This is a genomic window from Citrobacter amalonaticus, assembly GCF_018252635.1.
Taxonomy (GTDB): domain Bacteria; phylum Pseudomonadota; class Gammaproteobacteria; order Enterobacterales; family Enterobacteriaceae; genus Citrobacter_A; species Citrobacter_A amalonaticus_E.
This window is the reverse complement of sequence record NZ_JAGTXM010000001.1, coordinates 807400-922280: the sequence shown is the minus strand read 5'-3', so window position 1 is coordinate 922280 and position 114881 is coordinate 807400. Positions and strand designations below refer to the sequence as shown.

General features: G+C 54.3%; 112 protein-coding genes, 5 tRNA genes, 1 other RNA gene and 2 pseudogenes (2 of these 120 only partly in view). 64 read left to right on the top strand and 56 right to left on the bottom strand.

Annotation, left to right across the window (positions count from 1 at the left end):
- The 8 genes from KE671_RS23025 to KE671_RS04280 form a co-directional block, all read left to right on the top strand.
- Positions 1 to 777, top strand: partial view of a BapA/Bap/LapF family large adhesin gene (locus KE671_RS23025; RefSeq protein WP_432759328.1) — the final stretch only. It extends 3633 nt beyond the left edge of the window; the window shows 777 of its 4410 coding nt (coding positions 3634-4410); the start codon falls outside the window, past its left edge; the stop codon is at positions 775 to 777.
- A gap of 83 nt (positions 778 to 860) precedes the next feature.
- On the top strand, positions 861 to 2267 hold the full coding sequence (locus KE671_RS04310) for a TolC family outer membrane protein (protein ID WP_206161856.1): 1407 nt from the start codon (positions 861 to 863) through the stop codon (positions 2265 to 2267).
- A complete protein-coding gene (locus KE671_RS04305) occupies positions 2264 to 4450 on the top strand; it encodes a type I secretion system permease/ATPase (protein ID WP_206161855.1) in 2187 nt (728 codons plus the stop codon). Before KE671_RS04310 ends, KE671_RS04305 begins: the two co-directional genes overlap by 4 nt.
- Positions 4431 to 5621, top strand: a complete 1191-nt coding sequence (locus KE671_RS04300) for an HlyD family efflux transporter periplasmic adaptor subunit (protein WP_206161854.1) — start codon at positions 4431 to 4433, stop codon at positions 5619 to 5621. The genes KE671_RS04305 and KE671_RS04300 overlap by 20 nt, the downstream gene beginning before the upstream one ends.
- 61 nt (positions 5622 to 5682) lie before the next feature.
- Positions 5683 to 6045: a transfer-messenger RNA gene (ssrA, locus tag KE671_RS04295) on the top strand.
- A gap of 183 nt (positions 6046 to 6228) precedes the next feature.
- Positions 6229 to 7449, top strand: coding sequence for an integrase domain-containing protein (locus KE671_RS04290; RefSeq protein WP_206161853.1), 1221 nt, complete (start codon positions 6229 to 6231; stop codon positions 7447 to 7449).
- Positions 7449 to 9530: a DEAD/DEAH box helicase gene (locus KE671_RS04285; RefSeq protein ID WP_206161852.1), complete on the top strand. Its 2082-nt coding sequence runs from the start codon at positions 7449 to 7451 to the stop codon at positions 9528 to 9530. Before KE671_RS04290 ends, KE671_RS04285 begins: the two co-directional genes overlap by 1 nt.
- Entirely contained in the window at positions 9527 to 10198 is a 672-nt protein-coding gene (locus KE671_RS04280) for a DUF2290 domain-containing protein (protein ID WP_206161851.1), read from the top strand. The genes KE671_RS04285 and KE671_RS04280 overlap by 4 nt, the downstream gene beginning before the upstream one ends.
- A 207-nt stretch (positions 10199 to 10405) precedes the next feature.
- Here KE671_RS04280 and KE671_RS04275 read toward each other — a convergent pair whose 3' ends face one another.
- Together KE671_RS04275 and KE671_RS04270 are read right to left on the bottom strand one after the other, a co-directional pair.
- Positions 10406 to 10972 carry a phage polarity suppression protein gene (locus tag KE671_RS04275; protein ID WP_206161850.1) on the bottom strand — a complete coding sequence of 189 codons (567 nt, stop codon included), beginning with the start codon at positions 10970 to 10972 and terminating at the stop codon, positions 10406 to 10408.
- A gap of 15 nt (positions 10973 to 10987) precedes the next feature.
- Positions 10988 to 11227 (bottom strand): ogr/Delta-like zinc finger family protein, encoded by a 240-nt coding sequence (locus KE671_RS04270; RefSeq protein ID WP_283093080.1) that lies wholly within the window; start codon positions 11225 to 11227, stop codon positions 10988 to 10990.
- Between KE671_RS04270 and KE671_RS04265 the strand changes: the two are divergent.
- Together KE671_RS04265 and KE671_RS04260 are read left to right on the top strand one after the other, a co-directional pair.
- Positions 11171 to 12637, top strand: a pseudogene (locus tag KE671_RS04265) (DNA primase family protein); the annotation flags it as partial. The gene KE671_RS04270 and the pseudogene KE671_RS04265 sit on opposite strands and share 57 nt — an antisense overlap.
- 108 nt (positions 12638 to 12745) lie before the next feature.
- Positions 12746 to 13297: a hypothetical protein gene (locus KE671_RS04260; RefSeq protein WP_206161849.1), complete on the top strand. Its 552-nt coding sequence runs from the start codon at positions 12746 to 12748 to the stop codon at positions 13295 to 13297.
- A gap of 642 nt (positions 13298 to 13939) precedes the next feature.
- Here the strand turns inward: KE671_RS04260 and KE671_RS04255 are convergent.
- A pseudogene (locus KE671_RS04255) lies at positions 13940 to 14489 on the bottom strand (integrase core domain-containing protein); the annotation flags it as partial.
- A 152-nt stretch (positions 14490 to 14641) separates the two neighbouring features.
- Between KE671_RS04255 and KE671_RS04250 the strand changes: the two are divergent.
- On the top strand, positions 14642 to 14833 hold the full coding sequence (locus tag KE671_RS04250; RefSeq protein WP_206161848.1) for a hypothetical protein: 192 nt from the start codon (positions 14642 to 14644) through the stop codon (positions 14831 to 14833).
- Positions 14834 to 14843: 10 nt separating this feature from the next.
- On the opposite strand, the gene KE671_RS04245 is transcribed toward KE671_RS04250, so the two are convergent.
- Together KE671_RS04245 and KE671_RS04240 are read right to left on the bottom strand one after the other, a co-directional pair.
- Complete coding sequence (locus tag KE671_RS04245; protein WP_206161847.1) at positions 14844 to 16367, bottom strand: EAL domain-containing protein; 1524 nt, start codon at positions 16365 to 16367, stop codon at positions 14844 to 14846.
- Positions 16368 to 16601: 234 nt separating this feature from the next.
- Positions 16602 to 19154 (bottom strand): autotransporter outer membrane beta-barrel domain-containing protein, encoded by a 2553-nt coding sequence (locus KE671_RS04240; protein WP_206161846.1) that lies wholly within the window; start codon positions 19152 to 19154, stop codon positions 16602 to 16604.
- A 346-nt stretch (positions 19155 to 19500) separates the two neighbouring features.
- Between KE671_RS04240 and KE671_RS04235 the strand changes: the two genes are divergently transcribed.
- Entirely contained in the window at positions 19501 to 19857 is a 357-nt protein-coding gene (locus KE671_RS04235) for a hypothetical protein (protein ID WP_206161845.1), read from the top strand.
- A gap of 29 nt (positions 19858 to 19886) precedes the next feature.
- Here KE671_RS04235 and KE671_RS04230 read toward each other — a convergent pair whose 3' ends face one another.
- The gene (locus tag KE671_RS04230; protein WP_206161844.1) at positions 19887 to 21299 is read right to left on the bottom strand and encodes a sensor histidine kinase; all 1413 of its coding nucleotides are present in this window, start codon (positions 21297 to 21299) and stop codon (positions 19887 to 19889) included.
- Positions 21286 to 21960, bottom strand: coding sequence for a transcriptional regulator TctD (gene tctD / locus KE671_RS04225; RefSeq protein WP_206161843.1), 675 nt, complete (start codon positions 21958 to 21960; stop codon positions 21286 to 21288). The genes KE671_RS04230 and tctD overlap by 14 nt, the downstream gene beginning before the upstream one ends.
- 152 nt (positions 21961 to 22112) lie before the next feature.
- On the opposite strand from tctD, the gene KE671_RS04220 reads away from it, so the two are divergent.
- Genes KE671_RS04220 through KE671_RS04210 form a run of 3 tightly spaced genes read left to right on the top strand, consistent with a single transcriptional unit; the run spans position 22113 to position 25061 of the window.
- Positions 22113 to 23090: a Bug family tripartite tricarboxylate transporter substrate binding protein gene (locus tag KE671_RS04220; RefSeq protein WP_206161842.1), complete on the top strand. Its 978-nt coding sequence runs from the start codon at positions 22113 to 22115 to the stop codon at positions 23088 to 23090.
- A 14-nt stretch (positions 23091 to 23104) separates the two neighbouring features.
- Positions 23105 to 23536, top strand: a complete 432-nt coding sequence (locus tag KE671_RS04215) for a tripartite tricarboxylate transporter TctB family protein (protein WP_206161841.1) — start codon at positions 23105 to 23107, stop codon at positions 23534 to 23536.
- Positions 23537 to 23546: 10 nt separating this feature from the next.
- Positions 23547 to 25061 (top strand): tripartite tricarboxylate transporter permease, encoded by a 1515-nt coding sequence (locus KE671_RS04210; protein WP_206161840.1) that lies wholly within the window; start codon positions 23547 to 23549, stop codon positions 25059 to 25061.
- A 39-nt stretch (positions 25062 to 25100) separates the two neighbouring features.
- On the opposite strand, the gene KE671_RS04205 is transcribed toward KE671_RS04210, so the two are convergent.
- On the bottom strand, positions 25101 to 26594 hold the full coding sequence (locus tag KE671_RS04205) for an alpha/beta hydrolase (protein ID WP_283093079.1): 1494 nt from the start codon (positions 26592 to 26594) through the stop codon (positions 25101 to 25103).
- 278 nt (positions 26595 to 26872) lie between these two features.
- On the opposite strand from KE671_RS04205, the gene glaH reads away from it, so the two are divergent.
- From glaH to csiR, 6 genes are all read left to right on the top strand, one after another.
- A complete protein-coding gene (glaH, locus tag KE671_RS04200) occupies positions 26873 to 27850 on the top strand; it encodes a glutarate dioxygenase GlaH (RefSeq protein ID WP_206161838.1) in 978 nt (325 codons plus the stop codon).
- An 18-nt stretch (positions 27851 to 27868) separates the two neighbouring features.
- A complete protein-coding gene (gene lhgO / locus KE671_RS04195; protein ID WP_206161837.1) occupies positions 27869 to 29137 on the top strand; it encodes an L-2-hydroxyglutarate oxidase in 1269 nt (422 codons plus the stop codon).
- A gap of 23 nt (positions 29138 to 29160) precedes the next feature.
- Positions 29161 to 30609 (top strand): NADP-dependent succinate-semialdehyde dehydrogenase, encoded by a 1449-nt coding sequence (gene gabD / locus KE671_RS04190; RefSeq protein WP_206161836.1) that lies wholly within the window; start codon positions 29161 to 29163, stop codon positions 30607 to 30609.
- A gap of 25 nt (positions 30610 to 30634) precedes the next feature.
- Positions 30635 to 31918: a 4-aminobutyrate--2-oxoglutarate transaminase gene (gene gabT / locus KE671_RS04185; RefSeq protein ID WP_206161835.1), complete on the top strand. Its 1284-nt coding sequence runs from the start codon at positions 30635 to 30637 to the stop codon at positions 31916 to 31918.
- 126 nt (positions 31919 to 32044) lie between these two features.
- Positions 32045 to 33445 carry a GABA permease gene (gabP, locus tag KE671_RS04180; protein ID WP_206161834.1) on the top strand — a complete coding sequence of 467 codons (1401 nt, stop codon included), beginning with the start codon at positions 32045 to 32047 and terminating at the stop codon, positions 33443 to 33445.
- 43 nt (positions 33446 to 33488) lie between these two features.
- Positions 33489 to 34181, top strand: a complete 693-nt coding sequence (gene csiR, locus KE671_RS04175; RefSeq protein ID WP_206161833.1) for a DNA-binding transcriptional regulator CsiR — start codon at positions 33489 to 33491, stop codon at positions 34179 to 34181.
- Positions 34182 to 34184: 3 nt separating this feature from the next.
- Here csiR and KE671_RS04170 read toward each other — a convergent pair whose 3' ends face one another.
- Positions 34185 to 34355: a YqaE/Pmp3 family membrane protein gene (locus KE671_RS04170; protein ID WP_206161832.1), complete on the bottom strand. Its 171-nt coding sequence runs from the start codon at positions 34353 to 34355 to the stop codon at positions 34185 to 34187.
- A gap of 181 nt (positions 34356 to 34536) precedes the next feature.
- Between KE671_RS04170 and KE671_RS04165 the strand changes: the two genes are divergently transcribed.
- Together KE671_RS04165 and KE671_RS04160 are read left to right on the top strand one after the other, a co-directional pair.
- Positions 34537 to 34836, top strand: coding sequence for an ArsR/SmtB family transcription factor (locus KE671_RS04165; protein ID WP_042999641.1), 300 nt, complete (start codon positions 34537 to 34539; stop codon positions 34834 to 34836).
- Positions 34837 to 34845: 9 nt separating this feature from the next.
- Positions 34846 to 35367 carry a rhodanese family protein gene (locus KE671_RS04160; RefSeq protein ID WP_206161831.1) on the top strand — a complete coding sequence of 174 codons (522 nt, stop codon included), beginning with the start codon at positions 34846 to 34848 and terminating at the stop codon, positions 35365 to 35367.
- A gap of 49 nt (positions 35368 to 35416) precedes the next feature.
- Here KE671_RS04160 and stpA read toward each other — a convergent pair whose 3' ends face one another.
- Complete coding sequence (stpA, locus tag KE671_RS04155) at positions 35417 to 35818, bottom strand: DNA-binding protein StpA (RefSeq protein ID WP_206161830.1); 402 nt, start codon at positions 35816 to 35818, stop codon at positions 35417 to 35419.
- Positions 35819 to 36307: 489 nt separating this feature from the next.
- Between stpA and alaE the strand changes: the two genes are divergently transcribed.
- Positions 36308 to 36757, top strand: coding sequence for an L-alanine exporter AlaE (alaE, locus tag KE671_RS04150; RefSeq protein WP_206161829.1), 450 nt, complete (start codon positions 36308 to 36310; stop codon positions 36755 to 36757).
- 34 nt (positions 36758 to 36791) lie between these two features.
- Here alaE and KE671_RS04145 read toward each other — a convergent pair whose 3' ends face one another.
- Positions 36792 to 37136, bottom strand: a complete 345-nt coding sequence (locus KE671_RS04145; protein ID WP_206161828.1) for a DUF2002 family protein — start codon at positions 37134 to 37136, stop codon at positions 36792 to 36794.
- Between the two features lie 161 nt (positions 37137 to 37297).
- On the opposite strand from KE671_RS04145, the gene KE671_RS04140 reads away from it, so the two are divergent.
- Positions 37298 to 37624 (top strand): DUF883 domain-containing protein, encoded by a 327-nt coding sequence (locus KE671_RS04140; protein WP_206161827.1) that lies wholly within the window; start codon positions 37298 to 37300, stop codon positions 37622 to 37624.
- Positions 37625 to 37679: 55 nt separating this feature from the next.
- Here the strand turns inward: KE671_RS04140 and KE671_RS04135 are convergent, their stop codons facing one another.
- Positions 37680 to 39023, bottom strand: a complete 1344-nt coding sequence (locus KE671_RS04135; RefSeq protein WP_206161826.1) for a PLP-dependent aminotransferase family protein — start codon at positions 39021 to 39023, stop codon at positions 37680 to 37682.
- Positions 39024 to 39111: 88 nt separating this feature from the next.
- Here KE671_RS04135 and KE671_RS04130 point away from each other — a divergent pair, with 88 nt between their 5' ends.
- The 14 genes from KE671_RS04130 to emrB all read left to right on the top strand — a co-directional run bounded on the left by KE671_RS04130 (position 39112) and on the right by emrB (position 53279).
- Positions 39112 to 39543, top strand: coding sequence for a carboxymuconolactone decarboxylase family protein (locus tag KE671_RS04130; protein ID WP_206161825.1), 432 nt, complete (start codon positions 39112 to 39114; stop codon positions 39541 to 39543).
- Positions 39544 to 39733: 190 nt separating this feature from the next.
- Positions 39734 to 39979, top strand: a complete 246-nt coding sequence (gene nrdH, locus KE671_RS04125) for a glutaredoxin-like protein NrdH (protein WP_206161824.1) — start codon at positions 39734 to 39736, stop codon at positions 39977 to 39979.
- Positions 39976 to 40386: a class Ib ribonucleoside-diphosphate reductase assembly flavoprotein NrdI gene (nrdI, locus tag KE671_RS04120; RefSeq protein WP_042999632.1), complete on the top strand. Its 411-nt coding sequence runs from the start codon at positions 39976 to 39978 to the stop codon at positions 40384 to 40386. The genes nrdH and nrdI overlap by 4 nt, the downstream gene beginning before the upstream one ends.
- Complete coding sequence (gene nrdE / locus KE671_RS04115) at positions 40359 to 42503, top strand: class 1b ribonucleoside-diphosphate reductase subunit alpha (protein WP_206161823.1); 2145 nt, start codon at positions 40359 to 40361, stop codon at positions 42501 to 42503. The genes nrdI and nrdE overlap by 28 nt, the downstream gene beginning before the upstream one ends.
- Positions 42504 to 42513: 10 nt before the next feature.
- On the top strand, positions 42514 to 43473 hold the full coding sequence (gene nrdF / locus KE671_RS04110) for a class 1b ribonucleoside-diphosphate reductase subunit beta (RefSeq protein WP_206161822.1): 960 nt from the start codon (positions 42514 to 42516) through the stop codon (positions 43471 to 43473).
- Between the two features lie 355 nt (positions 43474 to 43828).
- Positions 43829 to 45031 carry a glycine betaine/L-proline ABC transporter ATP-binding protein ProV gene (gene proV, locus KE671_RS04105; RefSeq protein WP_061075056.1) on the top strand — a complete coding sequence of 401 codons (1203 nt, stop codon included), beginning with the start codon at positions 43829 to 43831 and terminating at the stop codon, positions 45029 to 45031.
- Entirely contained in the window at positions 45024 to 46088 is a 1065-nt protein-coding gene (gene proW / locus KE671_RS04100; RefSeq protein ID WP_206161821.1) for a glycine betaine/L-proline ABC transporter permease ProW, read from the top strand. The genes proV and proW overlap by 8 nt, the downstream gene beginning before the upstream one ends.
- 188 nt (positions 46089 to 46276) lie before the next feature.
- A complete protein-coding gene (gene proX, locus KE671_RS04095) occupies positions 46277 to 47272 on the top strand; it encodes a glycine betaine/L-proline ABC transporter substrate-binding protein ProX (protein ID WP_206161820.1) in 996 nt (331 codons plus the stop codon).
- 162 nt (positions 47273 to 47434) lie between these two features.
- Positions 47435 to 48619 carry an MFS transporter gene (locus tag KE671_RS04090; RefSeq protein WP_206161819.1) on the top strand — a complete coding sequence of 395 codons (1185 nt, stop codon included), beginning with the start codon at positions 47435 to 47437 and terminating at the stop codon, positions 48617 to 48619.
- Between the two features lie 124 nt (positions 48620 to 48743).
- Positions 48744 to 49481, top strand: a complete 738-nt coding sequence (locus tag KE671_RS04085; protein WP_206161818.1) for an AzlC family ABC transporter permease — start codon at positions 48744 to 48746, stop codon at positions 49479 to 49481.
- A complete protein-coding gene (gene ygaH, locus KE671_RS04080) occupies positions 49471 to 49806 on the top strand; it encodes an L-valine transporter subunit YgaH (RefSeq protein WP_206161817.1) in 336 nt (111 codons plus the stop codon). The genes KE671_RS04085 and ygaH overlap by 11 nt, the downstream gene beginning before the upstream one ends.
- 90 nt (positions 49807 to 49896) lie before the next feature.
- Entirely contained in the window at positions 49897 to 50427 is a 531-nt protein-coding gene (mprA, locus tag KE671_RS04075) for a transcriptional repressor MprA (protein WP_206161816.1), read from the top strand.
- Between the two features lie 125 nt (positions 50428 to 50552).
- The gene (gene emrA / locus KE671_RS04070; protein ID WP_206161815.1) at positions 50553 to 51725 is read left to right on the top strand and encodes a multidrug efflux MFS transporter periplasmic adaptor subunit EmrA; all 1173 of its coding nucleotides are present in this window, start codon (positions 50553 to 50555) and stop codon (positions 51723 to 51725) included.
- 15 nt (positions 51726 to 51740) lie between these two features.
- On the top strand, positions 51741 to 53279 hold the full coding sequence (gene emrB / locus KE671_RS04065; RefSeq protein WP_042326043.1) for a multidrug efflux MFS transporter permease subunit EmrB: 1539 nt from the start codon (positions 51741 to 51743) through the stop codon (positions 53277 to 53279).
- 64 nt (positions 53280 to 53343) lie between these two features.
- Here emrB and luxS read toward each other — a convergent pair whose 3' ends face one another.
- The 15 genes from luxS to mltB all read right to left on the bottom strand — a co-directional run bounded on the left by luxS (position 53344) and on the right by mltB (position 64740).
- Positions 53344 to 53859 (bottom strand): S-ribosylhomocysteine lyase, encoded by a 516-nt coding sequence (luxS, locus tag KE671_RS04060; RefSeq protein ID WP_016154160.1) that lies wholly within the window; start codon positions 53857 to 53859, stop codon positions 53344 to 53346.
- 148 nt (positions 53860 to 54007) lie between these two features.
- Positions 54008 to 55564 carry a glutamate--cysteine ligase gene (gshA, locus tag KE671_RS04055; RefSeq protein ID WP_206161814.1) on the bottom strand — a complete coding sequence of 519 codons (1557 nt, stop codon included), beginning with the start codon at positions 55562 to 55564 and terminating at the stop codon, positions 54008 to 54010.
- 78 nt (positions 55565 to 55642) lie between these two features.
- Entirely contained in the window at positions 55643 to 56071 is a 429-nt protein-coding gene (locus tag KE671_RS04050) for a YqaA family protein (protein WP_206161813.1), read from the bottom strand.
- Positions 56068 to 56634: a fructose-1-phosphate/6-phosphogluconate phosphatase gene (gene yqaB / locus KE671_RS04045; protein ID WP_206161812.1), complete on the bottom strand. Its 567-nt coding sequence runs from the start codon at positions 56632 to 56634 to the stop codon at positions 56068 to 56070. Before yqaB ends, KE671_RS04050 begins: the two co-directional genes overlap by 4 nt.
- A 252-nt stretch (positions 56635 to 56886) precedes the next feature.
- Positions 56887 to 56963 (bottom strand) — tRNA-Arg (locus tag KE671_RS04040).
- A gap of 192 nt (positions 56964 to 57155) precedes the next feature.
- A tRNA-Arg gene (locus tag KE671_RS04035) sits at positions 57156 to 57232 on the bottom strand.
- A gap of 195 nt (positions 57233 to 57427) precedes the next feature.
- Positions 57428 to 57504: transfer RNA gene (locus tag KE671_RS04030), tRNA-Arg, on the bottom strand.
- Between the two features lie 62 nt (positions 57505 to 57566).
- Positions 57567 to 57643 (bottom strand) — tRNA-Arg (locus tag KE671_RS04025).
- A gap of 3 nt (positions 57644 to 57646) precedes the next feature.
- A tRNA-Ser gene (locus KE671_RS04020) sits at positions 57647 to 57739 on the bottom strand.
- Positions 57740 to 58079: 340 nt separating this feature from the next.
- Complete coding sequence (gene csrA, locus KE671_RS04015) at positions 58080 to 58265, bottom strand: carbon storage regulator CsrA (protein WP_000906486.1); 186 nt, start codon at positions 58263 to 58265, stop codon at positions 58080 to 58082.
- Between the two features lie 240 nt (positions 58266 to 58505).
- On the bottom strand, positions 58506 to 61133 hold the full coding sequence (gene alaS, locus KE671_RS04010) for an alanine--tRNA ligase (protein WP_206161811.1): 2628 nt from the start codon (positions 61131 to 61133) through the stop codon (positions 58506 to 58508).
- A 128-nt stretch (positions 61134 to 61261) separates the two neighbouring features.
- Complete coding sequence (recX, locus tag KE671_RS04005; RefSeq protein WP_206161810.1) at positions 61262 to 61762, bottom strand: recombination regulator RecX; 501 nt, start codon at positions 61760 to 61762, stop codon at positions 61262 to 61264.
- A gap of 115 nt (positions 61763 to 61877) precedes the next feature.
- A complete protein-coding gene (recA, locus tag KE671_RS04000; protein ID WP_044255092.1) occupies positions 61878 to 62939 on the bottom strand; it encodes a recombinase RecA in 1062 nt (353 codons plus the stop codon).
- A gap of 80 nt (positions 62940 to 63019) precedes the next feature.
- Entirely contained in the window at positions 63020 to 63517 is a 498-nt protein-coding gene (gene pncC, locus KE671_RS03995) for a nicotinamide-nucleotide amidase (protein WP_206161809.1), read from the bottom strand.
- A gap of 143 nt (positions 63518 to 63660) precedes the next feature.
- Entirely contained in the window at positions 63661 to 64740 is a 1080-nt protein-coding gene (mltB, locus tag KE671_RS03990; RefSeq protein WP_206161808.1) for a lytic murein transglycosylase B, read from the bottom strand.
- Positions 64741 to 65009: 269 nt separating this feature from the next.
- Here mltB and srlA point away from each other — a divergent pair, with 269 nt between their 5' ends.
- From srlA to gutQ, 7 genes are all read left to right on the top strand, one after another.
- A complete protein-coding gene (gene srlA, locus KE671_RS03985; protein WP_206161807.1) occupies positions 65010 to 65573 on the top strand; it encodes a PTS glucitol/sorbitol transporter subunit IIC in 564 nt (187 codons plus the stop codon).
- Positions 65570 to 66553, top strand: a complete 984-nt coding sequence (gene srlE / locus KE671_RS03980) for a PTS glucitol/sorbitol transporter subunit IIB (protein WP_206161806.1) — start codon at positions 65570 to 65572, stop codon at positions 66551 to 66553. The genes srlA and srlE overlap by 4 nt, the downstream gene beginning before the upstream one ends.
- A gap of 11 nt (positions 66554 to 66564) precedes the next feature.
- Entirely contained in the window at positions 66565 to 66927 is a 363-nt protein-coding gene (gene srlB, locus KE671_RS03975; RefSeq protein WP_206161805.1) for a PTS glucitol/sorbitol transporter subunit IIA, read from the top strand.
- Positions 66928 to 66937: 10 nt separating this feature from the next.
- Positions 66938 to 67717, top strand: a complete 780-nt coding sequence (srlD, locus tag KE671_RS03970; RefSeq protein WP_206161804.1) for a sorbitol-6-phosphate dehydrogenase — start codon at positions 66938 to 66940, stop codon at positions 67715 to 67717.
- Positions 67718 to 67809: 92 nt separating this feature from the next.
- Complete coding sequence (gene gutM, locus KE671_RS03965) at positions 67810 to 68169, top strand: transcriptional regulator GutM (RefSeq protein WP_206161803.1); 360 nt, start codon at positions 67810 to 67812, stop codon at positions 68167 to 68169.
- A gap of 68 nt (positions 68170 to 68237) precedes the next feature.
- Entirely contained in the window at positions 68238 to 69011 is a 774-nt protein-coding gene (gene srlR / locus KE671_RS03960; RefSeq protein WP_206161802.1) for a glucitol operon DNA-binding transcriptional repressor SrlR, read from the top strand.
- Positions 69004 to 69969, top strand: coding sequence for an arabinose-5-phosphate isomerase GutQ (gutQ, locus tag KE671_RS03955; protein WP_206161801.1), 966 nt, complete (start codon positions 69004 to 69006; stop codon positions 69967 to 69969). The genes srlR and gutQ overlap by 8 nt, the downstream gene beginning before the upstream one ends.
- Here the strand turns inward: gutQ and norR are convergent.
- Positions 69966 to 71483, bottom strand: a complete 1518-nt coding sequence (gene norR / locus KE671_RS03950; RefSeq protein ID WP_206161800.1) for a nitric oxide reductase transcriptional regulator NorR — start codon at positions 71481 to 71483, stop codon at positions 69966 to 69968. The two genes, gutQ and norR, sit on opposite strands and share 4 nt — an antisense overlap.
- A 186-nt stretch (positions 71484 to 71669) precedes the next feature.
- Here norR and norV point away from each other — a divergent pair, with 186 nt between their 5' ends.
- A complete protein-coding gene (gene norV / locus KE671_RS03945; protein WP_206161799.1) occupies positions 71670 to 73118 on the top strand; it encodes an anaerobic nitric oxide reductase flavorubredoxin in 1449 nt (482 codons plus the stop codon).
- Entirely contained in the window at positions 73115 to 74248 is a 1134-nt protein-coding gene (gene norW / locus KE671_RS03940) for an NADH:flavorubredoxin reductase NorW (protein ID WP_206161798.1), read from the top strand. The genes norV and norW overlap by 4 nt, the downstream gene beginning before the upstream one ends.
- A 115-nt stretch (positions 74249 to 74363) precedes the next feature.
- Here norW and hypF read toward each other — a convergent pair whose 3' ends face one another.
- From hypF to KE671_RS03925, 3 genes are all read right to left on the bottom strand, one after another.
- Positions 74364 to 76604 (bottom strand): carbamoyltransferase HypF, encoded by a 2241-nt coding sequence (gene hypF / locus KE671_RS03935; RefSeq protein ID WP_206161797.1) that lies wholly within the window; start codon positions 76602 to 76604, stop codon positions 74364 to 74366.
- Positions 76605 to 76752: 148 nt separating this feature from the next.
- Positions 76753 to 77298, bottom strand: coding sequence for an electron transport protein HydN (gene hydN, locus KE671_RS03930; protein ID WP_206161796.1), 546 nt, complete (start codon positions 77296 to 77298; stop codon positions 76753 to 76755).
- A gap of 145 nt (positions 77299 to 77443) precedes the next feature.
- Positions 77444 to 78457 carry a LacI family DNA-binding transcriptional regulator gene (locus KE671_RS03925; protein WP_206161795.1) on the bottom strand — a complete coding sequence of 338 codons (1014 nt, stop codon included), beginning with the start codon at positions 78455 to 78457 and terminating at the stop codon, positions 77444 to 77446.
- Positions 78458 to 78722: 265 nt separating this feature from the next.
- On the opposite strand from KE671_RS03925, the gene ascF reads away from it, so the two are divergent.
- The 3 genes from ascF to KE671_RS03910 all read left to right on the top strand — a co-directional run bounded on the left by ascF (position 78723) and on the right by KE671_RS03910 (position 82043).
- Entirely contained in the window at positions 78723 to 80177 is a 1455-nt protein-coding gene (ascF, locus tag KE671_RS03920; RefSeq protein WP_206161794.1) for a PTS cellobiose/arbutin/salicin transporter subunit IIBC, read from the top strand.
- 22 nt (positions 80178 to 80199) lie between these two features.
- Entirely contained in the window at positions 80200 to 81624 is a 1425-nt protein-coding gene (locus KE671_RS03915) for a 6-phospho-beta-glucosidase (protein ID WP_206161793.1), read from the top strand.
- Positions 81625 to 81791: 167 nt separating this feature from the next.
- Complete coding sequence (locus KE671_RS03910; RefSeq protein ID WP_206161792.1) at positions 81792 to 82043, top strand: SymE family type I addiction module toxin; 252 nt, start codon at positions 81792 to 81794, stop codon at positions 82041 to 82043.
- Positions 82044 to 82069: 26 nt separating this feature from the next.
- On the opposite strand, the gene hycI is transcribed toward KE671_RS03910, so the two are convergent.
- The 9 genes from hycI to hycA form a co-directional block, all read right to left on the bottom strand.
- Positions 82070 to 82534 carry a hydrogenase maturation peptidase HycI gene (hycI, locus tag KE671_RS03905; RefSeq protein ID WP_206161791.1) on the bottom strand — a complete coding sequence of 155 codons (465 nt, stop codon included), beginning with the start codon at positions 82532 to 82534 and terminating at the stop codon, positions 82070 to 82072.
- Positions 82527 to 82937 carry a formate hydrogenlyase maturation HycH family protein gene (locus KE671_RS03900; RefSeq protein ID WP_206161790.1) on the bottom strand — a complete coding sequence of 137 codons (411 nt, stop codon included), beginning with the start codon at positions 82935 to 82937 and terminating at the stop codon, positions 82527 to 82529. The genes hycI and KE671_RS03900 overlap by 8 nt, the downstream gene beginning before the upstream one ends.
- On the bottom strand, positions 82934 to 83701 hold the full coding sequence (gene hycG / locus KE671_RS03895; protein WP_206161789.1) for an NADH-quinone oxidoreductase subunit B family protein: 768 nt from the start codon (positions 83699 to 83701) through the stop codon (positions 82934 to 82936). Before hycG ends, KE671_RS03900 begins: the two co-directional genes overlap by 4 nt.
- Positions 83701 to 84243: a formate hydrogenlyase complex iron-sulfur subunit gene (locus tag KE671_RS03890; protein WP_206161788.1), complete on the bottom strand. Its 543-nt coding sequence runs from the start codon at positions 84241 to 84243 to the stop codon at positions 83701 to 83703. Before KE671_RS03890 ends, hycG begins: the two co-directional genes overlap by 1 nt.
- Before the next feature lie 9 nt (positions 84244 to 84252).
- Positions 84253 to 85962, bottom strand: a complete 1710-nt coding sequence (gene hycE, locus KE671_RS03885; protein WP_206161787.1) for an NADH-quinone oxidoreductase subunit C — start codon at positions 85960 to 85962, stop codon at positions 84253 to 84255.
- A gap of 17 nt (positions 85963 to 85979) precedes the next feature.
- A complete protein-coding gene (locus KE671_RS03880) occupies positions 85980 to 86903 on the bottom strand; it encodes a respiratory chain complex I subunit 1 family protein (RefSeq protein ID WP_206161786.1) in 924 nt (307 codons plus the stop codon).
- Positions 86904 to 86905: 2 nt separating this feature from the next.
- Positions 86906 to 88732, bottom strand: coding sequence for a formate hydrogenlyase subunit 3 (gene hycC, locus KE671_RS03875; protein WP_206161785.1), 1827 nt, complete (start codon positions 88730 to 88732; stop codon positions 86906 to 86908).
- Positions 88729 to 89340: a 4Fe-4S dicluster domain-containing protein gene (hycB, locus tag KE671_RS03870; RefSeq protein ID WP_206161784.1), complete on the bottom strand. Its 612-nt coding sequence runs from the start codon at positions 89338 to 89340 to the stop codon at positions 88729 to 88731. The genes hycC and hycB overlap by 4 nt, the downstream gene beginning before the upstream one ends.
- A 136-nt stretch (positions 89341 to 89476) precedes the next feature.
- A complete protein-coding gene (hycA, locus tag KE671_RS03865; protein ID WP_206161783.1) occupies positions 89477 to 89938 on the bottom strand; it encodes a formate hydrogenlyase regulator HycA in 462 nt (153 codons plus the stop codon).
- Positions 89939 to 90148: 210 nt separating this feature from the next.
- Here hycA and hypA point away from each other — a divergent pair, with 210 nt between their 5' ends.
- The 6 genes from hypA (at position 90149) to flhA (ending at position 96013) form a co-directional block, all read left to right on the top strand.
- Positions 90149 to 90499 carry a hydrogenase maturation nickel metallochaperone HypA gene (gene hypA / locus KE671_RS03860; protein WP_042322631.1) on the top strand — a complete coding sequence of 117 codons (351 nt, stop codon included), beginning with the start codon at positions 90149 to 90151 and terminating at the stop codon, positions 90497 to 90499.
- 3 nt (positions 90500 to 90502) lie between these two features.
- Positions 90503 to 91375, top strand: a complete 873-nt coding sequence (gene hypB, locus KE671_RS03855; protein ID WP_206161782.1) for a hydrogenase nickel incorporation protein HypB — start codon at positions 90503 to 90505, stop codon at positions 91373 to 91375.
- A complete protein-coding gene (locus tag KE671_RS03850; RefSeq protein WP_206161918.1) occupies positions 91366 to 91638 on the top strand; it encodes a HypC/HybG/HupF family hydrogenase formation chaperone in 273 nt (90 codons plus the stop codon). Before hypB ends, KE671_RS03850 begins: the two co-directional genes overlap by 10 nt.
- Positions 91638 to 92759, top strand: coding sequence for a hydrogenase formation protein HypD (hypD, locus tag KE671_RS03845; protein WP_206161781.1), 1122 nt, complete (start codon positions 91638 to 91640; stop codon positions 92757 to 92759). The genes KE671_RS03850 and hypD overlap by 1 nt, the downstream gene beginning before the upstream one ends.
- Complete coding sequence (gene hypE / locus KE671_RS03840; protein ID WP_206161780.1) at positions 92756 to 93766, top strand: hydrogenase expression/formation protein HypE; 1011 nt, start codon at positions 92756 to 92758, stop codon at positions 93764 to 93766. Before hypD ends, hypE begins: the two co-directional genes overlap by 4 nt.
- 168 nt (positions 93767 to 93934) lie before the next feature.
- Positions 93935 to 96013 carry a formate hydrogenlyase transcriptional activator FlhA gene (gene flhA / locus KE671_RS03835; protein ID WP_206161779.1) on the top strand — a complete coding sequence of 693 codons (2079 nt, stop codon included), beginning with the start codon at positions 93935 to 93937 and terminating at the stop codon, positions 96011 to 96013.
- Positions 96014 to 96095: 82 nt separating this feature from the next.
- Here the strand turns inward: flhA and KE671_RS03830 are convergent, their stop codons facing one another.
- Positions 96096 to 96452, bottom strand: a complete 357-nt coding sequence (locus tag KE671_RS03830) for a nitrous oxide-stimulated promoter family protein (RefSeq protein ID WP_206161778.1) — start codon at positions 96450 to 96452, stop codon at positions 96096 to 96098.
- Positions 96453 to 96653: 201 nt separating this feature from the next.
- Here KE671_RS03830 and KE671_RS03825 point away from each other — a divergent pair, with 201 nt between their 5' ends.
- The 5 genes from KE671_RS03825 (at position 96654) to mutS (ending at position 102792) form a co-directional block, all read left to right on the top strand.
- Entirely contained in the window at positions 96654 to 97571 is a 918-nt protein-coding gene (locus tag KE671_RS03825; RefSeq protein WP_206161777.1) for a metal ABC transporter substrate-binding protein, read from the top strand.
- Positions 97568 to 98389, top strand: coding sequence for a manganese/iron ABC transporter ATP-binding protein (sitB, locus tag KE671_RS03820; RefSeq protein ID WP_206161776.1), 822 nt, complete (start codon positions 97568 to 97570; stop codon positions 98387 to 98389). The genes KE671_RS03825 and sitB overlap by 4 nt, the downstream gene beginning before the upstream one ends.
- Positions 98386 to 99243 carry a metal ABC transporter permease gene (sitC, locus tag KE671_RS03815; protein WP_206161775.1) on the top strand — a complete coding sequence of 286 codons (858 nt, stop codon included), beginning with the start codon at positions 98386 to 98388 and terminating at the stop codon, positions 99241 to 99243. The genes sitB and sitC overlap by 4 nt, the downstream gene beginning before the upstream one ends.
- Positions 99234 to 100082 carry a metal ABC transporter permease gene (sitD, locus tag KE671_RS03810; RefSeq protein ID WP_206161774.1) on the top strand — a complete coding sequence of 283 codons (849 nt, stop codon included), beginning with the start codon at positions 99234 to 99236 and terminating at the stop codon, positions 100080 to 100082. Before sitC ends, sitD begins: the two co-directional genes overlap by 10 nt.
- Before the next feature lie 148 nt (positions 100083 to 100230).
- On the top strand, positions 100231 to 102792 hold the full coding sequence (gene mutS / locus KE671_RS03805; RefSeq protein WP_206161773.1) for a DNA mismatch repair protein MutS: 2562 nt from the start codon (positions 100231 to 100233) through the stop codon (positions 102790 to 102792).
- A gap of 96 nt (positions 102793 to 102888) precedes the next feature.
- On the opposite strand, the gene KE671_RS03800 is transcribed toward mutS, so the two are convergent.
- The 3 genes from KE671_RS03800 to KE671_RS03790 are packed head-to-tail and all read right to left on the bottom strand — an operon-like array spanning position 102889 to position 105156.
- Complete coding sequence (locus KE671_RS03800) at positions 102889 to 103125, bottom strand: non-oxidative hydroxyarylic acid decarboxylases subunit D (protein WP_206161772.1); 237 nt, start codon at positions 103123 to 103125, stop codon at positions 102889 to 102891.
- Positions 103126 to 103135: 10 nt separating this feature from the next.
- Positions 103136 to 104563, bottom strand: a complete 1428-nt coding sequence (locus tag KE671_RS03795) for a non-oxidative hydroxyarylic acid decarboxylases subunit C (protein WP_206161771.1) — start codon at positions 104561 to 104563, stop codon at positions 103136 to 103138.
- A complete protein-coding gene (locus tag KE671_RS03790; RefSeq protein ID WP_206161770.1) occupies positions 104563 to 105156 on the bottom strand; it encodes a non-oxidative hydroxyarylic acid decarboxylases subunit B in 594 nt (197 codons plus the stop codon). The genes KE671_RS03795 and KE671_RS03790 overlap by 1 nt, the downstream gene beginning before the upstream one ends.
- A gap of 171 nt (positions 105157 to 105327) precedes the next feature.
- Between KE671_RS03790 and KE671_RS03785 the strand changes: the two genes are divergently transcribed.
- On the top strand, positions 105328 to 105738 hold the full coding sequence (locus tag KE671_RS03785) for a MarR family winged helix-turn-helix transcriptional regulator (RefSeq protein ID WP_206161769.1): 411 nt from the start codon (positions 105328 to 105330) through the stop codon (positions 105736 to 105738).
- Between the two features lie 105 nt (positions 105739 to 105843).
- Here the strand turns inward: KE671_RS03785 and rpoS are convergent, their stop codons facing one another.
- Both rpoS and nlpD read right to left on the bottom strand, forming a co-directional pair.
- Positions 105844 to 106836, bottom strand: coding sequence for an RNA polymerase sigma factor RpoS (gene rpoS, locus KE671_RS03780; protein WP_000081550.1), 993 nt, complete (start codon positions 106834 to 106836; stop codon positions 105844 to 105846).
- A gap of 62 nt (positions 106837 to 106898) precedes the next feature.
- Entirely contained in the window at positions 106899 to 107975 is a 1077-nt protein-coding gene (nlpD, locus tag KE671_RS03775) for a murein hydrolase activator NlpD (protein ID WP_241029761.1), read from the bottom strand.
- Here nlpD and KE671_RS22775 point away from each other — a divergent pair.
- Positions 107908 to 108051, top strand: coding sequence for a peptidase (locus tag KE671_RS22775; RefSeq protein WP_241029730.1), 144 nt, complete (start codon positions 107908 to 107910; stop codon positions 108049 to 108051). The genes nlpD and KE671_RS22775 overlap by 68 nt on opposite strands.
- A gap of 113 nt (positions 108052 to 108164) precedes the next feature.
- Here KE671_RS22775 and pcm read toward each other — a convergent pair whose 3' ends face one another.
- From pcm to cysD, 10 genes are all read right to left on the bottom strand, one after another.
- A complete protein-coding gene (gene pcm / locus KE671_RS03770; protein WP_061075113.1) occupies positions 108165 to 108791 on the bottom strand; it encodes a protein-L-isoaspartate O-methyltransferase in 627 nt (208 codons plus the stop codon).
- Entirely contained in the window at positions 108785 to 109546 is a 762-nt protein-coding gene (surE, locus tag KE671_RS03765; protein ID WP_206161767.1) for a 5'/3'-nucleotidase SurE, read from the bottom strand. Before surE ends, pcm begins: the two co-directional genes overlap by 7 nt.
- Entirely contained in the window at positions 109527 to 110576 is a 1050-nt protein-coding gene (gene truD, locus KE671_RS03760; protein WP_206161766.1) for a tRNA pseudouridine(13) synthase TruD, read from the bottom strand. The genes surE and truD overlap by 20 nt, the downstream gene beginning before the upstream one ends.
- The gene (ispF, locus tag KE671_RS03755; protein ID WP_001219244.1) at positions 110573 to 111052 is read right to left on the bottom strand and encodes a 2-C-methyl-D-erythritol 2,4-cyclodiphosphate synthase; all 480 of its coding nucleotides are present in this window, start codon (positions 111050 to 111052) and stop codon (positions 110573 to 110575) included. Before ispF ends, truD begins: the two co-directional genes overlap by 4 nt.
- On the bottom strand, positions 111052 to 111762 hold the full coding sequence (gene ispD, locus KE671_RS03750) for a 2-C-methyl-D-erythritol 4-phosphate cytidylyltransferase (protein WP_206161765.1): 711 nt from the start codon (positions 111760 to 111762) through the stop codon (positions 111052 to 111054). The genes ispF and ispD overlap by 1 nt, the downstream gene beginning before the upstream one ends.
- 18 nt (positions 111763 to 111780) lie before the next feature.
- Positions 111781 to 112092, bottom strand: a complete 312-nt coding sequence (gene ftsB, locus KE671_RS03745) for a cell division protein FtsB (protein WP_042288707.1) — start codon at positions 112090 to 112092, stop codon at positions 111781 to 111783.
- A 183-nt stretch (positions 112093 to 112275) separates the two neighbouring features.
- Positions 112276 to 112599, bottom strand: coding sequence for a DUF3561 family protein (locus KE671_RS03740; protein ID WP_206161764.1), 324 nt, complete (start codon positions 112597 to 112599; stop codon positions 112276 to 112278).
- Between the two features lie 46 nt (positions 112600 to 112645).
- Positions 112646 to 113251 carry an adenylyl-sulfate kinase gene (cysC, locus tag KE671_RS03735; protein ID WP_206161763.1) on the bottom strand — a complete coding sequence of 202 codons (606 nt, stop codon included), beginning with the start codon at positions 113249 to 113251 and terminating at the stop codon, positions 112646 to 112648.
- A complete protein-coding gene (cysN, locus tag KE671_RS03730) occupies positions 113251 to 114678 on the bottom strand; it encodes a sulfate adenylyltransferase subunit CysN (RefSeq protein ID WP_206161762.1) in 1428 nt (475 codons plus the stop codon). Before cysN ends, cysC begins: the two co-directional genes overlap by 1 nt.
- A 9-nt stretch (positions 114679 to 114687) precedes the next feature.
- Positions 114688 to 114881: the end of a sulfate adenylyltransferase subunit CysD gene (gene cysD, locus KE671_RS03725; RefSeq protein WP_042322572.1), read on the bottom strand. It continues 715 nt past the right edge of the window; 194 of the gene's 909 nt are visible here — the last part of the coding sequence; its start codon lies beyond the right edge, outside the window; its stop codon occupies positions 114688 to 114690.

Genomic DNA, 114881 nt, shown 5'->3' with positions numbered 1-114881 from the left:
ACGCTAAACTTCACCGGCAATAACACCCTGGCGGGCGCAGCGACCATTACACCGAAAATTACCGGTACGACGGTCGATCTGGATAACTTCGAAACCTCCGGCACGCACACCGTCACCGGCAATATCTTTGACGGCAGCGACTCCGGCGGTGCAATGGATCAGTTGAACACTGTCGATACGCGCCTGACCATTACCGGCTTTAACGGCAGTACCGCCACGCTGGATCCTTACTCCAGCGCCACCACCACCCTTCAGGGCCACTACGGTTCGCTGCAAATCCGTGCCGACGGTTCGTACACCTACACGCTCAACAACGGTGTGGCGCTGTCTTCGATCACGGCGAAGGAGACCTTTACCTACACGCTGAATGACACTCATGGTCATACCGATACCGCCACGCTGACGGTGGATATCGCCCCACAGGTCGCCAGCACCGCGCAAAGCGACGTGTTGGTGGGATCGGTGTATGGCGACACGCTGATCTACAACCTGCTCAACGCCAGTGATGCCACCGGCGGCAACGGGGCGGACACATGGAAAAACTTCTCGCTGGCGCAGGGCGACAAAATTGATATCGGCGATTTGCTGGTGGGCTGGAACGGGCAAACCGCGACGCTTGGCAACTATCTCAACGTCAGCACCAGCGGCAGCAATACCATCATTTCTATTGACCGTGACGGGACAGGCAGCGCCTGGCACTCCACGCAACTGGTAACCCTGGAGAATGTTCAAACCACGCTGACGGAGCTTATCGAACAAAACCATATTGTGACCTGATAACGCCCCACAACACGACAACACAACGACCCCGGGCGCACGTTCGCCCGGGGCAAAAAACAACGCTCAATTAGGGAAGAAAAATGGGAAAACGACAGCTTGCTTTCTGGTGGCTGGCGGGAAACCTGTGCGCAGCCCCGGTAATCGCTGCCGGGGAAACGCCCCGCATCGCCCCACAGCAGTGGGTTGAACAGCAGGAATTGCCCACGCTTGATGGCCCGATGCCGCTGAGCGGCGACAGCGCCGCTCCCGGCGAACTGACCCTTTCTCAGGCGGTCAATCGCGCCGTCACCTGGCATCCGTCGATCGCGGAAGAGGTCGGTAAACTGTATGCCCAAATCCAGCAGGTCGATGTCGCGAAAGCCAAATACTATCCGCAGTTAAACGCCGGGATGAACAACGGCTATACCAACAGCTATTCCGACAGCGGATTCAGCCCGTCGCTGGTGCTGTCACTGTCGCAAATGCTTTATGACTTCGGCAAAGTCGCCAGCCAGGTGCGGGCAGAAAATGCCGGCGTGGCGCAGGAACAGGCCAACGTCCTGGTGAGCATTGATACGGTCAGTCATGAAACGGCGACCGCTATCGTCCAGGTGCAGACCTGGCAACAGATGGTGACAGTGGCAACGGAGCAACTGGACGCGCTGAGCGCCATCGGCAGACTGGCGAATCAGCGCAACGATGAAGGCGCCAGTTCGCTGTCGGATGTGGTGCAGACCGACGCGCGCATCGAAGGCGCACGCTCCCAGCTCGTACAGTATCAGGCCAATCTTGAAAGCTCACAGGCGACGCTCATGGCCTGGCTGGGGTGGAAAAACCTTAACGCTATCAGCAATGACTTCCCGCAAAAGCTGGCCCGTAGTTGCGAACTGGCAAAACCGGACGACAAACTAGTACCGTCCGTTCTTGCGGCCTGGGCGCAGGCCAACGTTGCGCAGGCCAATCTCGACTATGCCAACGCGCAGATGACGCCCACGGTTTCGCTGGAACCAGAGGTGCGGCGCTATCTCAACGATAACTACGCGGGTCATGAGTCCGTTGACCGTACCCAGTATTCGGCATGGGTCAAAGTGGAGATGCCCATTTATCAGGGCGGCGGCTTAACCGCCCGTCGCAACGCCGCCAGCCACGCGGTGGAATCCGCCCAGTCGGCGATCCAACGCACCCGGCTGGACGTGCGCAAGAAGCTGCTTGCGGATCGAAGTGAAGCGATGAACCTGGCGACCTCCCTGCAGATCCAAAAGCGCCAGGAGACGTTGAGCGAACGGACGCGCGAGCTGTATCAGCAGCAATATCTCGACCTCGGCTCCCGACCGCTTCTCGACGTACTCAACGCCGAGCAGGAGGTCTATCAGGCGCGCTTCGCGCAGTTACAGACAGAGAGTCAGTTGCATCAACTCCAGCTTAACTGCCTGTACAACACCGGCCAGATGCGCCAGGCCTTTGGTCTGGAAAACCGCACGATCCAGTCAGTGGAGATCCAGCCATGACCCACGCCGATATTCCTTCTGACGAGCGCATTACCGCGCTGGCGCTCGCTAACTGGGCGCGGGCAATGAGCCATATCGCCGCCCATTACCGTATTGCCAGTTCACCCGGCGCGTTACAGGCCAGCGCCCCGTGGTTCAAAGATAAACCGATGTCGCAGGCGCTCAGCCAACTGGCACGCCAGGCGGGGCTCTCTTTTCAGCCGCTGGCTCCCACCGAACAGTCGCTCACCCGCTGGCGTCTGCCGGTGGTGATCCAGCTCCAGGAGGGAGAACTGGTACTGGTAGAACAGTTCGATGGCGATGACCAGCTTGACGTCTGTTTTATCGACGGCGACTTACAGCGCAACCGGCTCTCGCTGCGCGAAATGCTGCCGACAGTCCGTTTCATCATCGCGTTACGCCCGCTTTCCGCGGTGAAAGACAGTCGGGTGGACGCCTACATCTCCCGCTTTAAGCCCGACTGGCTAAAAAGCCTGGTGCTGAAAGATCTGCGCCCTTACGGCCCGGTGATGCTGGCGGCGCTGCTGATCAACATCCTCTCGCTTTCCGGGATCATCTTCTCAATGCAGGTGTATGACCGGGTGATCCCGGCGCAGTCGTGGCCGTCGCTGTACGTTCTCGCCGTCGGCGTATTGATCGCCATGCTGTTTGGTTTTCTCCTAAGACTCGCGCGCGGTCACGTGATGGATCTGTTGGGTAAACGTGCCGATATGCGGGTGTCGGATCGCGTGTTCAGCCACGCACTGCGCCTGCGCAACAGCGCGATCCCCCGTTCCACCGGCAGCTTTATTTCGCAGCTACGCGAGCTGGAACAGATCCGCGAGATGGTGACCTCTTCCACCATCTCCACCATTGTGGATCTGCCCTTCTTTTTCCTGTTCATCGTGGTGCTGGCGATCATCGCCCCGCCGCTGGCCTGGATCGCTCCGGTCGCCGCGTTGCTGATGATCCTTCCCGGTCTGCTGCTGCAAAAAAAGCTCGCGGAGTTGGCGAATCAGGCGGCGCACGAGGCTACGCTGCGCAACGCCGTGCTGGTCGAAAGCGTTCAGGGGCTGGAAGATATCAAGCTGATGCAGGCGGAAAACCGGTTTTTGCAGCAGTGGAACAGCTATATCCGCATCACCGCCGAATCGGGACTGCGCACCCGCGAACTGTCGCAAGGGTTGATCAACTGGGGCGTAACCGTCCAGGGGCTGGTCTATGCGGCAGTGGTGATGTTTGGCGCCCCGCTGGTAATTGAAGGCACGCTAACGACCGGCTCAGTGGTTGCCGCTTCAATGCTGGGTTCGAGGATGATCGCTCCGATGGGCAATCTGTGCGGCGTGCTGGCGCGCTGGCAACAGGTGAAAGCCGCCAAAAAAGGGCTGGACAGCATTATGGCGCTCCCCACCGAGACCCAGCGCGACGAAACGCTGGTGCATCAGGAGATCTTTCACGGTCACTATTTGTTCGAGAACGCACAGTTTCGCTATCACAGTGAAGACCAGCGGGTACCGCTACGCATTAACCGACTTGAGATCGCCGCTGGCGAGCGCATCGCGGTGCTCGGGCGCAACGGTGCGGGCAAATCAACGCTATTGCAGGCGCTGGCAGGCGGCGTGGATCTGGTCGAGGGCGACGCCCGTCTCGATAACCTCAGCCTGCCGCACATCGATATGGCCGATTTACGCCGCAATGTCGGCCTTCTCAGCCAGAACGCCCGCCTGTTTTTCGGTACCCTGCGCGAGAACCTGACGCTGGGCGCCCCGCACGCCAGCGACGACGAAATATTTACCGTACTGGAAATTTGCGGCGCGGCCAACTTCGTGAAACGGCTGCCGAAAGGTCTCGATCATCCGATTATGGAAGGCGGCAGCGGGCTATCCGGCGGTCAGCGACAATCCATCATGCTCGCTCGCATGCTGCTGCGCGCGCCCAATATCGTCCTGCTCGATGAACCCACCGCCTCGCTGGATGAGCATTCCGAACGCGAGTTTATTCAACGACTGGGACAGTGGCTTGGTAACCGTACACTGGTCGTCGCTACCCACCGCGTACCGGTACTGGAACTGGTCGATCGGGTGGTGGTGCTCAAAGAGGGACAACTGGTGATGGACGCGCCAAAAGCGCAGGCGCTGGGGCAAAGTCGAATGGCCGCGCAGGCCAACACGCGGGAGTGGAAAAATGAAAACCAGTCAGCCTGATGCAACCCACGACGCGCTCGACGACAGCCGCGAGCAAGAATTCTCAGGCGCCAGCCGCATCATTTGGCTCACCGGGATCTTGTGCCTGCTCCTCGCGGTATGGGCGTGGTTCGGTATTCTTGATGAAGTCTCGACGGGCACCGGCAAGGTGATCCCTAGCTCGCGCGAGCAAGTATTACAGTCGCTCGACGGGGGGATCCTCGCCGAACTGATGGTGCATGAAGGCGATCAGGTCCAGGCGGCACAGGTTCTGGCACGGATGGACCCCACACGCTCAGAGTCCAACGTCGGCGAAAGCGCCGCCCGCTATCGCGCCTCGCTGGCCTCCAGCCAACGCCTGACGGCGGAGGTCAGCGACAAGCCGCTGGTCTTTTCTGACGAACTGAATGCCTGGCCGGATCTGCTCGCCTCGGAAACGCGGCTTTATACCAGTCGCCGCGCGCAACTCGCCGACGCGCAGTCAGAGCTCAAAGAGGCGCTGGCGCTGGTGAATAAAGAGCTGGCGATCACCGAGCGGCTGGCAAAAAGCGGGGCCGCCAGCCACGTCGAGGTGCTGCGTTTACAGCGGCAAAAAAGCGATATTGGGCTGAAACTGACCGATCTCCGCTCCCAATACTACGTTCAGGCACGCGAAGCACTGTCCAAAGCCAATGCTGAAGTCGCGATGCTTTCCGCCATCATTAAAGGACGCGAAGATTCGGTGACCCGCCTGACCGTTCGTTCACCGGTACGCGGCATTGTGAAGAACATCCAGGTCACGACCATCGGCGGCGTGATCCCGCCAAACGGCGAGATGATGGAGATCGTCCCCGTTGACGATCATCTGCTGATTGAAACACGACTTTCACCACGTGATATCGCTTTTATCCATCCGGGACAACGCGCGCTGGTCAAAATCACCGCCTATGATTATGCCATCTACGGCGGGCTGGAAGGCGTTGTCGAAACTATCTCGCCGGATACCATTCAGGACAAAGTGAAGCCAGAAATCTTTTACTACCGCGTCTTCATCCGTACCCATCAGGACTATCTGCAAAACAAGCTGGGACGCCGTTTTTCCATCGTCCCGGGCATGATTGCAACAGTGGATATAAAAACAGGTGAGAAAACCATCGTCGACTATTTAATCAAACCGTTCAATCGGGCGCGAGAAGCGCTGCGCGAGCGGTAAATCCTTGAGGATTGGGCTGGAAAGGGCTGTCACAAGTCTGTTATACTTGCTTTAACACATTGGGGCTGATTCTGGATTCGACGGGATTTGCGAAACCCAAGGTGCATGCCGAGGGGCGGTTGGCCTCGTAAAAAGCCGCAAAAAATAGTCGCAAACGACGAAAACTACGCTTTAGCAGCTTAATAACCTGCTCTGAGCCCTCTCTCCCTAGCTTCCGCTCTTAAGACGGGGATCAAAGAGAGGTCAAACCCAAAAGAGATCGCGTGGAGGCCCTGCCTGGGGTTGAAGCGTTAAAACTAATCAGGCTAGTCTGGTAGTGGCGTGTCAATCCGCAGGTGCCAGGCGAATGTAAAGACTGACTAAGCATGTAGTACCGAGGATGTAGGAATTTCGGACGCGGGTTCAACTCCCGCCAGCTCCACCAAATCATGATCCGGACACGTCCGGTGAAATACGGAAAGCCCGCATGGCACAAGCCCTGCGGGCTTTTTTGTGTCCGTCGCTGTCCGAGAACATCCGGCTAAATCCAGAGAAAATTGGTACACGTTTAGGTACACGCTATACTGTGGTCCATTAAACGTGTACCAATTATGGAAGAGATCCAGACATGGCGCGCATCACACGCCCCCTAACTAACAACGAAATCCTTAAAGCTAAACCTAGGGAAAAAGACTTCACTCTTCATGACGGTGACGGCCTGTTCTTACTCGTCAAAACCACTGGTAAAAAACTCTGGCGCTTCCGCTATCAGCGTCCGGTCAGTGGCAGCCGAACCAATTTGAGTCTTGGCTCATACCCTGCCCTTACTCTCGCAGCAGCCCGCCAGATACGCGACCAGCACTTAGCCACGCTCGCACTAGGTATAGATCCGCAACAGCAACAAGAACAGGCATCAGAACAACGTCAAATTGAGCTGGATAGCATTTTCTCAACTGTGGCCGCCAACTGGTTCAAAATGAAGAGCAAAATCGTCACTGAAGACTACGCGAAAGATATTTGGCGCTCTTTAGATAAGGACGTGTTCCCTACAATAGGCGCGATACCTGTTCAGGAGATTAAAGCTAGAACGATTGTTGATGCATTGGAACCAATTAAAGCGCGTGGTGCATTAGAGACGGTTCGTCGCCTGGTACAACGTATTAACGAAATCATGATCTACGCCGTCAACACTGGTCTAATTGATTCTAACCCGGCATCAGGTGTCGGAATGGCGTTTGAGAAACCTAAGAAGCAAAACATGCCAACGCTGCGACCAGAAGAATTGCCGAAGCTGATGCGTTCTCTGGTTATGTCGAATCTATCTGTTTCGACTCGCTGCCTGATTGAATGGCAGCTCCTCACGCTTGTTCGCCCTGCAGAGGCTTCTGGTGCACGATGGGCAGAGATCGATCTCGACGCAAATCTTTGGACGATTCCAGCCGAACGGATGAAGGCCAAACGAGAGCACATTGTTCCTTTGTCTACTCAGGCATTGGATATTCTTGAAGTAATGAAGCCTGTTAGCGCTCATCGAGAGCATGTTTTTCCAAGCCGGAATAACCCAAAACAGTCAATGAACAGTCAGACTGCTAACGCTGCGCTTAAGCGCATGGGGTACGGTGGAAAACTAGTTGCGCATGGTTTAAGGTCTATAGCAAGCACAGCAATGAATGAAGCTGGACATAATGCTGACGTAATTGAAGCAGCCCTTGCTCACAGCGAAAAAAATGAAGTGAGAAGAGCTTATAACCGCTCAATTTACCTTATCCAGCGTCAATCACTAATGCAATGGTGGGGTGATTTTGTTTACTCATCAAATACACTTAACTCTAATATTAAGGATAAATAATGAAGCTAAATGCGGATAGAAACAAGCTAAATAACAACCCTGAGGCTGGGCGGTTGTATAACATTTTAAACGAACTAGACCAAGAAGAAAAACTACATTTACATGAAGCAGAACTATATTATGATTTCCCTTTATATAAAGATGATGAAGATAATTTAGTTATATCACCATTAATGCTTGTATCACGCCTCTATGGAATAATTATATTCTATTTATCAAACTGCCATGAGAGAGATGCTAATAATGTTTTACAACAAAATGATGCAGCATTGGAAAACATCTACAGCCAAATATTCTCTCGCTTACTAAAGCAGAAATACCTTCGTAAAAACAGAAGAGAATTAAATATATCTGTTGAATCTGCGATCTTTGCTCCTTATGTTGACGCTCAAAAAGATTATGGTACTGAAAGTGAGGTTATCGTTTCCAAAGCCTCAATTGAAAACTTTATACAACAATGCGAAAATCCTGTAGATGAGGATATTTATAGCGAAGCCGCTTCTACAATTGAAGGTGGCAAGGGTCTAATACGGGTTAAACAACGTGATATTGAAGGGTTTTCTGAAGAATCAAAAGTAAAAGTAATTAGCACCCTTGAGTCCTCAATTGCAAGATTTGACAGTAATCAACTTGGAAGCTGTGTAAATGAAGTTGATGGAATTGAAAGAATTAGAGGCCTTGCTGGTTCAGGAAAAACTGTTGTTCTTGCTATGAAAGTGGCGATTACTCATTTAAGAAATCCAGATAAGAAAATCTTGTATACTTTCAGTACAAAAGCACTTTACCAACATGTCAAACGTCTAATAACGCGTTTTTATCGTCAGTTCGATGATCTTGATCCTGACTTTGAAAATTCTATCGATATTTTACATGCTTGGGGCGGAGGGAACGCCGCTGGTGTATACTATAATGCATGTCAAAATAACTCAGCTCGTTTCATCAATTTTGGAGAAGCACAGAGAATAGCACCTAAAGAACCATTTTCATATGCTTGTAAAACGTTACTTGATAATCATGAAATCAAGGAGCAATACGATTATGTTTTCGTTGACGAAGCTCAAGACTTTGATAGTTCCTTCTTAAAACTGTGTTTAAAACTGGCACGTGAAGATAAAATGGTATTTGGTTTGGATGTATTCCAAAATATATTCCAAACAGGTTCACCTTCGATTGAAGAAATTCTTGGGGAGGGTAAAAACCTCAGTTTAGATAAATTCTTAAATAGCTGCTACAGAACGCCTTGCGCAACCTTGGTTTGTGCGCATGCTATAGGGTTAGGAGTCTATGGAAATCCAGTTCAAGCGATTAAAACAGCAGAAGATTGGACGAACTTAGGATACCTGGTTGAAGGTGTGCACGGTGAGCGTTTCAATTCTGGTGAAAACATATCAGTTTATCGGACAGAAGAAACATCCCCAACTCTCTACAATGCTGATAAAGATAAGCTTATAATAACACAACCTCATAGTGACATTAGCAGTGAATGTGAATGGGTCGCGCAGAGAATAAGAGAAGACATTTTTAGCGAAGGCCTAAATGCTTCTGACATCTTAATAGTTTGCGCAGATGATAAGCACTTCAAAAATTATTACAACCATTTATCTTATTATTTATCAGAATACAATATTGACGTTAACAACGTCAATGCTGACAAATATAATATAAGTGACTTCTCAATTGATAATAAGGTCACATACTCTACAATCCACAAAGCTAAAGGCAATGAGGGTTATAGTGTTTATATTATTGGTTCTGAATGTCTTTACCATAACCCGAACGTAAAAAACAGGAACCTACTATTCACTGCAATGACTCGTACCAAAGGATGGTTAACAATGACAGGTATTGGACATTCAGCCAATGAGCTTTTTTATGAGATAAAACAAGCTAAGGATAATGTCCCATACCTGCGCTTTAATTATCCAGATAGTCAAATACTTGATCAAATTGAGATTGATCTTCAACGCTTTGCTCATGACGAGGATGTTGAAGACTTCCAGAAGTTATTAGATACCCATGGGCTTGATGGTGTTAAGGCATTAATAAGGGAATATGAAGCCAAAAAGGTGAAGAAAGCATGATTGCTCAAGCGACTTTTAATTCAACATCACGGGCATCAATAAACCTTGTGAGAAATGCGGGGCTATTGGGAAATTATAACAGTAACATTATTTACCCAAATCATATGCCGGGCGAACTACGCCCTTTAACATATATAGAAGCATGGAAAAGATGCACGCACGATCAATGGTTTAACATACAACTTGAAGATGGTTCCCTTTTTATATTCAAAATGAACAGTTACACCTATTTAATGACTCCAGTTAAAACTTTAACGTTTGAGGAGTATTTAAATGAATTTTATCCTGAGGATGAGTGGGGTGATGCAGATGAGTATAGAGTTATGATTAGTCAAGAGTATGATAACTACATTGACACTCACACAAAAAACTTCCCGCCAATGCCAATTAGATATGACATTGATGATGTACATTATTGTGAACATTCTCATCCCTATTGCCATTTTCATTTCGGGTCTGAAAATGATGGAAGAATAGCAACAAAAAAAATTTTAACGCCCTTGTCGTTTACAGCATTTGTATTGCGTTCCTTTTATCCAAAAGCTTGGAAAACATATGCACAATCTCTATTGATTGATGAACATATCCATTTTTTTAAAGATGGACTTGATGTTGCACCAGTTAACTACTGGAGTAATAGAGAGGATAGTTTTTTATTTATTGGCTAGCATTGTCTGCGCGCAATGCTCTCCCCGCCACGCCTGCCCGCTTAAGAGGTCGCTTTTAATGCAGGTGCATGAACCGGCTCAGGCCGTGCCGGTACTGGCGTGGTGGGGGAAATAAAATACGGGGATTTGCATGCAAAACCATGCACCTTATGGATGCATGGCTTTTTTCGGGAAAAATAGTGGAATTTTCGGGGATTTTTTCGCGTGCTACCGTGCGGCCAGTTCTGCACGTCGGCGAGTGTAAATCAGGTTCTGTGCCGGGGTGAATTTCTGGCGATTATCATCCCGCGAGGCCGCATCAGGCCTGAATCCGATGGCCGTTAAAATATCGCTGTCCTGCGCGGAATAATTAATTTTTTCACCTGCGGCCAGCCACACCGACAGGGCTTCACGCAGATAATCAACCGAGTGCTGCATGGCGCTCTGTTTTACTGCGGGAATTTGTTCGTTATACCCCATCAGCTCAGGTACCAGCGTGGCGGCCAGCTCCGCGCCGTGCTGCTGCATAAAGTCATGGAGACGGTTGCGGATGCTGATGTGCTGCACCTCCTCATGTGAGCGGATATAGCGACCGGCGGCCTGATTAATTTCCCATTTTTTCACATCGATATTGTCGCGCAAATCCTGCATTCTGCGCGGGATTTGTTCGTCACCGGCAAGGAGCTGTTCACGGTATTCAAGTTCAAGGTCGGCCAGTTCAGCTTTACGTTTCAGCCAGGTGTTTTTGTTCGTCTGACAGGCCTCAAAGGCCTGCTGTAATGTCACAGTGGTCACGTGTCTCTCTCCTGTTTAATGCCGGAATGGCGAGCTGTAGCAACCTTTTACCCTATGGGGTACCACGGGGGCTGTCGGCACTGGCGCGGGTTTCTCATCGACGACCGGCGAACGTATCACTTCAAAGATGGACTCATGCGTTTTGAATGTCGCCGAGCAGTGCACATTCTGGCACTGCAGGTAACTCTCTTTGACGCTGACTGGAATGATGCGTTTATGCAGAAAGGTGAAGAGGCCACCCGGAAAGCGATTTATGACGCTATCCGGCCACCGGCGCAAAGTCCGTTTGATACCATGAGCGAGGCGGAATTTACCGCCATGAGCGCCAGCGACAAGGCGATGCGGGTGCATGAGCATTACGGCGAAACGCTGGCTGTGGATGCGAACGGCCAGCTCCTGTCCCGCTATGAGGCAGGTATATGGAAAATCATCCAGACGTCGGATTTTGAGCGCGATGTGGCCGGGTTGTTCCAGCGTCTCCGCGCACCGTTCTCGTCGGGGAAAATCACCTCCGTGGTGGAGACCCTGAAACTGATTATTCCGCAGCAGGATGCCCCGGCACGGCGTCTGATTGGCTTTCGCAACGGCGTACTCGATACCGCCACCGGCACATTCAGCCCGCACCATAAATCGCACTGGCTGCGCACGCTCTGTGATGTCGATTTTACCCCGCCAGTGGAGGGCGAAACGCTGGAAACCCATGCGCCTGATTTCTGGCGCTGGCTCGACCGTGCCGCCGGTGGCAGACAGGAAAAGCGCGACGTGATTCTGGCCGCCCTGTTTATGGTGCTGGCGAACCGTTACGACTGGCAGCTCTTTCTCGAAGTGACCGGGCCGGGCGGGAGCGGGAAAAGTATTCTCGCCGAAATTGCGACCCTGCTCGCCGGGGAGGATAACGCCACGTCGGCTGACATCGACACGCTGGAAGACCCGCGCAAACGTGCATCCCTGATTGGCTTCTCGCTGATCCGTCTGCCTGACCAGGAGAAATGGAGCGGCGACGGTGCCGGGCATAAAGCCATCACCGGCGGCGATGCGGTCTCGGTCGACCCGAAATATCAGAACCCGTATTCAACGCATATTCCGGCGGTGATTCTGGCCGTGAACAATAACCCGATGCGCTTCACCGACCGCAGCGGTGGCGTGTCACGTCGCCGGGTGATTATTCACTTCCCGGAGCAGATTGCGCCGGAGGAACGCGACCCGCAGCTTAGAGATAAAATTGCGCGTGAGCTGGCCGTCATTGTGCGTCAGCTTATGCAGAAGTTCAGCGATCCGATGAGCGCCCGCGCACTGCTCCAGTCGCAGCAGAACTCCGACGAGGCACTCAGCATTAAACGCGACGCTGACCCGGCATTTGATTTTTGTGGCTATCTGGAGGCGCTGCCGCAGACGAACGGGATGTTTATGGGGAATGCCAATATTATTCCGCGCCAGCCCCGTAACTATCTCTATCATGCCTATCTGGTCTATATGGAGGCCAACGGGTACAGGAACGTGCTCAGCCTGAAAATGTTCGGGCTGGGGATGCCCATGATGCTGAAAGAGTACGGCCTGAATTATGAGAAGCGGCACACAAAGCAGGGAATACAGACCAATCTGTCGCTGAAAGAGGAAAGCTACGGCGACTGGCTGCCAAAGTGTGACGAACCCGCAGCAACATAGCCTCACTCAGACCGGCATTAGCCGGTCTGCTACTTTAATTGCTGACATAATGATTAACGAGATGTGTATAATGGTCGAATATTTCATCTGTTTTTCGAGAGGTAGGAAATGGATTACTTTCAGACCAGTGGGTTATTAATAAATATATTAACAATGTTAGTTGCCGTTGGCTCATCATGTATTAGTTACCTTGTTTACAAAGAGAGCACCTACCCAGATGTCATTGTTTATCTTGAACAAAACAATGAAGTCAAAACTGTTTTAAATATTGTAATTAAGAATATAGGTAAAAGTGCTGCAAAAGATGTAACCTTCAGTTTTAATGAAAATACCTTTAAGAATTCACTGCCTAATGGTGAGTATAGAGCGTTAACGAAAGGCGCATTAGTTTCAGGCATACCATTCCTTGCACCTGGTTCAGGCAGGATATTGAGGCTTGGGAATTTCGCTGATTCGAAGAAGATTTTAGGTGACCACAAAATTAGAGTAACTACAACTTTCCGTAAAGCTAATAGCAAGAACCCTTTCGCAAAAAATATTACTAATGAAAGTTATATTGAATTGTTATCACTGGCTATGGTGGATGCCTCAGATAACAGTAATGAGAAAAAGATTGCTGAAAATCTAGCCAAAATTGAGAAAGCTTTGCTTAAGATATAAACACAACACTAATTCATCTGCGCCAGGATAGTCTTTCTTACCTGCAATTTATATTTTCTGCCATGAAGGGTGAACAATCCACTGTTCACCCTTCACCGTATATTCACCCGATATCACCATGAAATTATTGATAAAAAACCAGAGGTGAGCAGTGTGAACAATAAAACCTGAAAAAACTTTTTATCACCCCGAGCATCGCCTGACCGGGCGCATCCAGAACGAGAAAAAATCACAATGGTGAAGAGTCGACTGTTCACTCTTCACCAACCATTCATCACTTATCATTATGATATTAAATAGAAAAATAGAGAGGTGAACAGTGTGAACAGTTAAATGCAAAAAAACTTTTTTCTTGATGAGTTCCATTCAAAAAAACAGATTTGCATAGCCCTGTAAACACCACAGCAAATCGCCATTGGTATACGCTTAGGTATACCAATGAAAGCTGAATTGATAAATATTAAATAAAATCATTATATTGAGAAATGTTTTCAGACTCCGCCAGCCCACCAAATAATGATCCGGACACGTCCGGTGAAGTACGAAAAGCCCGCACGGCGCAAGCCCTGCGGGCTTTTTTGTGTTTGTCATTGTCCGAGAAATTCCGCCTAAATCCGGTGATTATTATGTAAATAGACCGTTTTAGTTCCATGTATTTTTTGAGATCCCGGCCGATGATAATTGTGCTGTCGGTATTCCTCCGGCGTCATATTGTTCAGTGATTATGCGGGCGTTCACAGTGATATTATAACAACCGTTTTTCCGGGATTTCCCGCACTACATTCATCCTTGTGAACAGATAAAAAATCGAGCATTTCTGTACGGTATGTCCGATGACAGCGCTCAATGAAAGCGTTCTGCGTCGGCTTACCCAACTGGATAATCTCAAATTTCTCTGCCCATTCCCCCCCCTTCCTGGAGAGATAAATTTCGGACCATTATCCATGCGCAGCATCACCGGATAACCGCGGTTTGCAGAGAACCTGTCGAGTACACGAACCACTTGCAGAGCCGGCAGATTCAGCTTGATTTCAATCGCCAACGTCTCACGGTTAATGTCATTAACAACATTGAACGTGTGAAAACGACGACCACAGGCCAGGGCATCATGCAAAAAATCGACAGACCAGCTCCGGTTCAGTACTTCCGGCTGTGCCAGTGGTGAGGGATTACACACCGGCAGTCCTTTTCTCCAACAAGCCGGCACAAAAAGTTAAGCCATTAAACCACTTCAAACATCCGAAACTGGACAATCAGAACGGTTCATCTCGTGTTACGTAATGTCATATCATCCTCATCTGAATAAAAATGCCCTGTCGCTCGCGATTCATTCAAGGAATAAATATGTACGTTCTGGCACTGGTTTTTGCCCTCTCCAACAACACAACACAAACGGAAATCATTGGCGCTTATAGCGCTCTTACGCAATGCGAGGCGGCATCAATGGCCTATTCATCAAAGACGAAGTGTTATTATCTTGATCCAAAAAAAGGAATGCAGGAGGTGAACGCTTCCGATACGCGCCATTCAAATTGAAACAGTCCATCTACTCCACAATTACCTTTACTTTAGGTTTTGATAAGATAATTTTTATCAGTTCAGTAAAGCTGACGGGTTTAAAGAAATAGTAACCCTGCTGGAAGGTAATATCGTTGCGGTTCAGGTAGTCAACCTGCTCTTTAGTTTCCACCCCCTCGGCAACAATACTTAAAGACAGCTTCCGCGCCAGATCCAGCACACAGTCCAGTATTCGTGTGGAATCCTCTTCCATACTGACCCGTGCAACGAAACTCTGATCGATCTTGATATAATCAATGTGCAAATCGTGAAGATATGAAAGCCCCGAATACCCGGTACCAAAATCATCCAGTGCGATAACAAAACCATTCTCATGAAGAATATTCAGGGTCTCTACCAGATGTTCGTCAACGTGTAGCGGCTCGCGCTCGGTGACCTCAATCACCAGATTCAAATCTTTTCTGTCGAATCGTGCCTTATAGCGCAGACACTCATCGACAAATGTCGGGGAAGTGATATGAGACGCGCTGAAGTTAATGCCGACATGGAATCCTTCCGGCAGTTTACTGGCAATGGCATTCATATTCTCGACAACCTGAGCCATCAGCCTTTGCGTGAGAGGGATAATCAGTCCCGACTTTTCTGCGACGGGGATAAAGGATGCCGGTGAAATAAAGCCTGCTTTAGGGTGTTTCCATCTTGCCAGTACTTCAACCCCGCGTAGTGTGCCCTCTTTACCATTCACCACCGGCTGGTAAAAAGGCACTATCTCGCCTTTCATGATGGCCCGGCGGAGCGCCTCCTCCGGCGTGGTGCTTCTGTTTAAATAGCGCTCAAGCGCATACCCTGCGAGACAAGATATCATTACAATAAATATAATAATGCCCATGCCCTGACTGAGCAGCCTGTGCGTACTGATTAATGGCGGCTGGTTGTATCTTACAGCAAAGGGATAGTGGGCAGAGTTTACGCGGCCAATATTCTGCTCAGAGGGGTTGGCCTTTGTCACATCGCCCAACAATCCAAGCATCGAATTTCCAGCCATAAAGGTGTAACCCACCTCTTTCAGCGGTGTGCGAAGCGTGTCGCGGATATGCTGATCGCTGATAGTCACCACAATCCGGCTGTCTGCAATCTGAGTCTGATATAACAACACAGGCCGCGCATTCACTGTATTCCCTGCCGACGCAAGCCATAGCCGGCTTTCAGGAATCGCCGACAACTGTGACAGTAGTACATGGTTGCCCGGCAGTGACGAGCACCAGATTACGCCCTGTCGATAAATAAAGATCGTTCTGAGATGGGGCTGAAGCGCCGTTTCCGTACCGAGTCGGTACTGCCCTTCCTGATCGCAGCCCCTTTGCGCAATGTCACTGGCCGTTTTTGTCGCGTGACTCGCCTCATCAAGAATGACATTGATATCATTGACGACATAACGAGCCCCCGCGAGGTTGTCCTCCCTCGCGGAATACCAGAGTTGCACGTTAAGAATCGATACGCCAAAAATAAAGAGCAATACAGCAACAATGATGGGGAGAAGAGTGTTACGCATTGTCGGCCCCGGACGATAGACAGTTATTATAATGCTGCTGACACGCTCAACGTGACGAGTCTAAAAAGCATGGTAGAAAGCGTTTAAAATAACCATAGTCCCTGAGACATTTATTTCTCAGGCATCCGCGTGGAGCGATAGCATAAAAAAACTGCACTTTACTCGGTTGAGGATCCAACGTTTGGAGTGCAGTTAGGATTTGCTGAGAGAATGTTTCGGGCTGGCCGTTTATTCTCAGAAATTCACTTTCAGCCCCAGCATGGCGCTGGTATCGCTATAGCCGGCATCGCCAATTTGCTGGGCGACACTGCCCCAGAGATTCACGTTGCGGTTAATCTGGCTTTCCACGCCGGCTTTAAGTTCGGCAATGTTGCGAGTCCCTGCCTGCTCAACATCCACACCATTCATAGAGGCGCCAAAACGTTTGGTATTATGGATCCAGTTCGCTTCAACGAAAGGCTCGAAGATACGTTCTTTACCTTCATCTATTTGGCTATACCCTTTGATAAATAAGCGGGCGCCCAGACGGGATTGAATGTTGCCGTCCCCTTCACTGGTCACTCGCGTACCATTCGCTTCGCGGTGATCGTTGGCTTTAACGCCCATCCAGGTTAACTGTCCAACTGTCTGAAAATAGTAGCTTTCTCGCGAATTTTTCTCGCCAATCTTCCAGGTATAACCGGACTCAACAGAAGCAGTGAAACCTTTTGACTTATAGTCTTCCTGGGCCAGACTTTCACCATTCACGGTGTTATCAAACCAGTTGTACAGCAGCCAACTGTCCACGTAAGCGCCTGTCTTCTCTTCGTTATTTTGCAACCATGTCCCGTAAACCCCCAGGCTGTAGCCCTCCACGCTGCCCCTGCTGTAATAACGGTTCAACTTATTGTGCGAGTTACTTTTTTGATTGGCATATCCGCCCATAACCCCGAGAAGATATTTGTCTTTCTCATCGCTGCTCCACTGCGCGATATCTCCGCCCAACTGAACAACATAACGGTTAGCCTGGGTGTTAATCTGACCACTATTATCTTTAAAACGCGTATGTCCACCAACATGCCGCATCCAGAGCCCCGTCACTTTTTTCGTTTCACCTGTTAAGGCATCAATATAGTGCGGTTCACCGATACGATCGTGAAGGCGAAGCTGGAACAAGCTATTCGCAGCAGCGATATTCGCAACGTATTCCCCTGCTTCCGGACGCAAGACAGGTTCTCCTGGTGTCGGTTGCGGCTGTGGTTCTGGCGCGGGTTCAGACCCAATACCACTGACCAGATACCAGTTTTCTCCTTTACGAACGATGTCATATTCCCAGGCACCCGCCACAATACGGCCATACTTAGTAAATGTACCAATGGACTCACCGCCGACATTCACAATTTCGATCCCCTGCTGGGTCAGGGCGCCTTGTCCGCCGATATTGTTAATATTGACCTGCGTATTACCGGCTTCGACATCGCCCAGAACATACAGTTTATCCGTCAACGAGTCGTCGCCTCCAAGTACCGTGTTCAGCGTCAGGATGCCATTGCTGCCGGAATAATCTTCGACAACCCGCAGAAATTTCGGTGTGTACGATGAGAAACTGTCAGGTGCGGTGTACGTTAAATTCGCATCATTCAGATCGAGACGAGTAACCACTGAGTCTGCGGTCATATTCCAGACACTGTTAGTTCTCGCCATATGCAGATAAATATATCCGTTATCACTTGTATTCAGCGAGTTATCCGCATTTAGCTGTGTTGAATTCGCACTTCCCGTAAACGCAGAGCCCTGAGTCATACGGAGATCGATAACCCCTTGTCTGTCAGCCAACAAATCGCCGTTGACGATATAGGTGCCGCGGGATTGTTGCCCTCCCAGGTATGAGGAGCCGATATACGAGCCGAAACCGGTGGAATACATGGCGTAACTTCCGGCACCTTCCATATCAATATTTACGTTCCGGGTGAGGAAGATTTTCCCCCCTTCATAGCTTTCTGTCTGGTTAAAGGCCGCTCGCTGCCCTGGCGGTAAATATTTGATACCGTCTTCTGCTCTTAACGCATCCGCCTGCTGGCCCCGGGTGAGTACAGAGATATCACCAACCTGAATCATCCCGGTTTTATTCGCATAAACCGCATGAGCTTTGTCGCCGTTGGTCTGTACAGCGACGTTATTTCCCAGAGTGATGCGGGCATTGCTATGGTCGGGAACAAACCCCTCAGCGTTCAGATAGTATGCAGAACCTGCATACACGCCATATCCCGCGCCTCTGTAAACATTACTGCCTTCACCATCAGTAACAATTGAAATATTATCTCCGGCAGTGAGCACATTATTTTTATTTCGCCCTTGGGTAATTTCCGCGGCAATCCCCATACCATGGCGGGTATAAATATCTATGGCGCCATTAAGGGTAATGTTGGCATACTCCGTCTCCTCGAGATAAATCCCGGAAGAAAAATCACCATAGGTTTTAATCGTCAGATTACTATCCATAGTAAACGTGGAGTTCCGCCCACGAATCCCTTCAGACCAGGTACCATTGGTGATAATATTGATATTCTCAGAGGTAAGATGATAATTGCTTTGTTTCCATAAATCTAATCCATAACCGTAATTACGCCCCGTCGTGGTAATGGTTACGCTGTCGTATGAATTAAGGGTGCTTTCAATATCCGTGATAAGTCCCGTCTCTCCACTACAGGTCAACTGAACGCCATCAGAGGAATGACAGACAGCTTCAGCGGCAAAACCCTCAAAAGAAAACAGTCCCATCAGTATTGCGTACTTCTTTAATGTCATAAACGACTCCATGTCTTTATTACTTATTCTTTACTACTTTCCACTCGCAGATCACCGGGTTCGAGCTTTCAGATTTTTCAGTTTTCGCATACGTGGGTCTTATAACAGACGACCAGAAATCAGACAATTCGCGTTTAATAAAATCATTTAAAAACAAATAGATATTTTTTTAACAATATTCCTAATAACTCAAAAGGATTAGACGGAGGAAATTATTTGAAATAATAAATCCGTTTATGAACCATTAAGCGCGATTGTTTCACTTACAGTTTTTTCCTAAAGCCAGCGCTTCGTTAACGTGCCATGCTGAATCACGCAAATCAATATTCCTATAAGCGAGGATATTATGAAAAAGACAATGATCGCCTTATCTGCACTTCTGCTGGCTTCACCTGTTATTGCCGCAACCACACACGCAACCGATAATGATGTGGCAGCCGCACATGAAAATGCCAATACGGCAAAAGAAAAATTGCATCAGGTTCAGAATCAGGGCGAAGAGCAACGGCTGAAAGCGAAACACCGTGCTGAAGGTACAAGTGATGACCTGAGCAGCAAAGTCAGCGAAGGCTCGCAGAAAACCTGGAATAATACCAAAGAAGGGACGGAAAAAGGCTGGAATGCCACGAAAGAAGGTGCGGAAAAAGGATGGAATAAAACTAAAGAAGGTGCCGCCGCCGTTGAGAAAAAAGTCAGCGAATAATGTTCGCCATAAAGCCGCAAATGCGGCTTTTATTTTGTGTGCAATAAAAAACGCACTTGAACGCGTAACCCCCCTAACATCTCGCTTCGCGAAAGAGCCGGGTGCGTTCGATGCAGGCGAGCAATATCATTAACCAGCGCCAGGCCAATGCCTGCTCCAGCCTCCGTTCCCGCATTTTCAAGACGATGGAATGGTAGCAATGCCTGATGGATCTGTTCATCCTCGATACCCGGGCCACTGTCTTCAACCTCCAGCACCACGGTCTCACCGTCCCGACGTAACCTGGCGGTCACTGTCCCTTGCCCCGGCGTATATTTCAGGGCGTTATCCAGCAAATTGCCGCACAGTTCTCCCAGCAGGACGTCATCGCCCTCTATCCATACTGCCTCCTGCGTGCCTTCGTAACCCAGGTCAATGCCTTTACTGCGCGCCTGTGCCAGTCGCGTGAAGCAACTCGTCTGCACCACGGCAAACAGATCAACCGGTAAAAACTGTCGCTCTCCCTGCTCTTTTCGCTTCACCGCCGAAAGCTGCAACAACCTTTCCGTCAGCAGAATGGTGTTGTCCAGCGTCGTACTCATCGCCCGTAAGCTCTCATGCCACTGCTGAGGCTGTTCGCTGGCGAGTGCCACTGCGGCCTGTGTTTTCAACACCGCCAGCGGCGTTTTCAGTTGATGAGAGGCATCGGCGCTAAACCGTTCCTGACGCGAAATCAGCGCGCGCAGGCGGTCCAGATAACGGTTGAAAGCGACAATCAGCAGCCGCGTCTCCGACCACGGTAGCAGTTCAGGTAAGGGCGTCAGGAGTTCCGGTTCACGACGTACCATCAGTGAGGAGAGCTGGCGCATCGGCCTCAGCACGCGACGCAGCAACCAGCCCACCAACACCAGCGTCAGCAGCACCAACAGCCCCTGCGTTACCCATGACGAAAACAGCAGTTGTCCTGCCAGATACCGCCGCGACTGGAGCGTCTCCGCGACGTAGATCTCCGCCATCCCGACAATCCCCCCCTCATTCACCGGTTGTAGCAAACGCGCCACGCGAATAGCCTGCCCCTGATATTGGGTATGATAAAACCAGGCCAGCGCAGGGTAGAGCTGCGTCCGGGAAGTAGAAGGCGGCATCGCCGGCAGGTCGTCGTAACCCGAAATCACCTTCCCCGCCGGATCCACCACTTTATAGTACAGTCGGTCATTCATGTTCAGTTCAAAGCTGTCCAGCACCACCCACGGGACATTCACTTCCAGCTTTGCGTGGCGCACCACCAGCCGCTCCGCCACCGTACGGGCAGATGAAAGCAGCGTGCGATCATAGGCCTGCGTCGCCGCCTGCAGGGCGCTGACATAGCTGTTAAATGCCGACAGCCCCCACAGCAGGATCAGCGGAAGCCCGAGAAACAGCAGCAGTTGCAGATATAACGACTGGGGTTTAGCCCACCTCATCGCCGCACTCCAGCACGTATCCCAGACCGCGCAGAGTGGTGATCCGCACATTGCTGCCCTGTAATTTTTTCCGCAGACGATGGATATACAGTTCGATGCTTTCTGGACTAACCTCATCGTTCAGGCTGAAGACCTGTTCGAACAACTGCTGGCGCGATACCGGCCGCGTTCTGCGATACATCAGCACCGTCAGCAGCGCCAGTTCACGCGGGGTGAGCGCCAGCGGTTGCTGCTGAAGCAAGAAATAGCCTTCGTCATGGAACGCCAGATCGCCCAGCTGCTGCAACTCCTGTACCTGACCCGCACTGCGCCGGAGCAAGGCCCGCAGTCGGGCGTCAAGTTCCTCAAGTTCAAAAGGTTTAGGTAAATAGTCATCCGCTCCGGCGTTCAGTCCTTTCACCCGATCCGCCACCGCGCTACGCGCCGTTAAAAGCAGTACCGGCAATGTCTGCGCACGCTTACGCAGACGTTGCACCACCTCCAGCCCGTCAATCCCGGGCATATTGATATCCAGAACCGCCAGCGCATAGGTTTCGCTATGCAGAAGGTGGTCGGCGGCCAGTCCGTCGAACACACAGTCCACGGCGAACCCGCTTTGCACCAGCGCCTTTTCCAGCCAGTGAGCCAGCTCACGGTTATCTTCCGCCAATAAGAGACGCATATCACATCCTGTAAAGTTTCTGCCGCATTGAAAGGGAAATGAAAGGTTAATGTTTTAACAATCACGCAACCGAACCGCTACATGTTGGTTCACATAATCAAAAAATAGTCTTCCGAACCCTACAGTCCGGTTCTCCGGCGTGAGGATAAATAATGAAAAAACTGTTCGTTCGTACCCTTGCTGCAAGCGTTTTACTGATGGGCACCTCTGTACTGGCGCAGGAAGCGCCGTCACGCACTGAATGTATCGCCCCGGCGAAACCCGGCGGCGGCTTTGACCTTACCTGCAAACTGATTCAGGTAAGCATGATGGAAACGGGCGCGATCGAAAAACCGATGCGCGTTACCTACATGCCGGGTGGGGTGGGCGCGGTGGCCTACAACGCCATTGTTGCTCAGCGTCCCGCCGAAGCGGGGACGGTCGTGGCGTTTTCCGGCGGTTCGCTGCTGAACCTGTCGCAGGGGAAATTTGGCCGCTACGGCGTGGATGATGTGCGCTGGCTGGCGAGCGTCGGTACGGACTACGGCATGATCGCCGTGCGTGCCGACTCGCCGTGGAAGTCGCTGAAAGATCTACTCACCGCGATGGAAAAAGATCCTAACAGCGTGGTGATTGGCGCAGGTGCATCGATTGGCAGCCAGGACTGGATGAAATCAGCGCTACTGGCACAGCAGGCCCACGTCGATCCGCACAAGATGCGCTATGTCGCCTTTGAAGGCGGCGGCGAACCGGTCACCGCGCTGATGGGCAATCACGTGCAGGTGGTTTCCGGCGATCTCAGTGAGATGGTGCCCTATCTGAACGGCGATAAAATCCGCGTTCTCGCCGTCTTTTCTGAAGAACGCTTACCGGGACAGCTCGCCAACGTCCCGACGGCCAAAGAACAGGGTTATGATCTGGTCTGGCCAATCATCCGCGGCTTCTACGTCGGCCCCAAAGTGAGCGACGCCGACTATCAGTGGTGGGTGCAAGCCTTTGAAAAACTCCAGCAAACCGACGCCTTCAAAAAACAGCGCGACCTGCGCGGCCTGTTTGAGTTCAACATGACGGGCAAACAACTCGATGAGTACGTCAAAAAACAGGTGACCGGTTATCGCGATCAGGCGAAAGCCTTTGGTCTGGCGAAATAAGCATGGAGAGAACCATGAGCGATCGTATTTTCGCCGGTATCTGGCTGTTGCTCTGCATCGCCGGGCTGTTTATTGCCTGGCAAATTCAGAGTGAATACAGCTATGAACCTGTCGGTCCCCGTCCCTTCCCTCTGGGAATTATCGGCCTGATGGCGCTGTGCGCGCTGGCTATGCTGTTGCGGCATCCGGACGTCGTGGACTGGCCGCGCCGACACGTCCTGCAAAAACTGTTAACGATGGTGATCGTCCTGCTGATGTACGCCTGGGGCTTTGAGTGGCTTGGTTTTCCCGTCTCCACAGCCATTCTGACGCTGGTGATTGGCATTCTGTTTGGCGCCACCCTGCCTGCCGCAGGGCTTTCCGGCGCGATCCTGGGCGTCGCCCTGTGGTATGCCTTTGACCGCCTGCTTGATGTCACCCTACCGCTCGGCGCCTGGCTGAGTTAACGGAGAAACGATGGATACCTGGATATATCTTTCTCAGGGTTTTGCGGTGGCGATGACCCCGGAAAACCTGGTGATCGCGCTGATCGGCTGCTTCGTCGGCACCATTGTCGGCCTGCTGCCGGGTCTGGGGCCGATCAACGGCGTGGCGATCCTGTTGCCGCTGGCCTTTGCTTTGCATCTGCCAGCGGAATCCGCGCTGATCCTGCTGGCGACGGTCTACATTGGCTGTGAATACGGCGGACGTATTTCGTCGATTTTGCTCAACGTGCCCGGCGATGCGGCGGCGATCATGACCGCGCTTGACGGCTACCCGATGGCGCAACAAGGCCGCGGCGGCGTCGCGCTTTCCATTTCGGCGGTCAGCTCCTTCTTTGGCTCACTGATCGCCATCGGCGGCATCATTCTCTTCGCCCCCCTACTGGCGCAGTGGTCGCTGGCGTTTGGACCGGCGGAGTACTTCGCGTTGATGGTCTTTGCCATTGCCTGTCTTGGCAGCATGATGGCACAAAATCCGCTGAAATCGTTTCTGGCGGCGCTAATCGGTCTGGGGCTGGCGACCGTTGGCGTTGACGCCAACACCGGGGTTTATCGCTTCACCTTCGACAGCGTGCACCTTTCCGACGGCGTGCAGTTTATTGTCGTGGTGATCGGTCTGTTCTCGGTTTCTGAAATCCTGCTCATGCTGGAACATACCAGCAGCGGGCAAAAACTAGTGCGCAAAACGGGAAGAATGCTATTTAACGCCAAAGAAGGCGCGCAGTGCATCGGCGCGACGCTGCGCTCGTCGGTGATTGGCTTCTTCGTCGGCGTGCTACCGGGTGCGGGCGCCACCATCGCCAGCGCCATCACCTACATGACCGAGAAAAAAATCAGCGGCAACAGCGACAGCTTCGGCAAAGGCGATATTCGTGGGGTTGCCGCACCGGAAGCGGCGAATAACGCGTCGGCCTGCGGCTCGTTTATACCGATGCTGACGCTGGGCGTGCCGGGATCCGGCACCACGGCGGTGATGATGGGCGCGTTAACCCTGTATAACATCACGCCGGGACCGGCGATGTTTACCGAACAACCGGATATCGTCTGGGGCCTGATCGCCGCCCTGCTGATTGCCAACGTGATGCTGCTGGTGATGAACATCCCGCTGATCGGCCTGTTCACCCGGATGCTGACCATTCCGCTGTGGTTCCTGGTACCGGCTATCGCGGCCGTGTCGGCGGTCGGAGTGTACGCCGTACACAGTACCACCTTCGATCTGGTGCTGATGGTCGCGCTCGGCGTGCTGGGCTACATTCTGCGTAAAATGCACTTCCCGATGTCGCCGCTAATCTTAGGCTTTGTGTTGGGTGAAATGCTCGAGCAAAACCTGCGTCGTGCGCTGTCGATCAGCAACGGCAATATGGCGATTCTGTGGGAGAGTAGCGTCACCAAAGTGCTGCTGGTGATGGCGGTGGCGGTCATTGTGATCCCGCCACTGTTACGGATCCTTCGTAAGCGCACCACCAAACCCCAGGTGGATGTAGGGTAATACTTCGCCGGATGGCGCTTCGCTTATCCGGCAACAGTATCAATTCTTAACATGACCTCCGATAACCGCCTCAATCCGTTCCTTCATATAGGGAAAGAACGGATTTGAGGTGACGCGCATCAGCGTATCCAGCCCCACCAGCAGCGTGGAGGTCTCTCCCCGCAACGCAATCGTGCCAATACTCACTCCATAGCGATTCAGTTCATCTGGCTTCAACCCATACAACGAATCCGTCAGTGGAAACGGTATCGCCACATGCGACAGCGAATACATCTCCGGTGGCCAGGCTTCCTGTAACGGCAAAACCTGCACCTCACGCGTTCCCGCAAGCGTGTCGCGCGCCACCACCGCCAGCGTTTCCGCCGTAGCGTTAGTGACCACCGTCGTACGATAAGCTCGTGGCATGGCCGGCAGCAGCGTTGCAGCGGCGGTATAAGAAGAAGTCCGCAGCAAAGGGCGCAGGTTAGCCGCCTGATTGATATCAAACAGTACCAGTTCGCTACCGTTAGGCCCCAGATAGCGATACAACGACTCCACTACCGCCTGGGTGCTGACGGTCGAGTCCATCACTGACTGAAAGGTCAAAACAGGCGGCAAATCGTGAAGTCGCTTACTCTGCGCATCCTGCATAATTTGCTGCTGTAGCGCTTTGGTCAACAGATAAGACTGTCGTGCCGCATTAACCGGAAACGAATTATATTTGAAGGGGTTAAATTCTGGCGTGACGTTCAGCCACGCGGCTTTGGCAAAGGCAGGATACAGCGCCGGTAGCCCCGCCAGTCCGGCAAAACGGGCAAATGCCGTGACGCCAATCATCGGCGACAATAACACCAGCTGTTGCGGACGGCGCAGCGAGGCATCCTCCAGACCGTCCAGCGTGTATTTCAGCGCCAACGCGCCGCCGTTAGAGTACCCCACCAGATGCAGCGGCACCTCGTTACCCGCCAGTCGTGTCGCCTCACGCACCGCGAGACGCGTGGCGGCCAGCCACGCTTCCCAGTCGACCGCCGTTAACGCGCCTGGCGCGGTACCGTGCCCGGGCAGGCGTGGCACCACCGCGATGAATCCCTGCTGCTGGTAGATCCGGGCGATATATTTCAGGCTGTAGGGCGAGTCGGTCAGGCCGTGGAGCATCACGGCAACGCCTCGCGGTTTGCCTTGCGGCATCAACACGAACGAGCGGTTCCAGTTGGGGGTAAATTGCGGCGGAGCGACCCGACTGCCCGACCAGTAACGGTTGATCGGCGTCTGCTCATCCGGATTAAGCGTATCGCCCACCTGTTTTTGCAGATCGGCAAACAGCGACTCTTCCCGAATCCGATACTGCGCAAATGTGGCATTATCCAACGCTGCCGCGCTCATTTCATTTCCGTGCCAGGTATGCCAGGGATGTAGATCGGGCCCGCTCTCTGTCTGATATACCCGCACGCCGAGGAAAATAATCAGCACCACCAGCAGCGTCAGCACCACGTGTTTGACCAGCGCCAACAGACCGGAACGGATCCACTTCACCCGACGAAAGAGGTTTTTAATTACCATGTTTATCCCGATCCTCGCTCAACAGCCCTATCCCAACCGGCGTTAGTGTAGGCTAACCTGCGGTTTCCTCAACCTTTTCCGCCCTTTTCCACCAATACACAGTCATTTATCCCTGCGACTTCTAATGTTAAATAATTGTTGTTTTTGATCACAAAAAAGAAACAAAAAATTCATTTTGTGCGCGTTTGTCAAAAATGTAGATATTTTTAATTTATGGCTACGAAATGAACTTCGCCTGTCTATCTGACCATCTACTAAAAGGATCGATTCTGATGAATGCACTGACTGCCGTTAAACCGAACGCTGAAGATCCAGGCCAACACTACAGCGGATTTACGCTAAAACCGTCAGCCCAGTCCCCGCGTCTGCTGGAGCTGAACTTTTCCGCCCAAACGACGGAACACTTTCTCCAGCAGGTCGCGCAATGGCCAGTGCAGGCACTGGAATACAAATCATTCCTGCGCTTCAAAGTAGGCAAAATCCTCGACGATCTGTGCGAGAACCAGTTGCAGCCGCTGCTGCTGAAAACGTTGCTCGATCGCGCTGAGGGGGCGCTGTTGATCAACGCGGAAGGCGTCGATGACGTGGCGCAGGCCGATGACATGGTCAAACTGGCAACCGCGGTGGCGCATCTGATTGGGCGTTCTAATTTTGATGCGATGAGCGGTCAGTACTATGCGCGCTTTGTGGTGAAGAACGTCGATAACTCAGACAGCTATCTGCGTCAGCCACACCGCGTTATGGAGTTGCACAACGACGGCACCTACGTCGAAGAGATCACCGATTACGTGCTGATGATGAAAATCGACGAGCAGAATATGACCGGCGGCAACTCGCTGCTGCTGCATCTCGACGACTGGGAGCACCTTGACGAGTACTTTAGCCACCCACTGGCGCGCCGTCCGATGCGCTTTGCCGCGCCGCCCAGCAAGAACGTCAGCCAGGATGTGTATCATCCGGTGTTTGATGTCGATCAGCAGGGCCGCCCGGTGATGCGCTACATCGACCAGTTCGTGCAGCCGAAAGATTTTGAGGAAGGCGTCTGGCTGAGCGACCTTTCTGATGCCCTGGAAACCAGCCAACACATCCTGTCCGTTCCGGTTTCGGTGGGTAAATTCCTGCTGATCAACAACCTGTTCTGGCTGCACGGTCGCGATCGCTTTACCTCGCACCCGGATCTGCGGCGCGAACTCATGCGCCAGCGCGGCTACTTCGCTTATTCCACCCACCACTACCAGACTCACCAGTAAGCGTGAAGGAAAAAGCGGATGTATGATTTTGTGATTATTGGCGGCGGCATTATTGGCATGTCGACCGCCATGCAGCTCATTGCGGTCTATCCGGACGCGCGCATCGTGCTGCTGGAAAAAGAGTCCGGCCCGGCCTGTCATCAGACGGGCCACAACAGCGGTGTGATCCATGCCGGGGTCTATTACACTCCAGGCAGTCTGAAAGCGCAGTTTTGTCTCGCCGGTAACCGTGCGACCAAAGCCTTTTGCGATCAAAACGGCATCCGCTACGACACCTGCGGCAAGATGCTGGTCGCGACCTCTGAACAGGAAATGTCGCGAATGCGCGCCCTGTGGGATCGCACCGCGGCCAACGGCTTAGAACGAGAATGGCTGAATGCGCAGGAGCTGCGCGAGCGCGAGCCCAATATCACCGGACTCGGCGGCATTTTAGTACCCTCCAGCGGGATCGTCAGCTATCGGGAAATCACGGCGGCGATGGCGAAAATCTTCCAGGCAAGAGGCGGTGAAATCGTCTACAACGCCGACGTCAGCGCCCTGAAAGAGCATGCCGCAGGCGTGGTAGTACGTACCCACCAGGGGCAGGAATTTGAAGGAACGACGCTGATTACCTGCGCCGGACTGATGGCCGATCGGCTGGTGAAAATGCTCGGCGTCGAGCCGGGTTTTATCATCTGCCCGTTCCGTGGCGAGTACTTCCGTCTGGCGGCGAAACACAATCAGGTAGTCAACCATCTGATCTACCCGATCCCCGATCCGGCGATGCCGTTTCTCGGTGTCCATCTCACCCGTATGATCGACGGCAGCGTCACGGTCGGGCCAAATGCGGTGCTGGCGTTTAAGCGCGAAGGCTATCGCAAACGCGACTTTTCGCTCAGCGATACGCTGGAGATCCTCGGATCTTCCGGCATCCGTCGGGTCCTGCAAAACAACTTGCGCTCAGGCCTTAGCGAAATGAAAAACTCGCTGTGCAAGAGTGGCTATCTCCGGTTAGTGCAAAAGTACTGCCCGAGCCTGACGCTAAACGATCTGCAACCGTGGCCCGCAGGCGTCCGCGCGCAGGCGGTTTCGCCGGACGGCAAACTGATTGACGATTTTCTCTTTGTCACCACCCCGCGTTCGATCCACACCTGTAATGCCCCCTCCCCGGCAGCGACATCGGCAATCCCCATCGGCGCACACATCGTCAGTCAGGTACAGACGCTACTGGCAAACCAAAGCAATCCCGGACGCACGCTGCGTGCGGCACGTAGCGTGGATACCTTACACGCCGCGTTCACCCGTTAACCTTTTTAAGACAGGAAGCCATCATGCAACTTAACGATCCGACATTGTTCCGTCAGCAGGCCTTTATCAACGGGCAATGGCGCGATGCCGATAGCGGCGAAGTCATTGCGGTAACCAACCCGGCCAACGGCGAGACGCTGGGCAGCGTGCCGAAAATGGGCAGCGCGGAAACCCGCAACGCTATTGAGGCCGCTAACCGCGCGCTGCCCGCCTGGCGCGATCTCACAGCCAAAGAGAGGGCGAATATTCTACGTCGTTGGTTCAATCTGATGCTGGAGCATCAGGACGATCTCGCCCGTCTGATGACCCTTGAACAAGGTAAGCCGCTGGCAGAAGCCAAAGGGGAAATCAGCTATGCCGCCTCCTTTATTGAGTGGTTTGCCGAAGAGGGCAAACGTATTTATGGCGACACGATTCCCGGACACCAGGCCGACAAGCGCCTGATCGTCATTAAGCAGCCCATTGGCGTCACAGCCGCTATTACACCATGGAACTTCCCGTCGGCGATGATCACCCGCAAAGCCGGTCCGGCACTGGCGGCAGGCTGCACGATGGTGCTTAAACCCGCCAGCCAGACGCCGTTCTCCGCGCTGGCGCTGGCGGAACTGGCGAATCGAGCAGGGATCCCGGCAGGCGTGTTCAGCGTCGTGACCGGTTCCGCCAGTGCGGTTGGCAACGAACTGACCAGCAATCCGCTGGTGCGCAAACTCTCTTTTACCGGTTCGACAGAGATTGGTCGCCAGTTGATGGAACAGTGCGCGAAAGACATCAAAAAGGTCTCCCTGGAACTGGGGGGTAACGCGCCGTTTATCGTCTTTGACGATGCCGATCTGGATAAAGCAGTAGAAGGCGCGCTGGCCTCCAAGTTTCGCAACGCCGGGCAGACCTGCGTCTGCGCCAACCGTCTGTATGTACAGGACGGCGTCTACGATCGTTTTGCCGAAAAACTTCAGCAGGCGGTTAACAAGCTGCACATTGGTGATGGCCTGAACGCAGACACGACCACCGGCCCGCTGATTGATGAAAAAGCGGTTGCCAAAGTGGAGGAACACATTGCCGACGCACTGGAAAAAGGTGCCAGAGTCATCACCGGGGGTAAAGCGCATGAACGGGGCGGCAATTTCTTCCAGCCGACCATTCTGGTAGACGTGCCTGACCACGCGAAGGTCGCCAGGGAAGAAACCTTTGGCCCGCTGGCCCCGCTGTTCCGCTTTCGTGATGAAGCCGACGTCATCAGACAGGCTAACGATACCGAATTTGGGCTGGCGGCCTATTTCTACGCCCGTGATTTGAGCCGCGTCTTTCGTGTTGGTGAAGCGCTGGAGTACGGCATCGTTGGCATTAACACCGGCATTATCTCAAACGAAGTGGCGCCGTTTGGCGGGATCAAAGCCTCCGGTCTTGGCCGTGAAGGTTCCAAATACGGCATCGAAGATTACTTAGAAATCAAATACCTGTGCATTGGCCTTTAACCATAAATCGACTGGAGAACACCTGATGATCACCAATAACGAATTAATGCAGCGTCGCGCTCATGCCGTTCCGCGTGGCGTAGGACAGATTCATCCGATCTTTGCCGAGCGTGCGGAAAACTGTCGGGTCTGGGATGTGGAAGGCCGTGAGTTTCTGGATTTTGCTGGCGGCATTGCGGTGCTGAACACCGGACATCTGCACCCGCAGATCGTCTCGGCAGTCGAAGCGCAACTGAAAAAGCTGTCCCATACCTGCTTCCAGGTGCTGGCCTATGAGCCATATCTTCAACTGTGCGAAATCATGAACCAGAAAGTACCTGGCGACTTCGCCAAGAAAACCCTGTTGGTCACCACCGGGTCGGAAGCGGTGGAAAACGCAGTGAAGATCGCCCGCGCGGCAACGAAACGTACAGGCACCATCGCCTTTAGCGGCGCATATCACGGACGCACCCATTACACTTTGTCGCTGACCGGGAAAGTGAACCCGTACTCAGCCGGAATGGGGCTGATGCCCGGTCACGTCTATCGCGCACTTTATCCGTGTGCCCTGCACGGCATTAGTGAAGATGACGCCATCGCCAGTATTCACCGCATCTTTAAAAATGATGCCGCGCCGGAAGATATCGCCGCCATCGTGATTGAACCGGTACAGGGTGAAGGCGGTTTTTACGCCGCCTCCCCAGCCTTTATGCAGCGCCTGCGTGCGATTTGTGACGAGCACGGGATCATGCTGATTGCCGATGAAGTGCAGAGCGGTGCGGGTCGCACCGGTACGCTGTTCGCGATGGAACAAATGGGCGTGGCGCCGGATATCACTACCTTTGCCAAATCCATTGCCGGGGGCTTTCCGCTGGCGGGCGTGACCGGACGCGCCGAGGTGATGGACGCCATCCCGCCGGGTGGACTGGGCGGCACCTATGCCGGTAACCCGATTGCCTGCGCCGCCGCACTGGCGGTACTGAACATTTTCGAACAGGAAAATCTGCTGCAAAAAGCCAACGAACTCGGCGAAACCCTGCGCAACGGCCTGCTGGCGATTGCGGAAACACACCGTGAAATTGGCGATGTTCGTGGGCTGGGGGCGATGATCGCCATTGAACTGTTTGAAGACGGCGACCACAGCAAGCCGGATGCGAAACTAACCGCAGAGATCGTCACACGCGCCCGCGACAAAGGGCTGATCCTGCTTTCCTGCGGGCCGTACTACAACGTGCTGCGCATTCTCGTTCCGCTCACCATTGAAGATGCGCAGATCCGTCAGGGTCTGGAGATCATTGCCCAGTGCTTTGACGAGGCTAAGCAACGTTAACCCTTGCAGCCCAATTGCCGGATGGCGCTTCGCTTATCCGGCCTACAGAGTCGGCATGGTTTGTAGGCCGGATAAGGCGGAGCCGCCATCCGGCGAACGGCTCAATAACAATAAAGAGGTCAGAAAATGGGGCAACTGTCGCAATCACATGATTTAGGGGGCGGGCTGAAATCACGCCACGTCACCATGCTGTCTATTGCCGGGGTTATCGGCGCAAGTCTCTTTGTGGGTTCCAGCGTGGCAATCGCACAGGCCGGGCCCGCGGTGTTGCTGGCCTATCTGTTTGCCGGGCTCCTGGTGGTGATGATTATGCGGATGCTGGCCGAAATGGCCGTCGCCACGCCGGATACCGGTTCTTTTTCCACCTATGCCGATAAAGCCATCGGGCGCTGGGCGGGCTACACCATCGGCTGGTTATACTGGTGGTTCTGGGTGCTGGTGATCCCGCTTGAAGCGAATATTGCCGCCATCATCCTTAATTCCTGGGTCCCCGGCATTCCCATCTGGTTGTTCTCGCTGGTCATCACGCTGGCGTTAACCGGCAGTAATTTGCTGAGCGTCAAAAATTACGGTGAGTTTGAGTTCTGGCTGGCGCTGTGCAAAGTGATTGCCATCCTTGCGTTTATCGCCCTGGGTGCTGCGGCGATCAGCGGCTTTTATCCTTACGCTGAAGTCAGCGGTATTTCGCGCTTGTGGGATCATGGCGGCTTTATGCCTAACGGCTTTGGCGCCGTGCTGAGCGCGATGCTGATCACCATGTTCTCATTTATGGGCGCAGAGATTGTCACCATCGCCGCCGCCGAATCCGACACGCCGGATAAGCATATCGTCCGCGCCACTAACTCGGTTATCTGGCGTATTTCAATCTTCTATCTGTGTTCTATCTTTGTGGTTGTCGCGCTGATCCCATGGAACATGCCGGGGCTGAAAGAGACAGGTTCCTATCAATCCGTCCTGGAGTTATTGCATATTCCCCATGCCAAACTGATCATGGATTGCGTGATCCTGCTGTCGGTGACCAGTTGTCTGAACTCTGCGCTGTATACCGCGTCGAGAATGCTTTACTCCCTGAGTCGTCGTGGCGATGCGCCGGCCATGATGGGCAAAATCAATCGCAGCAAAACCCCCTGGGTGGCGGTACTCCTCTCGACCGGCGCGGCCTTTTTAACCGTGGTTGTGAACTACTACGCCCCGGCAAAAGTGTTTAAGTTCCTGATCGACAGCTCCGGCGCCATCGCCCTGCTGGTGTATCTGGTTATCGCCGTGTCGCAACTGCGCATGCGCAAAATCCTGCTGGCGGAAGGCGGCGAGATCAAACTGAAAATGTGGCTCTATCCGTGGCTGACCTGGCTGGTGATTGCCTTCATCTGCTTTGTGCTGATAGTGATGCTCTTTCGTCCGGCGCAACAGCTGGAAGTGATTTCCACAGGACTGTTAGGGCTGGGAATTATTTGTACCGTACCGATTATGTCGCGCTGGAAAAAACTGGTATTGTGGCAAAAGACACCGCTGCAAAATACCCGTTAAACGATCCCGGCACAGGCCGGGAACACGATTCAGGAGTAAGACCATGACCGCCATTTCCCATCCGACGGCCATAGATGGATACCGCTGGTTGAAGAACGATATTATCCGCGGTATTTATCAGCCTGATGAAAAACTGCGCATGAGTTTATTAACCTCACGCTATTCTCTTGGCGTTGGGCCGCTCAGAGAGGCGCTTTCTCATCTGGTGGCGGAACGGCTGGTCACGGTGGTGAATCAGAAAGGGTATCGGGTGGCGTCCATGTCAGAGCAGGAACTGCTCGATATTTTCGATGCCCGTGCCAATATGGAAGCTATGCTGGTCAGTCTGGCGATTGAGCGCGGCGGTGACGAATGGGAGGCCGAGATCCTCGCCCGCGCTCACATGCTCAGTAAGCTTGAGGCCAGCGACGCCAGCGAACACCTGCTGGATGAGTGGGATTTACGCCATCAGGCATTCCATACTGCCATTGTTGCCGGATGCGGCTCGCAGTATCTGCTGCAAATGCGTGAACGGCTGTTCGATCTCGCGGCGCGCTATCGGTTTATCTGGCTGCGAAAAACGGTTTTGTCGGTTGAAATGCTGGAGGATAAACACGTTCAGCATCAGACGCTAACGGAAGCAATTCTGGCGCGTGATGCTGCACGCGCCAGTGAACTTATGCGTCAACATTTGCTGACGCCGATTCCTATTATCCAGCAGGCCATGACGGGTAAACTGCTGGCGGAAAAATCCTGAACGTTAAGAAAGCGCTGAAGGACGGGTTTGCACCCAGAACGCGTGAATCAAACCCGGGATGTACCCCAGCAGGGTCAGAACGATATTAAGAATGAACGCCCAGCCAAACCCTTTCCCCAGCAGGACACCCAGCGGCGGCAGAATGATCGTAAATACAATTCTCCAGAAACCCATACTCACTCCAAAAAGAAAAATTACTTATTGTTTAAAAAGAGATTTTATCCCTAAGCGTAGCGAGCTTAGCGGAGATCGCCAGTAATCACTCTCGCTTTTACCCTCTTTTACGCTCTTTACGCTGGTATGCGTTTCACTTTTACTTTAGAATTTACTTAATTTAGCAAATACTAAAGTACATATGAGCGAACTTGAACAACTCCAGGCCAGTGCGGAACAAGCGGCAGCCCTGCTGAAAGCGATGAGCAATCCTAAGCGACTGCTGATCCTGTGTATGCTTTGCGGATCTCCGGGCACCAGTGCGGGCGATCTGGCGCGCGCCACCGGGCTAAGCCCGTCGGCCACCTCACAGCATCTGGCAAAAATGCGCGAAGAAGGGCTGATTGGCAGCCAGCGCGATGCCCAGCGCATCCTCTATTTCATTAAAAATGCAGCAGTGAACTCACTCATTGCCACATTGAAGAACGTCTATTGTCCATAAGGAGTGAACATGACCATCGGGACGATTTCCCCGCGTGACGCAAAGGCTCGTATTGAGCAAGGCGCCAGACTCATTGATATTCGTGATGCCGACGAATATCTGCGTGAACATATTCCGCAGGCCCACCTCGCACCGCTGAGCGTACTCGAACAGGGGGACTTTCCTGCCAGGCTGCGAGGTGAAATCGTCGTTTTCCATTGTCAGTCCGGAAAACGGACGCAAAACAATGCGGCTAAATTGCAGGCTCTCGCCGCACCAGCAGAAGCCTTACTGCTGGAAGGGGGGATTGACGGCTGGAAGGCGGCGGGCTTCCCCACGGCGGAAGATAAATCCCAGCCGCTTCCGCTGATGCGTCAGGTACAAATTGTCGCTGGCGGGCTGGCGTTACTGGGTGTTGTGCTGGGGTACAGCATTAACGGTGGATTTTTCCTGCTCAGCGGATTTGTCGGTGCGGGATTGCTGTTTGCCGGATTGACGGGTTTTTGTGGCATGGCGCGACTGCTCGACAAAATGCCGTGGAATCGTCGTTAACAATAATGGCGGGAAATAAGCGGTGAGGATCACCTCACCGCTGACAGGATTAGATCAGAAAATCGTCCAGCGATTTACCTGACGTCAGTGCATGGGCAATCGGTTTAGGTGTACGCCCCTGGCCGGTCCAGGTTTTACTTTCCCCGTTAAGATCGGTATAGCGATATTTCGCCGGACGCGGCTGACGTTTTTTCCCCCCACGAGCGTTTGCGACGTCATTCCCGAATAACTCTTCCGGGCTAATTCCGTCGGCCTTCATCAATTCCAGCCAGGTATTAATTTTTTGCTGCTGTTCCGCGCGTTGTCGCTGTAACTGTTCTTCTTCTTCACGTCTTTCTTTAGTGACGACCCTGAATTTCTCCAGCATTTCTTCAAGAACGTCAATGGAGAATTCGCGAGCCATTGCGCGTAGTGTCCGAATATTATTTAAGTTTTGTAACATCAAATTCATAATAATTAAAACCTTTTAACGCTAAAACAAAAGTATTACACTGCGTAGTCTATTATATTACCAGAACGTTTTCCAGCCCCTGAGATATAACAGAGGAAATATCAACCTCCCGCTATTAGAATAATAGTTAACCTGGCCCTGAATAATATCCAGTTTCATCTTTTCATTCTCAGGTAAATAACCTTCATGCCATTTCAACAGGCTTTGAGAGCGGCTTTTGCCCCGGCTGGAGACACTTCATCCTACTAATATCATAACCACTTGATCTTTAATGGCTTTACTCACACCAACAACAAAAACTCCACGCAGCACAAAAATCACGCTATTACAGAGTATTTTATCGACAAAAAGCGTAAAAATAAAAATATTTCTCTAATTGATAGTTACAAGGCAGCAATATACTCTATCATCAAGCAAAAACACCACGACAAATCACTAACATAAAATCATTTGCCGGGGATTTTACCCCTTTTTACAAGGAGCATTAGCATGTTCTCACCACAGTCACGCTTGCGTCATGCGGTAGCAGACACGTTCGCGATGGTTGTTTATTGTTCTGTTGTGAACATGTTGATCGAGATATTCCTCTCCGGAATGACCTTTGAGCAATCGCTTTCTTCCAGGCTGGTCGCTATTCCGGTTAACATTTTGATCGCCTGGCCCTACGGCATGTATCGTGATCTCTTTATGAGGGCGTCGCGTAAAGTGGGTTCAGCGGGATGGCTGAAAAATCTGGCAGATGTGCTGGCTTATGTCACCTTCCAGTCCCCGGTTTATGTCGCTATTCTGCTGACGGTGGGCGCTGACTGGCATCAAATTACCGCCGCAGTCAGTTCGAATATCGTGATATCGATGTTGATGGGAGCGGTATATGGCTATTTCCTGGATTATTGTCGCCGCCTGTTTAAGGTGAGTCGCTACCAGCAGGTTAACGTCTAAAACGACTCTGCGACTGGCTACGCCAGTCGCTTAATTAATTCGCCTCGCCAAACAGTCCATTCAAATAGCGCTCAAGCGCAATACGCGAACTAAAGCCGTGAGGAATACCATAGTGCTCGTGGTTGTCGCCGGCTAAATAAAGCGGAAAATGCTGGTAATGGTCGCAAGTTTTAATATCGGACGCCGGTTCAGCCAGCGAAGAACTACGCTCTTTTAAAGTTGGATGGATCACCAGCGCGGTGCGTCCCATACGCGCTTCGCGATTCACATAAACATAATTCTCGCCACGTCGATAACCGTACGTTTTCTGTGTCACCACATCGACGGTAAACCCCACTTTTTCAAGTACGCGCGCCACCTCGTCAGGTCGTAAATACATATTTTTTCCTCGTTATCTTTTACTGCGGGCTTACCTTACCTGATTCAGCATTAGCAACGCTTTCAGAAAAGTCCATAAACGCGTAATAACGCCGTGAGCCATCTCAGAAGTTAAAAATATCGACTAAACTGAAAGTCACATCGAAATCAATGGAGGATCATATGTTTAACCGACCGAACCGAAACGATGTAGATGATGGCGTGCAGGATATTCATAATGACGTCAATCAATTAGCTGATAGTCTGGAAGCCGTATTGAAGTCATGGGGCAGCGATGCGAAGGATGAAGCGGATACTGCACGGCGTAAAGCGCAGGCGCTGCTGAAAGAGACGCGTGCGAAAATGCATGGCCGGACGCGCGTACAGCAAGCCGCCCGGGACGCCGTAGGCTGCGCCGATACGTTTGTGCGTGATAAGCCATGGTGTAGCATCGGTACAGCGGCGGCGGTGGGGATCTTCGTCGGTGCACTGCTGAGTCTTCGTCGCTAAGTATGACGCATGTGCCGGATAGCGTTTACGCTTATCCGGCCTGGCGTAGACTCCATTAAAGCACTGACTGAATGGCCTGCCGCAACCGCTTTGCCACCTGCCACGCCATTTCAGGCGAAGCGATATTGGTAAATGACAGCAATATTCCCCCCATTCCTGATGTATTCACCCGCCAGCGACTTAGAGCCTGAACCGCCAGGCCCGCTTCATTAGCTTTACGTACCGGCGCGATATCGTCACCGTCAACGGTAATCACCAGTTGTATCCCGCCCTGTTGAGGCACAACGTGAAATCCCTGCTCGCCGAGCGCACTTTGCGTCCATAGCCTTCGCTGCGCATAGTGCTGCCGCATTTTTTTCAGATGCCGCCAGAAATGCCCATCACGGATAAAATCCGCCAGCGTTTGCTGCCAGAGCAGCGGCACGCTACAGGCCATTCGTACCGCCTGCTGACGAAAACGTCCCACCTGGTTTATCGGCACCACCAGCCACGCACAACGCAAGGCGGGAAACAGCGATTTGCTGAACGAACCGGCGTAAATCACCCGCTGCGGCGCATCCAGACTTTTCAGCGGCGGCAGCGGCTTGCCGTGATAACGAAACTCGCTGTCGTAATCATCTTCAATAATCCACGCCTGGGTTTGTGATGCCCATTCCAGGAGTTGGTGACGTCGGGCTAGCGACAACGCGACGCCGAGTGGACTTTGATGGGCCGGAGTGAGTAGCGCAAAACGCGCATCCTGATAGTCGCGGATCCCGGTCGCGACATTCAGCCCGTCGTCATCGACCGGAACCGGCAGCAACGAGACGTTTTCCTGTTCAATCACCGGACGGATCAACGGAAAGCCTGGATCTTCAATCCACATGCCATCGCCCGGCGTGGCAAGCGCGCGCAGGATGAGGGTCATCGAGGCCGCATAGCCGGAAGTGATAAAAATTTGCTCAGGCAGACAGTCAATACTGCGCGACACGCGCAGATAGTCCGCGATCGCCTGGCGCAACATGGCTTCACCACATACGTCGCCGAGAGCCAGATCAAAACGCGTCTGGGTGCGCAATCGCCGCCCCATTACCCGCGCCCAGATGTCTCGCGGAAAGAGATCCAGCGCGGGAAGTCCCATCTGAAAGGGCTGAGGGACTGTACTTTCTCCGGCAACGACCACCGGCTCGCTGAACGCCTGTTTCGGCTGCAACTGTGCACTGACAAACGTTCCCGCCTGCCCTCGCCGTTCCAGCCAGCCCTGTGCCACCAGCTCTGCATAGGCGTTTTCTACTGTTGAGCGCGAAATACCCAGTTCCTGCGACCAGGTGCGGCTGGACGGTAACCGGGCACCGGGCTTGAGCTCCCCACATTCAATGGCCGTTTTTAACTGGCGGGCAATTTGCTGATAGCGTGGCATATGGTCTGCTTTTTTCGTAAAAATATGGCTCTCTTTTCCAGTCCATTATAGTGCTACATTGCCGGCCATCAACACGAGGAGAAGCACCATGACGACGTTACGCCAGCCCTACTATGAACTCAGCCCGGAAGTCTATAACGCCCTGGTACAGGCGAAAACGGCACTGGAAAACAGCGTGCTGGATACCACGCTGATGGAATTGATTTACCTGCGAATTTCGCAGATCAACGGCTGCGCATTTTGCCTGGAAATGCACAGCAAGGCGCTGCGTAAATCGGGCGTCGCACAAAGTAAACTGGACGCGCTGGCCGGCTGGCGAGTGAGCCACCATTTCAGCAGGCAGGAACAAGCGGCGCTGGCGTGGGCGGAATCGGTGACCGACATCGCCAGAACCCATGCCGAAGATGACGTTTATCTGCCGCTGCTTGATAATTTCAGCGCCCGCGAAATCAGCGACCTGACCTTTGCAATCGGGCTGATGAACTGCTTTAACCGCCTGGCCGTAAGCATGCGGATGTAAACCGTCGATTTTTCTCCATAAACTCCCGCTCCCCGCCGTGCTCATCGGTGGGGAGATATTAATCGAAAATTCCCATATCTTGTATGGTTGAAACTTATTTCAACTACATCTAGTATTCTCTCTATCAGTACACACCTAAACCGACGCGTCTTATCGCGCCGTTCTTTCATTTTAAATGGAAATACGAATCATGAGCATTACTATTTACACTCGAAATGACTGTGTTCAGTGCCACGCCACTAAACGGGCGATGGAAAGCCGTGGATTTAAATTTGAGATGGTGAACGTCGATCTGGTGCCCGACGTGGCCGATACCCTGCGTGCGCAAGGTTTTCGTCAACTGCCGGTTGTCATTGCCGGCGAGACCAGTTGGTCAGGATTTCGTCCGGATATGATCAACCGTCTGCATCCAGAACCGCGAGTAGCCAGCGCATGAACCCGCTCGTCTACTTCTCCAGCAGCTCCGAAAATACGCACCGCTTTATGCAGCGTCTTGGGCTGCCCGCCATTCGCATTCCGCTAAATGAACGCGAACGGATCCGAGTAGACGATCCCTACATTCTGGTGGTGCCTTCCTACGGTGGCGGCGGCACGGCTGGTGCAGTCCCGCGACAGGTGATCCGCTTTTTAAATGATGCTCACAACCGGGCGTTAATTCGCGGTGTTATTGCCTCTGGCAATCGTAACTTCGGCGAAGCATACGGTCGCGCGGGGGAAGTGATTGCCCAAAAATGCGCCGTGCCCTGGCTCTATCGTTTTGAACTGATGGGAACCCCCGCCGACATCGATAACGTTCGAAAAGGAGTAAGCGAATTTTGGCAACGACAACCGCAGAACGCGTAACGCAGGAATCGCTGGATTACCATGCGCTGAACGCCATGCTGAATCTGTACGATAAAGCAGGTCGTATTCAGTTCGATAAGGACCGGCAGGCGGTAGAGGCCTTTTTTACCGCCCATGTTCAACCCCACTCTGTCACCTTTAGCAGTCAGGAAGAACGCCTGCAAACGTTGGTGCGCGAAGGGTATTACGACGAAAGCGTTCTGGCGCGCTACGATCGCGATTTCGTGGTGACGCTGTTTGCCCGCGCTCACGCCAGCGGTTTTCGTTTCCAGACCTTCCTTGGCGCCTGGAAGTTTTACACCAGCTACACGCTGAAAACCTTTGATGGCAAACGCTACCTGGAACACTTTGAAGATCGGGTGGTGATGGTCGCGCTGACGCTCGCGCAGGGCGACGAAGCGCTGGCGTCACAACTCACCGATGAGATGCTCTCGGGGCGCTTCCAGCCCGCCACGCCTACCTTCTTAAACTGCGGTAAACAGCAGCGCGGTGAACTGGTCTCCTGTTTCCTGTTGCGGATTGAAGACAACATGGAGTCAATCGGTCGGGCAGTGAACTCCGCGCTTCAGCTCTCCAAACGCGGCGGCGGCGTGGCGTTTTTACTCTCTAACCTGCGCGAAGCTGGCGCGCCGATCAAGCGCATCGAAAACCAGTCCTCCGGGGTGATCCCAGTGATGAAGATGCTGGAAGATGCCTTTTCCTATGCCAACCAGCTAGGCGCGCGTCAGGGAGCGGGGGCGGTTTATTTGCACGCGCACCATCCGGATATTCTGCGCTTTCTCGATACCAAACGCGAAAACGCCGATGAAAAGATCCGCATCAAAACGCTTTCACTGGGGGTGGTGATCCCGGACGTCACTTTCCGTCTGGCCAAAGAGAATGCGCAAATGGCGCTGTTTTCGCCTTATGACGTCGAGCGTGTTTACGGTAAGCCCTTCGGGGATATCGCCATAAGCGAACGGTACGACGAGCTGGTCGCCGACGAGCGCGTGCGCAAGAAGTACATTAGCGCCCGCGACTTTTTCCAGACACTGGCAGAAATTCAGTTTGAGTCCGGCTATCCCTATATTATGTATGAGGATACGGTGAATCGGGCTAACCCGATTGCGGGTCGCATTAATATGAGCAACCTGTGCTCGGAAATTTTACAGGTCAACAGCGCCTCCACTTACGATGAAAATCTGGACTACACGCAGATCGGGCATGACATCTCCTGCAACCTTGGCTCGTTGAATATTGCTCACACCATGGATTCCCCGGACGTTGGCCGGACGGTGGAAACGGCGATTCGCGGACTGACGGCGGTATCGGATATGAGCCATATTCGCAGCGTCCCATCCATTGCCGCCGGTAATGCCGCCTCCCACGCCATCGGGCTGGGACAGATGAACCTGCACGGCTATCTGGCACGTGAAGGCATCGCTTATGGTTCGCCTGAAGGGCTGGATTTCACCAATCTCTACTTTTACACCATCACCTGGCATGCGCTACACACCTCAATGAAGCTGGCGCGTGAACGCGGGCAAACCTTTGCCGGGTTTGCGCAGTCGCGCTATGCCAGCGGCGAGTTCTTCACACAGTATCTGGAGCAGAACTGGACGCCAAAAACAGAAAAAGTCCGTGCGCTGTTTGCCCGTAGCGGCATCACGCTGCCAACGCGCGAAATGTGGCTGTACCTGCGTGATGAGATAATGCGCTACGGCATCTATAACCAGAATTTACAGGCGGTGCCGCCGACCGGTTCGATCTCTTATATCAATCATGCGACATCGAGCATTCACCCGATCGTCTCGAAAGTGGAGATCCGCAAAGAGGGCAAAACCGGGCGCGTCTACTACCCGGCTCCGTTCATGACCAATGAGAATCTGGATATGTATCAGGACGCCTGGGAAATCGGCGCGGAAAAAATCATTGATACCTACGCCGAAGCCACTAAGCACGTCGATCAGGGCCTGTCGCTGACGCTGTTTTTCCCCGATACCGCGACCACCCGCGATATCAACAAAGCGCAGATCTACGCCTGGCGAAAAGGCATTAAGTCGCTGTATTACATCCGGTTGCGCCAGCTGGCGCTGGAAGGTACTGAAATCGAAGGCTGCGTTTCGTGCGCACTGTAAGGAGAGCGGTATGACATTATCACGCGTAAGCGCCATCAACTGGAATAAGATTCAGGACGACAAGGATCTGGAAGTGTGGAACCGCCTGACCAGCAACTTCTGGCTGCCGGAAAAAGTGCCGTTGTCCAACGATATTCCGGCGTGGCAGAACCTGAGCGCCGCCGAACAGCAACTGACCATCCGCGTCTTTACCGGTCTGACACTGCTCGACACCATCCAGAATATCGCCGGGGCTCCGTCGCTAATGGCGGATTCCCTGACGCCGCACGAGGAGGCTGTGCTGTCGAACATCAGTTTTATGGAAGCGGTGCACGCCCGCTCCTACAGTTCCATCTTCTCTACGCTGTGCCAGACTAAAGATGTCGATGCCGCTTACGCCTGGAGCGAAGAAAACGCGCCGTTGCAGCAGAAAGCGCAAATTATCCTCGCGCATTACGCCAGCGATGAGCCGTTGAAGAAGAAAATTGCCAGCGTGTTTCTGGAATCTTTTTTGTTCTATTCCGGCTTCTGGCTACCGATGTATTTCTCCAGTCGCGGCAAGCTCACCAACACCGCCGATCTGATCCGGCTGATTATTCGTGACGAAGCGGTTCATGGCTATTACATCGGCTACAAGTTCCAGAAAGGGCTGGAAAAACTGTCCCCATCCGCGCGTGAAGATCTCAAGGGGTTTGCCCTCGATCTGCTGATGGAACTATACGAAAACGAAGTCCGCTATACCGAAGAACTGTATGCCGACACCGCCTGGGCTGAAGATGTCAACGCGTTCCTTTGCTACAACGCCAACAAGGCGTTGATGAACCTCGGCTATGAGGCGCTGTTCCCGGCGGAAATGGCGGAGGTGAACCCAGCGATCCTTGCCGCGCTTTCACCCAATGCCGACGAAAACCATGACTTCTTCTCAGGATCGGGATCATCCTATGTGATAGGTAAAGCTGTCGAAACAGAAGACGAAGACTGGAATTTTTAACGCAAATTAATAGGGGGAATATCATCACCCTATTTACGTTAATATTTTAAGCCGATCACATTTTTATCACCCAACTATTTCAGGGTGTTCTACACTCAATAGCTGTTGTCATATTCGCCTGAATTTTCAAAATTCAGGCGCCTTTCCGGTGGTCCTTACAAAAAATATTCACCGACCATGGTTTGCTCTCAGCCCTTATATCATGGGAAGTCGCGGCAATTTGCCTTCTACCCTATTTCGCCTGATTTCACATTCAGGGTTGTCTCAGATTCTCAGTATGTTAGGGTAGAAAAAGGTGACTATTTCTATCAGGTAATATATCGACATATATAAATAACAGGAATCTTTCTATTGCATGGCAATTAAATTAGAAGTTAAAAATCTATATAAAGTATTTGGAGAGCATCCGCAGCGCGCCTTCAAATATATTGAAAAAGGACTTTCAAAAGAACAAATTCTGGAAAAAACAGGGCTATCGCTTGGCGTTAAAGACGCCAGTCTGGCCATTGAAGAAGGCGAGATATTTGTCATCATGGGATTATCCGGCTCGGGTAAATCCACAATGGTACGCCTTCTCAATCGCCTGATTGAACCCACCCGCGGACAGGTACTGATCGACGGCGTCGATATCGCCAAAATATCGGACGCCGAACTCCGCGAGGTGCGCAGAAAAAAGATTGCGATGGTCTTCCAGTCATTTGCGCTCATGCCGCATATGACCGTTCTGGACAATACCGCATTCGGCATGGAATTAGCGGGTGTGAGTGCTGAGGAACGTCGCGAAAAAGCGTTGGATGCGCTGCGTCAGGTGGGACTCGAAAATTACGCGCACGGCTATCCGGATGAACTTTCCGGCGGCATGCGTCAGCGTGTCGGTCTCGCCCGGGCATTAGCCATTAACCCTGACATCTTATTAATGGATGAAGCCTTCTCCGCGCTCGATCCCTTAATTCGTACCGAGATGCAGGATGAACTGGTGAAACTGCAGGCGAAACATCAGCGCACCGTGGTCTTTATTTCCCACGATCTCGATGAAGCAATGCGTATTGGCGACCGCATTGCCATTATGCAAAATGGCGAAGTGGTTCAGGTCGGCACACCGGATGAAATTTTGAATAATCCGGCAAACGATTATGTCCGCACCTTCTTCCGTGGCGTCGATATTAGCCAGGTCTTTAGTGCGAAAGATATTGCCCGCCGTAGCCCGGTCGGACTGATTCGTAAAACGCCAGGCTTTGGTCCCCGTTCGGCTCTGAAATTATTACAGGATGAAGACCGGGAATATGGTTACGTCATCGAACGCGGCAATAAGTTTGTTGGCGTGGTCTCTATCGACTCATTAAAGGCGGCATTAGGTCAGGCCCAAAGCATTGAAGGGGCGTTAATCGACGAGCCGCTGGCCGTGGATGCGCAAACCCCGCTTAGCGAGTTGCTCTCTCATGTCGGACAGGCGCCGTGCGCGGTGCCGGTTGTTGATGAGGAACAACAGTATGTCGGCATTATTTCGAAACGCATGCTGCTACAGGCTTTAGATCGCGAGGGGGCAAACAATGGCTGATCAATCCAATCCGTGGGATACCGCACCAGCGGCCGATAGCGCCGCACAATCCGCTGACGCCTGGAGTACGCCGTCAGGGACGCCTGCCGATAGCGGCAGCGCCGACTGGCTCACCAGCGCGCCTGCACCAGCACCGGAACATTTCAACATTATGGATCCGTTCCATAAGACGCTGATCCCGCTCGACAGTTGGGTCACTGAAGGGATCGACTGGGTGGTCACCCATTTCCGTCCCGTCTTCCAGGGCATTCGTGTGCCGGTGGATTACATCCTTAACGGTTTCCAGCAGTTGCTGTTGGGGATGCCAGCTCCGGTGGCGATCGTCATTTTCGCCCTGATCGCCTGGCAGATTTCCGGCGTTGGGATGGGCGTGGCGACACTGATTTCCCTGATTGCAATTGGCGCGATCGGCGCCTGGTCGCAAGCGATGATTACGCTGGCGCTGGTGCTGACCGCCCTGCTGTTCTGCGTGGTGATTGGCTTACCGATGGGAATTTGGTTGGCGCGCAGTCCGCGGGCAGCAAAAATCGTTCGCCCGCTGCTTGATGCCATGCAGACAACGCCTGCGTTCGTCTATCTGGTGCCGATTGTCATGCTGTTCGGTATTGGTAACGTGCCGGGTGTGGTCGTGACGATTATTTTTGCGCTGCCGCCGATTGTGCGTCTGACGATCCTCGGGATTAACCAGGTACCGGCTGATTTGATCGAAGCGTCACGCTCGTTCGGGGCCAGTCCGCGTCAGATGCTGTTCAAAGTTCAATTACCGCTGGCGATGCCCACTATTATGGCGGGGGTCAACCAGACGCTCATGCTTGCCCTTTCGATGGTTGTAATCGCCTCCATGATTGCCGTCGGTGGTCTGGGTCAGATGGTACTGCGCGGTATCGGTCGTCTCGATATGGGGCTGGCCACCGTCGGTGGGGTCGGCATTGTGATCCTCGCCATCATTCTGGACCGTCTGACCCAGGCCGTAGGTCGCGATTCACGCAGTCGGGGTAATCGTCGCTGGTATACCACCGGTCCTGTTGGGCTCATTACGCGCCCTTTCATTAAGTAATTCACCTGTTGCCCGGTGGCGCTGCGCTTACCGGGCCTACACTCATGAACTTACACAAAATCATTCATGTTGCATCGAGGCGGCAAACGAAGGTATCCCCAGGAGCGTACACGCAGTACGTGACTGGGGGGCATGAGTGCAGCCAACAAAGAGGCAACCTGAAGGATGAAGTGTAATAAGGAACAACGATGCGACATACCGTACTTTTTGCCACAGCGTTTGCCACCCTTGTCTCTACCAGCGCTTTCGCTGCCGACCTGCCAGGCAAAGGCATTACCGTCCAACCGGTACAGAGCACCATCACCGAAGAAACCTTCCAGACGCTGCTGGTGAGCCGCGCGCTGGAGAAACTGGGTTACACCGTCAACAAACCGAGCGAAGTCGACTATAACGTGGGCTACACCTCTATTGCCTCCGGCGACGCCACCTTTACCGCCGTCAACTGGCAGCCGCTGCACGATGATATGTATTCTGCGGCAGGTGGTGACAAAAAATTCTATCGCGAAGGCACGTTTGTTACCGGTGCCGCACAGGGTTACCTGATCGATAAGAAAACCGCTGAGCAGTACAAGATCACCAATCTCGCGCAGTTGAAAGATCCTAACATCGCCAAAATCTTCGACACCAACGGCGATGGTAAAGCGGATATGATGGGCTGCTCGCCGGGCTGGGGGTGTGAAGCGGTTATTAACCACCAGAACAAAGCGTTTGATCTGGAAAAAACCGTCGACGTCAGCCACGGCAACTATGCGGCAATGATGGCCGATACCATCACCCGCTTTAAAGAAGGTAAACCAATCCTCTATTACACATGGACGCCTTACTGGGTGAGTGATGTGATGAAGCCGGGCAAAGATGTGGTCTGGTTACAGGTGCCGTTCTCCTCGCTGCCAGGCGAGCAGAAAGATATCGATACCAAGCTGCCGAATGGCGCGAACTATGGCTTCCCGGTCAATACCATGCACATCGTTGCCAACAAGGCCTGGGCAGAGAAAAACCCGGCAGCGGCAAAACTGTTTGCCATCATGAAACTGCCTCTGGCGGACATCAACGCGCAGAACGCAATGATGCATGACGGCAAAGCGTCGGAAGCTGACGTACAGGGTCACGTTGACGGCTGGATCAAAGCCCACCAGCAGCAGTTCGACGGCTGGGTGAACGACGCGCTGGCTGCGCAGAAGTAACCCCCTCCTGAATGCCGGATGGCGCGCGATGCGCTTATCCGGCCAACTCCTTACTCCCCCCTGACCGCACAATCCAGCACGCAACAATGCCCCCACCGTCACAAACATCCGCTATGATTGATTTCCAAAGGAATCATCACCTGACTCACGATTACGAACATAATGACAAATACATCTCATGGGCTGAGCCCGGCGCTGATCGTTCTCATGTCTGTGGCAACGGGCCTAGCCGTCGCCAGTAACTACTACGCGCAGCCGCTACTTGATACCATCGCACGCAATTTCTCGCTTTCCGCCAGTTCCGCTGGGTTTATCGTCACCGCCGCCCAGCTAGGCTACGCCGCCGGTCTACTGTTTCTGGTTCCGCTTGGCGATATGTTTGAACGCCGGACGCTGATCGTCTCCATGACGCTGTTGGCGGCAGGCGGGATGCTCATTACCGCCAGTAGCCAGTCGCTGGCGATGATGATCCTCGGCACGGCGCTGACCGGACTCTTTTCCGTGGTCGCACAAATTCTGGTGCCGCTGGCGGCGACGCTTGCCACGCCGGATAAACGCGGAAAAGTGGTCGGAACCATCATGAGTGGCCTGCTGCTGGGTATTTTGCTGGCGCGAACCGTAGCAGGACTGCTGGCGAATCTCGGCGGCTGGCGCACCGTCTTCTGGGTCGCCTCCGTATTGATGGCGTTGATGGCGCTCGCCCTGTGGCGCGGGTTACCGAAGGTGAAATCAGAAACGCACCTGAATTATCCGCAATTGCTGGGTTCGGTGTTCAGTCTGTTTACCCGCGATAAACTGCTGCGCACGCGTGCACTGTTAGGCTGCCTGACCTTCGCCAATTTCAGTATTCTCTGGACCTCAATGGCCTTTTTACTGGCCGCCCCGCCGTTTAACTATTCCGAGGGGATGATTGGCCTGTTTGGGCTGGCAGGTGCCGCTGGCGCACTCGGCGCGCGTCCGGCTGGCGGCTTTGCAGATAAAGGACATTCTCACCTCACCACGACCTGGGGCCTGCTGTTATTGCTGCTTTCCTGGCTCGCTATCTGGCTGGGACACGCCTCAGTCCTGGCGCTGATTGTGGGGATCCTGGTACTGGATCTCACCGTTCAGGGGGTCCACATCACCAACCAGACGGTGATTTATCGTCTTTATCCGGAGGCGCGAAATCGTCTGACCGCCGGGTATATGACCAGCTACTTTATCGGCGGAGCCGCTGGATCGTTAGTCTCCGCTTCAGCCTGGCAGCATGCCGGATGGCTGGGCGTTTGTCTGGCAGGTACGACCGTTGCCGTACTGAACCTGCTGGTCTGGTGGCGAGGATTTCACCGACAAGAAGCTGCTATTTAAGCGCTCAGCAAGCGTTTGCTTTCGTTTGGGCTCCTGAGGGTGTTAAGGAGCCCCCCAGTCTGTTAAGGTGATAGGGATTATTAACCCTGATAATTTTAACATTGGTGATAACACGCAAAATCCTATGGAAAGGCCCGCTTCTCTGCCCAATACCCCTCCGGCAACCTGTGCGGAAGGATTCAAAGACAGCTTACCCATCGTCATCAGCTATATTCCTGTTGCCTTTGCATTTGGTCTCAATGCCACCCGTCTCGGGTTTAGCCCGGTTGAGAGCGTGTTTTTCTCCTGCATTATTTATGCCGGAGCCAGCCAGTTCGTTATTACAACCATGCTCGCCGCAGGCAGCACATTATGGGTTGCCGCTCTGACCGTCATGGCGATGGATGTACGCCATATTTTATACGGCCCTTCCTTGCGCAGTCGAATCGCCCAGAAACTTAGCAAACCGAAAACCGCCCTGTGGGCATTTGGCCTCACCGACGAAGTTTTTGCCGCAGCAACCGCGAAGCTGGTGCGGGATAACCGTCGCTGGAGCGAGAACTGGATGATCGGCATCGCGTTTTGCTCCTGGGCCTCCTGGGTGTTGGGAACCGTGATCGGCGCCTTTTCCGGCAGCGGTTTATTGAAAGGCTTCCCGGCGGTAGAAGCCGCGCTCGGTTTTATGCTCCCCGCATTGTTTATGAGTTTCCTGCTGGCATCATTTCAGCGTAAACAGTCCCTGTGCGTAACTGCCGCATTAGCAGGCGCACTGGCAGGCGTGACGCTGTTTTCCATTCCTGCTGCGATTCTTGCGGGGATTGTGTGCGGCTGTCTGACCGCGCTGATTCAGGCTTTCTGGCAAGGAGTGCCCGATGCGCTATGAAGTACTGCTGCTCGGGTTGCTGGTCGGCTTCGTAAACTATGGATTTCGCTATTTGCCCTTGCGTCTGAAGATGGGAAATACCCGTCCAGGCAAGCGTGGCGCAACCGGCGTACTGCTCGACACCATCGGCATAGCATCAATTTGCGCCCTGCTGGTTGTGTCAACGGCCCCTGAGGTGATGCACGATGCCAGTCGCTTCGTGCCGACGCTCGTGGGTTTTGCTGTTCTGGGTGCAAGTTTCTATAAAACGCGCAGTATCATCATTCCCACGTTATTAAGTGCTCTGGCCTATGGATTAGCGTGGAAAATGTGGGTGATTTTATAGAACAGAAGAATCATTTTAGTTTAATAATACATTTACTTTATTTGTCACCGTCGTTACTATATCGGCTGAAATTAATGAGGTCATGCCCAAATGGATAGTTCGTTTACGCCCATTGAACAAATGCTAAAATTTCGCGCCAGCCGCCATGAGGACTTTCCGTATCAGGAAATTCTGCTGACTCGCCTTTGCATGCATATGCAAGGAAAGCTGCTGGACAATCGCAATAAAATGCTGAAGGCTCAAGGGATTAACGAGACGTTGTTTATGGCGTTGATTACGCTGGAGTCTCAGGAAAATCACAGCATTCAGCCCTCTGAACTGAGTTGTGCCCTGGGTTCATCCCGTACAAACGCGACGCGTATCGCTGATGAGCTGGAAAAGCGCGGCTGGATCGAGCGCCGTGAAAGCGACAACGATCGCCGTTGCCTGCATCTGCAGTTGACCGACAAAGGCCATGCTTTTCTGCGCGAAGTGTTACCGCCGCAGCATAACTGCCTGCATCAACTCTGGTCTGTACTCAGTACCGCAGAGAAAGACCAGCTGGAGCACATCACCCGTAAGCTTCTGACGCGTCTTGATCAGATGGACCAGGATGGTGCCATTCTTGAGGCGCTGAGCTAACGCGTCGACTCGCTCTATCATCCAGATTAAGAAAGAAAACTGACTGGCCAGCACCTGAACGTGCTGGCCTTTCTGATAAACAGTTCGGCCCCGCCGACGGAAAAAATAAGATCGTGGAGAACAACATGAGCGCAAATGCGGAGACTCAAACCCCGCAGCAACCGGTTAAGAAGAAAAGCAAACGTAAAAGTATGCTGCTCCTCCTGACCTTGCTCTTTATTATTATTGCCGTGGCATATGGGATCTATTGGTTTTTAGTACTGCGTCATGTTGAAGAGACTGATGACGCGTACGTGGCAGGGAACCAGGTTCAAATCATGGCGCAGGTATCCGGTAGCGTGACGAAAGTCTGGGCGGATAACACTGACTTTGTTAAACAAGGTGACGTTCTCGTCACGCTCGATCAAACGGATGCTAAGCAAGCATTTGAAAAAGCCAAGACCGCGCTGGCCTCCAGCGTCCGTCAGACGCATCAGTTAATGATCAACAGTAAACAGTTGCAGGCGAACATTGCGGTACAAAAAACCGCCCTCGCCCAGGCGCAAAGCGATTTTAACCGTCGCGTACCGCTGGGTAACGCTAACCTGATTGGCCGCGAAGAATTGCAACACGCGCGGGATGCGGTAGCCAGCGCGCAGGCGCAGCTTGATGTTGCCATTCAGCAATACAATGCAAATCAGGCGATGATTCTGGACAGTAAGCTGGAAGATCAGCCCGCCGTCCAACAAGCCGCCACCGAAGTACGTAACGCCTGGCTGGCACTGGAACGTACCAAAATCGTCAGCCCGATGACCGGCTACGTGTCGCGCCGTGCCGTGCAGCCTGGCGCGCAAATAAGCCCTACAACACCGCTGATGGCCGTAGTTCCGGCCACGAATCTGTGGGTCGACGCCAACTTCAAAGAGACGCAGCTTGCCCATATGCGTATCGGTCAACCGGCTACGGTTATCAGCGATATCTACGGCGATGACGTGAAGTACACCGGTAAAGTGGTCGGTCTTGATATGGGAACCGGCAGCGCCTTCTCTCTGCTGCCTGCCCAGAACGCGACCGGTAACTGGATCAAAGTGGTTCAGCGTCTACCTGTACGTATCGAACTGGACGCACAGCAGCTGGCGCAACATCCGCTGCGGATTGGTTTATCGACGCTCGTCACCGTCGATACAGCGAATCGCGACGGTCAGGTGCTGGCCAGTCAGGTTCGCACCACGCCGGTGTCTGAGAGTAACGCCCGTGAAATCAACCTTGCCCCGGTCAACAAACTGATCGAAGAGATTGTGCAGGCCAACGCAGGCTAATCTGAGGTGCGTGTGATGCAACAGCAAAAACCGCTGGAGGGCGCGCAGCTCGTCATTATGACGATTGCGTTGTCGCTGGCGACATTCATGCAGGTGCTGGACTCCACCATTGCTAACGTGGCGATCCCGACTATCGCCGGTAACCTGGGCTCATCGCTGAGTCAGGGGACGTGGGTGATCACCTCTTTCGGGGTGGCAAATGCCATCTCGATTCCCATCACCGGCTGGTTGGCGAAACGCGTCGGGGAAGTGAAGCTGTTCATGTGGTCAACGGTGGCGTTTGCCATTGCCTCATGGGCGTGCGGTGTTTCCAGCAGCCTGAATATGCTGATCTTCTTCCGCGTCGTTCAGGGGGTGGTTGCCGGGCCGCTGATCCCGCTTTCACAGAGTCTGCTGCTCAATAACTACCCTCCTGCGAAGCGTTCTATCGCGCTGGCGCTGTGGTCGATGACGGTGATTGTCGCGCCGATTTGCGGCCCGATTCTGGGCGGCTATATCAGCGATAACTACCACTGGGGCTGGATCTTCTTTATCAACGTGCCGATCGGTATTGCGGTGGTTCTGATGACGCTGCAAACGCTGCGTGGTCGCGAAACGCGCACTGAGCAACGACGAATTGACGCCATTGGGTTGGCGCTGTTGGTGATTGGGATTGGTAGCTTGCAGATTATGCTCGACCGGGGGAAAGAACTGGACTGGTTTGCCTCGCAGGAGATAGTCATTCTGACAGTGGTGGCGGTGGTCGCCATTAGCTTCCTGATTGTCTGGGAGCTCACCGACGACAATCCTATTGTCGATCTCTCGCTGTTTAAGTCGCGAAACTTCACCATCGGCTGTTTGTGTATCAGCCTGGCCTATATGCTGTACTTCGGGGCAATTGTTCTGCTACCGCAACTCTTGCAGGAAGTCTACGGCTATACCGCGACATGGGCGGGTCTGGCGTCCGCGCCGGTGGGGATCATTCCGGTGATTTTGTCGCCGATTATCGGCCGCTTTGCCCATAAGCTGGATATGCGCCGGCTGGTAACGTTCAGCTTTATTATGTACGCCGTCTGCTTCTACTGGCGCGCGTGGACGTTTGAACCGGGAATGGACTTCGGCGCCTCCGCTTGGCCGCAGTTTATTCAGGGCTTCGCGGTCGCGTGTTTCTTTATGCCGCTGACGACCATCACGTTGTCCGGCTTACCACCAGAGCGGCTGGCGGCAGCCTCGAGTTTGTCTAACTTTACACGAACGCTGGCGGGGTCGATCGGGACATCGATCACTACCACCATGTGGACTAACCGGGAATCGATGCACCATGCGCAGTTAACCGAGTCGGTGAATCCCTATAACCCAAACGCACAGGCGATGTACGATCAGTTGCAGGGACTGGGCATGACCCAGCAACAGGCGTCTGGCTGGATAGCGCAACAGATCACCAATCAGGGGCTGATTATTTCAGCCAATGAGATCTTCTGGATGTCGGCTGGGATCTTCCTGGTGTTGCTCGGGCTAGTCTGGTTTGCTAAACCCCCGTTTGGTGCAGGCGGTGGCGGCGGTGGCGCGCACTAGATGAAAGCGATAAAAAAGCCCGTTCAGTCGAACGGGCTTTTTTTGCCGGTAACGACACCGACAACTAGATGTGCAGTTCCTGCAACTTCTCTTTCGGCAGCGCCAGCTCTTCATTGCTGTTGACGCGAACGTCGTGTTCCAGAATGTGACGCGCGATATCCTGTGCTTCGCTCAGCGAGTGCATCTGATACGTGCCGCACTGGTAGACGTTCAGTTCCGGGATCTGATTCTGATCCTGAACTTTTAGCACGTCAGCCATCGCCGCTTTCCAGGCATCAGCCACGCGTTGCTCATCAGGCGTACCAATCAGGCTCATATAGAAACCGGTACGGCAGCCCATCGGGGAGATATCGATAATCTCGACACCGTTGCCATTGAGGTGATTACGCATAAAGCCTGCGAACAGATGCTCCAGCGTGTGAATCCCTTTCTCCGGCATCACTTCTTTGTTTGGTATGCAAAAACGCAGGTCAAACACGGTAATGGCGTCGCCATGCGGGGTGTTCATCGTTTTCGCCACACGCACTGCAGGTGCTTCCATCCGGGTATGATCGACAGTGAAGCTATCTAACAACGGCATTTAGCCACCTCCGATAATTTTTTTAAAATAAACTGAACTCTTCATTCCGGTGCGAGTCTGAGTATATGAAAGACGCGCATTTGTTATCATCATCCCTGTTTTCAGAGATGAAATTTTGGCCACTCCCGAGTGGCCTTTTTCTTTTCTGTCAGGCCTGCTTTGCCAGCCAACTGTCAAACGGCTCGGTATCCGCTGCTTCAACCTCACGCTGACGACGTTTTGAAGCGTCACGCTCAGCCACAAACTCTTCTTCCTGCAATATTTCCAGCGGCTCTTCACGCAACAGATTACGATAAGCTTCGCCCAGCGCCTTGCCCGTACCGCCAATGCCTGTATCAAGCATAGACCGCAGAATACGCGCAGAGAACGTCAATTCCGGATTATCAAAGCAGGCGACCAGTTCATCACAGACTTTCTGATAATCCTCTCCGCCGTGGATGCTGTCCAGCGTTTGTGCCACACGTTTCAGATCGCGGAACAAATCTTTACCCACCTCACGCAGCGGGAACTGCGCTGTTTCACAACCGATACCTAACGTCAGACCCGGTTTACGCCCTTCCAGAATCACTCGATTCCAGTTGGTACGCGTACACAGCAGCTCACTGCTGCTCATTTCCGGCGCATCAGCCAGTGCGCACCAGACCATAAACAGGTCAAGGAAGCGCACCTGCTGCTCGTCAACACCGATTGGCGAAAACGGGTTGATATCCAGCGAGCGGACTTCGATGTACTCGATACCGCCGCGCAGAAGCGCATCAGAAGGCGATTCACCGCTACGCGTAACGCGTTTCGGCCGAATCGGCGCGTACAGCTCATTTTCAATCTGCAACACGTTACTGTTGATTTGCAGACGTTTACCGTCTTTCTCCAGCCCTACCGCCGCATACTCTTCAGAAGGGGTTTTAATCGCCCGCTTCAATCCTGCCACATACTCGTAGAGATCGTTAAACGTAATTCCGAGATTGCTTTGCGACTTATTGGTATAACCCAGATCGCTCAGACGCAACGAGGTCGCATAGGGCAGGTAGTACATCCCACAGTCGGTTTTCTCAAATGGCAGCGTGGTTGGCTTGCCCTGCAGGAAGGACGCGCAAATCGCCGGGGATGCCCCAAACAAATAAGGAATAACCCAACCGAAGCGGTAATAGTTGCGGATCAGGCGGAAATAGCCGGCAGAGATTTTTTCTTTTGCCTCTTCGCCTTCTACTACTCCGCATTTCGCCTGCCAGAATGCCATCGGCAGCGAAAAATTGTAGTGCACACCAGAGATGGTTTGCATCAGCGCACCGTAACGGTTCTTCAACCCTTCACGATACAGCGTTTTCATGCGGCCAATATTTGAAGTGCCGTACTGCGCCAGTTCAATGTCCTGACCTTCGGCAATGTAGCAAGGCATGCTAAGTGGCCACATGCGTTCATCGCCCATATTTCTGGCGGTATAACGATGCAGGTCACGCATGAAGGTCAGCATATGCTGGATATCGCCATCTACTGGCGTAATAAACTCCAGTAGCGCTTCCGCGAAATCCGTGGTTACCCATTTATGTGTCAGCGCTGAGCCTAACGCTTCTGGATGCCCCGTTGTCGCCAACGTGCCATCCGCATTCACGCGCAATGTTTCGCGTTCCAGCCCGCGCTGAATCCCCTGCAATGCCTGAGGATGCTTTTCCAGCCAGGCCAGAGCCTGTGATACGTCCGGGATCAAATTGACCTCCCGCCTGTCAAAATCGTATTAATTAGCATAATTGTAGTGGTTACCCTAAAGGCTAATCCCCAGGCACAATTAGTGCCACCAGGTAATGCCCTGAACGGTAGCAGCCGCGACGACAATATAGCGCAGCGCTTTGCCAAGGCATAAAAAAAAGAGCACCGGCCCCCACGAGAGGCGCATCCATCCCGCTAACAGGCACAGTAAATCACCCACAACCGGCATCCAGCTTAATAATAGTGTGACCGCGCCATAGCGTTTAAGCCAACCGGTAGCTTTCTCCTGCCAGCGCGATGTCTTGCGCAGCGGGAAGAAACGCCCAAGGATAACGTTAGTTAACCCTCCAAGGCTATTACCCATTGTTGCTGTTAAAACTAAGACCCAGGGATGACTGAACCCGGCCAGTAACATGGCAATCAAAACGACTTCCGAGTTGCCGGGTAACAGTGTTGCGCTGAGAAAACTGCTGGCAAACAATGAAAGGAGCGACAGTCCGTCGCTCACAGGTGTCGAACGTCCACAGCATCCATTCCGGCGGCGCGTGCTGCCTGGATACCAAAGTCAGCATCTTCAAATACCACACACTGCGCCGCAGGTACGCCCATACGCTCAGCACAAAGCAGGAAAGTATCTGGCGCAGGTTTATGATGCTGAACATGATCGGCGGCGACGACGGCATCAAAATAGCGACGCAACCCCAAATGGGCCAGCAGCGCTTCCGCAATCGCGCTTTCACTGCCGGTCCCGACGGACATCGGGCGACGACCATGCCACGCTTTCACTACCTCAACCAGTGGCAGCGGCTCGACGCTATCGAGGAGCATGATTTTTACCGCATCCGTTTTTTCACGGGCTAACGCGTGGGGATCGAGATCCGCATGATTCAATTCAATAATGGACTGCGCAATACGCCATGTAGCTGAGCCGTTAAGGGCAACCATCGCCTGAAGATCAAAGTGCATACCGTAACGACCTAATACTTCAACCCACGCCTTACGGTGCGTTGGTTCAGTATCAAGAAGGGTACCATCCATATCGAAAATCAGACCCGCATAACGTTCGTACATAGTGCTCTCACCCTGCAAGTAAACAGACGTTACTTTATCGTAATTGCTGGATTTTGTCGCTGACGACGATGCTGAGGATTGTTCAGGGTAGTCTTGCAAAGGAGTAAAGAAAGGAGAAAATGGTGCATCCGGGAGGATGACTCGGCGAAGCCTCGCCCTTCGGGCCGTTGCTGAAGCAACGTTATCCTCCCTGGCGTTTGCGACACTCTCGCAGGCCATGAAACAACAAATTCGCTGTTATTCGGGAGAAGATGGTGCATCCGGGAGGATTCGAACCTCCGACCGCTCGGTTCGTAGCCGAGTACTCTATCCAGCTGAGCTACGGATGCATCGGAAAACGTATTTTACTGCCGATGTTGATACTGCATAAAAACGGTATCAAACAAGAGATGGTGCATCCGGGAGGATGACTCGGCTGCGCCTCGCCCTTCGGGCCGTTGCTGGTGCAACGTTATCCCCCTGGCGCTTGCGATACTCTCGCAGACCATGAAACAACAAACCAGCTGTTATTCGGGAGAAGATGGTGCATCCGGGAGGATTCGAACCTCCGACCGCTCGGTTCGTAGCCGAGTACTCTATCCAGCTGAGCTACGGATGCATCGGAAAACGTATTTTACTGCCGATGTTGATACTGCATAACAGCGGTATCAAGTAAGAGATGGTGCATCCGGGAGGATGACTCGCCTTGCGGCTCGCCCTTCGGGCCGTTGCTGAAGCAACGTTATCCTCCCTGGTGCTTGCGGTTACTACCGCCACCTCATCCACACCTTCATTGCTGAGAGAATGGAAAATATGGTGCATCCGGGAGGATTCGAACCTCCGACCGCTCGGTTCGTAGCCGAGTACTCTATCCAGCTGAGCTACGGATGCATCGGGAAACTTACTTTACTGCAGATTTTGATACCGCTACTAAAGCCGTATCAAGTAAGAGATGGTGCATCCGGGAGGATTCGAACCTCCGACCGCTCGGTTCGTAGCCGAGTACTCTATCCAGCTGAGCTACGGATGCAAATGGCGGTGAGGCGGGGATTCGAACCCCGGATGCAGCTTTTGACCGCATACTCCCTTAGCAGGGGAGCGCCTTCAGCCTCTCGGCCACCTCACCACACGCCTCTTACGAGTGCTTCGAAGAACTTGTTACTGCTCATCGTCGCTGCGTGGCGCACATATTACTTTCTGGGACTTATAAGTCAAACAATTTTTCCTGAGCTTTTATCGTTTGCACACTTCACGTTCAATTAGTCTGCAAAAACGGCAAAAAGAGTGTTTTATCAACAGATAAATCGGTCTCTGAGGCAAAAGGCTACCACAATGAAAAAGTCATAAGGATGCGGGCGCACCATATGGAGCAGGACAACGGATCACCGAAAAACGAAACGAATAAGAGGGGGATGTGGCGAAGATGTCAGGTTGCGCCTCACCCGGTCAGGTGAGACGCGGAAACCTTAGTAACTGGACTGCTGGGATTTTTCAGCCTGGATACGCTGGTAGATCTCTTCACGATGGACAGAAACTTCTTTTGGGGCGTTGACACCAATGCGTACCTGGTTGCCCTTCACCCCTAAAACTGTCACGGTGACCTCATCTCCAATCATGAGGGTCTCACCAACTCGACGAGTCAGAATCAGCATTCTTTGCTCCTTGAAAGATTAAAAGAGTCGGGTCTCTCTGTATCCCGGCATTATCCATCATATAACGCCAAAAAGTAAGCGATGACAAACACATTACATGTAAGCAGTCACGGCATCACATTCTGTTAAACCTAAGTTTAGCCGATATACACAACTTCAACCCGACTTTATCGTTGTCGACAACGTTGTCGCAAACGCCGCGGAATGATAATCCGCGGCATCGGCTAACGCTTATTGTTATTACAATTTTGCGCTGACCCAGGCTTGCACACTGGCTAACGCTGCAGGCAAAGCAGATGCATCCGTCCCACCGGCTTGCGCCATGTCCGGACGACCACCACCCTTACCGCCCACCTGCTGAGCGACCATTCCTACCAGTTCCCCTGCTTTGACACGGTCGGTCACGTCCTTAGACACACCAGCAATCAGAGAAACCTTACCTTCAGCTGCCGTTGCCAGCACGATGATTGTCGACCCCAGTTGATTTTTCAGATCATCAACCATAGTACGTAACATCTTCGGCTCAACACCCGCAAGCTCGCTTACCAACAGCTTAACGCCATTGATATCAACCGCTTTGCTGGAAAGATTCGCACTTTCCTGCGCCGCAGCTTGTTCTTTCAACTGCTGAAGTTCTTTCTCGAGCTGACGAGTACGCTCCAGTACTGAACGCACTTTGTCGCCCAGGTTCTGGCTATCGCCCTTCAACAGATGCGCGATATCGTTTAAGCGATCGCTTTCTGCATGCACCGTCGCAATGGCGCCCTCACCGGTTACCGCTTCAATACGACGGACCCCGGCGGCGGTACCGGACTCGGAAACGATACGGAACAGACCAATGTCACCGGTACGGTTAGCGTGAGTCCCGCCGCACAGCTCGGTCGAGAAATCGCCCATGCTCAGTACGCGAACGCGTTCGTCATATTTCTCACCGAACAGCGCCATCGCCCCTTTTGCTTTCGCCGCTTCCAGATCCATCACGTTGGTTTCAACCGGCAGGTTACGACGAATCTGCGCGTTCACCAGATCTTCAATCGCACGGATTTCTGCAGGCTTCATCGCTTCATTATGCGAGAAGTCGAAACGCAGCACTTTGTCGTTAACCAGCGATCCTTTCTGCGCCACGTGCGTGCCCAGAATCTGGCGCAGCGCCGCGTGCATCAGGTGCGTGGCGGAGTGGTTCAGACGAATACGCGCACGACGCGCTTCATCCACGTCAGCCTGAACCGCGTCGCCCACTTTCAGAGCACCCGCAGTCAACTTGCCGAGGTGGCCAATTGCCTGACCATATTTTTGCGTGTCGTTTACGGCGAATGCAAAGCCCGCGCCTTTCAGTTCACCTTTATCCCCAACCTGACCACCGGATTCTGCATAGAACGGGGTCTGGTCCAGCACAACAACAGCGTCCTGACCGGCACTGATCGTATCAACCGCTTTTCCATCCACAAACAGCGCGGTCACTTTGCCGTTCAGTTCCAGATGGTCGTAGCCTTTAAATTCAGAGGCGCTATCCACGCGAATCATCGCGTTATAGTCCGCACCAAAACCGCTGGCTTCGCGCGCGCGGCGGCGCTGCTCTTCCATGGCAGCTTCAAAACCGGCTTCATCCACTTTGATGTTGCGCTCACGGCAAACGTCTGCCGTCAGGTCAACCGGGAAGCCATAGGTATCGTACAAACGGAAAGCTGTTTCGCCATCCAGCGTATCGCCAGACAGTTTCGCCAGCTCTTCATCCAGCAGCGCCAGGCCACGCTCCAGCGTACGGGCAAACTGTTCTTCTTCGGTTTTCAGAACTTGCTCAACCTGAGCCTGCTGACGCTTCAGTTCTTCGCCCGCCGCTCCCATAACGTCAACCAGTGGGCCCACCAGTTTGTAGAAGAAGGTCTCTTTCGCGCCCAGCATGTTGCCATGACGTACCGCACGACGAATGATACGACGCAGAACATAGCCGCGGTTTTCGTTCGACGGAACCACGCCATCAGCGATCAGGAACGCACACGAACGAATGTGATCTGCAATCACGCGCAGTGACTTGTTGCTCAGATCGGTCGCACCGGTCACTTTTGCTACCGCTTCAATCAGCGTACGGAACAGGTCAATCTCGTAGTTGGAGTTGACGTGTTGCAGCACAGCCGCAATACGCTCCAGCCCCATACCGGTATCGACGGAAGGCTTAGGCAGCGGCTCCATCGTACCGTCAGCCTGACGATTGAACTGCATAAAGACGATGTTCCAGATCTCAATGTAGCGATCGCCGTCTTCTTCCGGGCTTCCCGGAGGGCCGCCCCAGATGTGATCGCCGTGATCGTAGAAGATCTCGGTACACGGACCGCATGGACCGGTATCGCCCATCTGCCAGAAGTTGTCAGACGCATAGGCCGCACCTTTGTTATCACCAATGCGGATAATACGTTCGCGAGGAATACCGACTTCTTTTTCCCAGATTTCATAGGCTTCATCGTCTGTTTCGTAGACGGTCACCCACAGACGCTCTTTCGGCAGGGCAAACCAGTTCTCACCGGTCAGCAGTTCCCACGCGTACTGGATTGCATCATGTTTGAAATAGTCGCCGAAGCTGAAGTTGCCCAGCATTTCGAAGAAGGTATGGTGGCGTGCAGTGTAACCAACGTTTTCCAGATCGTTGTGCTTACCACCCGCGCGCACGCAGCGCTGGGACGTGGTTGCGCGGGAATAATTACGCTTGTCGAGCCCAAGAAAAACGTCCTTGAACTGGTTCATCCCGGCGTTGGTAAACAACAAAGTGGGGTCATTGTTTGGAACCAGGGAGCTGCTGGCAACTACCTGATGTCCCTTACTATGGAAAAAGTCGAGAAACGCCTGACGGATCTCAGCGGTGCTCTTGCTCATAATTATCCTGAAATCTTGCTAACGAAAAATCATTACCAGCAACAACTCTTGATTGACTGGGCCGCCGGCAACTGAAAAGTGGGAATAAGATAAGTTTTCTTTACGGGGAAGTAAAATCCCGTATGCGCTCAATCGTCAAAATTTCGCCATATTTCCTGGATATCTTCCATCAGATACCCACGATAGAGCAAAAACCGTTGTACCTTAACCTTTTCTGAAAATGCGCCAGGCAGTGGATCACCATATTTACGGCAGGCCTGATCGCGTGCCAGGACGCTCCAGTCAATCTCACATTCCCGCATCGCCTTTTCCGTCGATTCTCGGGCAATGCCCTTTTGATTCAATTCCTGGCGGATACGCGCCGGGCCATAGCCTTTACGGCTGCGGCTGGCGATAAAGCGGGCGATAAACCGGTTGTCGTCAAGATACTGATGCTCGTAACACCAGGCAATTACGCGGTCATAATCTTCAGCCGTCGCATCGATCTCTTCCGGTCCATTTTTCCCCATTATCGGGGCGGCAAGTTTACGTCGTAACTCTTGTTCACTGTGGTCACGAACCGCGAGAATACGTACTGCGCGATCTAACAGCCGGGAATACGCGGGTCGGCGCGGTGTGGGTTCACTCATAACAACCTTCGAAATCAGAAATGCAAAAAGGGCTGCATCAATGCAGCCCTTGAGTGTAATTCAACTTTCTGCCGGATGGCAGTTCTGCGTTATCCGGACAAACAACACCTGACGATTAAAAATCTTCGTTGGTTTCCGCAACGCCTTCACCGTCATCAACAGCGAAGTCAGGTTTGGCATCCTGGTTATTAAGCAGCATTTCGCGAACTTTTTTCTCAATTTCCTTCGCAGTCGCCGGGTTGTCTTTCAGCCATGTGGTTGCATTCGCTTTACCCTGACCAATTTTCTCGCCGTTGTAGCTGTACCAGGCGCCTGCTTTCTCAATCAGCTTCTCTTTCACGCCCAGGTCAACCAGTTCGCCATAGAAGTTGATACCTTCACCGTAAAGGATCTGGAATTCAGCCTGTTTAAACGGTGCCGCGATTTTGTTTTTCACGACCTTCACGCGGGTTTCGCTGCCCACCACGTTATCGCCCTCTTTCACCGCGCCGATACGACGGATGTCCAGACGAACAGAGGCGTAGAATTTCAGCGCGTTACCACCGGTTGTGGTTTCCGGGTTACCAAACATCACCCCAATTTTCATACGGATCTGGTTGATGAAGATCAGCAGCGTGTTGGACTGCTTCAGGTTACCGGCCAATTTACGCATCGCCTGGCTCATCATACGCGCCGCAAGGCCCATGTGAGAGTCACCGATTTCGCCTTCGATTTCCGCTTTCGGCGTCAGTGCCGCTACGGAGTCGACTACGATAACGTCGACAGCACCAGAACGCGCCAGCGCATCACAGATTTCCAGCGCCTGTTCACCGGTGTCCGGCTGAGAACAGAGCAGATTGTCGATATCAACGCCCAGCTTACGTGCATAGATCGGGTCCAGCGCGTGTTCTGCATCGATAAACGCGCAGGTTTTACCTTCGCGCTGCGCTGCGGCAATGACCTGCAGCGTCAGCGTGGTTTTACCGGAGGATTCCGGCCCGTAGATTTCGACGATACGGCCCATCGGCAGGCCGCCTGCGCCCAGCGCGATATCCAGTGAAAGCGAACCCGTGGAGATCGTTTCCACATCCATAGAACGGTCTTCACCCAGGCGCATGATGGAGCCTTTACCGAATTGCTTTTCGATCTGGCCCAGCGCTGCCGCCAACGCTTTTTGTTTGTTTTCGTCGATAGCCATTAATTACTCCTGTCATGCCGGCTGAAACCGGATAGTGATTCTGTACTGTTGTCGCAATTATACTGTATGGTCATACAGTATCAAGTATTTTGTAGAAATTGTTGCCACAGGGTTTGCAGCGCATAAACCGTGGCCTGTCGACGCACCGCATCACGGTTGCCGTGAAAGCATTCCCGACGGGTAATCCCTTCTCCGCGCACGCTGGCGAAGGCAAACCAGACGGTGCCAACCGGTTTCTCTTCGCTGCCACCATCCGGCCCGGCAATCCCGCTGATGGAGACGGCAAAATCGGCGCGTGCCGCTTTCAGCGCGCCAATCGCCATCTCAACTACCACCGGCTCGCTGACCGCGCCATGCTGTTCCAGCGTCTCTTCGCGCACGCCAATCATCTGTGATTTGGCTTCATTACTGTAGGTAACAAAACCGCGTTCGAACCACGCGGAGCTTCCGGCAATATCGGTAATGGCTTTCGCCACCCAACCGCCGGTGCAGGACTCTGCGGTGGTCACCGTCGCGCTACGCGCTTTCAGCGCCAGCCCGACCTGTTCACTTAACTGCATCAGTTCACTGTCAGTCATATCCGCCTCTGTCAGTTAAAAAATATGCCGGACAAGATAACACTTTCCCGACAGAGATGGGGATGAGGTGATAATTTTACGAGGGTGGTTCCGAAAAAACGTGTGAGGCCCAGGGAAGCCAGGACTCCCCTGGGTAAAAACCGTTACTGCACGCGCGCCAGCGCCACTGCCTGACCCAACTGCCACACTGCCATCGCGTAATGGGTGCTGTGGTTGTAGCGGGTAATGGCATAGAAGTTCGGCAAACCGTACCAGTACTGGTATCCGGTACCGATATCCAGACGCAGCAGGCTCACCTGCTGATGGTTGCCCAACGGTTGTTGCGGCGTAAGTCCGGCGGCCGCCAGTTGAGAAAGGCTGTACTGCGTTTTAAAGCCATTCGCCAGTCCCGGCGCCTGACCGTTCGCCATCACCGCCACCGTCTCGCCCTTCACCCAACCGTGCGCTTTGAAGTAATTCGCCACGCTGCCGATAGCATCGACCGGATCCCACAGATTGATGTGGCCATCACCGTTGAAATCCACCGCATACTCCTTATAGGACGAAGGCATAAACTGTCCGTAGCCCATCGCGCCAGCAAAGGAACCTTTCAAATCTAGCGGGTCATCCTGTTCGTTACGCGCCATCAGCAGGAACGTCTCCAGCTCGCCGGAGAAGTACTCCGCTCGACGTGGATAGTTAAACGACAGCGTCGCCAGCGCATCCAGAATGCGCGTTTTTCCCATCACGCGACCCCAGCGGGTTTCCACGCCAATAATGCCCACAACTATCTCCGGCGGAACGCCGTAAACCTGCCAGGCGCGGTTGAGCGCGTCTTCATACTGATTCCAGAATGCCACGCCGTTTTGCACGTTATCCGGGGTAATGAACTGTTTGCGATAGCGCAGCCATGCGCCGTTAGGCCCGGCCGGCGGCTGCGTGGTCGGCGCCTGCCTGTCCATCAGACGTAAAACGTAATCCAGACGCTTCGCCTGCGACAAAATCTCTTGCAACTGCTGACGATTAAAACCGTGCTTGTTCACCATCTTATCAATGAACTGTTGTGCATTCGGGTTGTTGGCAAAGTCGCCCCCCATCTGCATAACGTTGTGCTGGGGCTCAAGCAGAAAACCGCCGGAAGGCGTCCCCGTTGTCGTTTGAGGCTCTTGAGGTTTCGGTTTGCTACTACAGGCAGCAAGTAACACAAACAGGGGAAGCAATGCTACATAACGACGCTTGAACATGAGACATCCATTAAACAGATTCAGCCAGAGAGAAGTATGGTAAAGCATCCCCCGCCATACAAGGAAGCGCCAGACGCGTCCCTTCACACAATTTACGTACTACTTCCCCTCGTTTGATCGTCAGTACATTCTTTCTTTCCCACAAAAACTTTCAAGTTAAAATATTTTACTTTCATTTTGAGATCAAAATAACACTTTTATTTCTTTCAATCTGATTAAAATAAGTCACCCATTCGCAAGATAACTAAAAATCCCTACAGGAGAGAACAATGATCGAAACCATTACACATGGAGCAGAGTGGTTCATCGGGCTGTTCCAGAAAGGTGGAGAGGTGTTTACCGGGATGGTCACCGGCATTCTTCCACTGCTGATTAGCCTGCTGGTCATCATGAATGCGCTGATCAACTTTATTGGTCAGCAGCGCATCGAACGCTTCGCCCAGCGCTGTGCCGGGAATCCGTTGTCCCGTTACCTTATTTTGCCTTTTATCGGCACGTTTGTGTTTTGTAACCCCATGACGCTGAGTCTGGGTCGCTTCATGCCAGAGAAATATAAGCCCAGTTACTACGCGGCGGCCTCGTATAGCTGTCACTCCATGAACGGCCTGTTCCCGCATATCAACCCTGGCGAACTGTTCGTTTACCTCGGCATTGCCAGCGGCCTGACCACCTTAGGTCTCCCGCTCGGGCCACTGGCCGTGAGCTACCTGCTGGTCGGCCTAGTCACCAACTTCTTTCGTGGCTGGGTCACGGACCTCACAACCTCCATCTTTGAGAAAAAGATGGGTATCCAACTTGAGCAGAAAGTCCACCTTGCAGGAGCAGTATCATGACGCGTATTCGTATTGAAAAAGGGACTGGCGGCTGGGGTGGTCCGTTAGAGCTGGACGTCACCGCCGGCAAAAAAATTGTTTATATCACCGCAGGCACGCGCCCGACGATTGTCGACAAACTGGCGCAGTTAACCGGCTGGCAGGCTGTCGACGGTTTTAAAGAGGGTGAGCCGCCAGAGGACGAAATTGGCGTCGCTATCATTGACTGTGGCGGGACGCTGCGCTGCGGCATCTATCCCAAACGCCGTATCCCGACCGTGAACATTCACTCAACCGGAAAATCCGGCCCGCTGGCCCAGTACATTGTTGAAGACATTTATGTCTCTGGCGTCAGGGAGGACAACATTACCGTGGTGGGCGATGCGTCTTCTGCCCCACAGCCGCCATTACAACCGGCAAGTGCCGCCACCGGGCGCGATTACGACACCAGCAAAAAGATCACCGAACAGAGCGATGGCCTGCTGGCGAAAGTCGGCATGGGGATGGGATCGGCGGTGGCCGTACTGTTCCAGTCCGGCCGCGACACCATCGATACGGTTCTGAAAACCATTCTGCCGTTCATGGCATTCGTCTCGGCGCTGATCGGCATCATCATGGCCTCGGGTCTGGGTGACTGGATTGCCCACGGTCTGGCGCCGCTTGCCAGCCATCCGCTGGGCCTGGTGACGCTGGCGCTGATCTGTTCGTTCCCACTGCTGTCGCCATTCCTTGGCCCGGGCGCGGTCATTGCACAGGTTATCGGCGTCCTGATCGGCGTGCAAATTGGTCTGGGCAACATCCCGCCGCACCTGGCGCTGCCCGCCCTGTTTGCCATTAACGCTCAGGCCGCCTGTGACTTTATCCCGGTCGGTTTGTCACTGGCAGAAGCCCGCCAGGACACCGTTCGCGTCGGCGTACCGTCGGTACTGGTGAGCCGCTTCCTGACCGGCGCGCCTACCGTTCTCATCGCCTGGTTTGTTTCTGGCTTTATTTATCAATAAGAGGTTTTGACATGACCGTTATTTATCAGACCACCATCACTCGTATCGGCCAGAGCGCACCGGATGCGCTCTGCGACCAGATGCTGATTACCTTTCGTGAAGGCGCGCCTGCGGATATCGAGGAATTTTGCTTTATCCATTGTCATGGCGAACTGAACGGTACGCTGCAACCCGGCGCGCAGTTTGAGCTGGGTCAGCATCGTTATCCAGTCACTGCCGTCGGCAGCGTGGCCGAGCAGAATTTACGTGAACTGGGGCATATCACCCTGCGCTTCGACGGACTGAGCGAAGCGGAATTTCCCGGCACCGTGCACGTCGCGGGGCCTGTACCGGACGACATCGCACCGGGCTGTATTTTGAAGTTTGTCGCTTAAGGAGAGAAAAATGAATCAGGTTGCCGTTGTCATTGGTGGAGGACAGACCCTGGGGGCATTCCTTTGCCGTGGGCTTGCAGCAGAAGGGTATCGCGTTGCGGTGGTGGACATTCAGAGTGATAAAGCCGCGAACGTTGCACAAGAGATTAACGCGGAATTTGGCGAAGGCATGGCTTACGGTTTTGGTGCCGACGCCACCAGCGAACAGAGTGTGCTCGCACTCTCTCGTGGTGTAGATGAAATCTTTGGCCGCGTGGATCTGCTGGTTTACAGCGCGGGGATCGCCAAAGCAGCCTTTATCAGTGACTTCCAGCTCGGCGATTTTGATCGCTCGCTGCAGGTGAATCTGGTGGGCTACTTCCTCTGCGCGCGTGAATTCTCCCGTCTGATGATCCGCGATGGAATTCAGGGACGTATTATTCAGATCAACTCCAAATCCGGCAAAGTGGGCAGCAAACACAACTCCGGCTACAGCGCAGCGAAGTTTGGCGGCGTGGGGTTAACGCAGTCGCTGGCGCTGGATCTGGCGGAATATGGCATTACCGTGCATTCGCTGATGCTCGGCAACCTGTTAAAGTCACCGATGTTCCAGTCGTTGCTGCCGCAGTACGCCACCAAGCTGGGTATCAAGCCAGACGAAGTAGAACAGTATTACATTGATAAAGTTCCGCTGAAGCGCGGCTGCGACTATCAGGATGTGCTGAACATGCTGTTATTTTATGCCAGCCAGAAAGCGTCGTACTGCACCGGGCAGTCAATCAACGTAACCGGTGGACAGGTGATGTTTTAATGGGTGTCGCCCGGTGGCGCTACGCTTACCGGGCCTTCCCACAGGCCGGATAAGGTGAAACCGCCTTCCGGCAAAATAGAAGGAGCAACAATATGGTATCCGCACTCGTTACTGTCGCCGTCATTGCCTGGTGTGCACAACTGGCGCTGGGATACTGGCAAATATCGCGCTTTAACAACGCGTTTGATCAACTTTGCCAGCAGGGACGTGTCGGCGTGGGGCGTTCAGGAGGACGCTTTAAACCGCGCGTCGTTGTCGCGGTCGCTGTTGATGACAATCAGCGAGTCACCGATACTTTGTTTATGAAAGGTCTCACCGTATTCGCCAGACCAGGCAAAATCGCCGCCATTGAAGGCAAACATCTTAATGAATTACAGCCTGATGTGATCTTTCCCCATGATCCGCTATCGCAGAATGCACTATCATTGGCGCTTAGTCTGAAACATGGGTAATTTCGTTGTGAATGCTAATATCTTGCGAAATTATCATTTCGAAAATTTAATTCAGGGTAATTACGCCAATGAAACCTCGTCAGCGTCAGGCCGCTATTCTTGAGCATCTGCAAAAGCAGGGAAAGTGCTCAGTAGAAGAACTGGCCCAGTACTTTGACACCACGGGCACAACCATTCGCAAAGACCTTGTCGTTCTGGAAAATGCCGAAACCGTCATTCGTACCTATGGCGGCGTGATGTTAAACAAAGAGGAGTCCGATCCGCCTATCGATCACAAAACGCTGATCAATACGCTCAAGAAAGAACGTATTGCTGAAGCGGCCGTCCGTTTTATCCACGACGGCGACTCCATCATTCTGGACGCCGGGAGTACCGTGCTACAAATGGTGCCGTTGCTTACCCGCTTTAGCAATATCACCGTCATGACCAACAGCCTGCACATTGTCAACGCGCTGTCCGAGTTAGACAACGAACAAACCATCCTGATGCCTGGCGGAACATTCCGTAAAAAATCGGCCTCATTTCACGGACAGCTCGCGGAAAACGCCTTTGAGCAGTTCAGTTTTGATAAACTCTTCATGGGTACCGATGGCATTGATCTCAGCGCCGGCGTGACCACCTTTAACGAGGTTTACACCGTCAGCAAAGCGATGTGCAACGCCGCTCGCGAGGTCATTCTGATGGCGGACTCATCAAAGTTTGGTCGCAAGAGTCCGAATGTTGTGTGCAGTCTGGAAAGCGTCGACAAACTGATTACCGACGCGGGCATTGATCCCGCATTTCGTCAGGCGCTGGAAGAGAAAGGGATTACCGTTATCATAACCGGAGAAACCAATGAGTGATGCACTACTGAACGCGGGCCGTCAGACGTTAATGCTGGAATTACAGGAAGCAAGCCGTCTGCCGGAACGTCTGGGCGATGATTTTATCCGCGCCGCTAATACCATTATCCACTGTGAAGGCAAAGTGATTGTCTCGGGTATCGGCAAGTCGGGCCATATTGGTAAGAAAATCGCCGCGACGCTCGCCAGTACCGGCACCCCGGCCTTTTTTGTTCACCCTGCCGAAGCGCTGCATGGCGATCTGGGGATGATCGAAAGCCGCGACGTGATGTTGTTCATCTCCTATTCCGGCGGCGCAAAAGAGCTGGATCTCATCATCCCGCGTCTGGAAGATAAATCCATCGCCCTGCTGGCAATGACCGGCAAACCCAATTCACCGCTGGGCCTGGCGGCGAAGGCCGTTCTGGATATCTCCGTTGAGCGTGAAGCCTGTCCGATGCACCTGGCGCCAACCTCCAGTACCGTCAATACCCTGATGATGGGCGACGCGCTGGCGATGGCGGTCATGCAGGCGCGCGGTTTCAATGAAGAGGATTTTGCCCGCTCGCATCCGGCCGGTGCGTTAGGCGCGCGTTTGCTCAATAAAGTACACCACCTGATGCGCCGTGACGACGCAGTCCCGCAGGTTCAACTTGCCACCAGCGTAATGGATGCGATGCTGGAATTAAGCCGTACCGGTCTGGGTCTGGTCGCCGTGTGCGACGACCTGATGCAGGTGAAAGGCGTCTTTACCGACGGCGACCTGCGTCGCTGGCTGGTTGGCGGCGGCGCGCTCACCACGCCGGTCAGTGAAGCGATGACCCACAATGGCATCACCTTGCAGTCAGAAAGCCGGGCGATTGATGCCAAAGAGATCCTGATGAAGCGCAAAATCACCGCCGCACCGGTGGTGGATGAAACCGGCAAACTCACCGGCGCCATCAACCTGCAGGATTTCTATCAGGCCGGGATCCTCTAATCCTTTAGCCCCAGACGTTTCGCCAGCCGGTGCAGGTTGGCGACGTCCGTTTCAAGCGCCCGTGCGCTGGCCGCCCAGTTGTGATTATTGTGCGCCAGCGTCTGGCGAATCATCTCCCGCTGGAACGCCTCCGTTGCATCACGCAGATTATGATTGCGCGGTAAATCCGCTGCCACTTCCGGCTGCGCCGTCATCGCCTCCTCCTGTAACGCGAAATGTGTTACTTCCAGCACCACGTCGTCTTCGGCCCGGGTCGCACGCGCCAGCACCACCGCCCGATGAATCGCATGTTCCAGTTCGCGCACATTCCCCGGCCAGCCGTAATTCAGCAGATGACTACGCGCCCGTGGACTGAGCACCACACGGGAAAGTCGCAGTCGCAGTCGACACTGCTCGCAAAAATAGCCTGCCAGCAGCACCACATCCTCACCGCGTTCACGTAGCGGAGGGACGGAAAGCGGGAACACGCTCAGACGATGAAACAGATCGGCACGAAAACGCCCCGCCAGCACCTCTTCGCGTAGATCGCGATTAGTTGCAGCCAGCACGCGCACATCCACGCGCAGACTGCGGTCATCACCGACACGCTGAATATCACCGTACTGCAACACGCGCAGCAGTTTGGCCTGTAGCGCCAGCGACAGTTCACCAATTTCGTCAAGGAACAGCGTGCCGTTATCGGCCATTTCAAACTTGCCGCTGCGGTTGCTAATGGCCCCGGTAAACGCCCCTTTCACATGGCCAAACAGTTCACTCTCCGCCACGCTTTCCGGCAGCGCGGCACAGTTCAGATAGACCAGCGGGTTGACCGCGCGCGGTGAACCTTCGTGAATCGCCTTCGCCACCAGTTCTTTCCCGGTACCGGTTTCGCCGCTGATTAACACGTTGAGATCGGAGCCTGCCACAATTTCGATCTCTTTTTTCAGCTGCATCATATTCGGCGAGAGGCCAATCATCTGCGTCTCTTTTACCTGTTCGAAATCGGTACTCGATCCCGGCAACATATTCTGACGTTCCAGTTGTTCAATCAGTAACGCATTGCTCAATGCACCGGCGGCCAGCGCCGCGATGAGCCGTAACTCCTCATCGCTGAAAACATCAAACTGATCCGGGGCCATACCGTCAAGGGTCAGCGCGCCGATCAGGTTCTGTCCGGCAAAAAGCGGCAGCCCAATGCAGGCGTGCACTTTCAGACTCTCCTGCCCCGGGATCAGTCCGTCATACGGATCGGGCAGGGAACTGTCTGCCGGAAAGCGCACCACGTCCCCGGCGCGAGCGATGGCCTCCAGTCGGGGATGCCCTTCGAGGGTAAAACGCCTGCCGAGCACATCGCGTGCGAGGCCGTCAATCGCCAGCGGGATAAACTGGCGCGCCTCATAGCGCAGCAGCGCAGAAGCGTCGCATTCCAGCACCTGACGCAGCGTGGTAATCAGACGTTGAAAACGATCCTGATGACCTACCCCGCGCTGTAGTTCGATGGCGATACCCGCCAGCACATCAACGGAAAAACTCATGCTGCCCTCACTGTCATTTTGACCATTCATACTGTCATATTGACTGTGTTGAGAATAGTCTTTTTGACTACTCTTTAATGAGTATAAAATTTAAAATCAATAATAATCAATAAGATAAAAAACTGGCACGCAACCTGCAATATGCGAAATAACTTTTTGAACAACGCTGAATGAATTGAGGGTGCTATGTCTATTCTGGTTAAAAATAATATCCATTGGGTTGGCCAACGTGACTGGGAAGTCCGTGATTTCCACGGAACTGAATACAAAACGCTGCGCGGCAGCAGCTACAACAGCTATCTCATCCGTGAAGAAAAAAATGTCCTGATCGATACCGTCGATCATAAATTCAGCCGTGAATTCGTGCAGAACCTGCGTAATGAAATTGACCTCGCCGACATCGATTACATCATTATCAACCATGCGGAAGAAGACCACGCCGGCGCGCTGACCGAGCTGATGACGCAGATCCCGGATACTCCTATCTACTGCACCGCCAACGCTATCGACTCGATTACCGGCCACCACCACCATCCGGAGTGGAATTTTAACGTTGTGAAAACCGGCGACACGCTGGATATCGGCAACGGCAAACAGTTGATCTTCGTGGAAACCCCGATGCTGCACTGGCCGGACAGCATGATGACCTACATGACCGGCGATGCCGTCCTGTTCAGTAACGACGCTTTCGGTCAGCACTACTGCGACGAGCGGCTGTTTAACGATGAAGTGGATCAAACCGAACTGTTCGAACAGTGCCAGCGATACTACGCCAACATCCTGACGCCGTTCAGCCGTCTGGTGACGCCAAAAATTACCGAAATCCTCGGCTTCAACCTGCCGGTCGATATGATTGCCACCTCACACGGCGTGGTCTGGCGCGATAATCCCACCCAGATTGTTGAGCTGTATCTGAAATGGGCGGCAGATTATCAGGAAGATCGCATTACGATTTTTTACGACACCATGTCCAATAACACCCGCATGATGGCGGATGCGATTGCTCAGGGCATTAACGAAGTCGACCAAAACGTGGCGGTGAAAATTTTTAACGTCGCCCGCAGTGATAAAAACGAAATCCTGACCAACGTTTTCCGCTCTAAAGGCGTGCTGGTCGGCACCTCCACAATGAACAACGTGATGATGCCGAAAATCGCCGGTCTGGTGGAAGAGATGACCGGGCTGCGTTTTCGTAACAAACGCGCCAGCGCTTTTGGCTCCCACGGCTGGAGCGGCGGAGCGGTCGACCGCTTATCCACCCGTTTGCAGGATGCTGGTTTTGAAATGTCGCTGAGCCTGAAGGCCAAATGGCGCCCGGACATGGATGCGCTGGAACTGTGTCGCCAGCACGGTCGCGAAATCGCACGTCAGTGGGCGCTCGCGCCGTTGCCGGAAGCGACAGTGAAAGCGACGACCAAAGAAGAAACATGCGCCAGCGCCGCCACAGCGACAGCCGACCTCGGTCCGAGCATGCAGTGCAGCGTGTGCCAGTGGATTTACGATCCGGCAAAAGGTGAACCGTTGCAGGACGTCGCGCCGGGTACACCGTGGAGCGATGTGCCGGAAAACTTCCTGTGTCCGGAATGTTCATTAGGCAAAGAGGTCTTCGACGTGCTGGCAACGGAGGCAAAATGAGCCGGGGAATCGTCATCATTGGTTCGGGCTTTGCCGCCCGCCAGTTAGTCAAAAACATTCGTAAACAGGACGCGGATGTCCCGTTAACGCTGATTGCAGCTGACAGCATGGATGAGTACAACAAGCCCGATCTCAGTCATGTGATAAGCCAGGCGCAGCACGCCGATGACCTCACCCGTCAGTCGGCGGGAGAGTTTGCTGAACAGTTTGCTCTGCGTCTGTTTCCACACACCTGGGTCACCGACATTGATGCCGATGCCCACGTGGTAAAAAGCCAGGACAAGCAGTGGCAGTACGACAAGCTGGTGCTGGCCACAGGCGCTGCGGCCTTTGTACCCCCGATAGCTGGACGTGAGTTAATGCTCACATTAAACAGCCAGCAGGAGTACCGTGCCTGCGAAACACAGCTACGTGATGCCCAACGGGTGTTGATTGTCGGCGGCGGGTTGATTGGTAGCGAACTGGCGATGGATTTCAGCCGTGCCGGTAAGGCGGTCACGCTAATTGATAACGCCGCCAGCCTTCTCGCCTCGCTGATGCCGCCGGAAGTGAGCAGTCGCTTACAGTATCGGCTTACCGATATGGGCGTGCACCTGCTGCTGAAATCACAGTTGCAGGGACTGGAGAAAACCGCATCCGGTATTCGTGCAACGTTCGATCGTGAGCGCAGCATTGACGTCGATGCGGTGATTGCCGCCACCGGCCTGCGTCCGGAAACCGCGCTGGCGCGTCGCGCCGGTTTAACCCTTAATCGCGGCGTCTGTGTCGACAGTTTCCTGCAAACCAGTCACCCGGATATTTACGCCCTCGGCGACTGCGCGGAGATTAACGGCCAGGTACTACCGTTCCTGCAGCCAATTCAGCTCAGCGCGATGACCCTGGCGAAAAACCTGCTCGCCGGCAACGTACCGCTGAAGCTGCCCACCATGTTAGTCAAAATCAAAACGCCGGCGCTGCCGCTGCACCTGGCAGGGGAAACCCAGCGTCGCGATCTGATCTGGCACATTGCGGCAGAACCTGACGGGATGGTTGCCAAAGGGGTGAACGCTGAAGGGCAACTCTGCGCCTTCGTGGTGAGTGAAGACAGAATGAAGGAGGCTTTCGCCCTGCTGAAAACGTTGCCTCGGTAGGTCGGATAAGACGCTCTGCGTCGCCATCCGGCGATATCGCCACTGATTGTTTAACCTCATGCACACGGAAGTGCGATATTGCTTGTCGTTTCGCCCCGCCTGCCCCGGGGCTTTTTTATGCTTCCGCTATCCCACGCGCCGCGGCAATCACCCCCTGCCCCAACGACAATCCGCCGTCGCCGGCCGGTAACTGCTGTGGGAATAACAGCGTGAAATCCGCCAGATAATAAGCCAGTCGCGCCGACAGTAACCGGTTGTGCATCACTCCACCGCTGAACACCAGCGTGTCGATACTACGCGCCGTGGCCTGCTCACGCAGCATCGCGGCAAACCCTTGCGCCAGCGCATCGTGGAAAGCCCATGCGCGTTCAGCGGGCGTTGCCAGCCAGTTCAGCCACTGCGACCAGAAGGTTGCCAGATCCAGTTGATGCCCTACCAGCGGCAGCGTCACCGGATGTTTAACACCCGCGCATTGCGACGCCAGCGCCTCCAGCGTGCAGGCCGCTTCGCCTTCATAGCTGAGCGATTCTGGCGCACAGTTCAGCGCTGCGGCAACCGCATCAAACAGACGCCCGCAGGACGAGGCCAGGGGAGAGTTAATCCCGCGCTCAATCGCTCGCGCCAGCACGTTCCAGTTCTGTCGCTGTAGGTCTCGCGTTTCCGGATAACGCTGCCAGTCTGGCACAAAGCGCAGACACTGCGCTAACAGGTTACGCCAGGGTTGCTTCGCGGCGAGATCGCCACCGGCAAGCGCCACTGCGGGCAGTCCACCAAGATGTTCACACTCACGGTAGTTCACCCGCAGACACTCTCCCCCCCACAGCGCGCCCGCGTCGCCCATCCCGATGCCGTCCAGCGTCAGGGCGATAACATCGCCACCGTCCAGCGGCCAGCCGTGCTCGGCCAGACAGGCGGCAGCGTGAGCATGATGATGTAACACCACCTCCGTCGGCAGGTTCATCTCGCTGGCCCACTGGCTGGAGACATATCCCGGATGGGCATCGCGAACAATGCGCTGTGGCGTAAAGTCATAAATATTCTGGATTAACCGCAGCGCGTCACGCCACTGATGTTGGATCCCATCGTCGCTGAGATCGCCAAGATGCTGACTGATCACCGCCTGCTCACCACGCACCAGGCAGAAGGTGTTTTTCAGATCCGCCCCCAGACTGAGTATCGGCGGTATACGGTGAAAACCCGGCGGCAATGCCAGCGCATCCGGGACATATCCCCGTGAGCGGCGCAGCATTTCACCACTTTCACGTACGACGGAATCGTCCATTCTCTGCACGATGTCGCGATTGTGTAACAGGAAACCCTCGGCAATATCCTGTAAATCCAGAAGCGCCTGTTCGTTGCTGATGGCCGGCGGTTTACCGCTAAGATTGCCGGAGGTCATCACCAGCGGACACTTGAGTGCCTGGAGCAACAGGTGCTGGAGCGGATTGGCGGGCAACATCACGCCCACTTCCGCAAGGCCTGGAGCAATACCGTCACACAGCGAGGAAACATGTTGCTTATCCACCAGCACAATCGGGGCCGCAGGCGTTTCCAGCAGTCGGGTTGCCGCATCCGACAGTCCCGACGCATCGGGCAGCATCACCGCCAGCGGTTTTGCCGGACGGCGCTTACGCGTACGAAGCCGCGCCACGGCATCGCTGTTTCGCGCATCGCAGGCCAGATGAAACCCGCCGATACCCTTAACGGCAACAATACCTCCGGCCTGCAGCATTTCCACCGCAGCCTGTAATGCCGCCTCTTTTTCCGCCTGGTGTCCGCCGCTCAACCAGCGCAGATGCGGACCACACGCCGGGCAAGCCACCGGCTGGGCGTGAAAACGTCGGTCATAAGGGTCGCGATACTCGTTGTCGCATTGCGGGCAGAGCGGGAATGACGCCATCACGGTAAACGGACGGTCATAGGGCATAGCCCGGATAATGGTAAAACGCGGACCGCAGTGGGTGCAGTTGATAAAGGGATAGCGATACCGCCGCTCACCGGGCGTGTTCATTTCGGCAAGACATTCCGGGCACGTCGCGGCATCGGGCACAATCTGAGTATTCATCGTGCCGCCCGCACTCTGGCGAATACTGAACTCAGTGGGCTGTTGCGCCCAGTGAAAAGGCTCACTTTCCACGCGGTCGATACGCGCCAGTGGCGGACAGTGATCATGCAGTTCACTGATAAACAGCGCGGGATCTTCCAGCAATCGAACCACCACGCCGTCGCCGTCATTACAAACGTCGCCATGCAACTGAAGCTGCTGCGCCAGTTGCCAGACAAAGGGACGAAAGCCGACGCCCTGGACTTTGCCGCGAATACGGAGCTGTACGCCGGAGTGATTGTTTAGTGCCATTAAGTCGTTTCCGCAGTCATCTATCCCGGTTTGCCTGATGGCGCTACGCTTATCAGGCCTACGGGGATGCGAACAGTAGGCCGGATAAGGTGCGTGAGCATCGCCATCCGGCATAAGTACTACCGTATTTTACGCGGATTTTCAGGGATTAGAAAAGCAGCGATGCAGAAGAGTCCAGCGCCGTGCGGCGACGCTTTTCAGCGCTGAGTTGCTCAAGCTTATTACGGTCAACGCAAATCAGGGCATGCGTCGGACAGGCTTCCATACAGGCCGGACCGGCATCGCGGTGATAACAGAGATCGCACTTGTTAGCTTCCGCTTTTTCTGCTCTCACGTTCAGGCCCGCCCCGCTGTTACGCACAACCGGACGCACCACGACTTCCATTGCCCCATACGGACAGGCTACCACACAGGTTTTGCAGCCAATGCAACGTTCCTGCATGACATGCACAAAACCTTTATCACGGCTGATGGCACCGTTCGGGCAGACGTTCGCACACGGCGCATCCTCACACTGGCGGCACAGCGTCGCCGTCGAGACATTCACGCCTTTAATCACATGGATGCGAGGCAAAAAGGTTTCAGGGGTCAGTGACGCGCAGTCCTGGTTTTCCTGATGGGAGACCACGCAGGCCACTTCACAGGTACGGCAACCAATGCACTTATTGGCGTCTGCAATGATGAAACGGTTCATCAAATTCTCCAGCAATAACAGATAATGTGCCGAAGCATTCACAAATCATGCCAGTTTTTATCCTGTTGTAATTAAACAACATTTTAAAAAAAGAGAGCGCCCCTTGTGGTGTCATCGTCAGGAATGACGATGACGGCGACAATTTTTACCTCACCGTGACAGACGCAACAGAGTCGCGGCGGATAAGCGTGCCGGTGAAGCTTTTCGGAGGCGTAAACGCCCCGCCATCCAGCATGAAAATGAGTCGACCAATGGTCTCCTGAATCATCTCCGTCACCGGAATTTTGACGCTGGAGAGCGCCGGTATGGTGTAGGGCGCCATGGCGATATCGTCAAAACCAATCACCGATACCTGCGACGGCACGGCTAACCCTTTGTCATGTAACTGCTTGATGGCCCCAACCGCCATGTCGTCATTGCTTGCCACCAGTGCGCTGAACGTCACGTCGCGAGAAAGCAGCGCGTCCACCCCTGCCGCCCCGCAAGCTGGCGTCCATTTGCCTTTGACGATCAGGTCGTCATTGACGGCGATGCCGTGTCGGGTCAGCGCCTCTTTGTACCCCGACAGGCGTTCAACCCCGGTCGGGGAGTCCATCGAACCGGTAATAAAGGCAATCTGCTGATGGCCTGCAGCAATGAGTTCCGCTACGGCGTTAAAACTGGTCTGCTTTTGATCGCACCAGACGCAGTGGCTGCTGTTTTTTCGTAACCGGCGGTTAAGCACCATAATCGGCTGCGAGTGGCTGTCGATGATGTTATCGATCTCATCCACGCTGAGAAAACGCGGGTAGATCATGATCGCGTCGCAGCGCAAATCCAGCAGATACTGGATCGCCTGGCGCTCCTCTTGCGCGCTGTGTTTACCATCAGCGAGCAGAAGCTGACGGCCCTGATCTTCCGCCATCCGCGCGGTATGAAACAGCAACTCGCTAAAATAGACGCCGTGATAGAGGGTGTTTGTCACCACCAGCCCCAGCGTCTGACTGGTTTTCGCCGCAAGGCTACGCGCCAACAGGTTAGGCCGATAGCCACTCTCTTCAATCGCCTGAAATACGCGATCCTTCGTTTCCTGGCTGACGTAGCCATTCCCTGAGAGCACCCTGGAGACCGTCGCCTTCGACACCCCGGCCCGCTGCGCTACCTCCAGCATCGTCGTCATAAGTTTTCTTCCTTTACTCGCAATGAGATGCAGTGTACTTCACCGCCGCGTGGTTGTCCCTGATGCTAAATCACGCCGGAAAACCATCAGTGACTCAAGTCACGCTTTAAGAAAAAATTGAAAATTAAATATTGCCCAATGCAAATAAACTATTCATGATTTTGTGGAACCGGTTTCCCATCAGCGTTTCATCACCGACCATCGCTCAGGCGAATGTGCGGAAAAAATAAAACGTACCCTACTGATAAAACAGGATAAAAATCCTATGTCCAAGAATTATGCAGCGCTGGCGCGCTCCGTGGTGACGGCTCTGGGCGGCGTCGACAACATCACCGCAGTGACACACTGCATGACGCGTCTGCGTTTCGTTGTGAAAGATGACACGCTGGTCGACAGTGCCACGCTCAAAACCCTCAGCGGCGTACTCGGCGTCGTGCGCAGCGACAATCAGTGTCAGGTCATCATCGGCAATACCGTCTCCCAGGCATATCGTGAAGTTGTCAGCCTGCTGCCTGGCGATATGCAACCCGCGGAGCCCATTGGCAAACCCAAGCTGACGCTCAGACGCATTGGCGCGGGGATCCTGGATGCACTGATCGGCACGATGTCGCCGCTGATCCCGGCGATTATCGGTGGATCGATGCTCAAACTGTTGGCGATGATCCTTGAAATGACCGGCGTGCTGGAAAAAGGCTCCTCCACGTTAACGATCCTGACCGTGATCGGCGATGGTGCCTTCTTCTTCCTGCCGTTAATGGTGGCGGCCTCGGCGGCGATTAAGTTTAAAACCAACATGTCGCTGGCGATTGCCATTGCCGGGGTGCTGGTGCATCCAAGCTTTATCGACCTGATGGCGAAAGCGGCACAGGGCGAACACGTTGAATTCGCCCTGATCCCGGTCACGGCAGTGAAATACACCTACACGGTTATTCCGGCGCTGGTCATGACCTGGTGTCTGTCGTACATCGAACGCTGGGTGGATCGCATAACCCCCGCGGTCACCAAAAACTTCCTGAAACCCATGCTGATCGTGCTGATCGCTGCACCGCTGGCCATCGTCCTGATTGGGCCGATTGGTATCTGGATCGGTAGCGCAATCTCTGCGCTGGTTTATACCATTCACGGCTATCTCGGCTGGCTGTCTGTCGCCATTATGGGCGCGCTGTGGCCGCTACTGGTGATGACCGGGATGCACCGCGTCTTTACACCAACCATTATTCAGACCATTGCCGAAACGGGCAAAGAAGGAATGGTTATGCCGTCCGAAATTGGTGCCAACCTGTCGCTCGGTGGTTCCTCACTGGCGGTGGCCTGGAAAACGAAAAACCCGGAACTGCGCCAGACTGCGCTGGCAGCAGCAGCCTCAGCCATCATGGCGGGGATTTCGGAACCCGCGCTCTACGGGGTGGCGGTGCGCCTGAAACGTCCACTGATTGCCAGCCTGATCAGCGGTTTCATCTGTGGTGCCGTCGCCGGAATGGCGGGACTCGCCAGCCACTCAATGGCGGCACCGGGCCTGTTTACCAGCGTTCAGTTCTTCGACCCGGCCAATCCCATGACCATCGTCTGGGTGTTCGGCGTCATGGCGCTGGCGGTGGTGCTGTCGTTTGTCCTGACGCTGCTGCTGGGCTTTGAGGATATTCCCGTCGAGGATGCAGCCGCACAGGCACGAAAAAACCAGGCTGTGCAACCGTCTACGGTAAAAGGCGCCAGCGTCTGACTGTTATTCACTGAGGTTTATTATGGCTGTATTTCCGCAAGGATTTTTATGGGGCGGCGCACTGGCCGCCAACCAGTCTGAAGGCGCATACCGTGAGGGCGGCAAAGGGTTGACCACTGTCGATATGATCCCGCACGGCGAGCATCGTATGCCAGTCAAACTGGGACTGGAGAAACGTTTCCAACTGCGGAATGACGAATTTTATCCCAGCCATCAGGCGATCGATTTTTATCATCGCTTTAAAGACGATATCGCCCTGATGGCGGAAATGGGCTTCACCGTCTTTCGCACCTCGATTGCCTGGAGCCGTATTTATCCCAACGGCGACGAAATGACGCCTAATGAGGAAGGCATTGCCTTCTATCGCGCGCTGTTTACCGAGTGCAAAAAGTACGGTATTGAACCGCTGGTTACGCTGTGCCACTTCGACGTGCCAATGCATCTTGTGACTGAATACGGCTCCTGGCGTAATCGCAAGATGGTGGAATTTTTCACCCGCTATGCGCGCACCTGTTTTGAAGCCTTTGACGGCCTGGTGAAATACTGGCTGACCTTCAATGAAATCAATATCATGCTACACAGTCCCTTCTCCGGCGCGGGTCTGGTGTTTGAAGAAGGGGAAAATCAGGATCAGGTGAAATATCAGGCCGCGCACCATGAACTGATTGCCAGCGCGCTGGCGACGAAAATCGCCCATGAAATCAATCCGCAAAACCAGGTGGGCTGTATGCTGGCGGGCGGCAATTTTTATCCCTATTCCTGCAAGCCAGAGGATGTCTGGACCGCGCTGGAAAAAGATCGTGAGAACCTGTTCTTCATTGACGTGCAGGCGCGTGGGGCGTATCCGGCGTATTCTGCCCGCGTGTTCCGAGAGAAAGGCGTGGTCATTGAGAAAGCCCCGGAAGATGACGCGATCCTGAAAAATACGGTCGATTTCGTCTCCTTCAGCTATTACGCTTCGCGTTGCGCGTCGGCTGAGATGAACACCAAGAACACCAGTGCAGCAAATGTGGTGAAATCCCTGCGAAATCCCTACATTCAGGTGAGCGACTGGGGCTGGGGAATCGACCCGCTTGGCCTGCGCATCACGATGAACATGATGTACGACCGCTACCAGAAACCGCTATTTCTGGTGGAAAACGGTCTCGGGGCAAAAGATGAAATCGATGCCGATGGCCACATTAATGACGACTACCGTATCAGCTATCTGCGCGAACATATTCGTGCGATGGCTGACGCCATTGAGGACGGCGTGCCGCTGATGGGTTACACCACCTGGGGTTGTATTGATCTGGTGGCCGCGTCGACAGGTGAGATGAGCAAACGGTATGGGTTCGTCTATGTCGACCGCGATGATGCCGGTAACGGTACGCTTGCGCGAACCCGTAAAAAATCGTTCTGGTGGTACAAAAAAGTGATCGCCAGCAACGGCCAGGATCTGGCGTAAACAGGATGCCGGATGGCGCTCGCGCTATCCGCTCCTCTCTTCCCTCGTTACATTATTTGCATTCCGTTTCCGTTATCTCCCTTCCAGTTTCCGGTTTGCCCCTTCCCTTTTTTACTGGCATTTTATACAGGTATTTTCATTTACTCGTGTGTAACAAGGAACCGTTTATGACTATTGAGACTGCCAGTCCTGACGCCGCTATCATCAGACCGTTTCGTCGTTTAAAGGTGAGCTATGTCAGAAAGCGCCATGAAGATCCGAAAACCGGCAATACGCGCCGCTATAGCCGGCATGCGTCGTTAACCATTAATGGCGACTGGCTGGAACAGGCGGGTTTCCCGACCGGCACCATTGTCAATGTGGCGGTAATGCAGGGGAAATTAGTGATCGAACAGGTGAGAGAAGAACAGGCCGGATGAGGCCAGACCGTCACCCGGCATGAATATCACGACGCGTCTAATTCCGCGAAGCCGCCGTGACCCTCCCAGCCGTCGAGACGCTGGTAAACGGTGTCGACGGCATCCTTAATTGGCTGAGTCATAGGATAATAGAATCCGACGATATCTGGCTGAATCCCGAGGAAGGTAACCTCGCCGACGTCTTCTTTAAGCTGATCAACCAGATAATTCAGCGGCATATTGTGGGTCGTCATCATGAACATCTCGGCGATATCGTCAGGATCGATAATGCGGATCTCGCCGGGATTCAACCCCATGTCGGTGGCATCCACGATCAGCAGACGATCCGGGCGCAATTCGCGAATGGCCACGATATCATTTTCCGGCGCACTGCCCCCGTCGATGACCACCCAGTTGCCTTTCGCCTGCGCCGCGCATTTTTCTGCCAGCAGCGGCCCCGCGCCGTCATCCCCCATCATGCTGTTGCCAACACACAATAAAACGTCAGTCACGGTGCCTCCTTACCATCAGGTAAATAGCGCTCTCCTGATGAATATCGTGCAGCATGCTGAGCATCTGTTTACTCCATGCCTGCTGCTCCGGGGTTTGTACCACAAGCGCACGATCGAACGCGTGCGCCAGCATTTGCACATGATTAAAATCGATGACGATCTCGCCGTACTTCGGCACCCCTTCCATCTTGCGACGGGCCTCGCTGCCCTCTTCCAGCGTGGCAATCCACGCCAGATAGGCGTCCCACGGACAGGTCAGCGCAGCCTCCAGGCAGTCGATGATCCCAAGATGGTGACCAATCGCCAGGCTGTAATAGACAACCTGCTGCGCCTCGGCGGGCGTTGCATCGTTCTCATCAATAAACTTACGGCTCAGTTGGCTGAACACCACCGTTTCACTCATCGGATACGCGCCTCTTCGACAACCTGATTCAGGTGCGTGACGATCTCGGTCAGGCGCGGATCGCTTTCCGCTTCCAGCCAGCGCGCCACCTGATGTTCACCCTGACCGAGCTGGCGCAGGTAATCATCCGCAATCTGACGTCCATAGCGATAACCGGCCAGCCGACGCGCCTCGCGATCGACCTTCACACGCAGCGGCTGAACCATGTCCGGATGCAAAATTTCCGCTGGCTGATCGTCCAGTTCGCCTGGCGCGCGAGCGTGAATTTTCTGCTCCAGCAGGCCCAACGCCATCGCAAAGCCGTACAGCGTAGCCGCAGGCGTCGGCGGGCATCCCGGAATATACACATCCACCGGCACAATTTTGTCAGTCCCGCCCCAGACGCAGTACAGGTCGTGGAAGATGCCACCGCTGTTGCCGCAAGCGCCGTAAGAGATACAGATTTTCGGATCGGGCGCAGACTGCCAGGCACGCAGCGCCGGAGAGCGCATTGCACGGGTAACCGCGCCGGTGAACAGCAGAATGTCGGCATGACGCGGTGACGGTACAACTTTGATACCGAAGCGCTCGGCGTCGAACAACGGCGATAAGGTCGCGAAAATTTCAATTTCACAGCCGTTACAGCCGCCGCAGTCCACACGGTAAACATAGGCTGAACGCTTGATGTTTTTCAGTAATGACGCCTTCATGCTGGCGATGGACTCCTCCACCGTCATCGGTACCGGAATACCGTTCGCGTCACGCGGACCTAATAAATGGCTCATCAGCAGGCCTCTTTCATATGGCGAGTCAGTTCAATTCGGTCGGACGGCACCAGGCACTTCTGACGCTTGCAGTCCGGGCAGGTCTCAAAGCTTTCACGGTGATGTTCCGCACGGCTGTCGCCGTTGTGCTTAAGCAGCGTAATGGCGTAATCAATCTCTTTCTGGACAGCGAAAGGACGATGGCATACGCGGCAGTTGCACAGCGCAAAACGAGACTGCTGAAGGAAATCCTCTTTCTTCCACACCGCCAGTTCATACTCTTGCGACAGCTTGATCGCCGCCGTCGGGCATACTTCTTCACAGCGGGCGCAGAAAATGCAGCGTCCAAGGTTGAACTGCCAGGCCAGTTCGCCGCTGGCCAGATCGGTTTCTACCGTCAGCGCATTCGACGGGCAGGCATTTACACAGGCCGCGCAGCCAATGCATTGCTGCGGATTGTGCTCCGGCTTACCGCGGAAGTTTTTATCAACCGCAATCGGCTCCAGCGGATAAGATGAAGTCGGCGCGCCGGTTTTGATGACTTTTTTGATAAAGGTAAACATGGCGATTCCTTATTTCAGCGGCGAGTTTTTACGCTCAATGCTGTAGCGCTCAAGTTCTTTGTATGGCACGACTTTGCTCTTCTTCTTACGCACATCTACCACGGTCATGCGGTCGGTGCAGGAGTAGCAAGGGTCAAGGCTACCAATAATCAGCGGCGCATCAGAAACGGTGTTGCCGCGCAGCATATAACGCAGAGTCGGCCAGTTGGCGTAAGTCGCCGCACGACAGCGCCAGCGGTACAGCTTTTGGTTGTCGCCGGTCATGCTCCAGTGAATATCGTCACCGCGCGGCGCTTCGGAGAAGCCCAGCGCAAAGCGATGCGGAATGTAGGTGAAGCCTTCCACCATCAGCGGACCGCCGGGCAAGTTGTCCAGACCGAAGTCGATCATATTCAGCGCGGTATAGACTTCGTTAATGCGCACCTTCAGACGCGAGATCACATCGCAGCCCTGTTCGCTGTGAACCGTCATTGGCAGCAGGCCGTAACCAACAAACGGGTGGTCGGCGCGGGTGTCGCGGGCGTGACCGCTGGCGCGAACCATCGGTCCAACATTACTGAAATCACGCGCAATTTCTGGATCCAGACGACCAATTCCCACGGTGCGCTGTTCCATGTTCGGCGTACTGAGCAGCATATCCACCAGTTCCTGCACGTCGCGACGCATCTGCTGCGCCAGTTTGCGGGTCTGAATCATGTCCGCTTTCAGCAGATCGCGACGAATCCCGCCGATCAGGTTCAGACCGTAGGTCTTACGCGCTCCGGTCAGGATCTCCGCCATCTTCATGGAGGTTTCGCGTACGCGGAAGAACTGCATAAAGCCGGAGTCAAAACCGGTGAAGTGACAGGCCAGGCCGAGGTTCAGCAGGTGGGAGTGCAGACGCTCCACCTCCAGCAGAATGGCGCGGATCATCTGTGCGCGTTCCGGCACCACGATGCCCATCGCATTTTCAACGGAGGTGGTATATGCGGTGCTGTGCGCAAAACCGCAGATCCCGCAGACGCGATCCGACAGGAAGGTGACTTCGTTGTAACCCATCCGGGTTTCCGCCAGCTTTTCCATGCCGCGATGGACATAGAACAGGCGGTAATCGGCGTCGATAATATTTTCGCCGTCTACAAACAGGCGGAAGTGCCCCGGTTCATCCGAAGTGACGTGCAGCGGGCCAATCGGCACCACGTTATTTTTTTTGTCACCCAGTTCGTTGATGAACTCGTAGGTTTCCGCATCGGTGGTCGGTGCCGGGCGCTGGCGATAATCCATGCTGTCCTTACGCAGCGGATAGAGTTCGTCCGGCCAGTCATCCGGCAGCACCAGACGGCGTTCGTCCGGCAGACCAACCGGGATCAGACCGTACATGTCGCGTACTTCGCGCTCGCCCCAGACAGCAGCCGGCACGCGCGGCGTGACGGACGGGAATTCCAGCTTATTGGCATCCACTTCCACACGGACGGTAATCCAGCATTTGGTGCCCTGCTCCATCGACAGCACGTAATACACCGCGTAGTGACCACACAGCTGGCGTTCATCGTTGCCGAACAGCACCGAGAGCCATCCGCCCTGCTTGTAGTAGAGGAATTCGACCACTTCCGGCAGAGAGTTGACCTTCACGGTGATGGTCAGTTGATCGCGGGTCTGCCAGGCTTCGTCCAGCACCACGCCAGGAAACGCCTGGTGCAGAGCGGCAAGGTATTGTTGACCTGATTTTTCTTCATTCATATCTAAACTCTCTTAAATCACGCCACCAGCAAGGAGACGAACGCTAAAAACGCAAACCCAAAACCGGCCCAGGTCACACGTGAAGTGGCGCAAAAACGCAGACGCGCCATGCTGTTTTCGAACAGGGCAATCACCAGTACGCCGACCAGCAGCTTAACGATGGCAAACACCAACGCCAGCAGCAGTCCACCTGCGCTGAATGTTTCCATCTGTCCCCACGGCAGGAATACCCCGACAAACATTTGCAGGACCACCAGCTGTTTCAGACTGATACCCCACTTCAGCACCGCAAAACCGCTGCCGCTGTATTCGGTCAGCGGCCCTTCCTGTAGCTCCTGCTCCGCTTCCGCGAGATCGAACGGCAGCTTGCCCATTTCGATAAAGGTGGCGAACGCACAGGCGCACAGTGCCAAAATCAGCGGAATACTACCGGCTGATGGCCAGTGATAGATTGTCCCGGTGATATTGCTGATATGAGTGGAACCCGCGACCTGTGCGGCAACCCACAACCCCAGCAGCAGGATCGGCTCCACCAGCACGCCGAGCATCGCTTCGCGGCTCGCGCCGATCGCCGTGAACGGGCTACCGGTATCCAGACCGGCAATGGAAAAGAAGAAACGGGCAATGGCAAACAGATAAATCAACGTGATCAAATCGCCCAGTTGCGGTAATGGCGACCCCACGGTCACCACCGGCAGCGCGGTAGCAATGGTTAGCATGACCCCCACCATCACAAACGGCGTCAGACGAAAGACCCAGCCTGCATCCGCTGGCGCGACGCTCTGACGACCCAGCAGCTTGATCAGATCACGGTACTCCTGCAATACGCCCGGACCACGACGATTGTGCAGACGGGCACGCGCCACGCGCGTCACGCCGGATAGCAGCGGCGCAGCGGCAAATAACACCAGCGCCTGAATTAACGGATATAAAACACTCATTCTCAGGCTCCTCGTGAAACCACAATCACCACCAGCACGGCCAGTTCGATCAGCGCCAGGCGGCGGAACAGCACCGGTACCGCCGCGCTCTGCCAGCCCGGTACCCACGCTACCGGGTTGAGCCACTTACGCAGTTTGAGAACCGGTGCAAAGGCTTCTTTCACCGGCATCGCGAAACCGTGCGCGGTAATGACCATCGACTGCTCGTGGTCGTAACCGCAGACCCATGCCGTCCCGCGTGAACGCGATGGCAGACGGTTGCCTTTGAACATCGCCATGATGATGAACGGCAGTAGCGGACAGGCGATCAGCAGCAGCGTGATCATGGGTTGCGATACGGTGGTATTGGCGGTTTCCAGCGGAAGCGGTACGGCTGTCGCCAGCAGCGGCAACAGCCACGGCGCAGCAACCCCGCCGACTACACAGCAAATCGCCAGCGCCACGACGCTGACGCCCATCAGGATCGGCGCACAGCAGGCGTTTTCCGCCTCTTTCGTGCGCGGCGCGCCGAGGAAGGTAACGCCATACACTTTCGCCATGCACATCACCGCCAGCGCACCGGTAATCGCCAGTCCGACCGCCAGTAATGGCCCCAGCAGACGACCAATAAACGCGCCGCTGTTGCCTAGTTTGAAGAAGGACTGGTAAATCACCCACTCGCCCGCAAAGCCATTCAGCGGCGGCAGTGCAGCCATTGCCATCAGGCCAATCAGCATCGCAATGGAAATGATCGGCATGCGTTTGCCGATGCCGCCCAGTTTTTCGATATCGCGATGTCCGGTACGAAACCAGATGCTGCCCGCACCGAGAAACAGCACGCTTTTGAACAGGCTGTGGTTCACCAGGTGATAGAGACCACCGGTCAGGCCAAGGGCAATCAGCGCCGGTTGCTTGAGAGCAATTCCGGTCACGCCTGCGCCGAGACCAAGCAGGATAATGCCGATGTTTTCTAATGTGTGATACGCCAGCAGGCGCTGAATATTATGCTCCATCAGCGCATACAGACCGCCGACAAATGCGGTGATCATGCCGAGAACCAGCAGTAACACACCCCACCATAGCGGCGCATTACCGCCAATCAGCGATAACGAGAGAATGCCCAGCAGCCCGACCTTCATCACCACGGTGGAGAACAGGGCCGCCGCCGGCGCGCTGGCGTTCGCATGTGCTTGTGGCACCCATCCGTGCAGAGGAATAATCCCGGCCAGCAGACCAAAGCCCGCCACGCCGAGCAGCCAGATGTCAGAGCCCAGCGGCAGTTCCTGTGTACGCAGATCGAGCAGACGTAATTCCAGCGTGCCGTAGCGCTGCCACACCAGCCAGCAGGCAATCGCCAGCAGCAGCGTGCCGAGACGCCCCAGCGCGAACCACAGCTTGCCTTCTTTACTGCATCCGGTCAGGAACACCGCACACAGCGCCATAATTTCCGCCATCACCACCAGCGTGCCGAGATTGCTGGCGGCAACCGCGCACACCGCCGCCGCCATCAGCAGATTCACCAACAGACCGTTGGCGTTGACCTGCGGATGGCGATGCCAGTCGATGTTGTACAGACTGACGAACAGTCCACATAGCCCCAGCGTAATCAGCCAGACGGCATTCAGCGGGGTGATTTGCACGCTATGACTAATAAACGGCATTACGCCGCGCACCGCGACAGCGTTGATGAGCACGGAGAAACCCGCCGCGGCGGTACACAAGCTCCCCACCGCACCGCCTACGCCGGCTACCCAGCCGCTCAGCGCTTTATGAAAAGAGAACAGAAATGCCAGGACGGCGGCGGCGGCAAACCAGGCCACGCCACTTACGATCAGTGAAATTGCGCTCATTTTGCATCCCCACTCTGAGCCTGCTGAAACAAAGAGAGATCGCCGAAGTCAGTATTGAAAGTCAGCTCACGTTTGCGTTTGCTGGCGCGGGCGATATCCATGTTGTTCACCAGATGCAGGGCTTTCGTTGGACACATCCGCACGCACGCCGGACCTTGTTCATCAAAGCTGCACAGATCGCATTTCACCGCGATGGCGCGTACGCCCGGGACCCAGTCCAGCAGCGTGCTGACGCGAGCCGGTGCCGGTGGCGCAGGCGGCGCTTTCGACGTATTGGCGTTGGCCGGGATATGCAGCGGACGGCTGCCGGAAAATTCGATCGCGCCAAACGGACAGGCGATACCGCAAAGTTTGCAGCTCACGCACAGGCTTTCATTAAGCTGTACGGCACCTTCCACCCGGTTAATCGCATTAACCGGACACACGGTGGCACAGGGGGCATCTTCACAGTGGTGGCAAAGCTGCGGCGCAGATTCTTTTTCATTCAGCATCACTTTCAGACGCGGCATAGACTGCAAGCCGTGCTGGCGATGCGTCTCTGAACAGGCAGCCTCACAGGTGTGGCAACCGATACAGAGCGTGGAGTCAGCAATTACAAAACGATTCACCAGGCATTCCTCAGGTGATAGTCATTTTTGACGAAAACATGCCGATGAAATGTCGGTTTCGACACCTATCGACACGTCTGTCCCTTAAATCGTCGTGACGACCAATGAGGCGACGTCACGATGCAAAACGCCGGGGTCAGGCCGCCGGGTTTTGTCCCGCCACCAGTTGGCTCAAATTGATCGGCGACCCGCTTTCGACGGCGGCATACAGCCGGTCATAGACGCTGGCGATTTTATCGAGATAGTGTTCCAGCACCTGCTCACGCTCACGGTTGCTGACCCGTTCGTCCACTTTACCGTCAATGCTCAATTGTGCCTGTGCAATCAGTTGCTTATCTTCGCCATCTTTTGTCTCGACGTAATACTCAATGGTGTGGCTGTTAAAGCCATCCGCCATCGTGACGTAAATACGAAAGTGTTCGAACAAAACGAAGCAGAGATCTTTATCCGGCGCGCAGCTCATTGCATGATGCAAACGCGCTTTCGACAGGGTGATCCCCTGAACCAGCGAGTTGCAGTAAATATGCCACTGGTCCTGTAGGCGACGGTGCCGCTGCGCGATGTAGTCGGCTTTTTCGCTTATTTCCCAAATAGTCATGTCAGGTTACCCGTTTAACAGAGATAGCCTGCCATAAGCATTTTCCATGCCAATCTTTAACTATTTGTTTTTACATGAATTTAAAAATAAATGACGGCTGTCGACGCCAGGATGACATGTCATTTCGTCATCATCGTCATCGACAAACGCAACCAATTTTCAGGCTGGCATAGTTATTGCTTATCCCTGCCCATTACATCGGGAGGCACTATGCACGAAATTACCCTTTGCCAGCGGGCACTGGAATTGATCGAACAACAGGCCGTCGCGCACGGCGCAAAACGGATAACTGGGGTCTGGCTCAAAATTGGCGCATTTTCTTGCGTAGAAACCAGCGCTCTCTCCTTTTGTTTTGATCTGGTATGCCGTGGCACCGTTGCGGAAGGTTGTAAACTGCACCTCGAGGAACAAGAAGCCGAATGCTGGTGTGAATCCTGTCAGCAATACGTCACCTTACTGACCCAACGCGTACGCCGCTGTCCGCAATGCAATAGCGACACGTTGCAGATCGTGGCCGATGACGGATTACAGATTCGACGAATAGAAATAGATCAGGAGTGAGCGATGTGTACAACATGCGGTTGCGCTGAAGGCAACCTTTATATAGAGGGTGATGAGCATAACCCTCATTCCGCGTTTCGCAGCGCGCCTTTTGCCCCGGCAGCTCGCCCGGCGCTGAATATTACCGGCATCAAAACGTCTGAATTCACCCCGAGCCAGACCGAAGAAGGCGATCTGCACTACGGTCACGGTGAAGCGGGAACCCACGCGCCAGGCATGAGCCAGCGGCGTATGTTGGAAGTGGAAATTGATGTACTGGATAAGAACAACCGCCTGGCCGAACGCAATCGCGCCCGCTTCGCCGCGCGCCAACAACTGGTGCTCAATCTCGTCTCCAGCCCTGGGTCCGGTAAAACGACGCTGCTCACTGAAACGCTAATGAAGCTGAAAGACAGCATCCCGTGCGCCGTCATTGAAGGTGACCAGCAGACGGTCAACGATGCCGCCCGCATTCGTGCTACCGGCACGCCGGCCATTCAGGTCAACACCGGCAAAGGCTGCCACCTTGATGCGCAGATGATTGCCGATGCCGCGCCGCGCCTGCCGCTCGAAGACCGCGGCATTCTGTTTATCGAAAACGTCGGCAACCTTGTCTGCCCGGCGAGTTTTGATCTTGGCGAACGCCATAAAGTGGCGGTGCTTTCGGTCACCGAAGGTGAAGATAAGCCGCTGAAATATCCGCATATGTTCGCCGCCGCCTCGCTGATGTTGCTCAACAAAGTCGACCTGCTGCCGTACCTGAATTTCGACGTTGAGAAGTGCATAGCCAGCGCCCGGGAAGTGAACCCGGACATTGATATCATCCTGATTTCCGCCACCAGCGGCGAAGGGATGGATCAGTGGCTGAACTGGCTGGAGGCACAGCGATGTGCATAGGCGTTCCCGGCCAAATCCGCACCATTGAAGGTAACCTGGCGAAAGTCGACGTTTGCGGCATTCAGCGCGACGTCGATCTGACGCTGGTCGGCAGTTGCGATGAGCACGGTGAACCTCGTCTGGGCCAGTGGGTACTGGTCCACGTCGGTTTTGCCATGAGCGTGATTAACGAAGCCGAAGCGCGCGACACGCTCGATGCGCTCCAGAACATGTTTGATGTTGAGCCGGACGTCGGCGCTTTGCTGTATGGCGAGGTAAAATAATGCGTTTTGTTGACGAATACCGCGCGCCGGAACAGGTGATGCAACTGATTGAGCACCTGCGTGAACGCGCCGCGCATCTGCCTTACACTGCCGAACGTCCGTTGCGCATTATGGAAGTCTGTGGCGGTCATACGCACGCGATCTTCAAATTTGGTCTCGACCAGTTGCTCCCTGATAACGTGGAGTTTATCCATGGCCCGGGCTGTCCGGTCTGCGTGTTGCCGATGGGACGTATCGACAGCTGCGTAGAAATTGCCAGCCACCCGGAGGTGATTTTCTGTACCTTTGGCGACGCCATGCGCGTGCCAGGGAAACAAGGCTCGCTGTTGCAGGCGAAAGCGCGCGGTGCGGACATTCGCATCGTCTACTCGCCGATGGATGCGCTCAAACTGGCGCAGGAAAACCCCACGCGCAAAGTCGTATTTTTCGGTCTTGGCTTTGAAACAACGATGCCGACAACCGCGATTACATTGCAGCAGGCTAAACAGCGCGATGTGCAGAACTTTTATTTCTTCTGCCAGCACATCACCCTCATTCCTACCCTGCGCAGCCTGCTGGAACAGCCCGATAACGGCATTGACGCGTTCCTCGCGCCGGGCCACGTCAGCATGGTGATCGGTACCGACGCCTATCATTTTATTGCCAGCGAGTTTCATCGTCCGCTGGTGGTCGCTGGATTCGAACCGCTTGATCTACTGCAAGGCGTCGTGATGCTGGTTGAGCAGAAAATAGCGGCCCACAGCCTGGTCGAGAACCAGTACCGCCGCGTGGTGCCGGACGCCGGTAACCTGTTGGCGCAACAGGCTATTGCCGACGTATTTTGCGTCACAGGCGACAGCGAGTGGCGCGGTCTGGGGGTGATTGAATCGTCCGGCGTGCATTTGACGCCCGATTATCAGCGTTTTGATGCCGAGGCGCATTTCCGCCCGGCGCCGCAGCAGGTTTATGACGATCCTCGCGCCCGCTGCGGCGAAGTACTGACCGGGAAATGTAAACCGCACCAGTGCCCGTTGTTTGGCAAGACCTGTAATCCAGAGACCGCCTTCGGCGCACTGATGGTCTCTTCAGAAGGCGCATGCGCCGCCTGGTATCAGTATCGTCAGCAGGAGTGTGAAGCATGAACAGCGTACAACTCGCCCACGGCAGCGGCGGTCAGGCCATGCAGCAGCTGATTAACAGCCTGTTTATGGAGGCCTTTGCCAACCCGTGGCTGGCGGAGCAGGAAGACCAGGCCCGTCTGGAACTGGCGCAACTGGTGGCGGAAGGCGATCGGCTGGCATTCTCCACCGACAGCTATGTCATTGACCCGCTGTTCTTCCCCGGCGGCAACATCGGCAAGTTGGCAATCTGCGGTACCGCCAATGACGTCGCCGTCAGCGGCGCAATCCCTCGCTATCTCTCCTGCGGCTTTATCCTCGAAGAAGGGCTGCCGATGGAGACGCTGAAAAGCGTGGTAAACAGCATGGCCGCCACCGCACGTGAGGCCAATATCGCCATCGTCACCGGCGATACAAAAGTGGTTCAACGTGGCGCAGCGGACAAATTATTCATCAATACTGCGGGGATGGGGGCGATTCCGGCCAACCTTCACTGGGGCGCACAAACCCTGAGTGCAGGCGATGTGCTGCTGGTCAGCGGGACGCTGGGCGATCACGGCGCTACGATTCTTAATCTGCGTGAACAACTGGGGCTGGATGGCGAACTGGTTAGCGATTGCGCGGTATTAACGCCGCTGATTCAGTCGTTGCGTGATATACCCGGCGTGAAAGCCCTGCGCGACGCCACCCGTGGCGGTGTTAACGCGGTCGTCCATGAGTTTGCTGCCACCTGCGGTTGCGGGATTGAACTGTCCGAATCTGCACTTCCCGTGAAGGCCGCGGTCCGTGGAGTATGTGAACTGTTGGGTCTGGATGCGCTTAACTTCGCTAACGAAGGCAAGCTGGTGATTGGTGTTGAGCGGCAGGCGGCCGGGCAGGTGCTTGCGGCATTGCATGCCCATCCGCTGGGACGCGATGCGGCACTGATTGGCGAAGTGGTTGAACGTAAAGGTGTGCGTCTGGCCGGTCTTTACGGCGTGAAACGCACGCTGGATTTACCGCATGCCGAACCGCTGCCACGTATTTGTTAATTCTGTCATTATGCCGGATGGCGGCTTCGCCTTATCTGGCCTACACACGCTTTTGTACCGTAGGCCGGATAAGGCTATTTTGCCGCCATCCGGCGGAAATCGAGTATCTCTATCTATAATTTAGTTTCTTTTTCGCACCGCACTGCGGTACTTTCCTGGAAAAGCAATATGTCGTATACACCGATGAGCGATCTCGGGCAGCAAGGATTGTTCGACATCACTCGCACATTGTTACAGCAGCCCGACCTGCAATCGCTAAGTGAGGCGCTTTCGCAACTGGTAAAGCGCTCGGCGCTTGCCGACAGCGCGGCGATTGTGTTGTGGCAAGCGCAGACTCAGCGGGCGTCCTGGTACGCCACGCACGATAACGGCAAACCCGTCATCTACGAAGATGAAACCGTGCTGGCCCACGGCCCGGTCCGCCGTATTCTCTCTCGCCCCGAAGCCCTGCACTGCAATTATCACGAGTTTTCAGAAACCTGGCCGCAACTGGCTGGTAGTGGACTTTATGCGCCATTTGGCCACTACTGCCTGCTGCCGCTGGCGGCGGATGGGCGCATTTTTGGCGGCTGCGAATTTATCCGCAACGACGATCGTCCCTGGAGCGAAAAAGAGTACGAGCGTCTGCAAACCTTCACCCAGATTGTCGGCGTGGTGGCGGAGCAAATTCAGTGCCGGGTCACGAACAACGTCGATTACGATCTCTTGTGCCGCGAACGCGATAACTTTCGTATTCTGGTCGCTATCACCAACGCCGTACTCTCACGGCTCGACATGGATGAACTGGTGAGCGAGGTCGCCAAAGAGATCCATCACTATTTCAATATCGACGACATCAGCATTGTCCTGCGCAGTCACCGTAAAAATAAGCTCAGCATCTATTCCACTCACTACCTCGATGAAAATCATCCTGCGCACGAACAAAGCGAAGTAGATGAAGCGGGCACCCTGACAGAACGGGTGTTTAAAAGCAAAGAGATGCTGCTGATTAACCTGAACGAACGGGACGTGCTGGCCCCGTATGAACGCATGCTGTTCGATACGTGGGGCAACCAGATTCAGACGCTGTGCCTGCTGCCGCTGATGTCGGGCAACACCATGCTCGGCGTGCTCAAGCTGGCGCAGTGTGAAGAAAAAGTGTTTACCACCGCCAACCTGAACCTGCTACGCCAGATTGCCGGGCGTGTAGCTATCGCCGTGGATAATGCCCTTGCCTATCAGGAAATCCATCGTCTGAAAGAACGGCTGGTGGATGAAAACCTGGCGCTTACCGAACAGCTCAATAATGTCGACAGCGAGTTTGGCGAAATCATCGGGCGCAGCGACGCCATGTACAGCGTGCTCAAACAGGTTGAGATGGTGGCCCAGAGCGACAGCACCGTGTTGATCCTTGGGGAAACCGGCACCGGAAAAGAGTTGATTGCCCGCGCAATCCATAATCTGAGCGGACGTAATGCGCGACGGATGGTGAAGATGAACTGTGCGGCGATGCCCGCCGGACTGCTGGAGAGCGACCTGTTCGGCCACGAGCGCGGCGCCTTCACCGGCGCCAGTGCGCAGCGCATTGGCCGCTTTGAGCTGGCAGATAAAAGTTCATTGTTCCTGGATGAAGTGGGAGATATGCCGCTGGAATTACAGCCTAAGCTCCTGCGCGTTTTACAGGAACAGGAATTTGAGCGTCTGGGCAGTAATAAGCTGATCCAGACCGACGTGCGTCTGATCGCCGCCACCAACCGTAACCTGAAAAAAATGGTCGAGGATCGCGAGTTCCGTAGCGATCTCTACTACCGCCTCAACGTTTTTCCGATCCAGCTTCCGCCGCTGCGCGAACGCCCGGAAGATATCCCTCTGTTGGTGAAAGCGTTCACCTTTAAAATCGCTCGCCGCCTGGGACGTAACATCGACAGCATCCCGGCGGAAACCCTGCGCATCCTCAGCAATATGGAGTGGCCGGGTAACGTGCGTGAACTGGAGAACGTGGTTGAGCGTGCCGTTTTGCTGACCCGGGGAAGCGTGCTGCAACTCTCGCTGCCAGATATCGGCATGCTCTCACCAGGCGCACCACACGTTGCGCCCGAAGTCGCCCAGGAAGGAGAGGACGAATATCAGCTCATTATGCGGGTGCTGAAAGAGACCAACGGCGTGGTGGCGGGTCCGAAAGGCGCGGCTCAGCGACTGGGACTCAAGCGCACAACGCTACTGTCGCGCATGAAGCGGCTGGGTATTGATAAAGACGCGCTGGTTTAAGTTGCCAGGCCGGATGGCGTCTTATTCATCCGGGGTCGGCTAAAACGACCGCACTCTTGTAGGCCGGATAAGGCGCAAGCCGTCATCCGGCTCTTCCCTTCTTACGCTGATATTTTTCCGGCAGTTCCGGGACGGGACGTTTATCGTCGATAAGATGACGAACGGTCAGGATCGGATGACGCCAGAGCATTCTTGGCCCCGCCCAGCGCATGATCTGTTTCATCTCTTCACGTTTTGCTGGCTGATAGCAGTGCACCGGACACTGTTTACAGGCTGGTTTCTCCTCGCCAAAAACGCACCTGTCCAGACGCTTTTGCGCATAAGCAAACAACGCGTCGTAATGCCCCGATTCATCGGAGGCCTGCGGGCACTGACTCTCATACAGCGCGATCATCTTTTTAATCGTCAGTTTTTCGCGAGCGATTCGCTTGCCGGACATGATGCGCCCTCCGCAATATTAAGCTGCATTTATTCTACAACTTAAACTCCCGCGACACTATCACCCAAAGGTGACACCTCCCACTTGAGATTAAATAAGAATTATTTTCATTTAACACTATCTTTATATATGCCTTGTGCTATATAACATAGCAAAGGCTATATTCGATGGATAATTAACCACTTATTTACGAGGGATACTATGCCACACCTGCCCCGTCTGACATCGTCTCTGCTGGCTACTGTGCTGACTCTGTTCGCGTTGTCACCCGCGTACGCCAAGGAGAAGTTCAACGTCATCACTACTTTCACGGTCATCGCTGATATGGCGAAAAACGTGGCGGGTGATGCCGCAGAGGTCAGTTCCATCACCAAACCCGGCGCTGAAATTCATGAATATCAACCCACACCCGGCGACATAAAACGGGCGCAAGGAGCACAGCTCATTCTGTCTAACGGTCTGAATCTGGAACTGTGGTTTGCTCGTTTCTATCAGAATCTGTCCGGTGTGCCGGAGGTAACGGTCTCCGATGGCATAAAACCGATGGGTATCAGCGAAGGCCCGTACAGCGGTAAACCCAATCCTCATGCCTGGATGTCGGAAGAAAATGCCCTGATTTACGTCGACAATATCCGCAACGCGCTCATGAAATACGATCCGGTAAACGCCGCCACCTATCAGAAAAATGCGGAACGTTATAAAACGCAGATCCGTCAGACCATGCAACCTTTACGCGCGGCGCTGGCTGCCATTCCTGCCGATAAGCGCTGGCTGGTGACCAGTGAAGGAGCATTTTCTTATCTCGCCCGAGACAACGGCCTGAAAGAGCTCTACCTCTGGCCGATCAATGCCGATCAGCAGGGAACGCCAAAACAGGTCCGTAAAGTGATCGATGCGATCAGAAAACATCAGATCCCGACCGTGTTCAGCGAAAGTACGGTATCCGATAAACCGGCGCGTCAGGTCGCACGAGAAGCCGGTGCGCATTACGGCGGCGTGCTGTATGTCGATTCACTGAGTGCCGCTGATGGTCCCGTCCCCACCTGGCTCGACCTGCTACGTGTGACGACCGAAACCATCGTGAGCGGTATCAATGACGGAATGAGGAGTCAACAATGAGCCAATCTGCGATTACCGTGAATCAGGTGACGGTGACGTATCGCAATGGTCATACCGCATTGCGCGATACAAGTTTTCAGGTACCAGGCGGTTCGATTGCCGCGCTGGTGGGGGTCAACGGGTCGGGAAAATCAACGTTGTTTAAGGCACTGATGGGCTTTGTCCGCCTGGCCGCCGGCGAGATTTCTATCCTGCAACAGCCGGTGAATAACGCGCTGAAACAGAATCTGATTGCTTACGTTCCACAATCCGAAGAGGTCGACTGGTCATTCCCGGTACTGGTGGAAGACGTCGTAATGATGGGCCGCTACGGACACATGGGCTGGCTACGTCGCCCGAAGGATCAGGATCATGCCAGTGTTGACGCTGCGCTGGCGCGGGTGGATATGCTGGAATACCGCTACCGGCAGATTGGCGAGCTTTCCGGCGGGCAGAAAAAACGGGTCTTCCTCGCCAGAGCCATTGCCCAGGATGGTCAGGTCATTCTGCTTGATGAGCCTTTTACCGGTGTCGACGTTAAAACCGAAGCGCGCATTATTGCGCTGTTACGCGAGTTACGCGATGAGGGGCGTACCATGCTGGTCTCCACTCATAATCTCGGTTCAGTCACCGAGTTCTGCGATTATACGGTGATGATCAAAGGCACCGTGCTGGCGAGCGGGCCGACGGATACCACCTTTACCGCCGAAAACCTCGAGCTGGCGTTCAGCGGTGTTCTGCGCCACGTTGCGCTCAGCGGCGGCGAAGAACACATTATTACCGACGATGAACGCCCGTTTATCTCCCGACGTATAACAGGCAGCGGAGAGCCATCATGAACTGGCTGACAGAGCCTTTTGGTTATCAGTACATGCTCAATGCGATGTGGGTATCGGCGATGGTTGGCGGTCTGTGCGCCTTTCTCTCCTGCTATCTAATGCTTAAAGGCTGGTCGTTGATTGGCGATGCGCTGTCGCACTCCATCGTGCCTGGCGTTGCCGGGGCGTACATGCTCGGCTTGCCCTTCTCGCTCGGCGCCTTTCTCTCCGGCGGCCTGGCGGCAGGCAGTATGCTGTTTTTGAACCAGCGCTCGCGGCTTAAAGAAGATGCCATTATTGGCCTGATCTTCTCGTCATTCTTTGGCATCGGGCTGTTTATGGTGTCGCTCAATCCGATGTCAGTGAATATTCAAACCATCATTCTCGGCAACGTGCTGGCCATCGCGCCGGAAGATATTGTGCAACTGGCGATTATCGGCACGGTTTCTCTGCTCATCTTGCTGCTGAAGTGGAAGGATCTGATGGTCACCTTTTTCGATGAAAACCACGCCCGCTCCATTGGCCTCAATCCGGGGCGTCTGAAGCTGCTGTTTTTCACTCTGTTATCGGTGTCCACCGTGGCCGCACTGCAAACCGTGGGGGCCTTTCTGGTGATCTGCCTGGTCGTGACGCCTGGTGCCACCGCCTGGCTACTGACCGATCGCTTTCCACGTCTTCTTATGATTGCCGTTGCGATCGGCAGTATGACCAGCTTCTTCGGCGCCTGGCTCAGCTACTGGCTGGACGGTGCCACGGGCGGGATCATTGTGATACTGCAAACGTTGCTGTTTCTGCTGGCATTCGTTTTTGCCCCCAAACACGGGCTGCTGGCGAACCGCCGTCGCGCACGCAGTAAGGAGCCGTCATGTTCTTAACCACGTTACTGGAACCTTTCCAGTTCGAGTTTATGGTAAACGCGCTGACTATTTCTGCCATCGTGGCGATTCCCTGCGCGCTGCTGTCGGTATTTCTGGTCCTGAAAGGCTGGGCATTGATGGGCGACGCCATGAGCCATGCGGTCTTTCCGGGAATTGTGCTGGCGTATATCGTTGGCATCCCGCTGGCGATTGGGGCGTTTATTGCGGGCCTGTTCTGCGCCGTAGCGACCGGTTATCTCGACGATAACAGCCGTATCAAACGCGACACCCTCATGGGGATCGTCTTTTCAGGGATGTTTGGCGCCGGACTGGTGCTTTATGTCTCTATCCAGTCAGAGGTTCATCTCGATCATATTCTGTTCGGCGACATGTTAGGGATTTCGCTGAGCGATATTGGGCAAACGGCGTTCATTGCACTGGGTATTGCCCTAATCATGACATTCAAGTGGAAAGACCTGCTGCTGCACGCTTTCGATCCGCATCAGGCGAAAGCCAGCGGGCTTAATACGACCTTGCTGCATTACGGACTGCTGTGCATGATTGCGCTAACCATCGTGGCAACGCTGAAATCGGTGGGGATCATTTTATCGATCTCCTTGTTGATCGCCCCAGGCGCTATTGCCATTCTCCTCACCCGACGCTTTGCCCACGCGCTGTTACTGGCAACAACCCTGGCGGTGATCACCTCATTTATGGGCGTTTACCTGTCGTTTTTCCTCGACAGCGCTCCCGCTCCCACGATCGTCGTACTGTTCACCGTTATCTTTATCGGTGCGTTTGTTTTTGCCGCATTACGCGACCGGCGTTCTGAGTTGCGACAACAACAATCGCTGTAAAATTCTGAAACGGAAGAAGGATCGAGAAGTCGGCGATCCTGGCTTTCCCTGAAATGCGTATCTCCGCTATCATGTGTCCCTTGTGTGATAACAACGAAAACGACAAGTATCGCAACCCATTTACATTCAGGGAACTGGACACAACTCCATGAGTACAATCGATAATCTCGACGCCCACACCCCGATGATGCAGCAGTATCTCAAGCTGAAGGCACAGCACCCGGAGATCCTGCTTTTCTATCGCATGGGGGACTTTTACGAACTCTTTTACGACGATGCAAAACGGGCGTCGCAACTGCTCGATATTTCGCTGACGAAGCGCGGCGCCTCCGCAGGCGAACCCATCCCGATGGCGGGCATTCCCCATCATGCGGTTGAAAACTATCTCGCCAAACTGGTCAATCAGGGAGAATCTGTTGCTATTTGCGAACAGATTGGCGATCCAGCCACCAGCAAAGGACCGGTTGAGCGGAAAGTCATACGTATTGTTACGCCGGGCACCATCAGCGATGAGGCTCTGTTACAGGAGCGCCAGGACAACCTGCTCGCCGCCATCTGGCAGGACAGCAAAGGCTACGGTTATGCCACGCTGGACATCAGCTCCGGCCGTTTTCGTCTGAGCGAACCTGCCGATCGCGAAACGATGGCCGCCGAACTGCAGCGTACCAATCCGGCGGAACTGCTGTACGCCGAAGATTTCGCGGAGATGGCGCTGATTGAAGGTCGTCGTGGATTACGTCGTCGTCCGCTATGGGAATTTGAAATTGATACCGCACGTCAGCAGTTGAATTTACAGTTTGGTACCCGCGATCTGATTGGCTTTGGCGTTGAAAATGCGCCGCGCGGACTTTGCGCCGCTGGCTGCCTGTTGCAGTACGTCAAGGATACGCAGCGCACCTCCCTGCCGCATATTCGCTCTATCACCATGGAACGCCAGCAGGATAGCATCATTATGGATGCCGCGACGCGCCGCAACCTGGAGATTACTCAGAATCTGGCGGGCGGCGTGGAAAACACGCTGGCCTCCGTGCTCGACTGCACTGTGACGCCAATGGGCAGTCGTATGCTCAAACGCTGGCTGCACATGCCGGTACGCGACACGACAATCCTGACTGAACGCCAGCAGACAATCGGCTCGCTACAGGATGCGACCAGCGAGCTACAGCCGGTGCTGCGCCAGGTGGGCGATCTGGAACGTATTCTTGCCCGTCTGGCACTGCGTACCGCCCGTCCGCGCGATCTCGCCCGTATGCGCCACGCTTTCCAGCAGTTGCCGGAACTGCGTGCACAGCTCGAACCGGTGGACAGCGCCCCCGTACAAAGGCTGCGCGAAACAATGGGCGAATTCACTGAACTGCGGGAACTGCTGGAGCGCGCGATCGTTGACGCGCCGCCGGTACTGGTCCGCGACGGCGGCGTTATCGCACCAGGCTACAACGAAGAGCTCGATGAGTGGCGCGCGCTGGCCGACGGCGCGACCGACTATCTCGACAGGCTGGAGATCCGCGAACGTGAGCGTACCGGGCTGGACACGCTGAAAGTCGGCTTCAACGCAGTACACGGTTATTACATCCAGATTAGTCGTGGGCAGAGCCACCTCGCGCCCATCAATTATGTCCGCCGCCAGACGCTGAAAAACGCCGAACGCTACATCATCCCGGAACTGAAAGAGTACGAAGATAAAGTTCTGACGTCCAAGGGCAAAGCGCTGGCGCTGGAAAAACAGCTCTATGACGAACTGTTTGACCTGCTGCTGCCGCATCTGGCGGATCTACAGCAGAGCGCCAGTGCGCTGGCGGAACTCGATGTACTGGTGAATCTGGCCGAACGCGCGTATACGCTGAACTACACCTGTCCAACCTTCAGCGATAAGCCGGGTATTCGTATTACCGAGGGCCGCCATCCGGTGGTGGAACAGGTACTGAATGAGCCGTTTATCGCCAACCCGCTGGACCTCTCCCCACAGCGCCGAATGCTGATCATTACCGGGCCAAATATGGGCGGTAAAAGTACCTATATGCGCCAGACCGCGCTGATTGCGCTGCTGGCCTATATCGGCAGCTACGTACCGGCGCAGAAAGTGGAGATTGGCCCAATCGATCGTATCTTTACCCGCGTGGGTGCGGCGGACGATCTGGCCTCCGGGCGCTCCACCTTCATGGTAGAGATGACCGAAACCGCCAATATCCTGCATAACGCCACCGAAAACAGTCTGGTATTAATGGATGAGATTGGCCGCGGGACATCCACTTACGACGGTTTGTCGCTGGCGTGGGCGTGCGCAGAAAATCTGGCGAATAAAATCAAAGCGCTGACGCTGTTTGCTACGCACTACTTCGAGCTGACACAGTTGCCGGAGAAAATGGAAGGTGTGGCGAATGTTCATCTGGATGCGCTGGAGCACGGCGATACCATCGCCTTTATGCACAGCGTACAGGACGGAGCAGCAAGCAAGAGCTACGGCCTGGCGGTCGCGGCGCTGGCGGGCGTTCCAAAAGAGGTGATCAAACGTGCGCGGCAGAAATTGCGCGAGCTGGAGAGCATTTCGCCGAACGCGGCGGCAACACAGGTGGATGGCACGCAGATGTCGCTGCTGTCTGTCCCCGAAGAGACGTCTCCCGCCGTTGAAGCCCTGGAAAATCTCGATCCGGATTCCCTGTCGCCCCGTCAGGCGCTGGAATGGATCTATCGTCTGAAAAGTCTGGTGTAAGAAAAAGCCCGATGACGCTTTGCGTATCGGGCCTACACTCTAACGGTATTGTACTTCCCAGGCCGGATAAGGCATCAGCCGTCATCCGGCCCTTCGTTAGCGCTTATCTTCTGCCAGCAGCGGCGGAATACCTGGCACCATCGGCGCCTCATCGATATCTTTCTGCGTCATACGAAACGCCTGCGGGTAGTGTTCACGGCTCGTACGACGTAACGGTTCCGTATCACGCCAGGTGTACAGGCAATGTTGGCACTGATACACCGTCCAGATCCCTTTTACTGGCGAGACCGCCATGACGTCAATATGTTCATCAGCACAACGTGGGCAAATCATCTGAAACTCCTTATTTACGGTTGGCCAGCATGGCAGTCAGCTTTTCAGCCCAGGCTTTGGTTTCCGGAAGATCGCACACCGGCTGGCTGTAGTGACCACGGTTATCGGGTGCCACCGGCGTGGTTGCGTCGATGATCAGCTTGTCAGTGATCCCCGCCGGACTTGAGCCCGGATCCAGTTCCAGTACCGACATATTCGGTAGCTGAACCAGATCCCCCGCCGGGTTGACCTTCGACGACAGCGCCCACATCACCTGCGGCAGGTTGAACGGATCAACATCTTCATCCACCATGATCACCATCTTCACGTAGCCCAGCCCGTGTGGCGTGGTCATCGCGCGCAGCCCCACCGCCCGGGCAAAACCACCGTAGCGCTTTTTGGTCGAGATGATCGCCAGCAGTCCATGGGTATACATGGCGTTGACCGCCTGAACTTCCGGGAATTCCGCTTTCAGTTGCTGATACAGCGGCACACAGGTTGCCGGTCCCATCAGGTAGTCGATTTCCGTCCACGGCATGCCGAGATAGAGGGATTCAAAAATCGGTTTGCTGCGATACGACACTTTATCGATACGCACCACCGTCATATTGCGACCACCGGAATAGTGGCCGGTGAACTCGCCGAACGGCCCTTCGATTTCGCGTTTGCGGCTTTCAATTACCCCTTCCAGGATCACCTCCGATCCCCACGGCACATCAAACCCGGTCAACGGCGCAGTGGCGATGGGATACGGACTTTCACGCAGCGCCCCCGCCATCTCATATTCGGACTGATCGTATTTCAGCGGCGTTGCACCCATCAGGGTAATGATGGGATCGTTACCCAACGTAATGGCGATCGGTAAATCCTCACCGCGCTCTTCCGCCTTATGCAGATGCAGCGCGATATCGTGCATCGGTACCGGTTGCAGCCCCAGCTTACGCTTGCCCTTCACTTCCATCCGATAAATACCGACGTTCTGCTTGCCGAAGGTGTCCGGGTCGACGGGATCGCGGGAAACCACGCAGGCTTTATCCAGATAAAATCCGCCATCGCCGTCGTTCAGACGAAACAGCGGCAAAATATCGAACAGATTAATCTCTTCACCATCAACGCTGTTTTCCGCCCACGCCGGATTTGCCCGGCGTTGTGGGGCAACCGGAAATTTATCCCAGCGACGGATAAACTCATCAATCTGCTTTTTCACCGGCGTATTCGGCGGTAAGCCCAATGAAATGGCATGATTTTGCCAGGAGCCGATGGTATTCATCGCTACACGCGCATCGGTGAAACCACGGATATTGTCGAACCATAGCGCCGGAGCGCCGTCGCCAATACGGCCCGTCGCGTTGGCGGCCGCGGCCAGATCCGGCTCCGCGTTTACCTCTTCACTGATTTTCAGCAGTTGCCCCTGGTCGTCGAGCGCCTGCAAAAAGCTGCGCAAATCATCAAATGCCATTATTCATTCTCCTGTGAAAAATTCTGTGCCTGCGATAACCCCTGCCAGCGACGCGCGTGCGGATACTCCAGCGCAAACTGGTCCAGGATACGGGCCACAATGTGTTGCGTAATATCATCAACGGATTGTGGATGGTTATAGAAAGCGGGCATGGGCGGCACCATCGCCACACCCATGCGAGACAGAGCGAGCATGTTTTCGAGATGTACCGTGCTGAGCGGCATTTCACGTGGCACCAGCACCAGTTTGCGCCCTTCTTTCAGCACCACGTCAGCGGCACGGCCCACCAGTCCGTCGGCATAGCCAGCACGTATACCGGCCAACGTTTTCATGCTACAGGGAATAACGATCATGCCGTCGGTACGAAACGACCCAGACGAGATTGTCGCCGCCTGATCCGCCGGGCTGTGGCAAAAATCCGCCAGTTCGGCAACATCACGCGCACTGTAAGGCGTTTCCAGCTCAAGGGTGGTTTTGGCCCACTTCGACATCACCAAATGTGTTTCCACCTCCGGCATTTTCCGCAGCGCCTGCAACAGCGCTACGCCCAGCGGCGCCCCCGTTGCTCCGGTCATCCCCACAATCAGTCTCATTCATCACTCCATAATTTGTTCGTATACGAACGTTTTTATTAAATTACCCCGATGAAACAACGCCGACAAGATCATCCGTTTTTTTTCGCACGTATAGCTTAAGATTTCCTCGTTAAAAAACGCGGCGTTACCCGTTATGATAGAAGGAATGTTTTTTAGCCTGGAGTTTTCATGGAGTTACGGAATAAAGCGTTTCACCTGTTACGCCAGCTGTTCCAGCAACATACGGCGCGTTGGCAGCACGCGTTGCCGGATCTCACTAAACCACAATACGCGGTGATGCGTGCCATTGCGGAACATCCCGGCATTGAACAGGTTAACCTGATGGAAGCCGCCGTCAGTTCTAAAGCGACGCTGGCGGAAATGCTGAGCAGAATGGAAACGCGCGGACTGGTGAGGCGTGAGAACGATCCGCTGGATAAACGTCGCCGCTTCGTTTACCTGACCGCAGAGGGAGAAGCATTGCTGAAAGTAAGCATGCCGTTAGGAAACCTGGTAGATGAGGAGTTTCTGGGACGGTTAAATGACGAGGAACGTGCGCAATTCGCCCTGCTCATCAAGAAAATGATGCCTGATAAATAAACCTGAGTACGCTCCCGTTTGCCTTCGTCCGCGAAACCCTAATGTCAAAAACCCGAAAGAAAAAGGCCAGCCTCAAGAGGCTGGCCTTTCTTGTTAGAACAGTGCTTACTCGCGGAACAGCGCTTCGATATTCAGCCCCTGAGTCTGCAGAATTTCACGCAGACGGCGCAGGCCTTCAACCTGAATCTGACGAACACGTTCACGAGTCAGACCGATTTCCCGGCCTACATCTTCCAGTGTCGCCGCTTCATAACCCAGCAGACCGAAACGACGTGCCAGCACTTCACGCTGTTTGGCGTTCAGTTCGAACAGCCATTTGACGATACTCTGTTTCATATCGTCATCTTGCGTGGTGTCTTCCGGACCGTTCTCTTTCTCATCGGCCAGGATATCCAGCAACGCTTTTTCGGAATCGCCCCCCAACGGGGTGTCTACCGAGGTAATGCGCTCGTTAAGACGGAGCATACGGCTGACGTCATCAACCGGCTTATCCAGTTGCTCTGCAATTTCTTCCGCGCTGGGTTCGTGGTCCAGTTTATGGGACAACTCACGCGCGGTACGCAGATAGACGTTCAGTTCTTTAACAATGTGAATCGGCAGTCGAATGGTACGGGTTTGGTTCATAATAGCCCGTTCAATCGTCTGGCGAATCCACCAGGTTGCGTATGTTGAGAAGCGGAACCCACGTTCCGGATCAAACTTCTCGACGGCACGGATAAGCCCCAGATTGCCCTCTTCGATCAGATCCAGCAACGCCAGACCGCGATTGCCATAACGGCGGGCAATTTTCACCACCAGACGCAGGTTACTTTCAATCATCCGACGGCGAGAGGCAACATCTCCACGCAGTGCGCGACGCGCAAAATACACTTCTTCTTCGGCCGTTAACAGTGGCGAATAACCAATCTCACCAAGGTAAAGCTGAGTCGCGTCCAACACACGCTGTGTGGCCCCCTGCGATAACAGCTCTTCTTCAGCCAAATCGTTATCACTGGGTTCCTCTTCAACTAAGGCTTTTTCGTCAAAAACCTCAACTCCGTTCTCATCAAACTCCGCATCTTCATTTAAATCATGAACTTTCAGCGTATTCTGACTCATAAGGTGGCTCCTACCCGTGATCCCTTGACGGAACTAGCAAGTGTCAGCCTGGTTCCGCCGCTTTATCGCTGCGGTAAATAACGCAGCGGGTTTACGGATTTCCCCTTGTAACGAATTTCAAAATGCAAACGTGTAGAACTGGTTCCGGTGCTACCCATCGTCGCTATTTTCTGTCCTGCCTTCACTTCTTGTTGTTCCCGGACCAGCATTGTATCGTTATGAGCGTAGGCACTCAGGTAATCATCGTTGTGTTTGATGATAATAAGATTACCGTAACCGCGCAGTGCGTTACCGGCATAGACCACGCGCCCATCGGCGGTCGCGATAATAGCCTGTCCCTTACTGCCTGCAATGTCGATCCCTTTATTGCCTCCCTCGGAAGCCCCAAAGTTTTCGATCACTTTGCCGTCAGTCGGCCAGCGCCAGGCGGAGATTGGCGAACTGGTAGACGAACTGCTTGCTGTCGATTCGGTTGCGCTAACTGCTGGAGCCGTTACAGGTGCTGTGACGACTGTCCCAGCAGGCTTGTTGTTCGGCAACATTTTGTTAGCACTTTGTTCACCTGAGTCCTCAGAATACGTAATTGTCGGTTTCGACGCAACAGCGACGGCGGAATTTTGTGCAGGTTTGGTCACAACTCCTTGCTCTGCTGCGTCGGCCTGAGTAATCGCATTACCGCCGGTAATTGGCGCGCCCGATGCATTGCCCACCTGCAGCGTTTGCCCAACATTCAGGGCATACGGGGCCTGGACGTTGTTGCGTTGTGCCAGGTCGCGGAAATCGTTCCCGGTGATCCAGGCGATATAAAAAAGCGTATCGCCCTTTTTAACGGTGTAAGTACTGCCGCCGTTGTAGCTACCTTTCGGAATGTTCCCATACTGGCGATTGTAGACAATACGTCCGTTTTCCATCTGTACAGGTTGCTCGGCGACCGGTTGAACTATCGTCGGTTGCGTTGTCGGGCGTTGCACCGGTTGAATTTGCGGTGTCTGCGGAGCGGACGTCGTCGTCCCCATTTTCGGTGGCGGCGTGATCAGCATGCCAGAACTGGTATTCGTCGGCGCATTACCATTGACGGAGCTTACCGGCGCAGGCGGATTCGATGAATTTGAACAACCCGCCAACCATAGCGAAACCAGTGACAGTGCCGCAATGCGGCTAACGGTGAATTTTGGGCTTCCCGCGCTCATTTATCCCCCAGGAAAAAGTGGTTAACAACCAGTGACGTATAATCGTGCAGACAGCAAATGGACACTGGAAAATGTGACCACGATACGCTGACCCGTTCCGAAAACTCCAGGAAAATTCCAGGTATTCGGAACCGCTTCTTACGCGAGTTCCCCTTTAACTAAGGGAACAAAACGTACCGCCTCCACGGTGTCGATAATAAATTCGCCGCCCCGACGACGCACCCGTTTCAGAAACTGATGCTCGTCACCCACGGGCAAGACGAGAATGCCGCCTTCATCCAGTTGCGTCATCAACGCGGTCGGAATTTCTGGCGGAGCTGCCGTCACAATGATAGCGTCAAATGGCGCGCGTGCCTGCCAGCCTTGCCATCCATCACCGTGACGAGTTGAAACATTGTGTAAATCGAGCTGTTTCAGGCGGCGACGCGCCTGCCATTGCAAACCTTTAATACGTTCGACTGAACAAACCTGCTGTACCAGGTGCGCCAGTATCGCCGTCTGATACCCGGAACCCGTGCCAATCTCCAGCACCCGCGACTGCGGCGTCAGTTCGAGGAGTTCGGTCATTCGCGCCACCATGTATGGCTGCGAAATCGTCTGTCCCTGACCTATTGGTAACGCGATATTATCCCAGGCTTTATGTTCAAACGCTTCATCAATAAATTTCTCGCGCGGCACCGCGGCCAGGGCATTAAGCACCTGCTCATCGCGAATCCCCTGCGCGCGCAGTTGATCAAGAAGCGTCTGTACGCGTCTGCTTACCATTGCGTGCCAACTCCCACGCTATCTAACCAGTCAGAAACCACATCATGCGCGCTGTGCGCGGTTAAATCTACATGCAACGGCGTAATGGACACGTAACCTTCGTCCACTGCCGCAAAATCGGTATCAGGGCCGGCGTCGTATTTGTCACCCGGTGGGCCTATCCAGTACAGCGTGTTGCCGCGCGGATCTTCTTGTGGGATCACTTTATCTGCCGGATGACGACTGCCGCAACGCGTCACGCGGATCCCTTTGATCTGATCCAGCGGCAAATCGGGCACGTTGATATTGAGGATCCGACCGGTACGCAGCGGTTCACGGCGCAGGGCGCGTAAGATCCGACAGGTAATAGCCGCCGCGGTCTCGTAATGCTGATGACCGTCTAACGACACGGCAAGCGCCGGAAAGCCAAGATGACGCCCTTCCATTGCCGCCGCGACGGTGCCGGAATAGATAACGTCGTCTCCCAGGTTGGGGCCGGCATTAATTCCCGAGACTACGATGTCCGGACGCGGGCGCATGAGCGCATTGACGCCCAGGTACACACAGTCAGTGGGCGTACCCATCTGCACAGCGATATCGCCGTTTTCAAAGGTAAACGTCCGGAGAGAGGATTCAAGCGTCAGCGAGTTTGACGCACCGCTGCGGTTCCGATCCGGGGCGACGACCTGTACGTCAGCAAACTCCCGCAGGGCTTTCGCCAGCGTTTGTATACCGGGCGCGTGGACCCCATCATCGTTACTCAGCAATATGCGCATAATCACCCATTGTGTTGATCAGTTCCCTCACAACGCTGGTGGCGAAGCTCCCCGCCGGCAGCCAAAAACGTAACTCCACGGTGACGTCATCCCACCAGTTCCAGCGTAACTGCTGCGGATAGAGCAGCATCGCTCTTCGCGAGGCCTCGACTTTTTCGCGCAGCAGCAGCGACTGCAACGCGGTCTCCTCGGCAATCGCGGACTGTTCGAACGCCAGCGCATCCCGCTGTGTCCCCCACTCGCCGCTGCCGGGAAGCGAAGCCGTCACCATCAGTTCTTTTTCATCGACACGACGCTGTAATTCCGCCTGCTCTTCTTGCGTGGCGACAAACCAGCTTCCGCGTCCCGCTAATTGTAGCGCATCGCCGTCAACAACTTGATTAAAGTCTGTTTTTTTCAGACGCTCGCTGACTATTTGATTAAACAACGCACTACGGGCTGCCGACAACCAAAAACTGCGTTTATTGCGATCGCGAACCGGTGCGTCGCTTTCAGCCCAGCGCAGTGCGCCTTGCAGGTTACTGCCGCCAATGCCAAAACGCTGAGCGCCGAAATAGTTCGGTACGCCGCCAGTGTTTATCGCCTGCAGGCGCGATTCCACTTCATCACGATGGCTTATTTCCCGCAGCACCAGCGTGAACGCATTGCCCTTCAGCGCGCCTAAACGTAGCTTGCGTTTGTGGCGCGCATATTCCAGTACCTTGCAGCCTTCAAGCTGGAAGGCGCTCAGGTCGGGCATGTTTTTGCCCGGTACGCGCGCGCACAGCCACTGTTCCGTGACGGCATGCTTATCCTTTTGCCCGGCAAAACTCACTTCGCGGGCATGAATTTTCAGAAACTTCGCCAGCGCATCAGCCACAAAACGGGTGTTGCAGCCGTTTTTGAGAATACGCACCAGAATGTGCTCACCTTCACCATCCGGTTCGAAACCCAAATCTTCGACCACCACAAAATCTTCCGGACTGGCTTTCAGCAACCCGGAGCCTTGCGGCTTACCGTGGAGATACGTGAGATTATCAAACTCTGTCATTTCGCGGCCTTCATGAGTAATGCCACCGCTTCGCAGGCAATCCCTTCCCCACGCCCGGTAAAGCCGAGTTTTTCCGTGGTGGTGGCTTTTACGTTCACATCATCCATGTGGCAGCCGAGGTCTTCAGCAATAAACACGCGCATTTGCGGGATGTGCGGTAGCATCTTCGGCGCCTGAGCAATAATAGTCACATCGACGTTGCCCAGGGTATAACCTTTTGCCTGGATCCGACGCCACGCTTCGCGCAATAACTCGCGGCTGTCCGCGCCTTTGAATGCCGGATCCGTGTCCGGAAACAGTTTGCCAATATCTCCCAGTGCCGCCGCGCCAAGCAGCGCGTCGGTGAGCGCATGCAGTGCGACGTCTCCATCAGAATGCGCCAGCAGCCCCTTTTCATAGGGAATACGCACGCCACCAATGATAATTGGGCCTTCCCCGCCAAAGGCGTGTACGTCAAAACCGTGTCCAATTCGCATTACAAATTCTCCTGGTGGGTCGTTTGGGTCAGATAAAACTCGGCCAGCGCTAAATCTTCCGGACGGGTCACTTTGATGTTATCAGCCCGTCCTTCAACAAGCTGTGGATGGAAACCACAATATTCCAGCGCCGAGGCTTCATCGGTGATGGTTGCCCCTTCATTCAGCGCACGCGTCAGACAGTCATGCAGCAGCTCGCGAGGGAAAAATTGCGGCGTCAGCGCGTGCCATAAATCGTTACGCTCGACGGTGTGAGCGATCGCCGTTTTACCCGGTTCCGCACGTTTCATGGTATCGCGCACCGGTGCGGCAAGGATCCCGCCGGTATGGCTGGATTCACTTAGCGCAAGCAGGCGCGCTAAATCATCCTGATGCAGACAGGGGCGCGCCGCATCATGTACCAGCACCCATTCGGCGTCTTCCGCGGCCTGTAATCCTGCCAGTACGGAATCTGCACGTTCATTTCCCCCGTCCACGACGGTAATTTGCGGATGCTGTGCCAGAGGGAGTTGGGCAAAGCGGCTGTCGCCGGGGCTTATCGCGATGATCACGCGGGTCACCCGGGGATGCGCCAGCAGCGCAAAGACCGAGTGTTCGAGAATGGTTTTATTGCCGATCGAGAGATATTGCTTCGGACATTCCGTTTGCATACGGCGACCAAATCCGGCCGCCGGCACCACGGCGCAAACATCCAAAAAAGTGGCTGCCATGTGATTTCCTGGGCTGGTTTAACGAGTATTTTGCCCCGCAGTTTGCGCGCGTTTAGACGCGTCGGGCACCAGACGATAAAACGTTTCGCCCGGCTTAGTCATGCTGAGTTCGTTACGTGCACGCTCCTCGATAGCCTCCTGACCGCCATTGAGATCGTCAATTTCGGCAAAGAGCTGATCGTTACGTGCTTTAAGTTTGGCGTTCGTCGCCTGCTGCGCCGCCACGTCATCATTGACGCGACTGTAATCATGTATGCCGTTCTTACCGAACCACAGTGAATACTGTAGCCAGACCAGTAAAGCCAGCAACAGCAGCGTTAGTTTACCCATCCTGCCCCCTGAAAAACGGCATCATCCTCCCATACTTCCGCAAACGACACGACGTTTGCGGACGGGAAAGCCGCAACAACGCGGGCAAATGTACCACAATTGCCCTTTATAACGTATACCCAGAACCCTGAGAACATCATCTCATTGTTAGTTACGGTTTGAATTATGGACAGCCGTCGCGCTTTAGCCCAGCAACCACATAAACAGTGCGCCGAATAGGGCGCAAACAGTCAGCAGCGTTGCGACAATGCTGTAGCGCAATTTCCCCTTGAGCAGGGAATGCAGCGCGATACCCACAACCACCGCAACGGGCATCAGCGCCAGAAAGAAAGGCCAGGTGTAGATGAAGAAAAACAACGTGTTAGGGCCATAAACCAGAAAGGGGATCCCCAGTGCCAGCAGCCACGAGGCAAACCCTACCACTGCGCCCGGCAGCGACCAGGTGGTTTCGTCATCGGCAGCAAACGCATCTGTCGTGGTGAGAGTAATATTCTGGCTATTGCGCATATCAAATCCTGTGGCGTTGACTCACCGGGCACCAGGGCCCGGTGTCTCAGGATCTGATAATATCGTCCTGCCTCAGCAGGTCTAATAATTGGGCGACTAAATTTGTTACTAATTGTTCGCCATTCAGATGAACCTCTGGCGATTCAGGCGCTTCGTATACGGAATCAATTCCGGTGAAGTTGCGCAATTCGCCAGCACGCGCTTTTTTGTATAATCCCTTCGGATCACGGGCTTCACAGATTTCCAGCGGCGTATCCACAAACACTTCAATGAAACGTCCCTTACCGACACGTTCGCGTACCATTTGTCGCTCCGTGCGGTGCGGAGAAATAAACGCCGTCAGTACCACCAGCCCTGCATCTACCATCAGGTTTGCAACTTCACCCACGCGACGGATGTTCTCTTTGCGATCGGCATCGCTAAACCCCAGATCGCTGCACAGGCCATGGCGAACGTTATCGCCATCCAGCAAATAGGTACTGACACCCAGTTGATGTAACGCCTCTTCCAGCGCCCCGGCGACTGTTGATTTACCGGACCCAGACAGCCCGGTAAACCACAGCACAACACCACGATGACCGTGGTGTTGCTCGCGCTGTTGCGGTGTGACGGGATGGGCATGCCAGACGACGTTTTCGTCATGCAGCGCCATTATTTTCCTCCCAGCAGATCGCGAGCGCCCCAGTGCGGGAAGTGTCGACGTACCAGCGCATTCAGTTCCAGCTCAAAGGCACTGAACGCTGACGGCGCAGCGATCTCCTGCACAATCGGTTCGCGAACCATACCGGCCCCCACGGTAACGTTGCTCAGGCGATCGATAAAGATCAGCCCCCCGGTCACTGGGTTCTGCTGATAGGTATCCAGCACCAGCGGCTCATCAAAGGTCAGATTCACCAGGCCAATGCCGTTCAGCGGCAGATTATCCACTTCACGCTGCGTCAGGTTGTTGATATCCACCTGATACTGAACATGATCCACGCGAGCACGGGTCTTTTTACCGGCGATTTTAATTTCGTAACTCTGCCCCGGCGCCAGCGGCTGTTCCGCCATCCAGACCACATCTACCGTCGCGCTTTGTACCGCCGGGAGATTTTCTTCTGCCGCCAGCAGCAGATCGCCACGACTGATATCAATTTCGTCTTCCAGGACGAGGGTGATCGCTTCCCCGGCAAAGGCTTCGTCCAGATCGCCATCAAAGGTGACGATCCGCGCCACGCTGGATTCCACGCCGGACGGCAGCACCTTTACACGCTGCCCAACCCTGACGCTGCCAGAGGCCAGCGTACCGGAATATCCCCGAAAATCGAGGTTCGGGCGGTTAACATACTGTACGGGGAAACGCATCGGCTGGGTATCAACCACACGCTGAATCTCAACCGTCTCCAGCACTTCAAGCAAGGTAGGGCCGCTGTACCATGGCATGCTGACGCTCTGGGTGGCCACGTTGTCGCCCTCCAGGGCGGAGAGCGGGACAAAGCGGATATCCAGATTCCCCGGCAACTGTTCGGCAAAGGTCAGATAATCTTCCCGAATGCGCGCAAAGGTCTCTTCGCTGTAGTCGACCAGATCCATTTTGTTGATCGCCACCACCAGATGTTTTATCCCCAGCAGTGTTGAAATAAAGCTGTGACGACGGGTCTGATCCAGCACACCTTTACGGGCATCGATCAGCAGGATCGCCAGATCGCAGGTTGATGCGCCGGTCGCCATATTACGGGTGTATTGCTCATGCCCTGGGGTATCCGCAATGATAAATTTGCGTTTCTCAGTGGAGAAATAGCGATACGCCACGTCAATGGTAATCCCCTGCTCCCGCTCGGCCTGCAGGCCATCCACCAGCAGCGCCAGATCCAGTTTCTCTCCCTGCGTACCGTGACGTTTGCTGTCGTTATGCAACGATGACAGCTGATCTTCATAAATCTGGCGTGTATCGTGCAGCAGCCGGCCAATCAGAGTGCTTTTGCCGTCATCCACGCTGCCGCAGGTCAGAAAGCGCAGCAGACTTTTGTGTTGTTGGGCGACCATCCAGGCTTCGACGCCGCCTTCATTCGCGATTTGTTGTGCAAGTGTGGTGTTCATGGCGGCTCCTTAGAAATACCCCTGACGTTTCTTCAGCTCCATAGAGCCCGCCTGGTCGCGGTCAATCACGCGGCCCTGACGTTCACTGGTGGTCGAGACCAGCATCTCTTCAATGATTTCCGGCAGCGTTTGCGCGTTTGATTCCACGGCACCGGTCAGCGGCCAGCAGCCGAGGGTGCGGAAACGAACCATCCGTTTTTTGA

Bases quoted from the DNA above. Each gene is read 5' to 3' on its own strand.
- KE671_RS04310 (WP_206161856.1), top strand. From the start codon at position 861: ATGGGAAAACGACAGCTTGCTTTCTGGTGGCTGGCGGGAAACCTGTGC.
- KE671_RS04305 (WP_206161855.1), top strand. From the start codon at position 2,264: ATGACCCACGCCGATATTCCTTCTGACGAGCGCATTACCGCGCTGGCG.
- KE671_RS04300 (WP_206161854.1), top strand. From the start codon at position 4,431: ATGAAAACCAGTCAGCCTGATGCAACCCACGACGCGCTCGACGACAGC.
- KE671_RS04290 (WP_206161853.1), top strand. From the start codon at position 6,229: ATGGCGCGCATCACACGCCCCCTAACTAACAACGAAATCCTTAAAGCT.
- KE671_RS04285 (WP_206161852.1), top strand. From the start codon at position 7,449: ATGAAGCTAAATGCGGATAGAAACAAGCTAAATAACAACCCTGAGGCT.
- KE671_RS04280 (WP_206161851.1), top strand. From the start codon at position 9,527: ATGATTGCTCAAGCGACTTTTAATTCAACATCACGGGCATCAATAAAC.
- KE671_RS04260 (WP_206161849.1), top strand. From the start codon at position 12,746: ATGGATTACTTTCAGACCAGTGGGTTATTAATAAATATATTAACAATG.
- KE671_RS04250 (WP_206161848.1), top strand. From the start codon at position 14,642: ATGTACGTTCTGGCACTGGTTTTTGCCCTCTCCAACAACACAACACAA.
- KE671_RS04245 (WP_206161847.1), bottom strand. From the start codon at position 16,367: ATGCGTAACACTCTTCTCCCCATCATTGTTGCTGTATTGCTCTTTATT.
- KE671_RS04240 (WP_206161846.1), bottom strand. From the start codon at position 19,154: ATGACATTAAAGAAGTACGCAATACTGATGGGACTGTTTTCTTTTGAG.
- KE671_RS04235 (WP_206161845.1), top strand. From the start codon at position 19,501: ATGAAAAAGACAATGATCGCCTTATCTGCACTTCTGCTGGCTTCACCT.
- KE671_RS04230 (WP_206161844.1), bottom strand. From the start codon at position 21,299: ATGAGGTGGGCTAAACCCCAGTCGTTATATCTGCAACTGCTGCTGTTT.
- tctD (WP_206161843.1), bottom strand. From the start codon at position 21,960: ATGCGTCTCTTATTGGCGGAAGATAACCGTGAGCTGGCTCACTGGCTG.
- KE671_RS04220 (WP_206161842.1), top strand. From the start codon at position 22,113: ATGAAAAAACTGTTCGTTCGTACCCTTGCTGCAAGCGTTTTACTGATG.
- KE671_RS04215 (WP_206161841.1), top strand. From the start codon at position 23,105: ATGAGCGATCGTATTTTCGCCGGTATCTGGCTGTTGCTCTGCATCGCC.
- KE671_RS04210 (WP_206161840.1), top strand. From the start codon at position 23,547: ATGGATACCTGGATATATCTTTCTCAGGGTTTTGCGGTGGCGATGACC.
- glaH (WP_206161838.1), top strand. From the start codon at position 26,873: ATGAATGCACTGACTGCCGTTAAACCGAACGCTGAAGATCCAGGCCAA.
- lhgO (WP_206161837.1), top strand. From the start codon at position 27,869: ATGTATGATTTTGTGATTATTGGCGGCGGCATTATTGGCATGTCGACC.
- gabD (WP_206161836.1), top strand. From the start codon at position 29,161: ATGCAACTTAACGATCCGACATTGTTCCGTCAGCAGGCCTTTATCAAC.
- gabT (WP_206161835.1), top strand. From the start codon at position 30,635: ATGATCACCAATAACGAATTAATGCAGCGTCGCGCTCATGCCGTTCCG.
- gabP (WP_206161834.1), top strand. From the start codon at position 32,045: ATGGGGCAACTGTCGCAATCACATGATTTAGGGGGCGGGCTGAAATCA.
- csiR (WP_206161833.1), top strand. From the start codon at position 33,489: ATGACCGCCATTTCCCATCCGACGGCCATAGATGGATACCGCTGGTTG.
- KE671_RS04170 (WP_206161832.1), bottom strand. From the start codon at position 34,355: ATGGGTTTCTGGAGAATTGTATTTACGATCATTCTGCCGCCGCTGGGT.
- KE671_RS04165 (WP_042999641.1), top strand. From the start codon at position 34,537: ATGAGCGAACTTGAACAACTCCAGGCCAGTGCGGAACAAGCGGCAGCC.
- KE671_RS04160 (WP_206161831.1), top strand. From the start codon at position 34,846: ATGACCATCGGGACGATTTCCCCGCGTGACGCAAAGGCTCGTATTGAG.
- stpA (WP_206161830.1), bottom strand. From the start codon at position 35,818: ATGAATTTGATGTTACAAAACTTAAATAATATTCGGACACTACGCGCA.
- alaE (WP_206161829.1), top strand. From the start codon at position 36,308: ATGTTCTCACCACAGTCACGCTTGCGTCATGCGGTAGCAGACACGTTC.
- KE671_RS04145 (WP_206161828.1), bottom strand. From the start codon at position 37,136: ATGTATTTACGACCTGACGAGGTGGCGCGCGTACTTGAAAAAGTGGGG.
- KE671_RS04140 (WP_206161827.1), top strand. From the start codon at position 37,298: ATGTTTAACCGACCGAACCGAAACGATGTAGATGATGGCGTGCAGGAT.
- KE671_RS04135 (WP_206161826.1), bottom strand. From the start codon at position 39,023: ATGCCACGCTATCAGCAAATTGCCCGCCAGTTAAAAACGGCCATTGAA.
- KE671_RS04130 (WP_206161825.1), top strand. From the start codon at position 39,112: ATGACGACGTTACGCCAGCCCTACTATGAACTCAGCCCGGAAGTCTAT.
- nrdH (WP_206161824.1), top strand. From the start codon at position 39,734: ATGAGCATTACTATTTACACTCGAAATGACTGTGTTCAGTGCCACGCC.
- nrdI (WP_042999632.1), top strand. From the start codon at position 39,976: ATGAACCCGCTCGTCTACTTCTCCAGCAGCTCCGAAAATACGCACCGC.
- nrdF (WP_206161822.1), top strand. From the start codon at position 42,514: ATGACATTATCACGCGTAAGCGCCATCAACTGGAATAAGATTCAGGAC.
- proV (WP_061075056.1), top strand. From the start codon at position 43,829: ATGGCAATTAAATTAGAAGTTAAAAATCTATATAAAGTATTTGGAGAG.
- proW (WP_206161821.1), top strand. From the start codon at position 45,024: ATGGCTGATCAATCCAATCCGTGGGATACCGCACCAGCGGCCGATAGC.
- proX (WP_206161820.1), top strand. From the start codon at position 46,277: ATGCGACATACCGTACTTTTTGCCACAGCGTTTGCCACCCTTGTCTCT.
- KE671_RS04090 (WP_206161819.1), top strand. From the start codon at position 47,435: ATGACAAATACATCTCATGGGCTGAGCCCGGCGCTGATCGTTCTCATG.
- KE671_RS04085 (WP_206161818.1), top strand. From the start codon at position 48,744: ATGGAAAGGCCCGCTTCTCTGCCCAATACCCCTCCGGCAACCTGTGCG.
- ygaH (WP_206161817.1), top strand. From the start codon at position 49,471: ATGCGCTATGAAGTACTGCTGCTCGGGTTGCTGGTCGGCTTCGTAAAC.
- mprA (WP_206161816.1), top strand. From the start codon at position 49,897: ATGGATAGTTCGTTTACGCCCATTGAACAAATGCTAAAATTTCGCGCC.
- emrA (WP_206161815.1), top strand. From the start codon at position 50,553: ATGAGCGCAAATGCGGAGACTCAAACCCCGCAGCAACCGGTTAAGAAG.
- emrB (WP_042326043.1), top strand. From the start codon at position 51,741: ATGCAACAGCAAAAACCGCTGGAGGGCGCGCAGCTCGTCATTATGACG.
- luxS (WP_016154160.1), bottom strand. From the start codon at position 53,859: ATGCCGTTGTTAGATAGCTTCACTGTCGATCATACCCGGATGGAAGCA.
- yqaB (WP_206161812.1), bottom strand. From the start codon at position 56,634: ATGTACGAACGTTATGCGGGTCTGATTTTCGATATGGATGGTACCCTT.
- csrA (WP_000906486.1), bottom strand. From the start codon at position 58,265: ATGCTGATTCTGACTCGTCGAGTTGGTGAGACCCTCATGATTGGAGAT.
- alaS (WP_206161811.1), bottom strand. From the start codon at position 61,133: ATGAGCAAGAGCACCGCTGAGATCCGTCAGGCGTTTCTCGACTTTTTC.
- recX (WP_206161810.1), bottom strand. From the start codon at position 61,762: ATGAGTGAACCCACACCGCGCCGACCCGCGTATTCCCGGCTGTTAGAT.
- recA (WP_044255092.1), bottom strand. From the start codon at position 62,939: ATGGCTATCGACGAAAACAAACAAAAAGCGTTGGCGGCAGCGCTGGGC.
- pncC (WP_206161809.1), bottom strand. From the start codon at position 63,517: ATGACTGACAGTGAACTGATGCAGTTAAGTGAACAGGTCGGGCTGGCG.
- mltB (WP_206161808.1), bottom strand. From the start codon at position 64,740: ATGTTCAAGCGTCGTTATGTAGCATTGCTTCCCCTGTTTGTGTTACTT.
- srlA (WP_206161807.1), top strand. From the start codon at position 65,010: ATGATCGAAACCATTACACATGGAGCAGAGTGGTTCATCGGGCTGTTC.
- srlE (WP_206161806.1), top strand. From the start codon at position 65,570: ATGACGCGTATTCGTATTGAAAAAGGGACTGGCGGCTGGGGTGGTCCG.
- srlB (WP_206161805.1), top strand. From the start codon at position 66,565: ATGACCGTTATTTATCAGACCACCATCACTCGTATCGGCCAGAGCGCA.
- srlD (WP_206161804.1), top strand. From the start codon at position 66,938: ATGAATCAGGTTGCCGTTGTCATTGGTGGAGGACAGACCCTGGGGGCA.
- gutM (WP_206161803.1), top strand. From the start codon at position 67,810: ATGGTATCCGCACTCGTTACTGTCGCCGTCATTGCCTGGTGTGCACAA.
- srlR (WP_206161802.1), top strand. From the start codon at position 68,238: ATGAAACCTCGTCAGCGTCAGGCCGCTATTCTTGAGCATCTGCAAAAG.
- gutQ (WP_206161801.1), top strand. From the start codon at position 69,004: ATGAGTGATGCACTACTGAACGCGGGCCGTCAGACGTTAATGCTGGAA.
- norR (WP_206161800.1), bottom strand. From the start codon at position 71,483: ATGAGTTTTTCCGTTGATGTGCTGGCGGGTATCGCCATCGAACTACAG.
- norV (WP_206161799.1), top strand. From the start codon at position 71,670: ATGTCTATTCTGGTTAAAAATAATATCCATTGGGTTGGCCAACGTGAC.
- norW (WP_206161798.1), top strand. From the start codon at position 73,115: ATGAGCCGGGGAATCGTCATCATTGGTTCGGGCTTTGCCGCCCGCCAG.
- hypF (WP_206161797.1), bottom strand. From the start codon at position 76,604: ATGGCACTAAACAATCACTCCGGCGTACAGCTCCGTATTCGCGGCAAA.
- hydN (WP_206161796.1), bottom strand. From the start codon at position 77,298: ATGAACCGTTTCATCATTGCAGACGCCAATAAGTGCATTGGTTGCCGT.
- KE671_RS03925 (WP_206161795.1), bottom strand. From the start codon at position 78,457: ATGACGACGATGCTGGAGGTAGCGCAGCGGGCCGGGGTGTCGAAGGCG.
- ascF (WP_206161794.1), top strand. From the start codon at position 78,723: ATGTCCAAGAATTATGCAGCGCTGGCGCGCTCCGTGGTGACGGCTCTG.
- KE671_RS03915 (WP_206161793.1), top strand. From the start codon at position 80,200: ATGGCTGTATTTCCGCAAGGATTTTTATGGGGCGGCGCACTGGCCGCC.
- KE671_RS03910 (WP_206161792.1), top strand. From the start codon at position 81,792: ATGACTATTGAGACTGCCAGTCCTGACGCCGCTATCATCAGACCGTTT.
- KE671_RS03900 (WP_206161790.1), bottom strand. From the start codon at position 82,937: ATGAGTGAAACGGTGGTGTTCAGCCAACTGAGCCGTAAGTTTATTGAT.
- hycG (WP_206161789.1), bottom strand. From the start codon at position 83,701: ATGAGCCATTTATTAGGTCCGCGTGACGCGAACGGTATTCCGGTACCG.
- KE671_RS03890 (WP_206161788.1), bottom strand. From the start codon at position 84,243: ATGTTTACCTTTATCAAAAAAGTCATCAAAACCGGCGCGCCGACTTCA.
- hycE (WP_206161787.1), bottom strand. From the start codon at position 85,962: ATGAATGAAGAAAAATCAGGTCAACAATACCTTGCCGCTCTGCACCAG.
- KE671_RS03880 (WP_206161786.1), bottom strand. From the start codon at position 86,903: ATGAGTGTTTTATATCCGTTAATTCAGGCGCTGGTGTTATTTGCCGCT.
- hycC (WP_206161785.1), bottom strand. From the start codon at position 88,732: ATGAGCGCAATTTCACTGATCGTAAGTGGCGTGGCCTGGTTTGCCGCC.
- hycA (WP_206161783.1), bottom strand. From the start codon at position 89,938: ATGACTATTTGGGAAATAAGCGAAAAAGCCGACTACATCGCGCAGCGG.
- hypA (WP_042322631.1), top strand. From the start codon at position 90,149: ATGCACGAAATTACCCTTTGCCAGCGGGCACTGGAATTGATCGAACAA.
- hypB (WP_206161782.1), top strand. From the start codon at position 90,503: ATGTGTACAACATGCGGTTGCGCTGAAGGCAACCTTTATATAGAGGGT.
- KE671_RS03850 (WP_206161918.1), top strand. From the start codon at position 91,366: ATGTGCATAGGCGTTCCCGGCCAAATCCGCACCATTGAAGGTAACCTG.
- hypD (WP_206161781.1), top strand. From the start codon at position 91,638: ATGCGTTTTGTTGACGAATACCGCGCGCCGGAACAGGTGATGCAACTG.
- hypE (WP_206161780.1), top strand. From the start codon at position 92,756: ATGAACAGCGTACAACTCGCCCACGGCAGCGGCGGTCAGGCCATGCAG.
- flhA (WP_206161779.1), top strand. From the start codon at position 93,935: ATGTCGTATACACCGATGAGCGATCTCGGGCAGCAAGGATTGTTCGAC.
- KE671_RS03830 (WP_206161778.1), bottom strand. From the start codon at position 96,452: ATGTCCGGCAAGCGAATCGCTCGCGAAAAACTGACGATTAAAAAGATG.
- KE671_RS03825 (WP_206161777.1), top strand. From the start codon at position 96,654: ATGCCACACCTGCCCCGTCTGACATCGTCTCTGCTGGCTACTGTGCTG.
- sitB (WP_206161776.1), top strand. From the start codon at position 97,568: ATGAGCCAATCTGCGATTACCGTGAATCAGGTGACGGTGACGTATCGC.
- sitC (WP_206161775.1), top strand. From the start codon at position 98,386: ATGAACTGGCTGACAGAGCCTTTTGGTTATCAGTACATGCTCAATGCG.
- sitD (WP_206161774.1), top strand. From the start codon at position 99,234: ATGTTCTTAACCACGTTACTGGAACCTTTCCAGTTCGAGTTTATGGTA.
- mutS (WP_206161773.1), top strand. From the start codon at position 100,231: ATGAGTACAATCGATAATCTCGACGCCCACACCCCGATGATGCAGCAG.
- KE671_RS03800 (WP_206161772.1), bottom strand. From the start codon at position 103,125: ATGATTTGCCCACGTTGTGCTGATGAACATATTGACGTCATGGCGGTC.
- KE671_RS03795 (WP_206161771.1), bottom strand. From the start codon at position 104,563: ATGGCATTTGATGATTTGCGCAGCTTTTTGCAGGCGCTCGACGACCAG.
- KE671_RS03790 (WP_206161770.1), bottom strand. From the start codon at position 105,156: ATGAGACTGATTGTGGGGATGACCGGAGCAACGGGGGCGCCGCTGGGC.
- KE671_RS03785 (WP_206161769.1), top strand. From the start codon at position 105,328: ATGGAGTTACGGAATAAAGCGTTTCACCTGTTACGCCAGCTGTTCCAG.
- rpoS (WP_000081550.1), bottom strand. From the start codon at position 106,836: ATGAGTCAGAATACGCTGAAAGTTCATGATTTAAATGAAGATGCGGAG.
- pcm (WP_061075113.1), bottom strand. From the start codon at position 108,791: ATGGTAAGCAGACGCGTACAGACGCTTCTTGATCAACTGCGCGCGCAG.
- surE (WP_206161767.1), bottom strand. From the start codon at position 109,546: ATGCGCATATTGCTGAGTAACGATGATGGGGTCCACGCGCCCGGTATA.
- truD (WP_206161766.1), bottom strand. From the start codon at position 110,576: ATGACAGAGTTTGATAATCTCACGTATCTCCACGGTAAGCCGCAAGGC.
- ispF (WP_001219244.1), bottom strand. From the start codon at position 111,052: ATGCGAATTGGACACGGTTTTGACGTACACGCCTTTGGCGGGGAAGGC.
- ispD (WP_206161765.1), bottom strand. From the start codon at position 111,762: ATGGCAGCCACTTTTTTGGATGTTTGCGCCGTGGTGCCGGCGGCCGGA.
- ftsB (WP_042288707.1), bottom strand. From the start codon at position 112,092: ATGGGTAAACTAACGCTGCTGTTGCTGGCTTTACTGGTCTGGCTACAG.
- KE671_RS03740 (WP_206161764.1), bottom strand. From the start codon at position 112,599: ATGCGCAATAGCCAGAATATTACTCTCACCACGACAGATGCGTTTGCT.
- cysC (WP_206161763.1), bottom strand. From the start codon at position 113,251: ATGGCGCTGCATGACGAAAACGTCGTCTGGCATGCCCATCCCGTCACA.
- cysN (WP_206161762.1), bottom strand. From the start codon at position 114,678: ATGAACACCACACTTGCACAACAAATCGCGAATGAAGGCGGCGTCGAA.